Raw genomic sequence first — 110,399 nt, forward strand, 5'->3', positions numbered from 1 at the left:
AAAAGGCTTGATAGATAAATAGCCCCTGGGCGCTTAATAGGCTGCCTCGAGGCCGTCGTTGCATTTGTTGCCACAGCAGCGGATATTGATTGCGGATCGTAAACTGCTGTCGCTCAGGATAATAGAATCCCCATTCCTGGTGATGATTTTCTGCAATGAACCAATAGCCTTGGTCATTTGCTAGGAGGCAGCTGCTGTTCCCTAGATTGCAATTGTTGATCAACTGATTGAGAAGGTGGCTGGCGCGGTAACGAACCAGCAAAACCCCCCTTGGTGCTGCTTTTTGGTACAGGGGTACCCCAATATACAAAACAGGTTGAGCCAAGCTGAAACCGGTGCCCTCTATTAAATCCAAGGGGGAAACAAAAATCTGGTTGGGGGTCAATCGCTGTAGGATAGGCCAGTAACGGTCAATTGTCTTGGTCGCAGCGGCATCCGTTGCTTTGGGTGTGGCATGCCACTGAAAACGCACCCTGCCCTCTGGATCAAGAAAATAAAATTGATCATAGTGTTTTTTGAGGTGTTGCCATGCTGCCAGTCCTGCCTTTGCCTTTTCGTGAGCCTCTTCCCCAGCAGAAGCCTCCATTAAATTAGACAACACCTGCAGTGCCATCAAAGCTCTCAAATCTTCAACCGCGTCATCTAAGATCATTCTTAGGAGCAACCGGCTGCGCTCTAGTTTATACTCCTCCTGCAGTTGTAAGTCCTTCAGAAGGGCGTAGCGTTGACTAAAATACAGGGGTGTTAACAGAGCGGCAATGACTGCTGTTGTGGGCAAAAATAACTTAATAAAAGAGAAAAGAGGAAAGCGAAACATGGACGTTCTCGCTGGCGGTGAGGATGATTTTTCCTGATCAACAGGGAGATGCCGATACAGCGCCCATTCATTAGTGTATCGTGAGGAATGGAGTTGATGGTTAAAAGGGGTGTAAGACCATGATTGAACCTTTACTGTGCGGCATTGTGCTGGGGCTAATTCCAGTCACATTGGCGGGGTTGTTCTTTGCTGCCTACCAGCAGTACAAGCGCGGCAGTCAATTTGAGACCTAGGTTGAGGGGTAAACTCAAGCCTGATTCTACGAACAACACGCCTATGGCTTTGCCTGTTGTTGCCGTTGTAGGACGCCCCAATGTGGGCAAGTCCACCTTTGTCAATCGCTTGGCCGGGGAACGGGATGCCATTGTCCACGATCAGCCCGGTGTAACCCGCGATCGCACCTACCGCCCAGCCTTTTGGCGCGATCGGGAGTTCTTGGTGGTGGATACTGGCGGACTCGTCTTTGACGATGACAGTGAGTTTCTCCCCCTGATTCGCCAACAGGCGGAACTGGCTCTGCAGGAGGCAACAGCTGCAATTTTAGTGGTAGATGGCCAAGCAGGACCCACTGCCCTAGACTATGAGATTGCGGCTTGGTTGCGGCAGCATCCTGTCCCCGTTTTGGTGGCGGTCAATAAATGCGAATCTCCTCAAATGGGTCAGGCGCAGGCGGCAGAATTTTGGGCGCTGGGTCTAGGGGAACCCTACCCCATTTCCAGTATTCATGGCAGCGGTACGGGGGAATTGCTGGATCAGTTGATGACCTACTTACCCGCAGCGGCAACGCTCCCCGAGGCGCCGGAAATTCAGGTGGCCATTGCTGGGCGTCCCAATGTGGGGAAATCCAGTTTGCTCAATGCCTTGATTGGGAGCGATCGCGCCATTGTCAGTCCGATTTCAGGTACCACCCGTGACGCCATTGATACCGTGATTGAACACAATGGCACCCAGTACCGCTTCATTGATACCGCCGGCATTCGTAAGCGGAGTCATGTGGCCTACGGGCCTGAGATGTTTAGTGTGCATCGCGCCTTTAAGGCGATTCACCGCTCCGATGTCGTGCTGTTGGTGTTGGATGCTCTCGAAGAAATTACGGAACAGGATCAGCGCTTGGCGGGGCATATTGCCGATCAGGGGCGTGCCTGTGTCCTAATTGTGAACAAGTGGGATGCCGTTCCCGAAAAGGATACCTATACGATCAATACCTATCGCGATCGCCTGTATCAGCGATTGAATTTTCTGGAGTGGGCAGATGCCCTCTTTGTCAGTGCCCATACGGGTCAACGCCTCGACAAAATTTTTGCAGCAGTAGATGCAGCGGTTGAACAACATCGTCGCCGCGTCAGTACAGCCGTAGTCAATGAAGTGATTCAAGAAGCCCTACGCTGGCATACGCCCCCCGCGACTCGCCAAGGCCGCCAAGGAAAAATCTACTACGCCACCCAAGTGGCCACCCAGCCGCCAACATTTGCGATTTTTGTCAACGATGCCAAACTCTTCAAGGACAACTATCGCCGCTACATTGAAGGGCAAATTCGCCAACAACTGGGATTTCGAGGCACCCCCATTCGTCTCCTTTGGCGCAGTAAGAAACCTCGTGAAGCTGCCGAATTAGCAGTCCGTTAGGGTTGGTGTTCAACTTTTTTCACCAAACTAAACTTCCCACTCTGGCCATCGTCACTCATCTCAATCTGGCCAACGTAAAAGAAGCGTTGCAGCACTTCGCCTTCAGGGGTAAAGCGAATTTCCCCAAGGGGGGTTTCATAGACTCCCTTGAGAATCTCTTGATTCAAGGCCTGACGCAAATCGGCAAGGGGCAATTCCGACAGGTTCTTTTCTTGAGACAGTCGTGCCAAGGAGTCCGCAAAGACTTGAACTGCCGTAAAGGCTTGAGCACTGAATTGAGAGGGGGCTTGACGATATTTGGCTGCAAAGGCGTCGCGAAACTTGACATTCATGGGATCGGGGTTTTCGGGATTATAGGCCTGCGCCACCAGAACGCCATTGCAGAGGCGACGACAAACGGGGAAGAGGTTGACTGTGTTGACGCCATTCCCGCCCAAAATTAGGCCTTGGTAGCCCAATTCCCGTAGTTGGCGAATCAAATTGCCGCCGTCGGCTGCTAAGCCGGAGATAACAATTAAATCAGGTTTGAGATTGAGGGTGGCATTGATTTGGGCTTGGAAATTGGTATCCGTGGTTTGGGTCTGCTGGACAGTCACCAGTTCAAGCTTGGGGTTCTCGCGAATGGCCTTTTGAAAAATCTCGGTTTCTGAGCGACTAAAGGCATCGTCTTGGGCAAAAAAGACCGCCACTCGGCGAATGTTGGGATTAATCTCAAGGGCTGCTTGAATTGCCGTGGGTGCCACCACATCCACCCCTGCGGAGACGCGACTAATGAAGGCACCGATTTCGGGAATGCCACGGGCGGTATTGGAAGGAGCCACCACGGGGACACCAGCCTGCTCGGCAATAGGATCGGCACTAAACGCCTGCTGCGAGAGGGTGGGGCCAACAATGCCAATCACGCGATCGCGATTGATTAAGGTTTGAAAAACATTCACTGCCCCCGCTTCATCACTGCCGGTATCCTGAATCACCAGCCGTAGGGTCTGCCCCTTGATCTGGCCGGCTTGGTTGAAAAACTCCCCGGCGACTTGCACCCCCTGTAGAGCCTCTTGGCCGTAGAGAGCGGCATTACCGGTTTGAGCGAGGGCAACTCCAAGGGGTAATGCATTGTTGCTTACTGAGGGAGACTCCGTTGCGGTACAGCTACTGAGGGCGATCGCCCCTAGTGCAAGTAATAACCAGCGATACTTCCCCGCCAATTAGACCCGTGCCTCCAAGGACTTTAGGTATTCCGTATTCACCCCCGACTCACGCACAAGGGCAATTTTACCGGTGCGGGCAATTTCGCGAATCCCAAATTTATTCAGCATTTGGACAATGGCCACCATCTTGCCGGGGTCACCGGAGACTTCAATGGTCAGGGAATCATCGGACACATCCACCACCTTGGCACGGAAGATTTGTACCAGTTCCAAGATTTCAGAGCGGGTGCTGGCGGTGGCATTCACCTTCAGGAGCATCAGTTCCCGTTCCACACAGGGAATCGTGGTAATATCCTGCACCTTGAGGACATTGATCAGCTTGTAGAGTTGCTTGGTCAATTGCTCAATGATGGCATCGTCGCCGGGCACCACCATCGTAATGCGGGAGATGCCAATTTGCTCCGCAGGGCCTACCGCTAAGCTCTCAATGTTAAAGCCACGCCGCGCAAATAAACCGGCAATGCGAGTGAGCACACCCGCCTCATCTTCCACTAAAACCGATAGGGTATGTTTCATAACTGGGATTGAATCTTGCTGCCATGCTGGGATGCTGATTCTCTCTAGTTTAGCGGACAAGCTGACACTCTGCGAAGAGGCGCTGGGCAATGCGAAAGAGTTCCTGCCCAGTGTGCAAATAGCGATCGTCGTAACTGTGGCTAAATTGCTCTAGCTCATCGAGACCATCCACCAGTTGATTCAAACAGTAATAGAGGTGGGCTGCCACCTTGGCCACAGCAGCGGGGTTGGGTTGGGCTTGGAACGTATAGCGGGCGCGGGTGAGGGCGCGACGACAGTCCTGCAAGTAGGTAAGGAAATGATCCATGAGGTCATCATCAAAGGGATCAGCTGCAAGGGCATCAATCTGGCGGGGGAGCGATCGCAAGACCGCCTCAATAATCCGACTCACGGGGTTGTAGGTGAGGGTCAGCCATTGCTCTAGCTCGCGATCGGCAGCTTGGGAACGCTGCACATCAGGCTGAGCGGTTGTTTGCTGGACACGGTGCTGGGCATCATAGGCCTGCCGACACTGCTCATCCCCCAAGATTTCATAGGCGGCGTTAATGGCGGCCATCCGCTCATGGCTGGAGCGATCGCTAGGATGGTAGTCGGGGTGATACTGCTTGACTAAGCGGCGATAAGCGGCCTTAATCTCGGCTTGGGTAGCCGTTACTGCCACCTGTAGTGTCACGTAGGGATTGGGCTGGGACATCGAAATGGTGAGAAGACCTCCATATTTAGGTTAAAGTGCTGATTTGGCGGTGTCGAGAAATGGTTATCTATGGAACTGCAAGAACGCCTTGGAGGAGTCAATATCTATCTGGTGGGGATGATGGGTGCCGGTAAAACCACCACAGGTCGCATCTTGGCGCAACGCTTGGGCTACGGGTTTGTGGATACAGATGCGGTGATTACAGAGTTTCGCCAACGACCCATTCGCGAAATTTTTGCCCAAGAGGGGGAGGCTGCTTTTCGGGAGTTGGAACAACAGGTCTTAGCACAAGTCTCTAGTTACCATCATTTGGTCGTGGCCACCGGTGGCGGCATTGTCCTCAACCCGATGAACTGGAGTTATTTGCGCCATGGCATTGTGGTCTGGCTTCATGTCCCCCTTGCGGTGCTCTGTCAGCGCCTGCGCCAAGATCAGGAACGTCCCCTGTTGCAGGATCAGCCCCTTGAGGAACGCTTGAGTGAACTGCTGCAAGCGCGTCAATACCTCTATGCGCAGGCGGATTTAGAACTGGCGATTACGGCTGAGGATACCCCGGAAACGGTGTGCGATCGCCTGTGGGAAACCCTCCCCAATATCTTGAAACCCATAGAGCCATCATGCTAGAAGTTCTAGCGATTCTTTCAGCAGCAGCGGCCGGCGGGCTACGACTGGCACTGCCCCTCCTGTTGATTGGTCTATTGCAGGGGGAACAACTGTGGTCACAGGTGCCTTTACTGCGCCATTTTTCCCCCTATGGCGTGGTTGGTGTGTTAGCCGCTTGGTCGTTTCTGGAGATCTTCCTGTCCCGCAATGTCTGGGGCTACCGCCTGATTATCCTTGTACAACTGTGCTTTAGCCCCCTTGTGGGTGCCCTCCTTGGCATGACCGTGGCAACAGCAACAGAGACACCTCAGTGGCTCATTGGTACCCTGAGTGGTCTTTTTGCCTTTGTGTTGCAATTGGTGCAGGTGGGTTGGTTTTATCGGCTGGGGAAGTTACCCCGCTGGGTGATTGTCGGGCAGGATATCCTGTGTATGCTGCTAATTTTATTTGCCCTCAGGGCACCCAAGCAGGGCGGGTTAATTGCCTTACTCCTGTTGTGGTTGGCCGTTCGCAGTGCTAAGGATTGGCAACAACGACATCAGCGCTCCCGCCGCCAACGGCTAAATTCCTAGGACTTGTGCTAAAGTCTCTCTAGCGTGGCAGGAGGATGTGGATGTGAACCAGCAAGCATTCATCGCAACAGCAATGATTAGTGCAGCGCTTACCAGCGGTGCTGCTTTTGCCATGCCCTCCCCCATGCAGCAACTGGTGCAAACCAATGCTTGTCCCGGCTGTGATCTGCGGAATGTCGATTTACGGGGCTATAACTTAGCAGGGGCAAATTTGCGCGGCGCCAATCTTCAGGGCGCCAACCTCCAGGATACTAACCTCATGGTGGCCAATTTGGTCGGGGCAAATCTGAGTAATGCCAACCTCACCGCCGCTTATTTAGAACGAACTAACCTAGAACAGGCCAATCTCAGTGGTGCTAACCTGAGCCGTGCGATTTTGCGCCATAGTCGTGCCCGCCGTGCCAATTTCAACAACAGCAACTTAACGGGAGCCGATGTCCGCTATGGGGATTTTCGCCGCGCCAATCTCAACGGTGCCACTTTTGAGCAAGCCAATATGCAGTGGGCACGGTTAAACAATGCCACTGTCAGTCAGACCAACTTTAGCGATGCTTACCGTCCCCGTATGCCCTATCGCCTCAATCTCCACTAGGCGCTAGGGGTAGCGCTCATCAGTTCGTAGGGCACCTTTGTGCCCCCAAGGCCGCAGTAGCCATTGACATTGCGATGGAGATATTGCTGGTGGTAGGGTTCGGCAAAGTAAAATTCGGGCGCTGGTAGAATTTCAGTGGTGATCGTGCCATAACCGGCGGCTTTTAGGGCTGCTTGGTAGCGATCGCGACTGGCCTCGGCAAGGGCTTTTTGCTCAGGGGAATAGTAGTAAATACCGGAGCGATACTGCGTCCCCACATCGTTGCCTTGGCGCATACCTTGGGTGGGGTCATGGTTTTCCCAAAAGACCTTGAGCAATTCCTCATAGGTCACCTTCTGGGGGTCAAAGACCACGCGCACCACCTCGTTGTGACCTGTCATGCCCGTACACACCTCTTCATAGGTGGGATTGGGGGTATAGCCGCCAGCATAGCCCACAGCGGTGACATAGACCCCCGGCACCTGCCAAAACTTGCGCTCAGCCCCCCAAAAACAGCCCATACCAAACATGGCTAACTCCATGCCTTCGGGATAGGGAGGGGTGAGGGGATGACCATTCACAAGATGAGCCTCTGGCACGGGCATGGGTTCTGCTCGGCCGGGTAGAGCGGCACTGGGGCTAGGCATTGTCAACTTTTTGAATCCGAAGAATCCCATGGCTGATGTTCACTCGATAGTTCACTACGCTTTTATATTCTGACGAGCTTTTGGGGAGTCGTGCCAGAAGTCACAGCGTTCTAGTTTGCTGCTTGCTGACGCTCCCATTCCTGTAGGGGGCGCTGGAGGGCATTTTTAAGATCAAGGGGCACGAGGGTCACCGTCATTTTTTCGCGCGGTTCCGCTGGCGGGTCAATTTCCGCGTAGAGCTTGAGGCCGTCAAAGGTGGTGTCTCCCAAGTGTAAACGGTGCTGCTGGCCATCTTTAAGGGTGATATCCACAGTGGCCATGGGGGGAGCAAGGCCATAATCCCCGGCACGTTCAGTAGGTACATCGAGAGAGCGATCGCGCTGACCCGTGGCCAATAAGTTTAATAAAAAGACAACCGTGCCCTCTTCTGCGGGGGTTTGCTTTGCCCGATCAATTACCCAGTTACCTGTAGCCAACTTTTTCAGGTTGAGGCTGTAATCAGGGGCAATAATTTTCAAGGCCACCACATCCCCTTCTTGAAAGCCAAAAAGAGGTTTTTTGGCCGCTGTATCATTGCTATTGGGAGTCGGTAACTGTTTCTCAAAGAGATAGAGACCGCCACCCAAAATGGCCGCCGTTGTTAAAAGAACGAGTGTTTTTGTGCGGATGCCACTTGCCATAGCCTATCAATTATAGACTCATTGATAGGGGAGACTCTCAAGCCCCCTGGCGCAACTTATCCAGCACTGACCGATCTTCCAATGTTGAAGTATCCCCAGATACCTCTTGGCCAGCTGCAAGGGAACGCAGGAGCCGCCGCATGATTTTGCCCGATCGCGTTTTGGGCAGGGCATCGGTAAAGCGAATCTCCGCCGGCCGTGCCAAGGCACCAATTTCATTGACAACGTGCTGCTTTAATTCCTGTTGGAGGGCATCGCTGGGGGTAGCCGACCCGTCAAGAATCACAAAGGCAACAATCTCTTCTCCCTTGACCTCGTCGGGTTTACCAACAACGGCTGCTTCAGCAACAGCAGGGTGAGAGACCAATGCCGATTCAATTTCCATCGTGCCCAAGCGGTGACCGGAGACATTGATCACATCGTCAACCCGTCCCATCACCCAAAAGTAGCCATCTTCATCCTTGCGGGCACCATCGCCAGCAAAGTAAACGTATTGGCCATCGCGAGGGGGAATGTGTTCCCAATAGGTGCGGCGGAAGCGATCGGGATCTCCGTACACGGTTCGCATCATTCCTGGCCAAGGGTGACGAATGACCAGATACCCACCCTCATTGACCCCCACGGGGTTGCCTTCCCGATCCACCACATCGGCAAGAATCCCCGGAAAGGGCTTGGTGGCAGAACCGGGTTTCATGGGAATTGCCCCCGGTAGCGGTGTAATCATGTGCCCCCCAGTTTCTGTCTGCCACCATGTATCGACAATGGGGCAGCGTTCACCGCCAATGACCCGGTAGTACCACATCCATGCTTCGGGGTTAATCGGTTCACCCACGGTTCCCAAGAGGCGCAAAGAAGAGAGGTTCCGTGCGCGGGGCAAGTGTTCGCCCATTTTAATGAAGGCACGAATAGCCGTGGGAGCTGTGTAGAAAATAGTCACCCCATACTTCTCAATCACATCCCAGAAGCAACCGGGATTGGAGGCGCGGGGTGCCCCTTCATACATGAGGGTGGTTGCCCCATTGGACAGCGGCCCATAGACAATGTAGCTGTGACCCGTAATCCAGCCAACATCAGCGGTACACCAATAGACATCGGTATCTTGGAGGTCAAAGACCCATTGAGTGGTGATGTGGGTGTAGAGGTTGTAACCCGCTGTGGTGTGGACAACGCCTTTGGGTTTGCCGGTGGAGCCAGAGGTGTAGAGAATAAAGAGTAAATCTTCGCTGTCCATGGGTTCGGCAGGACAGTCAGCGCTGACCCCCTTTTGCAGATCATGCCACCAGTGATCGCGACCGGGCACCATGGTCACTGGCTGCTGCGTGCGCTGCACCACCAAGACATGTTCAACGCTGGGAACTGCCTGATTGGCTAGGGCTTTATCCACTTGATCCTTGAGGGGCACAATGGCATCTTTGCGCCAGCCACCGTCAGCCGTAACCACCAGCTTGGCTTGGGCATCAATGAGGCGATCGCGCAAAGCTTCGGCACTAAACCCCCCAAAGACCACTGAGTGGGGGGCGCCGATCCGCGCACAGGCCAACATGGCAATGGCTGCCTCTGGAATCATCGGCATATAGATACCGACGCGATCGCCCTTTTTCACCCCCAGTTGCTTGAGGACATTGGCAAATTGGCAGACTTCGCGGTGCAGTTGGGCATAGGTGAGGGTGCGGCTATCACCAGGTTCTCCTTCCCAGATCAAGGCTGCTTTATTCTTGCGCCAAGTCTTGAGGTGGCGATCCAAGCAGTTGTAGGTGATGTTGATTTTGCCATTGACAAACCACTTGGCATTGGGGGGCTGCCAATCCAGCACCTGATCCCAAGGTTGAAACCACTCTAATTCCTGTTGTGCCAATTCGCCCCAAAAGGCAGCGGGATCGGCTTTGGCCTTTTCGTAGAGGGCATTGTAGGCCTCAAGGGAATTGATCCGCGCCTTGGCCACAAAATCAGCGGGGGGATAAAAAAGGCGGTTTTCCTGAAGAATGGATTCAATCGTGGGATGACTCATCCGTTTTATCCGTGGCAGCAAGATCTATCATAGGGGCGATCGCTCCCCTACTGAAGATGACCCCTGCTTATCCCCGTTGAATCCAATCCAAACCAATCCCCCGCGCCATCATCGCTGCTAAAAAGGGAATGGCACTGAGAAAGGCCAGTTCAGCCCGAATCACCCAAGTCAAACGCTGCACCGTTGGTAACTCGAGGGTGGGAGCCTTCTCTTCCCGCAGCGGTTTAATCCACAGTAGAAAAGAGATCGTTGGATACAGCGACAATAGCCCCACCAAAATAAATAAGCCCACCTTGAGGTGAAAGATGGGGTTGGCCAAATAATATTCAGTGCCTTTGCCAAAATAGAGAACCCGCAAAATGCCCGTGACAAGAACAGTCACCGCAGCAATGCCATAGAGGGCATCCGTAATCACTAATCGCCAAGCCTGTTTAAGGTCTATATCCTTGCGCAGGGTGAGGTGCTCCACCACAAGGGCAGCAAAAGCCACCATAAAGCTGAGGTAGTGCAGATAGGCGATCGCGGCACTGCTCCAAAGGGTGTTCATCCGATAGCGTTCCTTGGCGAGTGAGAGACTTTGCAAAAAGGGCTGTATTGATCCTAGGGGGCAGCCTTGGGATGCGCAAGTGCCAACCCCCACAAGTTTTTAGGCTTTAGCCACGGCGTAGATCTTTGGCCATGGAGCGAAAGCGGTCTAAGCTGGGATCACTGCGACGGCGTTCCTGTTCTTCCACTGGGGGCGTTACCACATCACTGACACTGGGTTCGGGTTTACCTTTGTTTTCTGCCTCTGGATTTACCCTTTCGATGGCGGAGACCAACTCCACCACTTCTACCTCTTCTTTGGCACCGCCGGTTGCAGGGAACGTTTTTTTCACGACCTTGGCGGTACGCATGTACTCAATGTTGCCGTAGGTCTTGGCTGCATCGGGATCGAGAAAAAAGTCTTTGCTGGGTTGGGCGTCAGCTTGCTTGCCCCGACGGAAAAGGCCATCAAAGAGTCCCATAGCGGAATTGTTACCTTTTGTGAAGAAACCGCTGATCAGTTTACAATAAAACCCCAAGGGGGGCTATCCAAAATTCCGCAAATGAGGGGCGATCGCCAACCCTAGTAGCAATTTTTGTCCCCTAGGTTTTCCAAGACCTGAATCCTCATGGTAGGTTAACGGTGGAAATGCCACAGGATGCAGGACCATGCACGCCAAAACCAAAGGGGAATCGCTCGTCCGCTTACTGGATGTGGGTAAGGCCTACCGTCAGCCCAACGGTCAGGTCATTAGCATTATGGAAAATATTAACCTTGAATTGCGCACGGGGGAAATTGTTGCCCTCCTAGGGCCATCGGGATCCGGTAAGTCAACCCTGATGCGCATTATTACGGGTTTGGTTGCGCCTACGTCTGGGCAGGTCTTGTACCGCGAGCAGCCAATGCAGGGCCTGAATCCGGGGGCTGCGATTGTCTTTCAAAGTTCGGCGCTCTATCCGTGGCTAACGGTTTTAGAAAATGTGGAATTGGGGCTAAAGGCTCTAGGAGAAGGCCCGCGATCGCGCCGCCGCAAGGCACTGCGGATGATTGACATTATTGGCTTGGATGGCTTTGAAAACGCCTACCCCAAGGAACTGTCGGGGGGAATGCGGCAGCGGGTGGGATTTGCCCGTGCTTTGGCGGTGGAGCCGGAACTCCTGTGTATGGATGAGCCATTTTCCGCCTTGGATGTGCTGACAGCAGAGAACCTGCGCTTTGAACTTCTCGATCTGTGGCTAGAGCATAAAATTCCTACCCAGAGTATTTTGATTGTCACCCACCACATTGAAGAAGCGGTCATTCTCGCCGATCGCATTATTGTTTTGGGGAGCAACCCCGGTCGCGTCCGCGCTGACTTTCCAGTGACATTGCCCCACTATCGCGATCGCAAGAACCCTGAGTTTCAAGCCACCGTGGATCGCATCTATAAAATTCTCACCAATCCCCATGTGGATGAATTGGAGCAACTGGAACCCAAGCCAGCTACCCTGCCCACGAGTCAAGAACCGCGTTATCCGCTGCTCCCCCATGTGCGCATTGGCTCGATCGCCGGTCTATTGGAACTCTTAGAACACCGCAAAGAAGACCTCTACCGCATTGCCCAAGAGCTGCAACTGGAGCTAGATGATATTCTGCCCATTGTCGAAGCCGCCCAGATGATGGAACTGGTGGAACTCAAGGAGGGAGACATCAGCGTGACCCCGATTGGCAATGCCTTTATTCAGGGGGACATTGACCAGCGCAAGCTGATTATTCGCCAACAACTCCTCAAGCATATTCGCCTTGTGCAGCAAATCCACACTTTCCTAATGGCCAAGCAAAACCACCGCATTCCCGAAAGTTTGGTGCTGGATATTTTAGAGCGGCACTTTACGCCGCAGGAGGCCGATCGCCAGCTCAATACCGCCATTGACTGGGGACGCTACGCCGAACTCTTTAGCTACGACGAACCGGCCAAAGAAATTTTCCTTGAAGTCAGTGAACCCGAGGAGCCATTGCCCCTTGAAACGACAGCAGTCTGAGGGGAATGTCCTAATGGGTCTGCGCTTGGGTAAACTCCTCTAGCGCCTCCATCACATGGGTGGCATACATCAAGGCAGGGCCGCCATCCATGGCTACAGTCAGCATGAGGGTTTCCATGATTTCTTCAGGGGTTGCGCCTGCATGCAAAGCAGCACGGGTGTGGAAGGCAATGCAGCCGTCACAGTGTTTGGCAACCCCAATAGCTAGGGCAATCAACTCTTTGGTTTTGGTATCAAGAGCACCGGGGGTTGACGAGGCCCGACTCAAGCTATAAAAGGCCTTCATGGCATCGGGCATCGCTGCCGTTAGCTTTGCCGTGTAGGATTTGATGTGGTTAATTTGCTCGGTGTACATCGCTGTTCTCAAACAATCGTGTTACGCCTATCATCGCCGCTGAAGGAGGCTACCCGCCCGAAACTTCAACGTTTTTTCTTCTTCATTGGTCTATTGGCAACTCCGCTTCGCTACATTACCGCGCCTTAACCCCCACCTGTGACGCGAGGATGGGGGAGTGCAGGCTAAACATGTTCGACGGTCACCGCCCTTGGTGATGAGCATCATCGGTTGCGGGTGAGAAACGCCACGGATGTTCTTAGTCAGCCCCCCTAGGATAAGAGTATTCACCCCATAGGGGCTAGACAAAACTGTTCTCTCCATTCACACAAAGGACACCCAAATGCTGAATCAAAAAGGTTTACTCCTCGCCTGCCTCGCCGTTGCCCTCAGCCCCGCGGTGAGCCGTGCTGTACCTCTAGCTGCCACCCAGACCGTGCAATTGCAACCCCCAAGTAATGTACGGGTGCGCCCTACGATTATCGGCAAGATCAATAAATCTCCTTCTATCTCCTGCAATGAGATTGTGATTAATGCCACACTGCATCCTCCCGGCGGCTTTCCAGTGGGGGGTGCCACCGCTACTTTGTCCCCTGCTGGTAGTCATGGTTGCAGTTACAAAATTACCGTTCCGCCCGAGCTACTCGGTAAGAAGGTTCATCTCTGGGGAACGTTCAAGAGTCCCTCACCCCTGTTGTCAATTCAACCCGTGGGCTGGCAAAGTCCCATTTCTCTGCCTCAGCAATTAGGGATTTCCCAGAGCTATGACTTTGTTGCTAAGGACACCGTGATTCATTAAGCCTAAATAAAGGAATTCTGAGAGCGCCACTAGGAGTGACTGGTTTCTAGCCAGTCAAAGATGCGGTCAAGCTGCTCAAGGCTCACCAAGCCATACTGCCAGAGAACAACGGGCAACAGATTCACCTGCTCATCGCAGTGCTTGAGGCCGAAGTCAATGGCAGCGGTGGACAGTGCCATCTCCCGCTGTAGGAAGTCAATGAGTCGTGTCCAACGTGGCGTTTTCATGATTCCTATAACTACCACACCTTACCCTCTATCCTAGGGATTAATCTGAGAAAATGCAACATTTCGTTACAAAACCACAGAAAGTGAAATAATCAGCCTGCTATTTGGTATGATGCCTGCTATTTTCGGGGACACTCTCCCCAGAGACTTCCCCCACCAGAGGGAATTTATAGGGGGGATTGCCGAATCATTGGTCTTGGGAAAAACGCTCTAAGTAAAGATACTCAACCGTAGCTCGTTATACTAAAGTCTGATGGGTGTTGTTCAAGCTCAGCCTAGAGAGAACAGCAGCCGAATCAGTTGTTTTACGGATGTGTTCATGACCCAAGCCACCGTTGCCAAACCCCCCATTGCCTGGCCTACGGCGACCTTTATTATTTTTGTGCACCTCGGTGCTCTTCTTGCGTTTTTACCCGGCATGTTTAGTTGGAAGGCAGTCCTGCTGGCGCTTGTACTTCACTGGTTGACTGCTGGCATTGGTATTACCCTTGGTTGGCACCGCCTCGTTACCCATCGCAGCTTCCAAGTGCCCAAGTGGTTAGAGTATTTCTTGGTCTTTTGCGGCACACTCTCAATGCAAGGGGGGCCGATTTGGTGGGTTGGGCTGCACCGCCATCACCATCTGTACTCCGATCAACCCAATGATCACCACGATTCCCGTAAGGGCTTTTGGTGGAGCCATATTGAATGGATGTTTCGTGAGGTGCCAGCGGAGGCAGAGATTCCCCGTTTCACCAAAGATATTGCGGATGATCCGGTGTATCAGTTTCTTGACAAGTACTTTCTACCAATTCAGGTGGTCTTGGCCATTGTTCTTTACCTCTGGGGCGGTTGGCCATTTGTGGTTTGGGGAATTTTTGTACGTCTTGTAACGGTCTATCACACCACTTGGCTGGTGAATAGTGCCACCCATGCCTTTGGCTATCGCACGTTTGAAACCACGGATCACTCAACGAATTGCTGGTGGGTCGCCCTGTTAACCTTTGGCGAGGGTTGGCATAACAATCACCATGCTTATCAATATTCGGCACGCCATGGGTTGCAGTGGTGGGAACTGGATCTGACGTGGCTCACCATTCGCTTGTTGCAATTGCTGGGTTTGGCTACGAAGGTGCGTTTGGTAGAAGCACCAGCAGCCTCTTCCCAAGAATAGAGCGCAATGCGGGTTCTCATTCTCGGTTGCGGTTATACGGGAACGTGGTTGGCGCGATCGCTCCAAGCCCAAGGCATTGATGTGGTCATTACCAACCGTCGGGGAGAGCCGCCGCCAGAACTCAGCACTGTTCCTTGTTTTCCCTTTACATGGGAGCAGCAGGGGGAGCCAGTCCCCTTAGCACCAGCCGCCCTTGAAGGGGTAACCCACATCCTCAATAGTATTCCTCCCGATCGCCAAGGGGAGGATGCGGTTGCGTTGGCACTGTTGCCGCAGTTAGAGAAACTGAATCTGCACTGGTTTGGCTACCTTTCGACAACGGGGGTCTATGGCGATCGCCAAGGGGGCTGGGTAGATGAAACCACACCCGTCAATCCCCAAAATTTGCGTTCACAACACCGCGTCAGCATTGAGCAAACCTTTCTCAACTCCAATCTGCCCACCCATATCTTTCGACTCCCCGGCATCTATGGCCCCGGAGAAGGACGCAATCCCATTGCTCGTATTCTCAAGGGTGATGTGCAACTCATTGATAAACCGGGGCACTACTTCTGCCGTATTCATGTGGTCGATATTGTCCAAACCCTTGAGCGATCGCTGGCACAACCCACGCCGCAGGAAATCTATAACCTCAGTGATGATCAACCCTCAGAGTCGCTCCCTGTTCTACTCGAGGCCTATCGTCTTTTGGGTCGCCCAGCCCCACCAGCCATCCCGTTAGAGGCAGCCAATCTGAGTCCAATGGCCCAGTCCTTTTGGCGCGAATCCCGCCGAGTCCGCAATGACAAAATCAAGCGGGTTTTAGGCGTTCAGCTCCGCTATCCTTCCTACCGCGAGGGGTTACTAGCGATCGCCCGCGAATTAGGTCTTTGAGACGGCCTGCCATCCCCTGTGAGAAATAGGCACCTTATAATACCTAAGGATTCGGTCGCCGTCGCTGGAGAAACTCAGGAATGTCTAACTTCGGCTTGGCTTCAACCTCTGGTTGTGGTGCGGGGGCTTCCGGGGGAGGCGATGCCGTCGTTAGGGGGCGGTTCGTTAGGGGTGTCGTTTTGGTTGTGGCACGGGTGCGGCTAATGGGTTCACCACTAAAGCCAGTGGCAATAACGGTGACTTGAACTTCCCCTTGCATTTGGGGATCAATCACCGCACCGAAAATGATATTGGCGTTAGCATCGGCCACATTGTAGATCACCTCGGCAGCGGCATTGACCTCATGGAGGGTGAGATCTGTGCCCCCCGTAATATTGAAGACAACGCCCTTGGCACCCTCAATCGACCCCTCCAGTAGGGGCGAAGAAATTGCACTGACGGCAGCTTCCGTAGCTCGTGACTTGCCAGAGGCAATACCAATACCCATCATGGCAGAACCGGCATCAGCCATCACCGAACGAATATCGGCGAAATCAACGTTAATCAGCCCCGGCAGGTTAATAATGTCGGAAATCCCTTGAACCCCTTGGCGCAGGACATCATCGGCCACTCGAAACGCATCCTGAACCGATGTTTGCTCCGAAATCACTGAGAGAATCTTGTCATTGGGGATCACGATGAGGGTGTCAACACGACTTTGCAGGGCTTCGATTCCTTCATCCGCTTGGCTCGCTCGACGACGACCCTCAAAGGTAAAGGGACGGGTGACGACTGCAACAGTTAGGGCGCCCTGTTCCTTAGCCACTTCAGCCACAATTGGGGCAGCGCCAGTGCCGGTACCACCCCCCATGCCGCAGGTAATGAAAATCAAATCGGCATCCTTGAGTGCCGCAGCAAGGTCTTCGCGGGATTCTTCAGCCGCTTTTTGACCAATGGCGGGGTTGCCACCGGCGCCGAGACCACGGGTGAGTTTCTGGCCAATTTGCAGGCAGCGGTGGGCCTGGGATTGGGCGATCGCCTGCGCATCAGTATTGACGCACCAAAATTCAACACCCGCCACATTACTGGCAATCATGCGGTTGACTGCGTTGCCACCGCCCCCACCGACACCAATCACTTTGATGCGCGCTGCTGAAGTTTCCACCAAGCTGTCATAACTCCTTAACACATCGGTTGGTGCGCCATGGCCATTGTCGCCAGATGCAATGCCTACCTCTCCCGAAACAAAGGAGGCGGGGACTTCAGAGGGAACAGGTTCCGTAGGCCACTGTTGATCTGACTCCATAACGCAACTGTCTTCACCCATGATAAATATGGGGCAACTATATCATGAACTCTAGCAAAGGCATCGGCAACACCCCACAAAATAATCCTTAAACCTAACTCAGGGGAGAGCGGGCTTTGGCCAACAGACCGTGCTTGGGGGCAAAAATCATCGCCAGCAAAAAAATCACTGTTTGCAGGACAACAATACAGCCACCTGTTGACGCATCGAGATAGTAACTGAGGTAGGTTCCCAATAAACTGCCAAGGCCACCCACCGCCAAGGCAATGAGTACCATGATGCCAAAGCGATCGCTCAGCAAATAGGCCGTTGCCCCCGGTGTAATTAGCATCGCCACGACGAGAATAATGCCCACGGTTTGCAGGGCAGCCACGGTGGTGAGGGACAGCAGCGCCAGCAGGAGATAGTAGAGCAGGGTTGTATTTAAGCCAATGGTGCGGGCATGGGTCGGGTCAAAGCAAAAGAGAATCAAATCCCGATGCAGTAGGGCGATCGTGATCAGTGTCATGAGGCTCACAATCACTGTTTGCCAGAGGTCGCGATCGCTAATCCCCAAGACATTCCCAAAGAGAATATGCATCAGGTCAACACTACTGGCGGTCTTCGAGAGCAGCACTAACCCCAAGGCAAAAAAGCCCGTAAACACCAAGCCAATGACTGTATCCTCCTTCACCCGTGTCTGCTGTTGAATAAAGCCAATGAGGGTCACGGCCATCAGACCAAAGACAAAAGCCCCCAAAGCAAAGGGCAGCCCCAGCCAGTAGGCCAAGACCACACCGGGCAAGACCGCATGGGACACCGCATCCCCCATCAAGGCCCAGCCCTTTAGGGTTAAAAAACAGGACAATACCGCACACACACAACCCACAAGGGTGCTTACCCCCAGCGCCTTAACCATAAATGCATGTTGCAGTGGCTCCAATAGCCAAGTGATCATCATTTGTCCTCTATGCCTGAAAAGTATGATAAGGTGCTGCCAGTACAGTCGGAGTGCGGTTCTCGTGGATGGCATCCTTTTGCTGAACCCTTGGTGGATAGGTATTTTGCTCAATACCGTCCTTGGGGCGATCGCCCTCCTTACACGGCAAAAATTACTCACCCTAGCAGGTCTCTTCCATGCGTGGCTCCTCGGCGTGCTGATTTGGGGCACCTTAGGCTGGCAGGGCTATCTGATTGTCATGGTCTATTTCCTTGTCGGTTCAGCCGTCACCCGCATTGGCATGGCCGAAAAAGAGGCCGCAGGCATTGCTGAAAAACGCGCCGGGGCGCGCGGCCCAGAGAATGTCTGGGGATCAGCCTTTACAGGCACCCTCTGTGCACTCCTTGCTCTCCTGCTACCCCAATGGCGGGAGTTATTTTTGGTGGGGTTTGTGGCCAGTTTTAGCACCAAGCTCTCAGATACCTGTGCTAGTGAAGTGGGCAAAGCCTATGGTCAGCGCACCTTTCTCATTACCACATTGCAACCGGTGCCCCGAGGGACAGAGGGAGCGGTGAGTTTAGAGGGAACACTGGCCGGTCTAATTGGTGCCACCGTGATTGCTGTGCTAGGCTGGAGTGTGGGCTTGATGGGGGCGATCGCCCTCCCCATTTGTATCCTTGCTGCTTTCCTAGCCAACCTTGTGGAGAGTCTCGTGGGAGCCACCCTTCAGGAACGCTACACTTGGCTGAGCAATGAAATCGTTAACGGCATCAACACAACGGTGGGGGCTTTGGTGGCAATGGTAGCCGTTTTTATCGCTTCGTAAGCGTTGTAAGCGGGCTGTTAGTGACCTAGGGATTTACCTCGTTTGATTTATTGACATTTATCAAATTTTTCAGGTATGAACAAAGTTTTAGACTGGCTTGACTCATTGCTAATTCAAAACTCATTTCAAAGAGAGGTTCGTCGCTGGTTTCGAGATAAAGGCGATAGTACCTTGCGGCTTGATTATCCACTTGATGCAGAGAGCATTGTCCTAGATGTGGGGGGATATAAAGGAGACTTTACTGCTCTCATTCATGAGAAATTCAATTGTCGAGTATTTGTTTTTGAACCGGTTTCAGTCTTCTATCATATTTGTAAGAAACGGTTTACTGGTAATGCAAAGATTATTGCCCTGAATTATGGACTGTCTGACGCCGATGAAATTTCTCAAATTCACATAGCTGAGGACTCGTCAAGTTTTTATAAAAGAAATTCAAAAACATCAGAGGAAATAGCCCAACTACGAAACTGTGCTACTGTTTTCAAGGAGCTTGGTATCGAAAAAGTAGATTTGATGAAAATTAACATTGAAGGAGGAGAGTATAATTTAGTGAAAAAGCTCATCAATTCTGATTTAATAGAAAAGATAAAATATCTTCAGATTCAGTTTCATAATTTTGTTGAGAACGCAGAGGAAAAGCGTCAGAATTTACGCTCTCAGCTAACAAGAACTCATATTGAAATGTGGAATTATGAATTTGTTTGGGAAAGCTGGCGCTTAAAGAGCATTTGAGTTTTAACCTAGAAAATCATGCAATGACAAAGCAAAGATTAACTGGTCTTTTTGTCTATCCTGATATTCCCACAGCCGTATTTTTTGATCCGAATGGATCTCCAGACGGGCTAACACAGCCTTGGGTTGCCCTGCGGGAGGGGTTTCGTGCTCAGGGCGTTGAACTTGTTGGCCTTGATGAATGCTGTCATGACCCCGATTTTGAACTCCATCTTAATGTTCAAGCTCCCCGCTCTAAGTCTCCAAAGTTTGTAATTCTCGCTGAACATCCCTTGATCTATCCAGCCAATGGGCAGCGGTTCTTATTGCGTCGCTATCAAAGTGTGTTTACTTGGAACCCTGACCTAGCTATCAAGCAGGCTCAGCAAATTCAACTGCCTCACCCGTTCAAGATAACAGGTGGTGTAGATGGCTATGGGCAACGTCCTCAGTTGATTGTTTTAATCAACAGTAATAAGGCTTTGGCTTGGTGGGCTCCCTCTCAAGATCTCTACCGCGAGCGGGTCAGAGCTATTCGCTGGTTTGAACGTCATGCACCACAGGACTTTGCCCTTTATGGTCACGGTTGGAATCATTCAGCCCAACAGCCCGTGGTAGGAGATATCATTCACGCCTTAGAAAAAAGGTGGATTCACAGACCATTGCCCCCGTTTCCGTCTTGGCGGGGCATTGTGCCCACAAAGAGTGAAGTATTACGACAGTCCCGCTTCTCGATTGTCTATGAGAACGCGATTTTTCGTGGTTACATCACAGAGAAAATTTTTGATGCCTTTTGCGCCGGGAACGTGCCGATCTACTGGGGGGCACCAGACATTACCGACTACATTCCTAAGGCTTGTTTTATTGACCGTAGAGAGTTTTCTTCCTACGACTCTTTATACAACTTTCTCAAGACGATGCCAGAAGAGATCTATAAAGGCTACCAGCAAGCGATTTGGAATTTTCTGCACTCTCCCCAAGCACAGCGGTTTTCTATTGCTCACTTTGTGCAGACCATTGTTCACGGCATTTTGGATCAAGTCAACGCTAGTCATAAACACTCGGAATGATGATCTTTGTCAATCTTATCGGTGGCCTTGGCAATCAGATGTTCCAGTATGCTGTAGGAAGGGCTTTGTCTATGACTAGGGGAGTGCCCTTGCGTTTAGATATTTCCGATTTTGCAAGTTACCAGCTTCATCAAGGGTTTGAGCTACATCGTGTATTTTGCTGTGAGGCCCCAATTGCTTCTCTTGAAGATTTGAAGTCTGTTTTGGGTTGGTGGGGGGTACCAAAAATCAGGAGAGCGATCGCCAACCTGCAACTTTCAGCACTATGTAAGGGACGACTAATTCTTGAACCTCACTATCACTATTGGGAACAAATTCACTCTATCCCCAGTACTGCCTACCTTCAGGGTTACTGGCAATCAGAAAAATACTTTAGCGAAATTGCTGACGTTCTACGGGAAGATTTCAAGTTTAGGCAACCCTTGTCAGAAATAAATGCTCAATGGGCAGATAAAATTACCCAGTGTCATTCAATTAGTCTCCATATTCGTCGTGGAGATTATGTTTCAAATCCTATGACCCATAAAGTTCACGGCGTCTGTCAGCTTGACTATTACTATCGAGCCATTGAATATATCACGTCACTTATAGATGATCCTGTATTCTTTGTTTTTTCAGACGAAGCTGAATGGGCAAAATCAAACTTAGAGATCTCGCACCCTGTTTACTATGTGGAAAATAATACTGGTCAGGAGAGCTATAATGATATGCGATTAATGAGTCTATGTCGTCATCATATTATTGCCAACAGTACGTTTAGTTGGTGGGGAGCTTGGCTAAATAATAGCCCTGAAAAAATTGTAATTGCTCCTCAAAAATGGTTCGCCACATCTGATAAGGATGATTCGGATTTAATTCCAAAGACTTGGATTAGAATTTGAGATGATTTAGTTATTGTTAATGATGAATATACACAATAGTCCGACTATTTCAGTTATTTTACCAGTTTTTAATTCTGACCAATATATTGAATTAGCTATAAATTCTATTCTTAATCAATCCTTTAATGATTTTGAACTCATTGTTATTGATGATGGTTCTTCAGATAATTCCTTTGAAATTTTATCAAATTATGCAAAACTTGATGCTCGTATTCATTTAATTCGTCGGGATAATCAAGGTTTGATTTATACACTGAATCAAGCAATTGAACTTGCTAAGGGTCAGTATATCGCTAGAATGGATGCAGATGATTTGACTTTACCTAACAGGTTAGAAAGTCAACTTGAATTTCTAGAAAAAAATAAATTACATCTTTGTGGCTCATCTGTTCAGCTCATTGGGGCAGCGATTGGTTCTTGGCACTATCCTCCTTCCCATGAAGGTTGCGAAATTGAATTGTTATTTGGTGTACCTTTTGCCCATCCATCTGTAATGGGTCACTCCAGTGTTTTCAAAGAACTGAGGTACTCCTCTGAGTGGTCACTGGTGGAAGATTATGATCTATGGCAGCGGGCATGGGCGGCAGGGTTCAAGATGGGAAATGTCCCAGAGGTACTTCTCCAATATCGAGTACATCGCAAACAAACCTCCAGCCTTTATCGTTGGCAGCAAGCTCAAAATAGTCAACGGATTCGTTCGCGCCACTGGCAGCAACTCCTAAGTGCCAAGCTAGGAATTTCACCAACTGAGGCTCAAGAAGCAGAGAAAGACTTGTGGAAAACATTCCAACTCCTGCGGCAGTTAAAGCAATGTTATAAAGGAACAGAAGCAGAAAAAATTCTCCACCATGCATTCCCGCGCCTTTGTTCCCACCGTCTCCATAGTTGGGTTTTAGATAGAACAAGCTAGTTGAGTAGCTCAAGACCACATTTCTGGAGTGACCATGTTTTTTAGTGTCGTAATTCCTACCTATAATCGCTTGCCCATTCTAGAAAAGTGTGTTCGCGCGATCGCCCATCAAACGTGGAATCCAGACTTAGGCATTGAGGGCTATGAGGTCATTATTGTTGACGATGGCTCAACAGACAACACCATTGAGTGGCTTGAGGCACATCGTGAAGCGTTTCCCTGTGTCCGCTGGTTTCAACAGGAACATCTGGGTCCTGCGGCTGCCCGTAACTTGGGGCTTCAGGTGGCTCAGGGGGACTGGATTATCTTTATTGATAGTGACTTGGTGGTGACGGAAACGTTTTTAGAAGCCCATGGGAAGTGCTTAACTCAAGAAAAAGAACGTCTTGGCATTGAGGATATTGCTCAGGTTCCTGCTTTTTCCTATGGTCGTGTGATTAATACCTGTAATTTTGAAGAGCCAACCTCAGAACCCTACAAAATCATTGATTTTTCAGCCGCCTATTTTGCAACGGGAAATGTGGCGATCGCCCGCCATTGGTTGGAAAAAGCAGGCCTCTTTGATACCCAGTTTCAACTCTATGGCTGGGAAGATTTAGAACTAGGGGTGCGCCTCAAGAAATTGGGTTTGCGATTGCTGAAGTGCCCCGCAGCCGTTGGCTACCACTGGCATCCCCCCTTTTCCCTCAGTCAAGTGCCCACCCTGATTCAGAAAGAGATTGAAAGGGGACGAATGGGGGTCTTGTTCTATAAAAAGCATCCCATTTGGGAAGTGAAGCTCATGATTCAAATGACGCCCTTTCACTATTTCCTTTGGGCCATCCTATCCCTCGGCGGCATTCTCAATGAAAAAACACTGGCGCCCCTGTTGCAATGGCTGATTAATATCGGTCGCCCTCAAGATGCCTTGGAAGTGGCTCGTATCTTTTTGAACTGGTATAATGTGCGGGCAGTCTACTCAGCCTATCAAGAGCAAACACCGCAGCAGCAGCATTGAGCTTTCGTGGGAGTTATGTTAACCCTGTCTCCAGAGCTAAAAGCCCGTTTGGCAACGCCATTGCAGATTGGCTCTGTTACGGTCAATAGTCGGGTCTTGCAGTCCCCGTTGGCCGGGGTAACTGATTTGGTGTTTCGGCGATTGGTGCGCCGTTATGCCCCCGACTCAATGATGTACACGGAGATGGTCAGTGCTTCGGGGTTGCACTATCTGAAAACATTGCCCCGGATCATGGAAGTGGATGCCAATGAGCACCCCATTAGTATTCAGCTTTTTGACTGCCGCCCTGATTTTCTAGCGGAAGCAGCGATAAAGGCGGTAGCTGAAGGGGCGGATACGGTAGATATCAATATGGGCTGCCCCGTGAATAAAATTACGAAGAATGGCGGTGGTTCTTCGCTGCTGCGGGATGTGCAAACGGCAGCAACAATTGTGCGGACGGTCTCCAAGGCGGTGCCTGTGCCGGTTACGGTCAAAACCCGCATTGGTTGGAGCGATCAGGAGATTAATATCCTTGACTTTGCCAAGGCGATGGAAGATGCTGGCGCTGCCATGATCACAGTTCATGGGCGAACCCGTGCCCAAGGCTTTAATGGCCCAGCTCGCTGGGAGTGGATTGCGCGGGTGAAGGAGCGCGTCAGTATTCCCGTGATTGCCAATGGCGATATTTTCTCGGTGGAAGCGGCGGTGCGCTGCCTAGAGCAAACTGGGGCGGATGGGGTGATGTGCTCGCGAGGAACGATGGGTTATCCCTTCTTGGTGGGGGAAATTGATCACTTTTTGAAAACCGGGGAATTGCGGCCTGCGCCAACGGTGGTTGAACGTCTGCACTGTGCGCGGGATCATCTCATTGCCCTCTGGGAATACAAGGGGGAACGGGGGATTCGCCAAGCCCGTAAACATTTGACGTGGTACGCCAAGGGCTTTGCTGATGCCGCAGAACTGCGCAGTGAATTGTGTCGCATTGAAACCCTAGAGGCTGGTTTAGCCCTGCTGGATGCAGCAATTGAGCGCTTGCAGGTAAGTTCAGACACCGAGGCGATCGCGGCCTAAATACCTAAACAAATGAAAAAAAGATTTGTGTTGCGCAACAATTCCGCAAAAATTTCGTAAAAAAAGTCCCTAGAACCCACGGGTTATAATGAAAGTGTAGGTGTGAGCAGGCCAAAAAAGAGTGATGAGGCTTGGCCTACAAAAAGTTCACTTGCATTTCTCGTTTGATCGCAATCGCTTAATCTCTTGCGTATTTTCTAGCATTTGCAGTTAGCAGGTTCTTGCTGGTTTGAAGGGGCGATCGCTATCGGTGAAGGGCGATCGCGAGAAATTGCTGCACACTTGATGAGGAACATTGATTATGAACTGTACACGCTACACAGAATTGCCCGAAGCGGCATGGCGAGAATTTACGGGTGGTGATTGGGTCGATCGCATTGATGTGCGCGACTTTATTCAACGCAACTATACCCCCTACGCTGGGGATGCCTCCTTCCTCACAGGCGCTAGCGATCGCACCCAACAACTATGGGCAAAAGTGCGCGACCTGATGGCACTAGAGCGCGAAAAAGGGGTGCTCGATGCCGATACCAGTGTCCCCTCTTCGATTACAGCCCACGCACCGGGCTACATTGATCGCGAGTTGGAGCAAATCGTTGGCCTGCAAACCGATCAGCCCCTGAAACGGGCGATTATGCCCTTTGGTGGCATTCGCGTTGTTGAAACCTCCCTCAAGGCCTACGGCTACGAATTGGAGCCGCACACGAAGGAAATCTTCACCAAATATCGCAAAACCCATAACGATGGCGTCTTTGATGCCTACACACCCGAAATGCGCCGCTGTCGTAAATCGGGGATCATTACGGGACTGCCGGATGCCTATGGCCGCGGTCGGATTATTGGTGACTATCGCCGCGTAGCTCTCTATGGGGTAGATCGCTTGATTGCCGACAAACAGGCACAGCAGGCTTCCCTAGAAGTGGATGTCATGGACGAAGAAACCATCCGCCTACGGGAAGAACTCTCAGAGCAAATCAAAGCCCTCAATGAACTCAAGGAAATGGCCGCCAGCTATGGCTTTGATATTTCGCGGCCAGCGGCCAATGGCAAAGAGGCGATTCAGTGGCTCTATTTTGGCTACCTTGCGGCTGTCAAAGAACAAAACGGCGCCGCCATGTCCCTTGGGCGGGTCTCCACCTTCCTCGACATTTACTTTGAACGGGATTTGCGCCACGGCACAGCCACAGAAGCTGAGATCCAAGAATGGATTGACCACTTTGTGATGAAACTGCGGATGGTGCGCTTCCTGCGGACGCCGGAATACAATGAACTCTTCTCTGGCGATCCCACATGGGTCACGGAATCCATTGGTGGCATGGGTCTTGATGGTCGCCCATTGGTGACGAAAACCAGCTTCCGTATTCTGAATACGCTCTATACCCTTGGGCCTGCCCCCGAACCCAACTTGACGGTGCTGTGGTCGGAAAACTTGCCAGAGGCCTTCAAACGCTTCTGCGCCCAAGTTTCCATTGACACCAGTTCGATCCAATACGAAAACGATGACTTGATGCGTCCCTACTGGGGCGATGACTACGCGATCGCCTGCTGTGTCTCAGCGATGCGGGTCGGCAAACAAATGCAATTCTTTGGGGCACGGGTGAATTTAGCCAAAGCCCTCCTCTACGCAATCAATGGCGGTCGGGATGAAGTCTCTGGCCAGCAAGTGGCACCGATGTTTGCGCCGATTACAGGCGACACCCTGAAGTGGGAAGAAGTGCTGCCGCGCTTTGAACAGATGATGGCTTGGTTGGCGAAGGTGTATGTCAATACCCTCAACGTCATCCACTACATGCACGATAAGTACTGCTACGAGCGGCTGGAGATGGCGCTCCACGATCGCGATGTCTTTCGCACCATGGCCTGTGGTGTGGCGGGTCTATCGGTGGTGGCGGATGCCCTCTCGGCCATTAAGTACGCCGAGGTGAAAGTGATCCGCAATGCCGAAGGGTTGGCGGTGGACTACGAGATTAAGGGTGATTTTCCGAAGTACGGCAACAACGACGATCGCGTGGATAGTCTCGCGGTGTGGGTCGTGGAAACCTTCATGAATGAAATCCGCAAACACAAAACCTACCGCAATGCCGTGCCTACGCAGTCAATCCTGACGATTACCTCCAACGTCGTCTATGGCAAGAAAACCGGCAATACTCCCGATGGCCGCAAAGCCGGTGAACCCTTTGCGCCGGGCGCCAACCCCATGCACGGTCGCGATACGAAAGGGGCGATCGCCTCACTGGCATCCGTGGCCAAGTTGCCCTATGTCCATGCCCAAGATGGCATCTCCAACACGTTCTCCATCGTGCCCAGTGCCCTTGGCAAGACACGGGAGGATCGAATCAGCAACTTGGTGAATCTGCTGGATGGCTACATCCACGACCAAGGCTTCCACCTCAACGTCAACGTGCTTAACCGCGAAATGTTGTTGGATGCCATGGATCACCCTGAACTGTACCCCCAACTCACCATCCGGGTGTCGGGCTATGCGGTGAACTTTATCAAACTCACCCGCGAACAACAGTTGGATGTGATTAACCGCACCTTCCATGAACGCTTTTAGGCTCATCTTTAGGCTCTTTAGGCGAACTGCCGCCTAGATGAACGTCGCGTCCTCTACCTCGGTTGCTCTGGCGATCGGGGTAGATTTTTTATGGTGCTAGCGTGTGGTGTTTGCGTACATTGGTGAATCTCGTTAATCTTCCCTTTTTCTATAGCCATGCTGCGGGCGATCGCGCCTGCTTGTTACTCCATGGCTTGGGGGGTGGGGTTTATGAACTGCAACTTTTGGGAGAGGTTCTCTACAAAGCAGGCTGGACGGTTCAGGGCATCCTCTATCCGGGGCACGATCGCCCCAGTGCCCAAATGCCCGCCTCGACATGGCCGCAGTGGTATGAGGCAGTAGTGACAGCCTTTAAGACCTTACGAGACAGCCATCGCACGGTTGCCGTGGTGGGCTTTTCCACTGGGGGAACGCTAGCCCTTCATCTTGCCTATGAGTATGCCGTTGATTCTCTTGTACTCCTTGCCCCCTTTTTGCGCATCTATCGGCCTTGGTTTTGCCCCGTCGCTCCAGAGAGGCTTGTGCAGTCCCTTGGCCAGTGGATTCCCTTTGTGCCTCGGCGCAGCCTACCAATCCGCGATCGCCCCCTACGCCAAGCAGCGGAAGGCGCCTGCTTTTTCAAAAGTTTCAACCTGCAAGCGGTGCGCAGTGCCCTTGAACTGATTGCCCAAGTGGAGCGGGAACTGCCAACCATCACAGCTGAAACCCTGATTCTGCAAAGCCTTGCTGACACGGTCGTTGACCCCCAAGGGGCACAGAGGATTTATGAACACCTAGGCAGCCCCGAAAAGGAATTGCACTGGTTCAAGGAGTCGGATCACTTGCTCCCCCTTGATGTCGAGCGAGAACAGGTATTCGCCAAGGTGGTCGCCTTTTTGGGAAGATAGTTGCAGTTGGTTACTTGCCCTGCCATGGAAACATTGGATCTACGGGGAACGCCCTGTCCTTTGAACTTTGTGCGCACAAAACTGCGACTGCAACAGTTGCCCCCCCAGCAGCCCCTTGAGGTCTGGTTGGATGCAGGAGAACCCATTGAGCAGGTGCCCGATAGTTTGCGCATGGCGGGCTACGATGTCCTTGGGATTGAGCCACGGCAGGACTATTTTGCCCTTCAGGTGCAGCGTCCGGCATGAGTGATCTGGTGGGCTTGGTGCGGGCTGTTCAGGCCAATTACTACCGTGTCCGCCTGCGGGAAGCCACCAATGGTATTGAGGAGTTACTGTGTGTACGCCGCGCCCGCCTCAAGAAGATGGGGCAACAGGTGTGTGTGGGGGATTGGGTAGTGGTGAGCCATCCCGACTGGCAAGGACACCGCGGAGCGATCGCTGAGATTTTGCCCCGCCGCAATCAATTGTCACGCCCAGCGATCGCCAATGTCGATCAAGTGTTGCTCCTTTTTGCCTTGGCTGACCCTCCTGCTGATGTCCATCAAATTAGCCGCTTTCTCTTGACCGCCGAGGGATTGAATGTCGAAATTCAGGTGCTTTTCACCAAAGCGGATTTAGTTTCTGCGCAAGAGCAACAGCAGTGGCGCGATCGCCTGCATCAATGGGGCTATCACTGCCATGTCCTCAGTCTCACCCAAGGAAGCGACTGGCAACATCTGCATCCCCACCTCGCCGATAAGATTACAGTTGTCTGTGGCCCGTCGGGGGTAGGCAAAAGTAGCTTGATCCGCCATCTGACACCTCGGGAAGATATTCGCGTCGGTGCGGTCTCGGATCACTGGCACCGGGGGCGGCACACCACTCGCCATGTGGAACTCTTTCCCCTGCCAGCGGGGGGCTGGATTGCCGATACACCGGGCTTTAATCAGCCGGAACTGCCCCAAGACCCCCAGCAATTGGCGGCGGCTTTTCCGGAGATTCGCCAACGGCTGAGCAAGGATCGGTGTCTCTTTGATAACTGTCGCCACGATCAGGAACCGGGCTGCTGTGTACGCGGTGATTGGGAGCGCTACCTCCTCTACATTGAGTATTTGCATGAGCTAGAAACAATGGCCAGTTCAGAGCCATCCTTAGGGAAGGCACCCCCAGTGAAGGCCAAGAGTGACCGCCAAGGGCAGCAGCGCCTTGAACCCCTCTTGGATCCGAAAAAATATCGCCGCCGATCGCGCCGACAGCAGCATCAGCACCTCAACCCTATGGCTGAAGAAGTCCTCGATAGCGAACTGTGATGACGATGCCCCTTGTGTTAACTCTCATCCTGTTGAGTGTAACGGGTCTTTCCTTGGTAATCTGGTTGGTTTTGCTGCTGTTTTGGGGACAGTTTTGGCGCCCGGATCAGCGGCTACAGGGGGGAGACCTCAGGGTTTGGCCAAGGGTGGTGGTTGTCATTCCAGCTCGCAATGAGGCGGCGGTGATTGGCACCAGTGTGCGATCGCTCCTCGAACAGGACTATGCTGGAACCCTACATCTGATCTTGGTGGACGATCAAAGTAACGATGGCACAGGGGACATTGCTCGCCAAACGGCTTTGGAACTGGGCAAGGGCGATCGCCTAACGGTGATTGAAGGCACACCGCTCCCCCCCGGCTGGTCAGGTAAGCTCTGGGCGCTGTCCCAAGGCATTGAGGCCGCCCGTGCGTTTGATCCCGATTACTTGCTGCTCACAGATGCCGATATTGCCCACGATCGCCAAAATTTGCGCCAATTGGTCGCCCACGCCCGTCAGCAAAACTGTGCCCTTGTCTCGCTGATGGTGAAACTGCGCTGCCAAAGTATTTGGGAAAAATTGCTGATTCCCGCCTTTGTCTTTTTCTTTGCCAAGCTCTATCCCTTCCGCTGGGTCAACGATCCACAGCGATCAACGGCGGCTGCAGCGGGGGGGTGTATTTTGATTGATCCTCTGGCCCTAGACAAGATAGGGGGCATTGCCTGTATTCGCGATGCCCTAATTGATGATTGTTCCTTGGCAGCAGCGGTAAAGCGCGCAGGCTACCGCATTTGGCTGGGATTAACACCGACAACAGTGAGTTTGCGAGCCTACAATACCCTCAGCAGTATTTGGCAGATGGTGGCTCGCACTGCCTATACGCAGTTGTCCTATTCACCGCTCTTGCTGGTGGGAACCGTGATTGGCATGACACTGGTGTATTTGTGGGCGCCCCTTGCCCTTGCTATCGGTCTGATCGGTCAGTCGCTACCCTTAGCCGTCATGGCGGGACTCACTTGGGGGAGCATGGCGATCGCCTACGGGCCAACGGTGCGTTTCTATGGCCTCAATAGGGCTTGGGCGCTGACACTGCCTGTGATTGCCTTCCTCTATACGCTGATGACACTGGATTCGGCGCGGCGCCACTGGCAAGGCCGGGGGGGGGCTTGGAAAGGACGGGTTTATCCCCGCAAGTCATAGATGGGGCGATAGGCCATGACAATCAGCGTGTCAGTGGGGTCAAGGCTCTGAAAGTCTGAGGGACGAGGGTTGAGCAACACCTGCTGATTTTGGCGGCGAATCCCGATCAGGAGCAGCGGGTTCTCTGGATGGCGACTACTGTACTCACTCATCCAAGCACTGAGGGCAGCAAAGGAGAGGCCACAGAGGGTAGTGGGATAGTGCCCTGGCTCAATGAAGTAAAACTCATTGGTGTGATCAGAATAGGTCAGGAGTTGGCGATAGACCTCGGACATTTGGCGAAAGAGGGCACTTTGGGCCAGAATCCCAGAACTATAGTCCTGACTCAAAATCACTTCATCCACCCCCGCTTCCTTAAGGTGGCGCTGGCGATCGCTATTCACCAATTCGGCCACCACATGAATATCCTGCTCTTGGCTAGGAGTTTTCTCTAGATGCTTTACCGCAAGGGCAATGAGGGCATTTTTTTCATCGGGAGCTTCCATGTCGGCATCGGCAAGCAGAATAATGGCTTTGGCTTGGGGGGCATTGAGGCGCTCTAGGGTGCCATGGTGGGTAGGATCCCCTTGCACTACAAAGACATCCGGGCGCCCTTGGAATTCAGGATCCAGTGCAATCGGTTCAGCACATAAAAGCACAATGTCACGGGGATGGTAGGCGTTGGCGGCAATCAGTTGGCGGAGCACAAGGGGCGCCTTGGCATTCCAGTTGCAAATAATGATGTGGTTGCTAAAGGGTTTCATGGGTAGGGTTTGGCTAAGAGCTTGGGTGACAAAGTAGGCGGAAAATTTGCCAACCAAGGCACCAAAGGCAAAGGTGCCAAAAAGCAGTAGTACGAGCTGCAGGACTTGCCCCGGCAGGGTGCGCGGGCGATCGGGATACTCCCCCACCAAGGTAATCACTGCATTACTGAGGGTCTCCCAAGCGCGGCTCGGCGACTGAAGTGCCTCTTCGCTCCAGAGGAAAGCCACAATTAACAGCACCAGAATCGCGATCGCCCCTAGGGTAAGGAAGCGTTGAAGTCGCTCGTGCATTGGTTGGCGAGGGAAACATCACGTCTATTCTAAGATTCCGCCCCCTTGTAGAGTCTCCCAGATTCCAGTATCCTGACTGCTATACAACCCTTTTCCCTAAGGATGGAACCCCCTCGAAACAGCCAAAACTGCTTAATGACCCAATCACATCCCCTCAACAGGTCGATATCACTGGCAGAGGGGCGATTTATTCAGCATGATAGAAACAACATCGGCAGTAAAGGAGCAGTCTCTTGAATAAGCCTGACGACCCACAATGCCGACTCAGACTGTATATCTGGGGTTCCCCCTAGAAGAATAGCTGCAATGTCTGCCGCTGCCTTAGAAATTTTACTTGTGCTGCTGCTCATCATCGCCAATGGCATTTTTGCTGGTGCTGAAATCGCAGTGGTCTCTGCACGCAAGGTTCGTCTTGAGCAACTGGCAAAACGGGGTCAACGCAAGGCGAAGGTGGCTCTGAAACTTGCCAACTCCCCGAATAATTTTCTCTCGGCTATACAAATTGGGATTACCCTGATTGGGATTCTCAGTGGTGCCGTGGGCGGTGCCACCCTTGCCCAGCGGTTACAGGCTGCCCTCAGTCCCGTGCCATGGTTGGGGCAGTATAGTCAGCCTTTGAGTATTGCCCTTGTGGTGACGGGGATTACATACCTTTCCTTGGTGATTGGCGAACTGGTGCCCAAGCGCATTGCCATGACGTACCCTGAGGCGATCGCCTGCAACATTGCCAAACCCATGACATGGCTGACGAAATTAGCGGCTCCGATTGTGCATTTACTCAGCGTCTCCACAGACACCATCCTGCAAGTATTGGGCATTACCACCATTGCTGACCAAACGGTTACAGAGGATGAAATCAAAGTCCTGATTGAACAGGGGGCACAGGCGGGTCTCTTTGAGGTGGCGGAGCAGGACATGGTGGCGCGGATTTTTAACTTGGGCGATCGCCCGATTCAGTCGATCATGACCCCCCGCACCGATATTGTGTGGCTGGATATTGAATCTTCCCTTGAAGAAATAGAAACAGAAATTCTGGCCAGTTCCCATTCGCGGTTTCCCGTGGCCGAAGAGACCATTGATCACTGCTTGGGAATTATTTCAGCCAAGGACTTTTTGGCCGCCCGTCTCACCCAGCAAAGCATTGACCTACGCCAGCTTTTGCAACCAGCGCTCTTTGTCCCCGAAGGCCTACCTGCTCTCGAGGTGCTTGAACTCTTTCGCCAGTCGAGTCAACACATTGCCCTGATTACCGATGAATACGGGGGTATTGAAGGGCTAGTGACGCTCAACGACATCACTGAAGCAATTATTGGCACCCTGCGTCACGAGGAGGGCGAGGAACCGCAAATTATTCAGCGGGAGGATGGCTCGTGGCTATTGGATGGGTTGCTCTCCACCTATGAACTCAAGGAATTGCTGCGGCGGGAAACCTTGCCGGAGGAGGACACGGCCAACTACCACACCCTTGGCGGGCTAATTATTACGCTATTTGGGCGTATTCCCCAGTCGGGAGATTACATTGAAACCGATGGCCTGCGCTTTGAAGTGGTGGATATGGATGGCAACCGCGTGGATAAGGTGCTGGTGACCGAACTAGTGAGCGACGATGCCCTCGCCGATGACAGCCCCAAGGACAAGGATTAACGACGGCGCAGATCCGCTACCGTGCGTTGCAGCAATCGCCAGCGTTGTTGTCGCAGTTGATTCAGGGCGCGTTTCAGGGGTGGCAAGGGGGGCTGATCACCACCATAGCGCCAAGCCACATAGGCCTGCGTCAGGGTTTCAATGGCTCGCTGACTGACGGCATCAAGACGGCCAGCGGTTTGCAGCGATCGCGCGTATTCCCACGGAGTTTGATTGGGTCGCTTCGGTAATCCCTGCTGGGCGAGACCATCGAGCATTTGTACATAGAGGCGGGCGATCGGCGGCAGTTTTTGCAGGCGTTGACGATATCGCCATGTCTGGAGAGCGTACCACAAGCCCCAGACCACAATGACGCCACCAAGGAGAATCAAAATCCCTTGGACAATCCCCCCCAGCCCTTGGCTAAACAGATCAAAGAATTTTTGCAAAGCAGTTTCGAGGGTAGCAAAGATAATGCCAAAAAATCCCGTCACCGGGGTCGGCAACCATCCCGTGACCCACTGCCAAAACTGCTGCAGAACGCTAAAGGTCTGATCCACTTCTAGAGTGGCTGGATAGAGATCGTGCCCCGGAATTGGATCAAAGAGAAACCAGCCCAAATTGGGGAAGTAGGCTTCCGTCAGGGCATAGGCATCGGTATTGCGAACCACATACAAGCCCGTGAAGGGGTTAAATTCCCCCGTTCCTAAACCGGTGACCAAGCGCGTGGGAATGCCAATACTGCGCAGTAGCAGCGTCAACGCCGTGGAAAAGTGATCGGGATAGCCGCCGCGCCACTCAAACAGAAAGGCGGCCACCAAGTCTTGATCTGGGCTCAAGGGAGGAATATCGGTTTTGAGGCGGTAGGACTGCTTGAGGGCTTGGGTGAGGTAGAGAGCTTGCTCGTAGGGTTCGGGAATCGAGCGATCGGCCTTGGCAAGGAGGTCTTTGGCCAGCGCTTGCAGCCGTGGTTTCAGGTCAGGGGGGACTTCAAGGTAGGACTGATAGCCTACGGTGTGATTTAATTTTGGCGCTCTGCGCAACAGGGAGCGATCGCGCACGGGCACTTGGGAAATCACAGAATAGGTCAGCCCCTCGGGCAAGGGCACCGGCGCCCGCAGGCCACCCTCGGGATCGCGGGCAATTTCACGGGTGGGAAAATAGAGTTCGCGGGGTTCGTAGAGATGGGGAATTAGGTTACTAAACTCAGAAACAATGGTATAGGTCTGAATCACTTCCCGCGTCGGCATTTGGGAGAGTTGTTGTGGCAGCAGATAGCGAAAACTCCAAGGGGAACGCCGCAGCACTTCTGCCTTATCGTTGCGACTAATGCGCCAACCCCGCCCCGTATATTCATCAAAGGCAAGGACACGCCAAAAGCCGGGGGCTTGCGATCGCACCCGCATTAACTCCCTAGGCGTCATGCTCCCGCCAAAGGTCTGATCAATCTCAGAGCCAAAGCCATAGTAAAAGTTCGGGTCAAAGGTTTGATTGGCCAGTTCCTCGCCAACACCACCACCACCACGGCCACTGACATAGCCCGGATTGATCACCCGGGTTTGGTCAAACTCCCCTGCCACTTGAATTTCAGCACTGACAGGCAAGGTGCGAATTTGATAGCCGGGGAAGCGCGGCAGCAGCACAAAGACCACCATCCCCAAGCCAAGAATCAGGGCAAAGAGGCCGACCCATTGCCGCCAAGGCAAGCGCAGGGATTTCAGGGTGGTGGAGAGTAGGCCAAGGCGCGAGCGGTAGTCAAGGACGAGTACGGGTAGGGCGATCGCCAGAAAGATCACAAGAAACAGCCCAAAGGTCATGGTTTGACTGAGGGTGGCCGCCACACTAATTAAAATCAGGGCAATGACCATTGAGTAGCCCAAATCTTTGCGGCGGGGCAGGTCAAAGCTATGGAGCACTTGCAGTTGAATCAAGAGTTCCGTCAGCAAAATCCGTGAATCCTGGTTCAGTGCTGCCAACCGCGCCAAAAAGACCGCTAATGCCGTCAACATCCCAACGGCGATCGCCAGCTTTGCCACCACATTTCTTTGCCGCCGTGCCCACCAACTCCAACTAAAGCCCGCAATGGAGAGGGGAACTGCCCAGAGACTATTGGCAGTATCCGCCGCCACATCAGTTGCCACCAGGCCAACAATCACCATGCCCAAGACCCCTAGGCGCAGCAGCAGGGAATCCTCAACATCTTTGGCGGGAGCTAGCATCGGGGAATTGGCAATGGGCTGTAACCAAGACTGAACCATCGGACAGCAGCGGCAAACAGTGCCCTGATCCTAACAAATCTCTTCCCCAGAAGTGGTGGATACCTTGGCGGCGATCGCGTCCTCTATCAGCGGCTTGCAGCATGGCTTAAAAATCAGCCCCTGACGGCGCAAATCTACACCGAAGAGGAACTCCAATCGCTTTTGGGTCTCTCCCTTCCCCCAGGGCTAAAATCAGGGTTCAATCATCTCAACAGGAGCAAATTCCTCTTGCTTAGCCGCCAGCGATCGCGGGAATGATGCTGACTTCGTCGCCATCCTTGAGGGGCGTTTCAATGCCATTGAGGAAGCGAATATCCTCATTGTTGACGTAGAAATTGACAAATCGCCGCAGTTGGCCACTTTCATCGCAGAGGCGCCCTTTAATGCCGGGGCAGTCCTGCTCTAGCTTTTCCAGAAGCTCAGCGATCGATTGGGCTTGACACTCCACCGTTGCTTGATCGCGGGTGAGCTTTTGCAAGGGCGTCGGAATCAAAACAGTAACAGCCATAGACCTCTACAAACCATCCATAAATTTCAACACAGCGTCGGAAAAACCGACTAGACCAATACCGGTTGCCAATCCAACCGTTCGAGGGTGCGCGATCGCTCCAAGGCACGCTCAAAGCTAGCCAACTTGGGTTGGATCGTCAGGGGTTGACCAATGTCGTTTTGCACTGCCTCTTGGGTTTTCAGGCCGTTGCCGGTGATATAGACCACCGTCACCTCTTCGGGGTCAATTTTGCCCGATTCCACCAATTTTTTAAGAACGGCAATTGTGGTACCGCCAGCGGTTTCCGTGAAAATACCTTCCGTTTCCGCCAGCAGCTTAATGCCTGCCACAATTTCTTCATCGGTGGCCGCAGCGATCGCCCCATTGGTTTTGCGGGCAATCTCTAGGGCATAGACCCCATCGGCGGGGTTACCAATGGCAATGGACTTAGCAATGGTGTTGGGCTTCACGGGTGCCACAAAATCCCGCCCCTCGGCATAGGCTTGGGCAATGGGGGAGCAGCCCACCGCTTGGGCACCACTACAGCGCACGGGTTTATCCGCCACCAGACCCACTTCCACAAATTCGCGGAAGCCCTTGTAAATTTTCGTGAACAGAGAGCCAGAAGCCAAGGGAGCCACAATGTGGTCAGGAAGCTGCCAGCCCAACTGTTCAATCACCTCATAACCGAGCGTCTTTGACCCTTCCGAATAGTAGGGGCGCAAATTGATATTGACAAACCCCCACCCGTGGGTATTCGCCACTTCCGAGCACAGGCGATTCACTTGGTCGTAGTTGCCCTCAACGGCCATTACCGTTGGCCCATAGATGAGCGTCCCCAAGACCTTACCCGCTTCCAAATCTGCTGGAATAAAGACACAGCAATCTAGCCCTGCATGAGCCGCGATCGCCGCCGTTGAATTCGCCAAATTGCCGGTACTGGCACAGGAGACGGTCGTAAAACCCAATTCCCGCGCCCGCGTCAACGCCACCGATACCACCCGATCCTTGAAGCTCAAGGTGGGCATATTCACGGCATCGTTTTTGATGTACAAATGCTTGAGTCCGAGTCGCCGAGCCAGCCGCTGGGCTTTGACGAGGGGAGTCATCCCTGTGCCCACATCAATGGGGTTGGCCGATGTCACAGGCAAAAAGGGACGGTAACGCCAAATGGACTTTGGCCCCGCCTCAATCGTGCTGCGCGTCACAGCTGCTGCCAAGCGCTCTAAATCGTACTTCACCTCTAGGGGGCCAAAACAGTATTCGCAGACATGAATGGCTTGGGGTTCGTACTCGGCGCCACACTCTTTGCATTTGAGGTGGGTAAAATAGGCGGTTTCGGTGGTAGAGGTCAACGTTGCGGTCATGGGTCTCAGCCTGCCTCAGACAAGTTGTTGACCATCCTAGCAGGGGGCGATCGCCCTGTCAAATATATCCGACTATTTTTATCGGGATTTGAATGGCCATAAAAATTCTCCCCGTTTTCCTTGGAGATGTGCTGCTAATCAGCGGTTGGCGCTATCCTAGGGCTTTTTGAGGCTTCAGCGAATGGGGGTATGCACGGTCACCCGCTTCGTGCCATCGGGAAATGTTGCTTCGACTTGTACTTCTGTGGGCATTTCCGGCACCCCCTCCATGACATCGTCACGGCTGAGCAGCGTTGTGCCATAGTTCATCAAATCAGCAACTGTGCGCCCCTCCCGCGCCGCTTCCAAAATGGCAGCAGAAATATAGGCCACTGCTTCGGGATAATTGAGCTTGAGACCCCGTGCTTTACGACGTTCGGCCACAAGAGCGGCGGTAAAAATCAGGAGCTTGTCTTTATTCTTGGGGGGACAGTTGCATCGTTCCTCAGGCTAAACACTCACTTTGGCCTCTATCTTAACTTGTGGCTTTGGTGCCCAGAAAATCAATGAGCGATAAAGTCAAACTGCGACAACACTATCTTGAATGGCGGCAGCACCTGAGCGATCGCGAGTGGCAAGATCGCAGTCAGCGCATTTGTCAGCACTTGCTTGATCATCCCCAGTTTCAACAGGCAACCACAGTGTTGACCTATGTGCCCCATCGCCGCGAACCCGACTTGCGCTTCCTCTGGTCACTCCCGAAACAGTGGGGCTTGCCCCGTGTCGTGGGTCAGGATTTGCGGTGGCATTGTTTTAATGGCAACCAAGACACTCTCCAGCAAGGACGCTATGGCCTTTGGCAACCGCCCCCCGAAGCGCCCCCGATTGATCCAGCGTGTGTTGATCTCTGCCTAGTGCCTGCCGTTGCCTGCGATCGCCAAGGCTACCGTCTCGGCTATGGCGCCGGTTTTTTTGATCGCCTCTTTGCCCACCCCGATTGGCAGCACGTGTGTCGCTGGGGAATTGTCTTTGAGTCAGCCCTTCTAGCAGAATTGCCCCGTGACCCGTGGGATCAGCCACTGCAAGCTATCTGCACTGAATCAGGCCTCTTGGCAATCAGCTAAAGCCCCAGTTTTGCCAACACCGGTTGCATTGAAACCACGTGTTTTCTCAAACCCAGTTCCTCAGGACGCAGGCCAAGGGCTAGACCCACCAGTTGCGGCAGATGGAGAATCGGCAAATTGAGGGTAACTCCCACCTGCTGGGCAATTTCTGGTTGGCGAGCATCCAGATTCAAATGACAGAGGGGACAGGGGGTGACAATGCAATCCGCGCCATGGGCGATCGCGCTCTGGAGTCGTTGTGCCGCCATGGCAAAACTGGCCGCCGTCGCATAGCTGGAAATGGGCCAACCACAGCACTGGGTACGTCCCTCATACTCGATGGGGGTAGCCCCAACTGCCTCAAACACCTGTTCCATTGAGGTGGGGTGAATTGGGTGATCAAAGGGCAGCCTCTCTTGGGCACGCAGCAGATAGCAGCCATAAAAGGCCGCACAGCGCAGTCCCTTGAGGGGACGACGGACGCGATCGCGCAACTCGTCAATGCCCACATCGCCGACAATCGCCCAGAGCAAATGCTTCACTTCTGTGGTGCCTTGGTAAGGAGCGCAGCCCTGTTGCGTCAACACTTGGTTAATTTCTGCCACGTACGCCGGGCGATCGCGCTGAAAGGTCTTGAGGCGTTCATCCACATGGCCAATCACCCCCTGACAGGTGCTGCAATGGGTCAACAGGGGCAAAGCCAACTGTTCGGCAAGGGCAATGTTGCGGGCATTGACGGTATCTTCTAGCAGCCACGAATTCTCCTTAAACGTGCCTGAGCCACAACAACTGGCTTCCTTCAGTTCCACCAGCTCGATATTCAACAGGGGGGCGATCGCCCGCGTTGAGAGGTCTAATTCCCGACAGGCCCCTTGAGCCACACAACCGGGATAATAGGCATAGCGTAAAGCAGACATACAACTTGAAACGCCTAAAATCTGCCCCTAGTCTAGCCAATCATCACAATCACTCGTGTGTCCTACTGCTCAGGTATAATCCTAGGATTTAGAAACCAATCCTTGTTTTTTAGTCAAAAGTCCGTGTTACCATAAACCAATTTCTTGCAGTTCTTTCAACAACCCATGCCATAGGAGTGTTATCTTGCGTTACTTATTTAGTTCGGAGTCCGTCACCGAAGGCCACCCCGATAAGATTTGCGACCAAATTGCCGATGCCATTCTGGATGCGCTGCTCACCCAAGACCCCCAAAGTCGCGTTGCCGCTGAGGTCGTCGTGAATACGGGTCTGGTGCTGATTACTGGGGAAATTACCACCAAAGCACAGGTCAACTACGTCAACCTAGCACGGCAGAAAATCCGTGAAATTGGCTACACTGATGCTGAAAATGGCTTTGCCGCCAATAGCTGTGCCGTTATCGTTGCCCTTGATGAGCAATCCCCCGATATTGCCCGAGGGGTGGACACGGCTCAAGAAGCACGGGAACGTCTCAGTGATGCCGAATTAGATCGCGTTGGCGCCGGTGATCAGGGCATTATGTTTGGCTATGCCTGCAATGAAACCCCTGAGTATATGCCCCTGCCCATTAGCTTGGCTCACCGCATGGCGCGTCGCTTGGCTGCTGTCCGCAAAACGGGTCAACTTCCTTATCTGCGTCCCGATGGCAAAACTCAAGTCACTGTCATCTACGAAGATGGCCAGCCGGTGGGCATTGATACCATCCTGATTTCCACCCAACACACGGCCACCATTGGTGACATCAGCGACGAAGCCGCCGTTCAAGAAAAGATTAAAGCCGATCTATGGGAAGCCGTCGTCAACCCTGTCTTTGCGGATCTGGCAATTAAACCCGATGACAAGACCCGCTTTCTCGTCAACCCCACGGGCAAATTTGTCATTGGTGGTCCTCAGGGGGATTCGGGACTCACAGGACGCAAACTGGTGGTGGATACCTACGGTGGTTATGCCCGTCACGGGGGCGGTGCTTTTTCCGGGAAAGACCCCACCAAGGTCGATCGCAGTGCTGCCTACATGGCTCGTTACATTGCCAAAAACATTGTGGCCGCAGGCCTAGCCGACAAATGCGAGTTACAGATTAGCTATGCCATTGGTGTGGCTCGCCCCATGAGCCTCTTTGTGGATACCTTTGGCACGGGTAAACTTGCCCCAGAGCAACTGCTGGAGTTAATTACAACCCACTTTGATCTGCGCCCCGCTGCCATTATCCAAACCTTTGGTCTGCGCCACTTGCCCCAGGAGCGCGGTGGTCGCTTCTACCAAGATGTGGCTGCCTACGGTCACTTTGGGCGTCATGACCTCGACCTACCTTGGGAAAAACTCGATAAAGTCGCCGATCTGCAAGCCGCTGCCGCTCAATTTCTAAGCGCAGTCTAGGAACATATTGGGGGGATTTCTCCCCCCTGCACTACTGGGTGACTCGTTGCAGGCAGGTTTGTGCCGTGTTGGTGAGCATCTGGCGCACTTCGGGATTGACATTGGTCTGTACATCTTCACCGATCGCCTGAAATTCTGCCAAGGTGAGCGAGGATTGCAGTTCATTGATCACACAGGTACAGTAGGCATTGCCGTATTGCGCCATTTGCGGCACCTGTTGTTGCAGGGCAGTCGTACATTCACTGGTAAATCGGGAAACCACTTCTGGGGGGTAGGGAGCAGCGATCGCCCCCCCGCCGAGGGACACCGCACTTAAAACCGTCAAAGAGATGGATGATTTTTTGAGTAAAGACATTGTTTCTATCCTTCGTGTATCAAAGTTTCATGCCCATTCTTTAGTGACTCCTCCAGTCTAGGCAGGTTCCAGAGAATGTGCCACTTTGGGCGATCGCCACAAAACGCAGATTTACATTCCTAGGGGCAAACGTTAAAGTAGAGGATTGGACTACTACAACACCGTTCACCTTAGCCCTATGACCCTATACAACCCCTCTTTGTACGAAGAACCCATTTCCCAAAAGAACTTAACCACTGCGGGTCGTTCCGATCGCTCCATTTTGGAATGGTTACAGCAAACGGGTCGATTAATTGCCCGTGATGCCAATGAGACAGACCCGATCGTGGATAGCACCCTCGATGATATGGGTGAAATTGAGGAATTTGTTGGTGACTCCTTGGGCGATTACGACGAAGAAGATGACCTAGGGCTTGAGGAGTAGGGCACCAATCCCCCTATTATCGGAGTGATGTGCTAGAGCTATCCCCATGCCCTCCACCAAAACCACGGCTGCCATTGAACCCCGTTGGCTGACAGGACAGCGACTTTTTGGCCTTCTCGCTATTGGCCTGCTCATGGCTAGCATTGCCTACGATACCGGGGCAAACCACTGGCAACAGCCGTTGAAAACCTTGACAGTGCCTTGGTTGGTGAGCTTTGCCATCGTTGCAGTTCTAGGGAGGGCGGTGGTGCCCCTGTTGCGGCGGTTGAAAACTGGGCAGATTATTCGCGAAGATGGCCCGCAATCTCACCTGCAAAAATCGGGCACACCGACAATGGGGGGAATCTTTTTTGTGCCGACGGGGTTAGGTCTAGCCCTCCTGTGGACTGGAGTTGCGCAGGGGAAAGTATCCGCAACGGTGGGGGCGATCGCCCTCCTTGTTCTCTGGTATGCCGCCATTGGCTGGTGGGATGACTGGCAAGTTCTGCGGCGCAAATCCAACAAAGGGTTATCGGCGCGGCTGCGGCTCCTCCTTGAGGGCATTGGGGCGGCTCTTTTTTGTGCTTGGCTGGTGGGCAGTGATCCAACGGCAACGGTGGTGACCGCGCCTTGGGGGTGGGTTTGGCCTTTAGGGATCGCCTTTATCCCCTTGGCGATTTTTGTGCCGATGGCGGAAGGGAATGCCCTCAATCTCACCGATGGTCTCGATGGTCTTGCCGCAGGCACGGCGGCGATCGCCCTCCTCGCTTTAGGCATGATTCTGACCGCCCATCCCGATTTGCAAATTCTGGCAGTGGTCATGAGTGGTGCCTGCCTCGGCTTTCTCTGGCACAATCACCATCCGGCACGGGTGTTTATGGGGGATACGGGTTCCCTAGCCCTTGGGGCACTCCTTGCGGGCATTGGCTTGGCCAGTCATCACCTCTGGGAACTGTTGATTGTCAGTGGTCTTTTCTTTGTGGAGTCTCTCTCAGTCATTGCCCAAGTGCTCTACTACAAAGCAACCAAAGGTCCCGATGGCGTGGGCAAACGGCTGCTGCGGATGGCCCCTCTACACCATCACTTTGAATTGGGGGGCTGGTCAGAACTGCGGGTGGTGAGTACGTTTTATGGGGTGGTTGCCCTCTTGGGACTGCTCTGTGGCCTCCTGCAATGGTTGGCTTGATGGGGGAAGTGCAATGAAAGCAGCAGTGCTCTACGGCAAAGAAGATGTCCGCATTGAAACCGTCGCCGATCCCACGCCCGGTCCCGGGGAAGTGGTGATTCGTGTTCAGGCTGCCACTACCTGTGGTACCGATTTGAAGGTATGGCGGCGCGGCGGTCATGCACGGATGCTAACGCCACCGATTCTCTTTGGCCATGAAGCGGCCGGGGAAATTGTTGCCCTTGGGGCTGGGGTGACCGGCTGGCAGGTGGGCGATCGCGTGGTAGCGAATAATTCTGCCCCCTGTGGCCAGTGTTTTTACTGTCAGCGGCAGGCTTTTTCTCTCTGTCCCCATCTGGAGTTTAACAATGGCACGTTTGCCGAGTATCTAAAAATTCCCGCCAGCATCGTCCGCCAGAATCTGCTGCCTATTCCGGCGTCCCTCTCCTTTGCTTTGGCAGCGCTCACCGAACCCCTCGCCTGTGTCCTCCACGGTGTGGCTCGCTCTGGCTTTGACCCCGCAATGGTTGAAACGTGGCCAAGTCCACCGCAAATTGTGGTGCTGGGGGATGGTGCCATTGGCCTGATGTTTATGGGGGTTCTGGCACAGCAGGGAGCACGGGTTCTCGCCTTTGGCGGTTCCGATCAGCGGCTGGCGATCGCCCGCACATTCGGGGCAGAGCAGATAGTAAATCATCACCAGTGCAGCGATATTCCTGCTGTGGTTAAAGACTGGACCCAAGGACGGGGTGCCGATATTGTCATTGAAGCCACTGGCGTACCTGAAGTCTGGGAAACGGCGATCGCCTGTGGTCGCCCCGGTGCCACCATTAACCTCTTTGGTGGCTGCCCCCGCGAAACTTCGATCCGCGTTGATACCGAACGCCTGCACTACGAAGAACTCACCCTCAAGGGGGTCTTTCACAACACACCCACATTTGTCCGCCAAGCCTTGCAACTGATTGCCAGCGGCACATTGCCTTTCGAGAAACTGATTAGTGGCCAAGCCCCCCTCACGGAGATTGAAAACGTCTTGCAAGGAATGAAGGCGCGCCAAGTGATTAAAGTAGCGCTGCAGCCCTAGCTATTCCCGCAGGAGCAAATAGTACAACTGCCCCGGTGTATTGATCAGACCCGCCCGCGCTTTGGCCACCTCCCCCGTGCCCATGAAAATATCGACACGACCCGGCCCGCGAATGGCACTCCCCGTATCCTGATCCAAAACAAAACGGCTGACGGGGGTTTGCTGCCATTGGCCTTGGGCTTTGAGGGGAATTTTCGTGTTGATCACCGCCAAGGCACCCGGAGGCATCAGGGACTTATCAGTGGCGATCGAACGCTCTGGAATCACCGGCGTTGAGAGACTGCCCGTGGGGGGGCGCCCTTGGGTATGTTCAAAAAAGACAAAGCTGGCATTGCGAGGTAAATAGCGATCTAACTCAGCGGGGTTGGCCTCAAAGTAAGCCATGAGGCGCGGTAGCGTCAGTTCCTCACGGGGAATTTTGCCATCGCGAATGAGTTCTTGGCCAATACTCGTGTAGGGGTGATTGGTCTTACCGGCATAGCCCACCGTAAAGCGGCGACCATCGGGCAGTTGCAGCTCAGCCGACCCTTGGACGTGAACCAGAAAGGCCTCTAGGCGATCGCGCAAATAGACCAGTTCCAGACCCCGCAAAGGCCCATTGCGCCACTGCTGACCATCCGCCCCTTCCAGTTCCAAGCGGGTTGGGTGCGGCTCTCGCCACTGCTCAAAATTGGGGGGGCGACGAAATAGGGGATAGCGGTATTCTGCGGTGGGCACTAAGCTGGCACGATACGTCGGTGCATAATAGCCCGTGAAATCCACTCGCCCTTGGCCATCGGTGCCAATGGATTGATAAAAGACAAATTCTCGCTTGACAGATGCTTGCAGTTCTGCCGCAGAGCGACGGGTTTGTACCAGATGGCGAAAGCGTTCGAGGGAGCGGATCACTCGCTGATGGAGATTGGGGCCAAGGGCGGCGCCGGGTTGACCGGGAGCAGTGTAGGCGGCGTAGTCGCGGCGTGCTTTATCGCTGCGCAGGTAACGCAAACTATGATCAATGGCCTCCAGCAGTCGTGCTCGTTCCCTGGGGGATTGCCAAAGGGCCGTATCTAGGGCAACCCTTGGGGGCAGTTGGCTTTGGCGCGTTAAGGGAGCAACCGTTGGTGCTGTGGCGATCGCGCTTGTTGCGAGGATCACGACCCCCTGAACCCATCCTGCGAATAAACCCGCCATAGACGTTAGGCAAACCGATCCACACTAGAGGCAAACACGGGTTCTACCCGAATTGCAAATACCTTTGAGGGGCGCACCACCATGTATTCCCCTTGAATGTTTTTAATGGGAACGGAAATAAAGTCGTTGGAATCTGCTTTGGCCACTAACTCGTTGCTGTACCACTTCTGGAAGTCTTGAATGGTGGGGAAGCGCACCTCCTCACGGTGACCGCCATCCAGAAATAAATGCACCGCAAATTCAGAAGGGGTTCTGGGCATAGGCGCGATCGCTCATCCTCATCATGCACATTATTCCCCTATTATCGCCGCAATCGGTGGCTTCAGGCACTAGGGACCGCCAGTGAGGGGACGGGGGGCGCGATCGTAGTACTGGGCTGTCATCGCTGGGTTGAGAGCGCGAGCACGCTCATAGTCCCGTTGCGCCAATTCCACATTGCCACTATCGAAGTGAGCCATGCCCCGACTATAGTAGGCAGCAACAAATTGCGGATCCCGTGCTAGGGCAGCATCAAAGTCGGCAATCGCCGCTGTGTAGTTTTGCAGAGCCAGATAGGCCATGCCGCGGTTGTAGTAGGCGGCAATAAACTGGGGATCGTTGCGCAGCGCAGTGCTAAAGTCCGCGATCGCCCGCTGCATATCCCCTTGGTCATAGTAGGCTAGGCCGCGCGCAAAGTAGTAGTCAGCACTGGGGTTGAGTCTGATTGCTTGGCTAAAGGCATGAATGGCAGCGGCCAGATCACCCGTACCTTGGTGCATTAATCCCACGTTGTAGTAGTCCTCGGCACTGCGGGGCACGAGGCGTTGCAGTTCTTGCAGTTCAGGAGGTGTGAGGGTGGCGATCGCCATGGGCTGTGCCACAGCAGCACTGCTGAGACCAACAAAAGCAGCTAAAACTGTCAAAGCACTGAAGAGTTGTTGGCGCATCGTCGGCCTCCTTTGGGCATCGCTCAGCCTTACTTCGATCCTAAAAGAAAATGAAGAAATCGCCCAGCAAACGATAACAGTTGTAATAAGTCGCTCGCTCCGACCCTTTTCTTGGCTACATACACAGCATTGCGCTCTGGAGTCGTAGTGCATGCCATGCTTGGGAAAGGGCTGTATGTTGATATCTTTAAGTTTTTCTGCGCAGAGGGCAGTGCGCGAGCTCTTGGATCAGATGTGATCTAGGGCACTGGCGCCGAACTCAAAGTCATGTTCAAAGGAGCTTGTAATTAACGATACGCCCAAAACTCTCCGGCTGCAAACTAGCGCCACCCACTAGCACCCCATCAATTTCTGGCTGCGCCATGATCGCATCAATGTTGTTGGCATTGACCGAGCCACCGTACTGAATGGGGACATCGGGATTCTGTAACTTGCTGCGAATCAGGCCAATGACACGGTTGGCTTCCGCTTCTTCACAGGTATCGCCCGTACCGATCGCCCAAATGGGTTCGTAGGCAATCACCAAATTGCTCTGATCCACATCCACCAAGTCCAGGGTCAACTGCTGAAGGATGTGGTTTTCAGTTTCCCCAGCATCCCGTTGGGCTTTTGTTTCACCGACACAGAGAATGGGGGTCAGGCCATAGTGTTGGGCAGCCTTGAGCCGTTGGTTGACCGTAGTATCGGTTTCCCCAAAATACTGCCGCCGCTCACTGTGGCCAACAATCACGTAGCGCACGCCCAACTCCACCAGCATCGGTGGCGAAATTTCCCCTGTAAACGCCCCTTGATCCGCCCAGTGGACATTTTGGGCACCCAGCTTCACCCGCGTTCCGTGCAGACTCTTGGACAATACACTTAAACAGGTGTAGGGAACACAGAGCACCACCTCGCGATCGCTGGGGGTGTCCACCAATTTCCCTAAGAACTCCTGTAGGAAGGCCACCGCCTCCTGTTGAGTTTTGTGCATTTTCCAGTTGCCAGCAAGAACTTTTGGGCGCACTCGTCCTGACTTTCCTCTGCGAAACTTAGCGTAATTAAGCGTACCACACGAGTTGCCTCATATAATTAGAGGTTTAACTGAGGAAGTGGCTCAGACTTAACCCAGCTTGTCCCAAACCGCCGCAATTCGGGGAGATTGACGCTTGGGTTGCACGCGCGGAGTCCGCCGTCCGAGTTTGACTTGGTAGGTGTCGTTGTCAACTGTCACATAGCCGAGTTGGCGAACCTCTGCGAGGGTGGCACTGACCTCTTGCGCAGACCACTGCAACTGCTCAGCCAATTCTGGCACGGTGAAGGGCGTTGGCTGGCGCATCATCAGTGTCAAGAGCGATCGCTGGCGATCGGGCAAAACCAACAAATCTGCTGGATTGAGACCCCCACCGCAAGCACTGCTAGCATTTTGACTGTCTATCATTGGCAATGTTCCTCAATGGCAGTGACTGGCAGTGGCACTCGAGAAGGATCAAAAGGATCAAAATTCAGTCAGTCTCCTTACTCCTAGGCTACCCTAATCCAACAGATGCTGCACAACACTCCTGACAACGAGACTGTAGGGATGCTCAGGGTAGCGTAAACAGAAAATATCGCTGCTCCCCAGTTGAAACATTTCTTCACAAACAGGCAAGATACCTGCAACGGGCACACCATAGGTCGTTTCCACCTGCTGCTTGAGGGAGTCCTTATTAAAGGCGCTGGGGACTTTGTTCACCACCATCACCATTTTGGGCACATCCAGCTGCCGCGCCACATCAACCGTGACCGCTGTTCCTTGAAAGTCTTGGCGATCGGGTCGCAGAATCAGCACCAAGGCATCGGAGACTGTAATCGAGAGCAGCGTTTCCTCATTCAGCCCTGGGTGGGTATCAATGAGCAAAAAGTCGAGATTCAGCCCTTGGAGCAACTGCTGAAAACCATCATTGAGCAAGCCGACATCGTAGCCTTCCCGCAGCACACGGGTAATTTCACTGGTTTTGAGGCTAGAGGGAATGAGATAGATTGCTCCTTTGGCTTGCTGGCCGTGAGCCGTAATCAGATGGCTGACATCCCGCGCCACATCAGTAATTTCACAGCGTCCCCACAGGTAGTCATTCAGGGCATGTTCCGTATCTTCCGACTCAAGGCCAAAGAGCACATGGATACCGGGGGATTGAATATCCGTGTCCACGATCGCCACCCGATAGCCCAAGGTTGCCAAGGTACAGCCCAGATTTGCTGTTGTATTTGACTTGCCTGTGCCACCACGAAAAGAATGCACAGAAATAATGCTACCCATGAGCTGTCCTCGCTGCTCTGAACAATTCAACGTCTATTTTCACATCCTGCCGTCGAGGAAACATCTCATCCCAAATTCAGAAGATAGAATCCAAACGGCCAGCCCATCAGACAAGGGGTCATTCCGCGTCTTGGAAATACTGCTGGGCGTAGAACTGGGCGTAGCGGGCAGACTGGGCAAGTAGTTCTTGATGGCTGCCACTTTCAATGATCCGCCCCTGCTCTAAGACAAGAATGCGATCGGCGCGACGAACCGTGGCCAAACGGTGGGCAATAATAAAGACGGTGCGCCCCTTCATTGCCTTTTCGAGAGCACTTTGCACCAAGGCTTCCGATTCAGAGTCCAAAGCAGAGGTGGCCTCATCCAAGATCAAGATACGCGGATCGGCATAAACTGCACGAGCGATCGCCAGTCGTTGGCGTTGACCCCCAGAGAGATTAATCCCCCTTTCCCCGACCCATGTCTGATAGCCATCGGGAAACTGAGTAATAAAGTCATGGGCATTGGCGATTTTGGCGGCCTCAATCAGTCGCTGCCAATCCGGTTCAGAGTAACCAAAAGCAATATTTTGGGCAATACTACCTGAGAAAAGAATCGTTTCCTGAGGAACAATGCCAATTTGCCGCCGCAGGCTTTTCAGGGTCACAGTTTTAATATCAATGCCATCAATCAACACTTTTCCCGCTTGGGGGTCATAAAACCGGGGCAACAGGTTAACAATGGTGGATTTACCTGCTCCTGAATGTCCCACAAGGGCAATCACCTCGCCCGGCTCCGCCAAGAGATTAAAGTCCTTGAGCACGGGACGCTCTAGATCATAGCCAAAGCACACATCTAGGTATTGCACTTTGCCAGAAATGGGGGGTAGGGGCTGCGCATGGCTCATTTCCTTGATCGTGGGTTCGAGAGCCAACAGGCCAAAGCTACGCTCCACCGACGCCTGTGCCATTTTGAGTTCATTGTAATCAGCAGAAATCATATTAATGGGTTCCATCAGTAGCGCTACTGCAGCAACAAAGCTGAGGAACTGTGGCCCTGTGAGATGACCGGCATTGATTTGCCACGCCCCCAAGATAAACAGCAGCATAATGCTCAGAGCCTCAAGAAACCCCACCACCGGGTATTGCATTGACTTAATGCGTTCTGCACGGTAGCGAGCACGACGGTTCATATCAGCCTGCTGTTCAAACTGCTCTACAGCATAGTCCTCAGCCGCAAACGCCTTAATCAGACGAATCCCCGAAAAAATCTCCGTGAGGTGGGAGGCCAAATCCGCAATGCGGGCTTGACTCAGGCGCGACTGTCGCAACAACCGATTGCCAAACCAAGCGATGAGAAACGTCATCAGTGGCGCAATGATCATCGTCCCCAATGTCAGTTGCCAGTTGAGGTAGAACATATAACCAATGACGGCAACCGTGGTTAAAGTTGAGGGGATGAGGCGATGAAAACTGCTATTGACCATGACGCCAATGCGATCCACATCCTCAGTGAGGCGGTAGGTGAGATCGCCGGTCGCTGCCTTTTCAAAATAGTCCACCCCCAAACGATGCAGATGACGGTACAGCCGCACCCGAATGTCATAGACAATCCGTAGGGAAATATCGGACATTAGGACATCTTGGCCAAATTGGCAAAAACTACGACCGACAAACAGCAGCGAGGAGGCGGCACACCATTGAATCAGGCCTATCAAATCCCCTGCCCCGATGAGCTTCGCCGCTTGGCCAATCAGGTAGGCGATCGCCGGCATGGTCGAGACGTAGCCGAGGGTACACAAAAAAGCGACCAGCAACCGTCGCCGATAGGGAAGGATATAAGCAAGTAACGGCCGGTAGCTGGTATTCCAAAGCATGGGCTATTTTCCAATGCAAAAACGGCTAAAGATTTGTTCTAGCACAGACTCCGTCACCTCTTCCCCGGTTAGGGTACCAAGGGCACGAGCGGCAGCATGCAGGTCAATTGTCCAAAAATCGAGGGGGAGTTGGGCATCAATGGCCGCAAGCACATGATTCAGGGATTGGTGAACCTGCTCCAAGAGCGCGGCTTGACGTTGGTTGATGGCAAAGTCTAGGTTGGCGGCGGTAACCCCTTGGCCTTGGACAAGGTCTAAAATGGCGTCCTCGAGAGACTCAATTCCCCTTTGACTGAGGGCCGAGAGCAGCACAGTGGGAATGGGGGCAATGGGCAATGGAATATCTTGAACCTCTACGGTTTCGCTGAGGAGATCAGCTTTATTCAAAACCACCAAGACGGACTGAGGCGCTTGCTGCCGCCGCTGCTGCAGCTCGAGTTGGTCGTAAATCTCCTGATCGGCGGCTGTCCACCCTTGACTGGCATCAATGACAAGGAGGATGAGATCAGCACTGGCTGCGGCTTGGCGCGATCGCTGGACGCCAATTTGTTCGACAAGGTTATCGGTCTCGCGAATGCCTGCGGTATCAAGTACTTGGATTGGAATGCCACCGACAACCAATTGGGACTCGACAATATCGCGGGTGGTGCCGGGTAAATCTGTCACAATGGCGCGATCGCTACGGCTCCAAGCATTGAGCAGACTCGACTTACCGACATTGGGGCGACCCACAATGGCCACTTTTAGCCCAGTGCGGATCAGTGCTCCCCGTTCTGCTGTGGCCAAAAACGCTGCCACTTGGTGTTGCAGCTGGCGAATGTCCTCAGCAATGGCTGCGGGGTCAAGGGGGGGTAGCTCGTCCGTAAAATCGAGTCGCGCTTCAATTTCCGCCAAGAGGGATAAACAGGTCTGACGAATCTGCTTGAGGGGACGGGCGAATTTTCCTGTCAGACCCGCCAAAGCAATTTGAGCGGCGGTTGTGGATTGGGCGGCCACCAGTTCGGCCACACTTTCGGCTTGGGTGAGATCAAGGCGACCGTTGAGGAAGGCGCGCAGCGTAAATTCCCCCGGCTCGGCGAGGCGTGCTCCGGCGGCGACACACAGTTGCAGCACGCGCTGGACAGGGATGAGGCCACCATGACAGTGAAATTCCACCACATCTTCGCGGGTGTAGGAGCGGGGCGCCAGCATTAACAGCAGGAGCGCTTCATCGACCCGTTCCCCAGTTTGGGGGTCGCGGACATAGCCATAGAGAATACGATGGGATTCCCAAGGCTGCTTGCCGGGGGCTTCAAATAAAGACTGAGCGATCGCGACTGCTTTGGCGCCTGAGAGACGGACAATGCCAATACTCCCTTGCTGGGGCACAATAGCCGTGGCGATCGCCACAATCGTGTCATGAAGGGATTGCACTACCGTGGGTGATAGGACTCCTTTAGAGACTCATCTCGGCGGCTTGCACTTTCTCGACCTGTTTCTTCTTCAGAACCAGCAGAATCTGCGAGAGGGTGATGGCGGCAAAGAAGACCAACAGCCACTTAATGCGGTTGGGATCCTGCAGGACAATTTCCGTATCCTTTTGCCCAAAACCACCCACATTGGGATTGTTGGTGAGGGCTTCACCCGCTGCCACCGTTTGGCCTTCACTGACAATGAGGTCAGGGCCAGCGGGAATGGTCTCTGTCACTGCTTCACCACTCTCGGGGGTGATCACCACCGCAGTACTGCCATCGGGGTTAGCGGTAATACTGGTAATCGTGCCCGCGATCGGTGCAGTAAAGACGTTATTGTTGCTCTTTTCACCATTGGGATAGACTTGGCCGCGACCGCGGTTGCCCCCAGCGTGAACGGAGTATTTACCGAAGTGGATCGATTTATCCGTGGCAGGGTTGGGGGCGAGGACGGGGAAAACAATTTCCTGATACTGCTCACCCGGTAAGGGCCCCACCAGAATAATGTTTTGCTTGTCCTCACTGTAGGGCTGGTAGTAAATGCCGCTGGTTTTGGCTTGTAACTCCTCGGGAATGCGATCGGGAGGAGCAATTTTGAAACCCTCGGGCAGCATGAGAACTGCACCGACATTCAGACCGCCCTTAGAGCCATCCCCCAACACCTGTTGCACACGGGTGTCGTAGGGAATTTTCACCACGGCTTCAAAAACGGAATCGGGGGTGACGGCTTGGGGCACTTCCACTTGGGTGGGTTTGGCGGCGAGGTGACAGTTGGCACAGACAATTCGCCCGGTCGCTTCGCGAGGACTGTCATAGCCCTGCTGCGCATAAAATGGATAGGCCTGTGCTTGCGGTGACCAAAGAAGCACACTGGCGGCAAGGGCGATCGCCAGCGTCAACGATTTGAAAAAGCGTTTCATACCACTCCCTAATTTCTTTTTACGTCCACCAAGGTTCTTTGCCCGTGCGGAAATCGGTTTCCGTCCAAGGGGTAAACACCAGTTTGTCATCTTCGGTAACCGTGGCATTCACCAGTGCCAAGGAGAGGGGAGCAGGGCCACGCACCACTTTACCTGTGTTGTCGTATTGAGAGCCGTGGCAGGGGCAAATGAACTTGTTTTCACTGACATTCCAAGGCACCACGCAGCCAAGGTGAGTGCAGACGGCATTCAAGCCGTAATTGGCAATTTGGTGATCCTCAGTAACAATCACGTAGGTGGGATCCCCTTTAATCCCTTGGGCAAGGGAGCGATCGCCCGGCAGGTGCTTCGTCAGGTAGTCGGAAACCTTAATATCGTTGCCTAATGCATCCTTGGCAACCACACCACCACCCGTGCCGCCACTGGAGGGCGGAATGAAATACTTGACGACAGGGTACAGAGCGCCCAACGCTGTACCGGTAATGGTACCAAACGTCAGCAGGTTCATAAACTGTCGCCGCCCCATATCGGGCACATCAGACATTCCAGAAACTTGAGCCATGGTTTACGCTTATTTACTAAGGAATCGAAACGAACAGCCGTAAAATAATTACGTTTGTTAACTATTATCACACTGTCCGAGCCGTCCTAGCCGCAAGGGCTGAAATTCTTGCCAATGCTGACGCCCCTCACTGGTGATGAACTCCATGCCTTGCTCCTGCGCAAATGGGGGCGCTCCTTTGACCTTCAGTTTCGCCGCGTGGGCGATCGCATCTTTTTGCAAGTGATGTGGCGTTACCTCGAGCAGGCCTCCTATCCCGATACGCCTGAAGATTATGCCGCCCACCTTGGAGCCATCGCCCAGCACCTCAATGACTGGGGCTGTGCCCAGCAAGTTTGCACCTTTATTGAGACCACCCGTGAGAAACCCCGCCTCGGCAAAGCGGTGAATATTCCCCTCAACCTTGGCACCCGCATTATCGAATGGCTGGAATAGCTGCCCTTAGCAGATTTTTGAAAAAATGTTAAGAATGTTAAAAAGGATTGCGATGATGTGGGAGATGTCCCCCCTATGCCTGAGAATGTTTGCGGAAGGTTACGTCAGCCCGTCGGGTTCATCGCCGTACCTATCTCTCCTACAGGAGTGCGGTGAATCGTAACATTCCAATGGCAAATGCCACATTATCAAGACCCTTGTTTTACAATTCCAACTTTGGAGGAACTCAATGAGCGTCGTCACGAAATCGATCGTGAATGCAGATGCCGAGGCCCGTTACCTCAGCCCCGGTGAACTGGATCGCATTAAAAGCTTTGTCAGCACCGGCGAGCGCCGTCTGCGCATTGCCCAAACCCTGACCGAAAACCGCGAGCGGATTGTCAAGCAAGCGGGCGATCAACTCTTCCAAAAACGGCCTGATGTGGTCTCCCCCGGTGGCAATGCCTACGGTGAAGAAATGACCGCCACCTGCCTGCGTGACCTCGACTACTACCTGCGGCTTGTGACCTACGGTATTGTTGCGGGTGATGTCACCCCCATCGAAGAAATTGGTTTGGTGGGTGTGCGTGAAATGTACAACTCCCTCGGCACCCCCATTCCTGCCGTGGCCGAAGGGATCCGCGCCATGAAGAACGTTGCTTCCTCGCTGCTGTCTGCAGAAGATGCCGCTGAAGCCGGTTCTTACTTTGACTTCGTGATTGGCGCCATGCAGTAGGTCGCCTCAGCATCCTTCATTGATCCATCATCCAAATCAGTTTTTGAGGAAAAAGAACTATGCAAGACGCGATTACCGCTGTCATCAACGCCTCTGACGTACAAGGCAAATACCTCGACACCGCCGCCATGGAGAAGCTGAAAGCTTACTTCGCAACTGGCGAACTGCGGGTGCGGGCTGCGACCGTGATCAGCGCCAATGCCGCCAATATCGTCAAAGAAGCAGTGGCCAAATCTCTGCTCTACTCTGACATCACCCGTCCCGGTGGCAACATGTACACCACCCGTCGCTATGCGGCCTGTATCCGCGACCTCGACTACTACCTGCGCTATGCCACCTATGCCATGCTGGCTGGGGATCCTTCCATCCTCGATGAGCGGGTGCTCAATGGGTTGAAAGAAACCTACAACTCCTTGGGCGTGCCCATCGCTGCCACTGTGCAAGCCATCCAAGCCATGAAAGAAGTCACCGCCAGCTTGGTGGGTGCCGATGCCGGCAAAGAAATGGGCATCTACTTTGACTACATCTGCTCTGGCTTAAGCTAAGTACAGCTCTCCAGTCGCACATCTGTCTGGGAGTTAGGGGTTAGAGTGTCAGCCTGTCATGGCAATTGTGCTTAAACAGTCTGAGTCTGGCCTTTAGCTCCCAGACGTGTAATCACCCTACACAGATTTGGAGTCCCATCCCATGCGCATCTTCAAAATTACCGCCTGTGTGCCGAGTCAAACCCGTATTCGCACCCAGCGCGAACTGCAAAACACCTATTTCACAAAACTGGTGCCCTACGAAAACTGGTTCCGCGAGCAACAACGCATCCAAAAAATGGGTGGCAAAATTGTGAAAGTGGAACTGTTTACGGGTAAGCCGGGGGTCAACACTGGTCTAGCCTAGGTACCCCTCTAAAACTGTTTCCTAGCGATTTTGAGGCTTCACTGTTGAGATAGTTGATTGGGGGGGTGTTCCCTTCTGAGGCAATTATCTGGGCGGTGGAGCTTTGCTCATCAGAGAAGCTTTAGAGAACTTTTCCCAAGGCTGCTAAACGAGAAAACGCTCCCAGCCATCGCCATATTGGAACCGCATTTTCGGGAAAACGGCCTCTAAATTCTCGTGGGGGCGCGGGATCACCGTTGACGACAGATAGAGCGTTTTTTCCTTAGGACTTTGAGCTGGAATTTTCTTGGCGGCTTCCACACCCGCTGCAACCGCAATTTGCACTTCAGAAACGTCGCCGCGCACAATAATCGTCAGGCGAGCACCACTGACCACTTCATAGCCCACAAGGGTAACACGCGCCGCTTTCACCATGACATCGGCAACGGCTAAGGCAGGGGGATGACCCAGTACTTCTACCATCCCAAGGGCAATGGGCATGAAGACCGCTCCTAAACACAAAAATTTGTTAAAGTAATGCCATTCTTGCGATCGCGAAGGGATGCACTAATTTGGCAACATCAGCATATCATCTCTATTGAGAGCCTTGATAAGTTCGAGGGGCGATCGCGATAATTGATTTTTATCGCCAAAATCATCTTTTCTGATTGAGTCTTTTTTGAGGGTATTGCAAGTTTAAGCCTCAGAACGCCCCACCCCCATCAGCTTGGCCAAGCCAATCCCCGTAAAGTAGAGGGCAAGCAGAGCACCCGCCAACAGTCCTTGAGTAATCGGATCAATGGAGGGGGTCAAAACCGCTGCCACGGCTACGGCAATAATCACCACGTAGCGCCATTGGCTGAGCATTTGCGGGATGGAAACAATGCCGAGGGCAATGAGTACCAACTGGAGAATCGGGACTTGGAAGGCGAGGCCGGTGGCAAGGAGCAATAGCAAAATAAAATCCACATAGCGATCGATCGACCACAGTTGCTCAACCACATCTGCCCCATAGTTAATGAAAAAGCCAAGGGCTGCGGGTGCCAAGAGGGTATAGGCAAAGGCCAAACCGGCAATAAAGAGAATGGATGAACCAAAAACCACCGGTGCCAGCAAGCGTTGCTCACGTCGTGTCAATCCCGGCAGGATAAAACGGATGGCTTGGTAGAGAATCATCGGCGTCGCTAGGAGGATGCCACTGTAGGCCGCCGCTTTACAGGAGACAAAAAAGTACTCCCCCGGACTTAGTTGCAGGAATTTCGCACCATGGGCTGGTTTTTCAAGGAACTGAATGATCCAGCGGACTTGGGTAAAGCAAAGAACAATGGTGACAGCAACAGTGCCGAGGACAACAAAGAGCCGCTGTCGCAACTCCTCAAGGTGATCCCAGAGGGACATTTCCACTTCATTGGGCAGTTCATCCTCAGGGTCAATGGGGTCGCTTGCCTCAAGGGTGCTGTCAACAATCGCTGAGGATTCTGGAGCCGGACTCTCAATATCGGGCGATCGCGTCATTCAATCTCTGCAATTCCTACTCTTTCACAATTATGAAGGAAGTGCCCACGGGGTTCCACCCTCTCTTCAGCAGTGATGTAGCTCTTTTTACAGGGATGGCACACACTGAAAACAGCCAAAGCGGCTACCAAACAGGAGCATCCCCCCTTCTTTACCCCCTAATTGTCGAAAAGCGCTTTAGCTAGAGTTTTCTGAATCCTTGTCCTGCTTTTTACAATGATAGGAGAGCGTAAGAATTATAATGCGTTAGCGCTGCCCCAAGGGGTCGCAATTCAATTCTGAAGTCTTGATCACCTGCACTGACACTCGTCTATGTCCTTAATGGCAATTCCCCGCAGTTGGGGTAAGCTGCCGCTGACGGCTGAACTGCTCAGCAAATTACAACACCAACGGGAACTGGTCCTCACGGGGATGCCCCGCCTTGTCAAGGGCTTTGTGGCCACCACATTGGCGCAGCAGAGTCAGCAATCGCTGTGTGTGATTACTTCCACCTTAGAGGAGGGGGGACGCTGGGCGGCGCAATTGGAACGCATGGGTTGGGAGGCGGTGCTCTTTTACCCGACATCGGAGGCCTCTCCCTATGACCCCTTTGACTTGGAAGCGGAGATGGTCTGGGGGCAACTGCAAGTTCTAGTCGAGAGCGATCGCCCCAATATTGCAATTGTCACCACCGAACGGGCACTGCAACCCCATTTACCCCCACCAGAGCAGTTTCGTGCCGCCTGTCTAACTTTAGAGGTGGGTCAAGAGCACTCCCTAGGGGAAGTGGCTACTGCCTTGGCAGCCCTTGGTTATGAGCGGGTTTCTCTCGTGGAAACGGAAGGTCAGTGGAGTCGGCGCGGCGACATTGTGGATATTTTCCCCGTCTCGGCGGAGCTACCGGTGCGCTTGCAGTGGTTTGGCGATGAGATTGAGTCCATTCGCGAGTTTGATCCGGCCAGTCAACGCTCCCTACACACCGAGGGCGATCGCCTTGATGCCCTTGCGCAGGTAACCCTGACGCCCATTAGTTTTACTCCCCTGATTGCCCAAGCCCTGCGGGCAGCAGATCACGCCCATCTCATTTCAGAGGATCAAGAGGGATTGCGGCGCTATCTGGGGGTGGCTTTTCCGCAACCGGCTTCGCTCTTGGATTATTTGCCTGCCCAAACCCTCATTGCCGTGGATGAGCCGCCCCTCTGTGCTGCCCATGGCGATCGCTGGTATGAGCACAGTCAAGCCTACTGGCAAAGCCTTGAAACGCCACCCCCCCCCATTCATCGTCCGTGGTCAGCCAGTGCCCAAGCCCTCGAGCGGTTTCAACGGGTGCACCTCTACGAACTGGCCAGTGAGGGACTCGGTCTCAATTTATCAGCACGGGCGGTTCCAGCCATTCCCCACCAATTTGGTCGCTTGGCGGCAACCCTGCGGGAGGAACGGGACAAGGGGTACACCGTGTGGTTGGTCTCTGCGCAGCCGAGTCGCTCTGTAGCCCTGTTGCAGGAGCATGATTGCCCCGCCCAGTTTGTGCCCAATCCCAAGGACTTTCCGGCCATTGATAAGCTGCAACAGCAGCGACTGCCCATTGCCTTGAAGGCCAGTGGTCTAGCGGAAATTAGTGGCTTTATTTTGCCTACGTTCCGCACGGTGCTGGTGAGCGATCGCGAGTTCTTTGGCCAGCACAACCTAGTCAACCTTGGCTATGTGCGCAAACGCCGCCGCGCTGCTGCCAAACAGGTGGATCTCAACAAGCTTCAGCCAGGGGACTACGTCGTCCATCGCCAACACGGCATTGGTCAGTTCCTGCGCCTAGAAACGCTAACGATTAACAACGAAACCCGCGAGTATCTCGCCCTGCAATATGCCGATGGCATTCTCCGCGTTGCTGCCGATCAACTCAACAGCCTCTCCCGCTACCGCAAACAGAGCGATGGCGTTCCCCAACTCAATAAGTTAACGGGCAACACTTGGGAACGTACCAAAGCCCGGGTGCGCAAGGCCATTAAAAAAGTAGCGGTGGATCTGCTGCAACTCTATGCCCAACGTGCCCAACAACAGGGCTTTGCCTTCCCTCCAGATACACCGTGGCAGCAGGAAATGGAGGACTCGTTTCCCTATCAGCCCACCCCGGATCAACTCAAGGCCATCCAAGAGGTCAAGGCCGATATGGAGAGCGATCGCCCCATGGATCGGCTGGTCTGCGGTGATGTTGGCTTTGGCAAAACCGAAGTGGCCATTCGTGCTATTTTCAAAGCCGTGATGGCAGGCAAACAGGTGGCCGTTCTTGCCCCGACGACAATCCTAACGCAGCAGCATTACCACACCCTCAAGGAACGCTTTGCCCCCTATCCGATTCAAGTGGGGCTGCTCAACCGTTTCCGCACCGAGAGTGAGCGGCAAGAGATCCTGCAAAAGCTGAAAACGGGCGAAATGGATGTTGTCGTGGGCACCCATCAACTCCTGAGCAAAACCGTTAAATTTCGGGACTTGGGGCTACTGGTGGTGGATGAGGAACAACGCTTTGGCGTCAACCAAAAGGAGAAAATCAAAGCCCTCAAAATCCAAGTGGATGTGCTCACCCTCAGTGCAACGCCAATTCCCCGCACCCTCTATATGGCCCTGTCGGGGGTTCGGGAGATGAGCCTGATCACCACACCACCCCCCTCGCGGCGCCCGATTCAAACCCACCTTGCCCCCTATGACCCAGAAACGGTGCGCAGTGCGATTCGCCAAGAACTGGATCGAGGCGGTCAAGTCTTCTATGTCGTGCCGCGGGTTGAGGGAATTGAGGAGGTAGCGGCAAAGCTGCAAGGGATGGTGCCCAGTGCTCGTATTCTCATTGCCCACGGTCAGATGGCAGAAGGAGAACTGGAATCCACGATGCTTGGCTTTAGCAATGGTGAAGCCAATATTCTGGTGTGTACGACCATCATTGAGTCCGGCTTGGATATTCCCCGCGTCAATACGATTTTGGTGGAGGATGCGCAGCGGTTTGGCTTGGCACAGCTTTATCAACTGCGGGGTCGGGTTGGCCGAGCGGGCATTCAAGCCCATGCGTGGTTATTTTACCCCCGCCAAGAGGTGCTGACTGAAGCGGCACGCCAACGATTGCGGGCAATTCAGGAGTTTACCCAACTGGGATCGGGCTACCAACTGGCAATGCGAGACATGGAAATTCGCGGTGTGGGCAATCTCCTAGGGGCGGAGCAGCACGGTCAACTGGACAGTGTTGGCTTTGATTTGTACGTGGAACTGCTCGAAGAGGCGATCGCTGAAATTCGTGGCCAAGAGATTCCCACCGTTGACGATACCCAAGTGGATCTCAATGTCACTGCCTTTATTCCCGCCGACTATATGCCCGATTTGGAGCAAAAGATGGCCGCCTACCGCGCGGTGTCCGCTGCAACGACAAAAGAAGACTTGATGCAATTGGCGGCAGAGTGGAGCGATCGCTATGGGGCATTGCCCAAATCAGTTCAGCAACTGCTGCGGGTTGTGGAACTCAAACAACTGGCACGGCAGTGTGGCATTAGTCGCATTCGTCCCGAAGGGAAGCAGCACGTCATCCTTGAAACCCCGATGGCGGAGCCAGCATGGAAACTGCTCCTAGAGCAACTGCCCACCCATCTCCAAAATCGGTTTGTCTATAGTCAGGGCAAAATTACCGTGCGGGGTCTAGGGACGCAACCGGTGGAGAAACAACTGGCGCAACTCATCGACTGGTTCAGCCAAATGAAAACAACCGTTGCGACAACCCCCTAAAGCACGGATTGCGGATCTAGTTGGTCTAAAAGGGGCTGAAGAACCGCTTCCCAAGGGGGGAGGGGAGTCCCCAAAACCGCCTCCAACTTCTCGCAGTTGAGGGTGGAAAAGGCGGGTCGCTTGGTCGGTGTCGGATACTCACTGCTGGGAATCGCCTCTAGGGTGGCAGTTGCATAGCCCTTGGCACGCAGGTGATCAAAAATTTTTACCGCAAAGCCATACCAACTGGTACTGCCGCGGGGCGTCAGGTGATAGAGACCGCTCAAGGAGGGATCCGCCTGCCAGCGTTCCAGCAGTTGATAGGTGACTTGGGCAATGAAGGGGGCAGCCGTGGGCGTACCGATTTGATCGGCAACGACCCGAACCACAGGACGGGTTTGAGCAAGGCGAACCATGGTGCGCAAAAAGTTCTTGCCCCGCAGGTCATACACCCAACTGGTGCGCAAGATCAGGTGGGCGGGGTGATGGGTGGCGATCGCCTGCTCTCCTAGCCACTTACTATAGCCATAGGCATTGAGGGGGGCAGTGGCATCGGTTTCGCGATAGGGTCGCGACTGCGTACCAGCAAACACATAATCCGTCGAGTAGTGAATCAACAGCCCTCCCAAAGAGGCCATCGTTTCTGCCAAAAGACCCACAGCTGTGCCATTAATCCGTTGTGCCCGTTCCGGTTCCTGTTCCGCCTGATCCACGGCAGTATAGGCCGCCGCATTGATGACCACATCGGGGCAAAGGGTTTTTACTAGGTTGGGAATGGCCTCTAAATCTTCCAAGTCCAGTGTTACGGCAGTGCCTTGGCGAGCAATGGGAATGACTTCTACCCCTTGGGGAGCCTGCTGCACCAATTGCCAGCCCACCTGCCCCGTTGCCCCCAAAATCACTAGCCGCATTTTCCGCCCTCCCTGATGATGAACTGATTGTTAAAATACTTTAAGAGTTTGCGCGACTGCCCATGAATACGGCAATTGTCCCCAGTGATTCCGCGCCCCAAGAGATTGCGATCGCGGCTGAAACCCTTCCCAATGATCCGGAGACCTTTCAACCCTATGATCCCGTGGCCATTGATGCCTACTACCGGCAGCGACCTTTACTGGTCTTCAGTCGCTGGTTGCGGATTCTCTGGCCAGTGTTTTGGCTGCTCTTTAACCGTTGGTGGGACAGGGTCACAGGCCAAAGTAAACAAAATCAACACCAGCGAGCGATCGCCCTGCGGGAAACCCTCACCCGCCTTGGACCAGCCTATATCAAAGTGGGGCAAGCCCTCTCCACTCGTCCGGATCTCTTGCCAGCGGTCTATTTGGAAGAATTAACAAAACTCCAAGATCAGTTGCCACCCTTCCCCAATGAAGTGGCCTTTCAGTTTATTGAGGAGGAACTGGGCGCCCCCCCCAGTGAGCTTTTTGCTGAACTGAGTGATCATCCCATTGCGGCTGCCTCCTTGGGACAGGTGTACCGGGGCAAACTCCACAGTGGCGAAGAGGTGGCCGTCAAAGTCCAGCGTCCCGGCTTGGCAGAAAGTATCACCTTGGACATTTACATTCTGCGGGGGGTGGCCTATTGGGCAAAACGCCTGATCAAGGAGATTCGCAGTGATTTAGTGGCCATTCTCGATGAATTTGCCGGTCGCCTCTTTGAGGAAATGGATTATACCCAAGAGGGACGGAATGCCGAACGCTTTGCCCGTCTCTATGGCCACCTCACCGATGTCTATATTCCCAAGATTTACTGGAATTATACGCGGCGGCGGGTGCTCACCATGGAGTGGGTGACGGGGGTCAAACTCAACCAACCGCAGCAAATTCAAGCCTTGGGGATTGATCCGCGCTACATGGTGTATGTGGGGGTGCAGTGCTCCCTGCGGCAGTTGCTCGAACATGGGTTTTTCCATGCTGATCCCCATCCAGGGAATCTGCTGGCCATGCCTAGCGGCAAATTGGCCTATCTCGACTTTGGCATGATGAGTGAGATTGCCCCAGAGCAGCGCTATGGCTTGCTGAATGCCATTGTCCACATTGTTAACCGTGAGTACGAAAGCCTTGCCTACGACTATGTTCATTTAGGGTTCCTAACCCCCGATACAGATCTGGAACCAATTATTCCGGCGCTGGCCTTGGTCTTTGAGGATGCCTTGGGGGCGAGTGTCTCGGAACTAAATATCCAACGCATTTTCGATCGCCTGTCAGAGGTGATGTACGAGTATCCCTTTCAGGTGCCTGCCTATTATGCCTTGATCGTGCGATCGCTCCTGACCATGGAAGGGATTGCCATGGGCGTTGACCCCAACTTTAAGGTACTCAGTGCCGCCTATCCTTACATTGCCAAACGACTGCTCACGGATCCTGCCCCAGAGCTGCGCACAAGTCTCACGAACCTGCTCCTCAAGGATGGTCAATTTCGCTGGACGCGCCTAGAAAATCTGCTGCGCAATGCCCGCGAGAGCCGTGACTATGACTTTAATGTGGTGCTGGAGCAGGCTTTAGATTTTCTCTTTTCGGAGCGGGGAGCGGAGTATCGCGATCGCCTAGCGGATGAAATTGTCAAGAGCCTTGACACGTGGGCACGGACAACCATAGGGCAATGGAACTTGGTGCAACTCTTACCCCTCGTCACCCGTCCCGTACCAGCAACGGCAAGTTCTAATATCATCAGTGAAGCCAATGCCCTAGAGCATTTGCGCCGCATTTTCAGCATTTTGCAGGATACCCCCGGCTTTGACTGGGGCAAGGTGATGCCGGCAATTCTGCGGATTATTGTGCGCCCAGAGGTACAGCAAATGGGTCAGCGTATTGTCAACGGCCTCCTGCAACGGGCGATCGCCCGCTTTATTCGGGAGATGTTGCTGGCGGACTCGCAGCCGGCGCTTCAGACGACGAGTTTGTCTCGCTAGGTTCTGGGGATACGGGCGGTGGTGCTTCTTCAGTGGGGGTGGGTGCTGGTGAGGCTTCACTCGCAGGGGATGGTCTAGCCTCTGGTTTTGGTGTTGGTGGTAGCGTTGCCGGTGCTGGCATGGCAGGCTGTGGTCTTGGGGTGGCAGCAGGTTGCTGACCTCGGCACACTTCGGGGCGATACTCAAAAGCAAAGGTGAGCGCTAGGGCTTGGTACTGCCCTGTGGCCTCAAAGGATTGCTGACGTACCCGTTCTAGGGCGGCTTGATCAAGGAGTGCAGAACCACTGCTGCGAATAATCTGGGGATTGCGGGTGAGCAAACCCGTTTCGGGGGCGGCATTGGCAGGCAGCAATTGCCCTTGGGGAGTGACCACCACCGCAATGGTTGTTTCCCCCTGCAGGCGATCGCCACAGGCCTCTTGGGGATAAAAGTCCGTGATCCGCTGGGCTAAATTCACTTGTAGATTCGTCGTATTGAGGGTCAATCGCGTTTGATTAAACCACCGCGATAACGCTGCTGCCGCTTCGCCTTCTGTGGTTGCTAGGGGTTCTTCAGGGGTGGGTTCAGGCGTAGGCGTCGGTGAGACGAGTTCCGGCGCAACGGCCACCTCTTCATTCGGGGTTGTCGGGATAACGGGTAAGGGGCGGGCGGGCGGGGGCAATTGCCATAGCGGCGGCAAAGGTTGCAGCGGTACTGGATTGGGTAGGGGCGGCAGTTCCGTCAGCGGCGGCAAGGGGGGCAGGGGTGCCAAGGGGGCAAAGGAAAGGGGGGGTGGCTCAATGCCTGTAAACGGTAGAGGCGGTGGTGCGGTCGTGGCAAGGGGCGGCAGTTCCGTGGGCAAGAGCGGTTCAATCGAAGGTAAATCCGCTTCGAGTTCCGGAGAAAGGCTGACCAAGGGCACCAGTTGATCACTGGCCAACTCTGGCGGTGTGGGTTCGGGCACCCGCACAAAGGAAAGAATCACAGCGTGCAGCAGAATTGAACTGGCGATCGCCAGCCGTGTTGGCTCCCACACCGGCCACTGGGAAACCCTTTGCCAAATGGGTTGCATTGGTAGCCGCAGCACCCCAGATCCTCCACACCTACCATTTATGACAATTGTATCTCGGCTGCTTAAATTTGTAACAAGACTTGCTATAATCATCCACATTTACATTCCCTGTAAATCATGTTCGCCCAATTTCCAGAAGTTGAAGTTATACTCAATCGTTTTTTTGTGAAAAATCTGACTCAACAGGATCTCAGATTTTATGAATACCAATGCCAATTTACTCAAGTGCCAGAGGAAGGTAGCGAGCAAAAAGCCCTTTCCAGCGTTTGCTACAAACTAGGTGTAACTGCTGTTCGACTAGGGAACCGCATTATTACAAGGCAGCCTATTGATACTAGTAAGATGCAAACTCAGGGTTGGCAGTTACAGCAAATAGGATGTAGAGAGCTGAGTTGTCAAAATGATCACGAAAGGCAGGCACTGGAATCCTTTGAACGCAAAATCCTAGAGTGCAAATTAAAAGAAAAATTTAACAAAACCAGAATTGAAAAAGATTACGAAGTCGGATTGATTTGGTGGATTCCTGCTGAAGAAGGGGTAGAAAAAAGGGGGGATGGCTGGGAAGTACATAGAGGTAGAGCAATCAACGTTAGAATTGAGCCAGATGGAAAATTATACTTGGAAATTGATATTCATCATCGCTTTTATACTCCATTTACACTTGAATGGTGGCTCAACGAATACCCCGATATTCAGATCAAGTACGTCAGAAATACTTACGAAGATAAAAAAGTTTGGATTCTTGAAGATTTTTCGAATAAAAGTCCAAATGACGTAGAAATAAAAGAACTCGGAATCAGTTTAGCGGATTACCACCGTCGAAAGGGTGCATCTGAAGAAGAAATAAATGAATCACGTATTGTAATTGTTAGAAAAACTAGTGACTATAAAGCTAAGCCAGTATATCATCTATCTCAAAGACTATCACCAGTTCTCACAGTGGAAATTTTAGCACAAATTGCTGAACAAGGCAGAGAAAAAAGTGAAATTCAAGGTGTGTTTGACTGCATTAGGAAAAACATTAACCTGCGTTTGTCGGAATCCCAAAAAACAGCCGAACTCATTTTCAAACACATCTATAATCTTAGTTGTCAACCAGAGCCGATCAAAGTTAACGGGTTTGTCATGCCTCGCGCAAAACTATTAGCTCGCAATAATAAAGAAATTGACAAAACAGCTAAAATTAGCTCCTTTGGCTGTGCAAAAATTGGTGAAAAGAAATTTGGTTGCCTTAATCTTTCTGATGATAAAACTGAATATCCAGAAGAAGTACGCAAATGCTTACTGGAAATAGCGAAAAATAGTGGCACCCAGATACAAATAGACTCCTATTTTACCAAAAGCGAATACCCGGAAGGTTATCTGGCTCAACAAAGATTCTGGCAGCAATGGGCTGCTCAAGAAATTAAAACTGTCTTAGTGGTGATGCCTTGGTCACCCAATGAAGAAAAACAGAAATTGCGAAATCAAGCATTAAAAGCAGGTATAGCAACTCAGTTTATAGTGCCAGTTAATGTAAATAATTATAAATCTCTCAATGTTTGCCTAGGGCTGTTGTGTAAAGCCAAGTGGCAGCCTGTCTATCTAAAACCATTAGATCATCCTGAAGCTGCTGACTTGGTTATCGGTTTTGACACAGGTACAAATGGAAGACTGTACTATGGCACTTCTGCTTTTGCAGTTTTAGCCAATGGTCAAAGCTTGGGTTGGGAGTTACCACATGTGCAACGGGGAGAAACTATCTCTGGCCAAGCAATTTGGCAAGTTGTGTCTAAGCTAGTGCTTAAATTCCAAGACAATTGTCATTCCTACCCTAAAAAGATACTACTGATGCGTGATGGCCTTATTCAAAAAGGGGAATTTGAGCAGACAATTGAAGAACTAAATAAAAAAGATATTGCTGTCGATATTCTCAGTGTCCGTAAAAGTGGCTCAGGCAGAATGGGACGTGAGATTTGTTCAACTGATAGCAAAGTAACCTATCAGGACGCTGCAGTGGGTACTGTTGTCTTGTTCGAGGAAACGAACTCATTTATTTTACAAAGTAGCGAGGAGGCAAGCAAGAAAAAATATGGAGGCAGTGCTAGACCGTTGCGCGTTGTGCACACCCATGGCAAGACCCCTTTAGAACTACTGGCTTTACAGACCTATCATTTGACTCAATTGCATCCTGCTAGCGGATTTTGCTCTTCTCGACTGCCTTGGGTACTGCACCTCGCCGATAAAAGTAGCAAAGAGTTTCAGCGCATCGGTCAAATCAGCGTTTTACAGAATATTGATCGAGAAAAGTTAATTGCTGTTTGATAGAACAATAGATTTTAATCTAGCAAAATACAGGGCAACATTGAAATACCTTATGCAGTCTGCCCAAACAGCGGCAGAACCCTCTTAATCGAGCAATCAATCTATGAGAAGGTAACCAGTTTTAGATAAAATTCTATGGATTAACTGATTCATACTCACCTGCCTTGAGCTGAAATAGGGGTCAAGGGCTTAAAATTAGGTTTGATAATACGAGAAACTAGAAAATATTATCAATCATTATATTGTCAAAAGAAACCCCTGACCCTATGCTTGTTTTAGAAATAATGAGGACGGTGATTAACGTTACGATAACAATCGGCTATCCCGTCATTATTTTCTGTAGCGATCGCTCTGATTGCAACTCTAGCTTTTGTACTGCTTACCCTTATTCTAATTAGGAGAGCTTACTCATGCCAATTGCTGTGGGAATGATTGAAACGCGCGGATTCCCCGCCGTCGTCGAAGCAGCAGACGCAATGGTAAAAGCCGCTCGGGTCACCCTTGTGGGCTACGAGAAAATTGGGAGTGGTCGGGTCACCGTGATTGTGCGGGGTGATGTCTCCGAGGTGCAAGCCTCAGTGGCTGCCGGGGTCGATTCTGCCAAACGTGTCAATGGCGGCGAGGTACTGTCTACGCACATCATTGCTCGTCCCCACGAAAACCTTGAGTACGTATTGCCCATTCGCTATACCGAGGCAGTGGAGCAATTCCGAAACTAAGGGGTTTGGCAGTTGGGTGGAGTTTTCAGTTGCATCGCTTATCGATCCTCTAGTTCTTAACTTGTCTGACGTTTAGGAGTTATTACAATGGCAATTGCCGTCGGTATGATTGAAACCCTTGGTTTCCCCGCAGTGGTGGAAGCCGCAGACGCAATGGTGAAAGCCGCTCGCGTTACCCTTGTGGGCTACGAGAAAATCGGCAGTGGTCGGGTCACCGTGATTGTCCGTGGTGATGTCTCTGAAGTGCAGGCTTCGGTGGCGGCGGGGGTCGAAAACGTGAAGCGTGTGAATGGGGGTCAAGTGCTCTCCACCCACATCATTGCACGTCCCCACGAAAACCTCGAATACGTCCTGCCCATTCGCTACACCGAAGCGGTGGAACAATTCCGCGAAAGCGTTAGTGGTATTCGTCCGATGGGTCGCCCATAGTGAAAATCGCGCGAGTGTGCGGCACCGTTACCAGTACTCAAAAAGAAGACACCTTAACGGGAGTCAAGTTTCTCGTCTTGCAATATTTGGGTGAGGACGGCGAATTTTTACCCGACTACGAAGTGGCTGCAGATACGGTGGGTGCAGGACAGGATGAGTGGGTATTGGTAAGCCGAGGCAGTGCCGCCCGCTGTATTATCAATGGCACCGACAAACCCATTGACGCAGCCGTTGTCGCCATTATTGACACCGTAAGTCGGGATAATTATTTGCTCTACAGCAAACGTACCCAGTATTAGCATTGGAGACTTCTCCCTATGGCGGTTCAAAGCTATGCGGCACCTCCGACGCCGTGGTCTAGGGATTTAGCGGAGCCAGAGATTGCCCCCACGGCTTACGTCCACTCCTTTAGTAACCTCATCGGCGATGTCCGCATCAAAGATTATGTTCACATCGCACCCGGCACGTCCATTCGTGCCGATGAAGGAACACCCTTCCACATTGGCTCCCGCACCAACATCCAAGATGGCGTTGTCATCCACGGCCTCCAGCAGGGACGGGTGATTGGCGATGATGGCCAAGAGTATTCTGTCTGGATTGGTGATAATGCCTCAATTACCCACATGGCGCTGATCCACGGCCCTGCCTACATTGGCGATGGCTGTTTCATTGGCTTTCGTTCGACGGTCTTTAATGCTCGGATTGGCGCAGGCTGTGTGGTGATGATGCATGTCCTCATTCAGGATGTGGAGATTCCACCGGGAAAATATGTGCCTTCAGGAATGGTGATCACGACGCAGCAGCAAGCCGATCGCCTGCCGAACGTGGAAGAGTCGGATATTCACTTTGCCCAGCACGTGGTTGGCATCAATGAAGCACTGCTATCGGGGTACCACTGTGCTGAGAATATTGCCTGTATTGCCCCGATTCGGAATGAACTCCAGCGTCAAGAAGACCCACCCATCCTACACGTTGAAACGCTCACCGGGGAAAAGAACACTATGACCGCAGATTATGGGACTCATGTCCGCCAATTGTTGCAGCAGGGATACCAAATCAGCTTGGAATATGCCGATGCGCGGCGGTATCGTACGAGCTCTTGGCAGAGTTGCCCGACGTTGACGGGACGGCAGGAGTCTCAAGTGATGGCGGCGATCGCCCAACTCCTCAAGGAACACGAGGGTGAGTATGTACGCCTGATCGGCGTCGATCCCAAAGCCAAGCGTCGCGTTTTTGAGGAAATTATTCAACGCCCCGGTCAAGCACCTGTGGCCAGTACCAGTCCCTATCGTCCCAGCGCAACCGTGAGTGCAGCCCCAGTGGGTTCCCTCGATCCTTCCGTTGTGGCTCAGGTGCGGCAGTTGCTCCAGCAGGGCTATCAAATTGGCACAGAGCACGCTGATGCCCGCCGCTATCGCACCAGCTCTTGGACCAGTTGTGCTCCGATTCAAGCAAAGCAGGAACGGGAAGTGCTCGCCGCCCTTGAAGCCTGCCTCCAAGAACATGCAGGGGAATATGTGCGCTTGATTGGTATTGATCAAAAGCAAAAGCGGCGCGTCCTTGAGCAAATTATTCAGCGGCCCGATGGCGCGGTGGCGATCGCCACAAAAGCAGCAACCCCAGCGGCTACTAGCCCTGTCTCCGTCAGTTCGGCCAGCAATGAAACCGTTCTCAGCGCCGATCTCCTGAACCAAATTCAAGACCTGTTGCGCCAGGGCTGCCAAGTCACCACCGAGTATGCCGACCAGCGTCGCTTCCGTACCAGTTCTTGGCAAAGCGGCATCAAAATTACCTCAGCGCAGCAGCTCAATGACCTCAGTGCCTTCCTTGCCGAGCACCAGCGGGACTATGTCCGCCTCGTAGGTGTCAATCCCCAAGCCAAACAGCGGGTACTGGAAACGATTATTCACCGCCCCAATGGTAAAACCGCCAGCAATGGCAGTAGCACCCGTGGTCAAGGGTTCGCACCGCGCCCAACCGCCTCTAGTCAAGGGAGCACTAGCAGCCACAGTCTCAGTCAAGAGGTGGTTGAACAAGTACGGCAACTGCTACAACAGGGCTATACCCTCGGCCTAGAACACGTGGATGCCCGTCGCTACCGCACCAACTCTTGGCAAAGTGGCCCCCGCATTGAGGCCAAAAATCTCAATGAAGCCCTTGCTGCGATTCAGGCTTGCCTCCAAGAATACAGTGGCGAGTACGTGCGGCTGATTGGCATTAATCCTGCCGGTAAGCAGCGGGTGGCCGAAATCCTGCTCCAACAGGCTGCTAAGTAGCCCTCCCTGTGAGGTGCCCCAATGCCCCTGCCGCCTTTAGCCCTGCCCCCTTCACCTGCGGTTCGCATTGTTGGTGATGTGGTGGTGGATCCCCAAGCCGTTTTGGCACCCGGGGTGTTGCTTTGGGCAGAAGCAGGGGCTTCAATTCGCATTGCCGCAGGTGTCTGTATTGGTATGGGCAGCGTCATTCATGCCCACGGCGGCACCATTGAAATTGGCGAAGGGGTCAACATTGGCGCGGGCGTGCTGCTGATTGGGGCAGTGACCGTTGAACCCCATGCCTGTATTGGCGCCAGTACCACCGTGATGCAAACAACGATTCCGGCTGGTGCTGTGGTGGCCGCTGGTTCGCTTCTTGGTGATAGTAGTCGCCGTTGGCAGCCCCCCACAGAAACGAGTCCCCCCCAAGAGAGTGCCGTTTCCTCTGAGGATCCTTGGCAAGAGCCATCAACAACTGCCGATACTGCAGAGAATTCCACGCCAGAGCAGCAGGAGTCTACAGCCTCTCCCTCTAGCCCTCAGGAAAGTCCAACCGCCGCGCCACCAGAGACAAGCACTTCGCCAACAGCTAAGACCAGCGTGGTCTATGGCCAAGCCTACGTTAGCAAGATGTTTGCCAAAATGTTTCGCGTAGAGCCAATCCAACCCACTGGGGAGAATCCTGCCCTAGGAAGTAGTCAGTAAAGCAACCGTTTCTACATGGGCTGTTTGCGGAAACATATCGAGGGGCTGAATTTTGGTTAGTTGATAGGCACCGGTAGCGCAGAGGTGAGCCAAATCCCGTGCCAAGGTGGCAGGGTGACAACTGACATAGAGAATGCGCGGCGGACGGTGGCGGAGAATCGCCTCAAGAACGGGGCGATCGCACCCTTTGCGCGGTGGATCAAGAATTAGCACATCCACAGCCTGATCGGACTGGGGTAGCCACTCTTCTGCTCTGGCGCAGAGAAAGCGAGCATTGTTAATACCATTGTGCTGGGCGTTGGCGATCGCCTGTTGTACCGAAGCAGGATGCACTTCCACACCAATCACTTCAGCGACAGCGCCGGCAAGGGGTAGGCTCAGTGTCCCGACTCCACAGTAGAGATCCAGCAGTCGTTCGTGACCCGTTGGGGCAATCCACTCTCGCAGGGTGCTAACCAGTTGCTCCGCTTGCGCCGTGTTGACTTGAAAAAAGGTGGTCGAAGCAATCTGAAACCTCACCCCTGCCATCTCTTCCCAAAGGTACGATCGCCCCGCCAATACCTGGGTCTCGTCACCAAAGATGCGATTGCCCACTTGATGATTGAAGTTGACACAGACCCCCACCACCCCTTGAAACTGCTGTAACCAACCTTCTGCCTCTGCCTGCAAGCCAGCGGGTAATGCCCCCGCGAGCACGAGGGTAATGAGCTGCTCCCCGGTACGCTGACCAATGCGCAAGCCCAAGTGGCGCAACCCCGGTTCATGGGTCTGCTCGTTGTATATCGGCCAAGGTTGTAACGCTTGCTTCAGGGCAGCCAAGAGCGGATTGAAGCGCGGATCTTGCACGGGACATTGATTCAGGTTCACTAGGTGATGGGAGCCTTTTTGGTAATAGCCCGCAACCACGGTACCATGGCGGCGACCGAGGGGGTACGTCACTTTATTGCGATAGCCAAAGCGGTTAGGGGCAGCCACAATGGGCAGAAAGGTTTGCGGCTCTAGATGAGCAATGCGGGCGATCGCGTCCTTCACCAGTTGTTCTTTGGCCGCCAATTGCGCCCCATAGGCCACACACTGCCACTGACAGCCGCCACACTTATCAGCGACAATACAGCTTGGCCGCACCCGCTGTTCTGAGGGCTGCACCACCTCCAAGACCTTGCCGTGGGCATATTGCCGCTTGACATGGGTCAGTCGCACCCGCAGGCGATCGCCCGGAACCGTATCCGCCACAAAAACCACCCGATCCTGCCAGCGTCCTACCCCCTCCCCCGTGTGGTTCAAGGAGTCAATTGTTAGCTCAATGGTGGCGCCCTGCTGCCAAACGCTCATCAATTTACGTCTAAGCCTACTAAACGTTAGGGATAAGTTAAGGAGAGCCAGCAAGCTCTATTTTCGCTGCTATACTGCTAGCGGTGCAATCCGACGTTTGTACTGAAGTGATTTTGGAGTCGATCCCCTATGCTGAAGCGTCTTTCGCCTTGGTTACTGGCACTGGCACTACCCGTGGGTGCCCTTTTCACCACCCCTGCCAAAGCAGCTAACTTTGTCTCCCTCACCTATGGTCCTTTTCAGCGCTCCTTCCCGATGTCGGAGCTAGAGGAATTTGTGTCCACTCAAGAAGCTACGGGAGAATTGCGAGCATTGATGCGGATGGTTTCCAAAGATGACCAAGCCAAGCTCCTTGAATTCTTGGGTATGCGGCTGCCCTTTAATGTTGTGCAAACCAATAAAATTTTGAGTAGTCCCATTGGCAAAGATTTACTCAAACAATTTTCTCAGGTCACGATTCGCCGCGATAAAGCCGGTGAAGTGGCTCTCCGTGGTGCCATGCTCACTGCCGCTGCTTCTCCGGAAGGGTTGAGCATGATGTCGTTTTTGAAAAACTATCCTGCTGAAACCATCAACCTTGATTTGCGCAAGCTCAACCAAATGCTCAAGAAACAAGATGGCATTATGAGCATGCTCGGGAAACTGCGCCCATAGCGCTAGACGATTGACGAAGAGTTAAAATTAACGATTCCAGTGCAGGGGCAAAGAGGCTCCTGCATTTTTTAGCAATCTACCAAAATTCGCCGTAGTACTCCGTCTATACCGCAAAGCGGTTAGGTGGTGGTGAGGTGGCGGGCGACTGCAGGGAGCAGTCACTCAATCTCAGCTTGTTGCTGGACATATTGAGCTGGCACCGAACATCGGGCGCGACTAATAGCTATAGTCCACTCATGCTCACCCTGACGTACGAGTACAGGCTAAAACTAACCCAGCAGCAGGCCAAGCAGATCGACTACGATCTAGACGTGTGTCGCCAAGTTTGAAATGATGCGCTGAGGGAGCGCAAAGACTGGATTGCTTCGCGCAAATGTCCAGTCAATGCCTGCTCTGTGCCTAGCGAGTACATCATCCCAGCGGATGCCCCCTACCCCAGCTTCAACGTGCAGTGTCAACGATTCACCCAAGCAAAGCAGTTCAACCCTGATTTAGCGTCGGTTAACGCCCAAGCATCAGCAAGTCTTGAAGCGGGTGGTTAGCCTCGATGTTGGCTTGGAATACTTTCTCTCCACCTCGGACGGACTTCAACTAGCACGGCCTAGGTTTTTCGTAGAGATGCAACGCAAGCTTCAATTGCTGCAACGCAGACTGAAGCGGAAACAGATTGGGTCAGCCAACTGGAAGAAGATTCAACGCAAGGTGGCGAAGCTGCATGAACAGATTGCCCGCACCCGCAGGGACTGTCACTTCAAGGTTGCCCACCAACTTTGCGACGGGGCTGATGTGATTGTGGTGGAGGATTTGAATCTGATTGGCCTCAGTCGTGGGACGCTGGGCAAGCACATGCTGGATGCGGGTCATGGGCCATTCCTGAACTCGGTGTTGCCTTGGGTGGCCTGCAAGCGTGGCAAGGTGGTTGTCAAGGAGAAAGCAGCGGGCACCTCTCAAGAGTGTCCCAACTGTGGCGAAGCAGTCCGCAAAACGCTATCAATCCGTTGGCATGAGTGCCCCTGTGGCTGTTCAATGCCTAGGGATATTGCCGCTGCGGAATCGATTGATAGGCGGTGGGGCGCACCGTCTTGAAAATGCCCCTGGAGAGGTTCTGGCGGGGATGACTTTCGGGTCATCTAGTCAAGACTCTGTGAACGGGGAATCTCCTGCTATACGCGTTGGCCTAAGCCTGCCGTTAGGCATAGCGTTACCGGGATGAGCGTCAACTCTGGTGGCGTAGTTGTTGAATGCTGTGGTGAATCTGCTGAAGCGCTAAATCAATCTCGGTCTCTGTGGTGGTACGTAATAAACCAAATCGCAGCGAAGCATGAGCAAGGGTGGGCGATCGCCCCAAGGCAAGCAGAACGTGAGACGGTGTTGGTTTGTCGCTACTACAGGCTGCCCCCGTTGAGAGGGCAACATGGGGATAAATCGACTGTAGGAGGGCATTGCCCTCAACCCCACCAATACTGACATTGAGACAGTTGGGTAAACTCTGTTGCCAATCACCATTGAGATAAATGTCTCCAAGGGAGGCTAAGCCCTGCCACAGCCGTTCTTTCAGGTGCCGCAGATGGGGAATATCCGTGGCTTGACGTTCCTGAGCGAGTCGTACTGCTACCCCAAAGCCGACAATGAGGGGGGTGGCCAAGGTTCCGGATCGCCAGCCCTGTTCTTGACTGCCACCATGAAGTTGAGGCGCAAGTTGGACGCGGGGGCGATCGCGCCGCACATAGAGGGCACCAATGCCCTTTGGTCCGTAGAGTTTATGGGCAGTCAGGGACATGAGATCCACCTGAAGCGCCTGAACATCCAAGGGAATTTTGCCCAAGGCTTGAGCGGCATCGGTGTGGAAGAGTACCCCGCGATCGCGACAGCGGCGACCAATCTCGGCCAAGGGTTGGAGCACCCCAATTTCATTATTGGCAGCCATCACGGATACCAAGATGGTCTCATGGGTAAAGGCTTGCTCTAACTCAGCCAGATCAATGAACCCTTTCTCATTCACCCCTAGATAGGTCACCCGAAAGCCAAGGGACTCCAAATAGCGACAGGGAGCGAGCACTGCATTGTGTTCTGTCTGCACGGTAATGATATGGCGACCGCGACTGTAGTAGGCTTCAGCCACCCCCTTGATTGCCAAGTTGTCTGCTTCAGTGGCACCACTGGTGAAAATGATTTCTTCGGGATGGGCATGGATGGCTGCGGCAATCGTTTCACGGGCAAGATCAATGGCGGCGGCGGCCTCCCAACCATAGGCATGGGCACGATTACTGGCATTGCCGGGGCGATCGCTAAAATAGGGCAACATGGCTGCCAGTACTTGGGGATCCACCGGTGTGGTTGCCAGTCCATCTAAGTAAATTGGCTTCATCCCCAGTCTTCTTGAAACCCCTTCTCCTTTAGCCTAGCAAGGAACCCCGCACTCAATGGCCATTCAGACCATCTGGCGGTAGAAAGCGCCAAGTGGGACTATATTGAAAAGTGATAGGCATTTTCCCAGGGTTGGCCGAGCGGATGAGGCAGCGAACTCATAATTCGCCATAGGCTGGTTCAACTCCAGCACCCTGGATCTTTTAATCCAGTCAACGCCAATCCAGCGATCGCCTTCCGCTAAACTGAAAGAAGTTTCGTGTCGCAAATTTTGCCATGAGTAGCACCTATAAACCGCAACAGGCCTCCGACAAAAATCTTGAAGCCATGCGCAAGTTTGCGGAAACCTATGCTAAGCGCACAGGAACCTACTTTTGCTCAGATTTGGGGACAACGGCGGTTGTTCTGGAAGGATTGGCCAAGCATAAAGACGACTACGGCTCTCCCCTGTGTCCCTGCCGCCACTATGAAGACAAAGAAGCAGAGGTAGAAGCGGCCTACTGGAACTGCCCCTGTGTGCCCATGCGCGAACGGCGGGAGTGTCACTGCCTTCTCTTTTTAACTCCGGATCATCCCTTTGCGGGTACAGCTCAGGAGATTTCCTTTGAACAAATTCGCGAGGAAACCAATCGCTTTACGGTTTCTTAGTATTCCAGTGTCACTACAATCGTATTGCTGTAGATGCCCGCAGGCACAAACTGCCGGGTGGGGATGCGACCAAAAATTTCAAGGGTTGTAGGGGCATGATTCACAGGCACTAAGGTACGCAAACTGCTCCCACCGGTACCATCCCCCCAGATTTGGGTGCGAGCGGCATCAATGTAAAGGTTGTAGTCAAGGCGCCCCCTGCCAGAGGTCATTTGTCGAGGGATAAAAGGATCGGCATTGCCAGTAGGCGCCAAGGTTTAGGCCAGTCACGCTGTTAATGGTGCAGTTTGCAAAAGTAACTGTCGGTAGAGCTAGGCCGCTGGCGATCGCGAGCAGGATACTGAGATGTAGCTGCACCACTCACAGGTATTTAAGAACAACCTACGCCAATCCAATCATAGTTCATCCGTGATTTCCCTTGGCAGACATCCCCCTAGGGGGGATATAGTAAACGCGTGGGTTCTGAGGTGGCCACCATGACCTTTCAACTTCCTCCCCTGTTGCAGTGCCTACGGAATCGAGCCTTTGCCGGTCTCTATACGGCGCAAACGATCAATCTGATTGGGGATGCGTTCACATGGCTCGGCTTAGCACTCCTTGCTTTTGAGTTAGCAGGAGAGAATTCAGGACTGTGGCTCTCAACTGCCTTAACGCTGCGGGTCACCATTTTTGTGCTATTGGCTCCTATTGCTGGTGTCTTAGCAGATCGATTGGATCGCAAGGGATTGATGGTGACTACCCATCTTGTGCGGATGGTTTTGGTATCCTTCTTGCCGTTTGTTACTGACGGCTGGCAACTGTATCTCGTAGTGGCTTTGCTGAGTGGCTTTCACGCCCTTTTTACCCCAACCTACACGGCCACATTACCCTTGATTACGACGGCTGAAGAGTGCCCACCGGCGATCGCCCTCTCGAATGCCACGTACCAACTCCTGAGTGTTTTAGGCCCAGCCCTCGCAGGTAGTGTTGCGGCGTTATGCAGTACCCGTTCAGTGTTCTTTTTGGATGCTTTGACCTTTTTGGTTGCAGCGGTGTTGATTGCTGGGCTGCCCACTGCTTTGATCGTACCTAGAGCAGGATCAGTCCCCCCCCGTAGCGGATTTCTTGAGGAGCTAAGTGTTGGTAGTCAGTGCCTTTGGTGGGATGCAGCAATTCGCTATGGATTACTACTGCAATTGGTGGCGGCGATCGCTGGCGCGGAAATTTTGGTGAATACCGTCGGCTATGTTCAGGGCACGCTACAGGCAGGAAGTCAGGCCTACGGCTCAATTATGGCGGCATTTGGTGTGGGTGCTACTTTGGCTGCGGTGATTTGGGGTTCTTCCTGTCGCAGGATGAGTGCAGTGGTGGTGATGGCCCTAGGGGGGATACTGACGGTGCTGCCGTTGCTGGCTGCCTATAGTGCCAATGTCCCTACCCTCGCTCTGTTGTGGGCGATCGCGGGTATCGGTAAAACTCTCGTCAATGTGCCTATGCAGACGGTAATTGCTGAGAGAGTGGCCGTGGACTTGCAGGGTCGGGTTTATGGCGCTCAGTTTGCTTGGAGTCATCTTTGGTGGGTCTTGGCCTATCCCCTAGCGGGATGGTTCGGCAGTCAGTTTCCAGCCCAACATTTTTTCTATACTGGCCTCAGTAGCATGGTGCTTTTCATCGCTTTTGTGGTGTTGACCCAACCGTGGCACCTGCGGCATCTCCCCGCTGGTTTTTGGCACACTCATCTCCATGAGCACGACAGCGAGCATGATCATTGCCATCGGCCACAGGCTCATCAGCACCTACACTTTCATCTCCAGCCAAGCCACGGCAATTAACTAACACCATCCGCAGTCAACAGGGCTTTGTAGAGGCCGGGTCGGCGATCGCGAAAGAAGCCATAGGCCGCCCGTAGGTGCTCAATTTCCTCTAAATCAAATTCATGGACAAGCACTGCTTCTTGGGTGCGATCAGCCTCGGCCACCAGATCTCCCCTTGGATTAGCAATAAATGAACTGCCATAGAATAGTTGCCCCCCCTCATCACCCACACGGTTGGCTGCCACCACTGGAATCACATTTGCCACTGCATGACCAACCATCACCCGCTGCCACGGGTCTTTGGTGTCCAAGCTGGGATCGTGGGGTTCACTACCAATGGCAGTGGGATACACGAGCACTTCTGCTCCCATCAGGGTCATCACCCGTGCAGCCTCTGGAAACCACTGATCCCAGCAGATGCCGACACCGATTTTGCCGTAGCGGGTACGCCAGACTCGAAAGCCTGTATTGCCGGGGCGGAAGTAAAACTTTTCCTCATAGCCGGGGCCATCGGGAATATGACTTTTGCGATAGACACCGAGGTTGACACCCCCCGCATCAATCATGGCCACACTGTTGTAATAGACGGTGCCCGCCTTTTCAAAAAAGGACACTGGAATCACCACCGCCAGTTCCCGCGCCAAGGCCTCAAAGTGAGCAATTGTTGGGTGGTTTTTCACGGGGTGTGCCCGCTGAAAGTGACTCTCCCGCTCTTCCTTACAAAAATAGTGACCTTCAAATAGCTCTGGCAGGACAATGACCTGTGCCCCCTGCTGATGCGCCTGCCGCACTAGATCACTGAGGTGCAGAATATTGGTCTCAACATCATCGGTCAGTTGAGCTTGAATGGCAGCAACGGTCAGTGTTCTCATAGTTCCTGCTGAGTAATGCAATGGAAGGCGCCTCCCCCTTCTAAAATCGTCCGTGCGGGAAGGCCAACAGTTTTGCGACTGTGAAAGAGCTTGGCGATCGCCTCAACCGCTTTGGCATCCGCTTCGACACCATAGGTGGGGACGACAACGGTGGTATTGGCAATATAAAAATTCACGTAGCTAGCGGGTAAAATCTCCCCCTTGCGACTCGTCACCCGCCCCGGCGAAGGCACTGGGATCACCTCTAGGGAGCGCCCCTTGGCATCCGTTAGCGTTTGCAACTGCTCATAAATCGTCAGCAGGACATCGTAGTTCGGATCCTCAGGGCTGTCGGGCAGCATACAAACCACGGTTGCCGGAGCCACAAAACGCACCAGCGTATCGATGTGACCATCGGTGTGATCGTTGGCCAGTCCCGATTCAATCCAGAGGATTTTGCTCACGCCAAGGGCGGGCTTGAGGCGGGCTTCCACTTCTGCGCTGTCTAAATAGGGATTGCGGTTGGGGTTGAGGAGGCACTGGCGGGTGGTGAGGCAGGTTCCTTCGCCATCCACTTCGATCGCCCCCCCCTCCAAGAATAACGGCACCGCCCCATAGGGGAGGCCGATGGCTAGAGCAAGGCGCACAGCCAAGTCACTATCGCCGGGAAGTTGATACTTCTTGCCCCAACCATTAAAGGGCAAACAGAGGAGTCGGCGCTCCCCTGCCTCATTGATTAAGCCCACAGGAGCGGTATCCCGCAGCCAAATGTCACCAAAGGGGAGCTGATAAAACTGTGGATTCAGATCCCCGAGATAAGAACGAGCAGTGGCTTCTCCCACCTCATCTAGCACCAGAATCTTCAGTTGCTCCCCGCGGCACTGACCTGTTACGGGATCGGGGTCAGCGATCGCGCGACACAGGGCAGTAAATTCTAAACGCACCTGCGGTAATAGTTCTCCCCACAAATCCTCGTGACTGGGGAAAGCTAACCAACAGGCGCGATGGGGCAGCCACTCAGCCGGCTGAAAAAAGGGGGACATGAAGAGCGATTAGCCCTTTTTGTTGGTTTTGGGTGCAGGTTTAGCGGCAGCTTTTTTCCCTTTAGCAGTTTGCTGGGGTTTGGCACCGCTGTATTTCCGGCGGAAGCGTTCCACCCGCCCTTCAGCGTCAACGATTTTCTGAGTACCCGTGAAGAAGGGATGGTTGCCTGACCAGATATCCACGTGCAGTTCGGGTTTCGTGGAACCCACGGTCATCACTACTTCACCGTCACAATAGACTTTGGCTTCGGGATACCACTGGGGATGAATGTTCGGTTTTGGCATAGGCGTCTCACCACAAACGAGAAGTAAAAGACGAAAATCCTAACGTTTTGAGTATTGGGGGGCTTTGCGGGCTTTGCGCAGACCGTATTTACGCCGCTCCTTGGCACGGGGATCGCGGGTGAGATAGCCTTCCGTTTTCAGCGGCTTGCGGTTTTCGATGTCCAGTTGACACAGGGCGCGGGCAATCCCTAAACGAATGGCATCTGCTTGCCCCGTCAAACCACCCCCCGTGGCATTGACATAAATATCATAGCTACTTTCAAGGCCAAGGGTTTCAAGGGGGGCTTTCACCAAGTTGAGATAGGTGGGGTTGTTTTGCAGGTAGTCAGCCCCATTGCGGCCATTGATCAACAGTTGACCGCTACCGGGGATCAGGCGCACCCGTGCCACCGCCGACTTACGGCGACCGGTTCCCAAATAAACTACCCGCTTAGACTGATCAGCAATCTGCATGTTAGGCTCCCGGAATCGTGTTAATGGTCAAAGGCTGGGGTTTTTGCGCTTGGTGGGGATGCTCTGGCCCAGCATAAACTTTCAGCTTGGTAAAGAGTTTACGGCCAAGGGAATTTTTCGGCAGCATCCCTTTGACAGCATGCTCAATAATCCGCTCGGGAATGCGGGCTTGCAGTTGATCAAAGGTTTCAATTTTCATGCCGCCGGGGCGTCCCGAGTGACGACGGTAGAGTTTTTGGGAGCGTTTTCTGCCGGTGACGGTGACTTTCTCGGCATTGATGACAATCACAAAGTCACCCGTGTCCATGTGGGGGGTGTAAATGGCTTTGTTTTTACCCCTGAGAATACGGGCAATTTCTGCGGCTAGCCGACCCAAGCGTTGATCAGCGGCATCAATGACATACCACTGGGGAGCAAGGTCATCCACGGCGGGCAGTGGTGTCTTTACGGTACTGGTCATCACAAACTCCATGATTCTATGCAATGGACAATTCAGGGCTAATGGAGGCTAACTGAAACTGGGGCATCGCCTCGGTGCACAGGGCAAGGGGGAAAGGCGATTCAGGATAACCCACCCCCAATAGACAAAGGCCTACAGGGGGGGCAGCATACTTGACGAGGTGGCGTTGCTCCTGCTGCCAAATTTCCGTAAAACTGGCGGGCGATCGCTGGCCTTGCCCCACCTGTACCAAGAGTCCCACCAACAGGCGCATCATGCCGTAGAGAAACCCCGAAGCTTGCACCTCAATTTCCACAAGGGCACCGCGCCGCTGGCAGCTCACCGCCTGCACCTCCACCCAAGAATGGGCACGATTCGAGCCCGAACGGTGAAAGGCACTGAGGTGATGCCGCCCCAACAATGGCTGAAGCACGGCTGCCATTTTTTCCACATCCAAAGGGGCATAGTAGTAGTGCCATGTCCAAGGGCGCAGAAAGATATTGGGGCAGGGATCGGTATAGAGGGTATAGCGATAGCGACGCCACAGCGCCGAGAAACGGGCATGCCAGTGATCGGGCACCACCGCCGCCGCACGAATCACCACATCGGCAGGCAAGCGAGCATTGAGAATCCCCGGCCAACGATGAACGGGAATGGGCGAGTTGACCGTGACGTGAGCCACTTGACCAGCAGCATGAACCCCTGTATCGGTGCGACCGGCTGCGACAACAGAGACGGGATGATTGACAACACTGGCGATCGCCTGCTCAATCACCTCCTGTACTGTGCGCTGTCCCACCTGCCGTTGCCAGCCGTGGAAATGGGTGCCCTGGTACTGAATAAGCAGTGCCAAGCGTTGGCCGCTCTGAGGAGGTGCGATCGCCGTCATCATTGCCTGCTACACCAGTTCAATGACCGCCAATTCGGCATTATCACCTCGCCGCCGCACACTGCGGATAATGCGGGTATAGCCACCCTTGCGATCGCCATAGCGCTCTGGAGCTTGGGCAAACAGAGCATGCACCAGTTGCTTATCGTAGAGATAGCCAAGAGCACGCCGCCGTGCCGCCAAGGAGCCATCCTTTGCCAAGGTGATCATCCGCTCCGCCTCTGCGCGTACCGCCTTTGCCCGCGCTTTGGTGGTGGTAATGCGGCCATGGCGAATCAATTCAGTGGTCAGTGCCCGCAGCAGTGCTTTTCGTTGATCGGCTGGCAGTCCTAGCTGGGGAACCCGACGTTGGTGACGCATAGACAAACCTCATTCAATCTCTCTAGTTACGGGCAGCTTTTTGGGGCGGTAGCGTAATGCCCAAGTGTTTTTGCAGTGCTTCGATCACTTCCTCGGCAGACTTTTGACCGAAGTTTTTGATCTCCAGTAGCTCTTCTTGGGAATACTCAAGGAGGTCAGCGACCGTATTGACTTGGGCACGCTTGAGACAGTTGTAGGCACGCACCGACAAATTGAGTTGCTCAATGGGAATTTGTCCCGTTTCGTCATGCTCATCGGTGGTGGTGGCCTCAGAGGTGTGCAGGGGCACTTCCTTCAAGGGGCTAAAGAGATCCACGAGAATCGTTGCCGCCTGATTGAGGGCATCTTGGGGGGTCAAGCTGCCATTCGTCCAGATTTCCAGTTTTAGATAGTCTTGGAGCTGGCGATCGCCCTCTGCACCCGCACTGCGCACCGAATCAACGGTATAGTTGACCCGCCGCACGGGCATAAAGACCGCATCCAATTGCAGATAGTCCAAGGCAAGGCGATCGTCCCGTACCCGCTCCACCGAGCGATAGCCACGATCCTGTTCAATCTTGAATTCCATCTCCAAGGTTGCCCCCGGCATCAGCGTGGCAATATAGTGGTTGGGGTTGACCACTTCCACTTCAGAGCCAAGTTGCACCATGCCAGCAGTAACCGTCAATGGCTCATTCTCAGGGGCTTGGGCAAAAAGGCGACCCATTTGGGGTTCTGAGGTGTGGCTGCGAATCACCAACTGCTTCATTTGCAGCAAAATGTCCATGACATCTTCGCGCACACCGGGAATTGTTGAAAACTCATGATTCACACCGGCAATGCGCACCGCTGTCACGGCACTACCGGGTAAGTTGGCAAGAAGAACCCGCCGCAGGGCATTCCCCACCGTAATCCCTTGACCGGGGGCGAGGGGGTACAGCGCAAATTGGCCGTACTGCCCTTGATCCTCCTCAACCCGTGTTTCCAAACATTCAATTTGATATGCCATAACTGTGCTCCCAAGTGACCCAAACGAACCTAAACCCGCCGCCGTTTGGGGGGACGGCAACCATTGTGGGGAATGGGGGTCACATCCCGAATGAGGGTAATTTCTAGACCTGCGGCTTGCAACGCCCGAATCGCTGTCTCGCGACCAGAACCGGGACCACTCACCATGACCTCAATTTGCCGCATTCCCTGATCAATGGCACGGCGAGCTGCATTATCAGCAGCAGTTTGAGCTGCAAAGGGTGTGCCTTTTTTGGCACCTTTGAAACCACTGGAGCCAGCGGAGGCCCAAGCAATCACCTCACCATTGGGGTCGGTAATTGAGACAATCGTGTTATTAAATGTGGACTGAATGTGGGCAACGCCACTGGGGACATTGCGCTTTTGCTTACGAGGGCCAGAGCGTTTTGCAGAGGGTGCCATAATCTATCCAAACCGTGAATCAGGTAGCAGGAGCGGAAAAATTTATTTCTTAGCAGCGGGTTTTTTCTTACCCGCCACAGTGCGGCGACCACCACGACGGGTGCGCGCATTGGTACGGGTGCGCTGACCACGAACCGGCAATCCAAGGCGATGCCGCCGCCCGCGGTAGCAGCCAATGTCCATGAGCCGCTTGATATTCATGGCCTCGAGACGGCGCAGATCCCCTTCCACTTGGTACTCGTCAATGGTAGCCCGCAGTGCCGCAATATCGGCATCCGTCAAATCGCGAGTGCGGGTATCTGGGTTAACACCCGTTTTTGCCAAAATTTCCTTGGAGCGGGTCAAGCCGATGCCATAGATGTAGGTGAGGGCAATTTCAATGCGTTTGTCGCGGGGTAAATCAACACCAGCAATACGAGCCATGAATCTAGTTCCTATGTGTGCAACAACAGTGGGTTACCCTTGGCGCTGCTTGTGTTTCGGATTGGTGCAGATCACCATGACCCGACCACGTCGCCGAATGACGCGGCATTTTTCACAAATACGCCGTACCGATGCTCTTACTTTCATATCAGTTGCTCATGTAGTCGCAAATTTTATATCTTAGCAGAGTGGCCAACAAAGATCAAACTACTTTTTGCGCAGGCGATAGGTAATCCGCCCTTTGGTCAGGTCATAGGGGGTCAATTCCACCTTCACGCGATCGCCCGGCAAAATTTTGATGTAGTTGCGGCGAATCTTACCGGAAATATGGGCAAGGACATTAAAGCCATTGTCCAGATCCACCCGAAACATGGCGTTGGGCAATGACTCGGTCACTGTCCCTTCAATTTCAATAGCATCCTGTTTAGACACGGTTCACCTCCCCAATACGTGCTTGAATGGCAGCAGTTACCTCTTCGATCGTACGTGTTCCATCAATGTGCACAAACTTGGGATGACTCATGTACTGTTGAATCATCGGTAGGGTTTCCCGCTCATAGACCTGTACCCGCTTGAGGATGGTTTCAGGGGTATCATCGGAGCGCTGCTGACCATTGGCCGCTTGCTGAGCACGCTTGAGGGCGCGTTCCTGGAGAATCGCAGCAGGCACATCTAAGAAGAGCAAGTAATCATAGTCTTGGTGAATGCTTTTGAGCATCTCCTCAAAGACTGCTGCTTGTACCACATTGCGGGGAAAACCGTCCAAAAGCCAACCCGCAGCCGTATCTGGCTGTTGCAAGCGATTGGCCACCATATCCACAATCACCTGATCCGGTACCAGTTCACCGCGATCCATGTAGCTTTGAGCCTGTTGACCGAGGGGGGTGCCCGCAGCTCGCTCTGCCCGCAGAATATCCCCTGTAGAAATATGGGGAATCCCCAAAAGTGTGGTCAGAATTGCTGCCTGTGTCCCTTTGCCCGAACCAGGGCCGCCAAACAAAATTAAGCGCATTACTGCTTCACCATCCCCTCATAACGTTGTGAAATCACATAGGTTTGAATCTGTTTTGAGGTGTCAATGGCCACCCCCACCAAGATCAACAGGGAGGTCGCCCCCAGCCCTTGAAATGTTGTTACTTTGGTTGCACTTTCGACTGCCGTGGGAATAATCGCCACCAGACCCAAAAAGATCGCCCCTAGGAATGTCAGGCGGTTGAGAACCCGCTCTAGGTAATCAGAGGTGGCTTTCCCCGGTCGAATTCCCGGAATACTAGCGCCCATCTTTTTCAGGTTTTGGGACATATCCACAGGGTTGACAATCAAAGAAGCGTAAAAGTAGCTAAAGAAGAGAATCAAGAGCAAGTAGAAAATCACATATGCCCATGGGGTAGGACCTGCGGGGGAAACATAGCTGGCCAGTCGTGCCACGAGTTCGTTGCGGGTAAACTGCGCCAAGGTGGAAGGCAGAATGAGTACCGCTGAGGCAAAGATAATTGGCATCACCCCCCCTTGGTTTAAGCGCAGGGGCAGGTAACTGGTTTGCTCGCGGTAGAGTTTGCGCCCCACTTGGCGACGTGCCGAAACAATGGGGATGCGGCGAGTCCCCTCTTGCACAAAGACAATGCCGACAATCATGGCCAAAAAGACGGCCACCAAAATAACGATGCCGCCAATATTGCCCCCACTTTCGGCGAGGGCGATCGTCTGACCCACTGAGGCAGGCAAGTAGGCAACAATGCTCAAAAAGATCAAGAGTGAGGCTCCATTACCCACGCCCCGCTCAGTAATCAATTCCGAAATCCACATCACCACCATTGAGCCAGCGGTCAGGCCAAGGACAATTTCAGCAACAAACCACGCCCCCGGATGCAAAGCCGCACCGGGAATGGAACTGACAAAAATGGCAATGCCAAAACTTTGCAGAACTGCCCAGCCCACAGCCACGTAGCGAGTAATTTGGGAAATTTTGCGGCGGCCGGCTTCTCCCTCATCCTTTTGCAGCCGCTCCAAGGAGGGGAGAGCAGCAGTCAGCAATTGCATGATGATGGAGGCGTTAATATAGGGCAGAATGCCGAGGGCAAAAATCCCAAGGGCAGAGAGGCCACCGCCTGAAAAGATGTCGAGGAAGCGAATCACGGCATTATCTTGGACGCTCTGGGCAAAAACGGCGCGATCGATCCCCGGAATGGGTAGATAAATCCCCAGCCGTACCAAGATCAATAGCCCAATGGTGATCAGGAGTCGACCCCGCAGACCAGCCGCTTGAGCCATCTGCATAAAGGTTTCTTGGGCAGTGGGTGCCTTGCCGCGATTCACAATCATATTGGGGTTCCTCTATTCACTGTCGGCAGCAACGGAGGTCTCCACACATACCCCACCAGCAGCTTCAATCTTGCTGCGGGCACTGCCACTAAAGGCAGCGGCATGAACCTCTAGCTTGACGTTTAGCTCACCATCCCCCAGCACTTTGAGGGGATATTTGGCGGTGGTGAGAATGCCAGTCTCAAGGAGAGACTCAACCGTCACTACACTATTGGCGGGTAGGGTATTGAGACGACCCACGTTGATCGTAGTGTAAACCTTCCGGTTGACGAGGGGAAAGTGCTTGAGTTTGGGGAGACGACGGTAGAGGGGGTTTTGACCGCCTTCAAAGCCGGGACGGGTAGGGCGACCAGAACGGGATTTTTGCCCGCGCATCCCAAAGCCACCACTTGCCCCTTGACCTGCGGCAATGCCCCGACCAATCCGCCGTTTGCGTCGTCGCGATCCCGCTTGGGGGTGCAGATCTTGAAACCGCATGGACAACTCCTACCTATTTGCTATAGAGGTTTTCAATGGGGATTTCCCGCTCCTCGGCAACTTCTTGGAAGGTGCGCAAGGCCGCAAGGGCTTCGAGGGCGGCGCGGGCATTGTTGAGGGGGTTGCTGGAGCCTAGTTGTTTGGCCAGCACGTTGCGTACCCCTGCTAGTTCTAGAACGGTGCGCACAGAGCCACCAGCAATTACCCCGGTTCCCGGTGCAGCGGGGCGAATCATGACGCGGGCAGCACCGCCTTCGCCAAAAGTGGGGTGGGGAATAGAGTTGGACTTGGTGATCGGGACATCAATCAGGTGCTTTTTGCCATCGGCCACACCTTTGCGCACTGCACCAATGACATCGGCAGCCTTACCGACGCCCACACCCACTTGGCCACGCTCGTTGCCAACAACCACAATGGCGCGGAAGCTCAGTTTCTTACCGCCTTTGACTACTTTGGAGACGCGGCGGATCTGGACGACCCGCTCTTGCCAGTCGGTTTCTTTTTCAACTTTGCGGGGGTTTTTACGACGATTTGCCATCGGGTCATCCTCTAAAAGTCTAGTCCAGCTTCACGGGCGGCATCCGCCAAGGCCTTGACACGACCATGGTAGAGATTGCCACCGCGATCAAAGACAACGCGCTCAATGCCAGCGGCTTTGGCACGCTCTGCAATTAGTCGCCCCACTTCAATAGAGGCGGCACAGGTGCTGCCATCCCCCAGCTTTTGCCGCAGTTCTGGCTCAACACTGGAAGCGGCCACAAGGGTATGGTGCCGGGTGTCATCAATCACCTGAGCATAGATGTGCTGATGAGAACGAAAGACAGCGAGGCGGGGGCGATCGCTGGTACCTTTGACTTTGCGGCGAATGCGCTGATGCCGACTTTGGCGAGCCGCAGTACGAGTTTGTTTCATCTATTTCTTCCCTGTCTTACCAACTTTACGACGCACAAATTCACCCATATAGCGAATGCCCTTGCCTTTGTAGGGTTCAGGGGGACGTACGGCGCGAATACGGGCAGAGGTGTTGCCGACTAGTTCTTTATCAATGCCACTGACAAGGACAATCGTACCCTGCTGCACTTTTTTACCTTGGTTGTCCTCAATTTCTAGGGTAATGCCCTCAGGTGGCACAATCTCAACGGGGTGGCTGTAGCCCATACTGAGGACAAGGGTTTTGCCTTGGAGTTGGGCGCGGTAACCGACCCCTTGAATCTCCAGCTTTTTCGTAAACCCTTGGGAGACGCCTTCCACCATGTTGGCCAATAGCGTGCGGCAGAGGCCGTGGCGTTCTTTAGCAGGTCGAGAATCATCGCGGCGTTTGACAACAATATTTTCGCCCTCTTGGGCAACATTCACCTCGGGCGGCAAAACCCGACTCAGTTGACCCTTGGGGCCTTTGACCGTGACCTGCTGCCCGTCTAGGGTGAGGGTAACATTCTTTGGCAGGGGGATGGGACGCTTGCCAATACGAGACATGTGGGACTTCCTCCGAGCTTACCAAACGTAACAGAGTACTTCGCCGCCAATGCCCTGCTTCCGTGCCTCGCGATCAGTCATGATGCCGCTAGAGGTGGAGATGATGGCAATGCCGATGCCACCGAGCACCCGGGGCAACTCACGGGAATTGGCATAGACGCGCAGACCGGGTTTGCTCACCCGCTTGAGCGCAGTAATAATCGGCTGGCGCTGCTTACCGCGATATTTTAGGGAAACCACAAGATGCCGTTTGATGCCGTCCCCTTGCTCTTCAAAATCGCGAATAAACCCTTCCGCTTTCAGCACCTGCGCAATACTGCGGGTCATGCGCGTGGCCGGAATGGTGGTGGTTTGATGACGCGCAAGGTTTGCGTTGCGGATGCGAGTTAGCATATCGCCAATCGTGTCATTTACTGCCATAGTTGCTCCTTAAAAATCTGCCTCCGGCGTTAGTTCTCACGGAACGGCATGCCCATTGCTTTGAGCAGGGCGCGTCCTTCTTCATCAGTATTGGCAGTGGTGATGATTGAGACATCCATGCCGCGAATTTGATCAATGTCGTCGTAGTTGACTTCGGGGAAAATCAGTTGCTCGCGCAAACCTAGGGTGTAGTTGCCTCGGCCATCAAAGCTTTTGGGGTTGACACCGCGAAAGTCACGGATCCGTGGCAGTGCCAAGTTAATCAAGCGATCCAAAAAGGCATACATGCGATCGGATCGCAGCGTCACGGCCACACCAACGGGCATGCCTTTGCGAATTTTGAAGCCCGCGATCGCCTTCTTGGCGCGGGTGACCACGGGCTTTTGTCCCGTAATCGTGGCAATTTCGGCAATGGTGGCTTCAAGGGCTTTGGCATTTTGCGCCGCTTCCCCCAGACCGCGGTTGACGGTTATTTTGACAATCTTGGGGACTTGGTGAATGTTTTTGTACTGAAACTGCTGCATGAGCTGCGGCACAACGGTTTTGTTGTAGTGATCTTTGAGGCGTTGGGACATGGGGCTTCTCCTAGGGGCATTCTCTGGGCTGGGTCAGAGAGGGAAAACGGGTTAGACCTAATCAATGATTTCGCCAGTTTTCTTGAGCATCCGCACCTTACGGCCATCTTCGGTGTAGGTGTAACAGATGCGGCTGGCCACGTTGTGCTTGGTGGAGTAGAGCATGACCTTACAACTGTGAATCGGGGCTTCTTTGGTGATGATTTGCCCAGATTCGCCCTCTTGGCGGGGCTTGACGTGTTTGGTTTTTAGGTTCACCCCTTTGACAATCACCTGACTCGTCTTGGGGAAAACGGCGAGGACTTCACCGACTTTGGCTTTGTCGCTGCCAGCGATGACTTGAACCGTGTCCCCTTTTTTCACGTGCATGCGATAGCGCACTGGCTTTTTGTTTGCTTTCTTGGCCGCCATTAGAGTACCTCCGGTGCCAATGAAACAATTTTCGTAAAGTTTTTATCCCGCAGTTCACGAGCCACAGGACCAAAGACACGGGTACCGCGAGGGTTACCCTCTTGGTTGATCAAGACAGCGGCATTGTCATCAAAGCGAATGCTCATGCCACTTTCACGGCGGATGGTTTTGCGGGTGCGCACAATGACAGCGCGAACCACATCGGATTTTTTCACGGCCATATTGGGGGTGGCATCTTTGACGGTGGCAATGATCACATCGCCGACACTGCCGTAGCGACGGTTACCGCCGCCGAGCACACGGATGCAGAGGAGCTTTTTGGCGCCGCTATTGTCGGCAACGTTGAGATAGGTTTCCTGTTGAATCATGGCTGGCTCTCCTTAGGCAGTGCGAGGACTGAGAATCTCGGCAATGACCCAACGCTTGGTGCGACTCAGGGGACGGGTTTCCCGAATGCGCACGCGATCGCCCACTTTGGCTTCGTTATTTTCATCATGGGCTTTGTAGCGGCGGGTTTTGACGACAATTTTGCCGTACTTGGGGTGGGGGGCGCGGTTTTCGACGGCAACGACGACGGTTTTTTGCATTTTGTCGCTGACGACGACGCCAACACGTTCTTTAACTGCCATTAGTCTTGGCCTCCACTGCGGCGACGTTCATTCTCAAGGGTTAAAAGCTGTGCCAACTCGTGGCGCAGATGCTTAAATTGATGGGGCTTGACCTCTTGGCGGGTGGCTTTTTTGAAGCGGAGATCAAAGAGTTCTTTTTTAATGGCGGCAATGCGATCGCTCACCTCTTGATCACTCAGTTCCCGCAGGTCTTTCATTTTTGTCAGTGCCATTCTTAACCCTCCTGTTGTTCCTCTTCTTGATTGCGCACCAGAAAACGGGTCTTGATCGGCATTTTGTAGGCAGCAAGGCGCATGGCTTCGCGGGCAACCGCCTCCGGCACACCGGCAATTTCATACATAATGCGACCGGGTTTGACCACTGCCACCCAGTATTCCGGTGAGCCTTTCCCTGACCCCATCCGCGTTTCGGCAGGCCGCATTGTCACGGGCTTATCGGGGAAAATGCGAATCCAGATTTTGCCACCGCGGCGGATATAGCGGGTCATGGCACGACGGCCAGCCTCAATTTGCCGTGAGGTGATCCAAGCGGGTTCAAGGGCTTGAAGGGCATAGTCGCCAAAGTGGATAGAGTTACCGCGACTGGCAACCCCCGTCATGCGACCCCGCTGCTGTTTGCGAAATTTTGTACGCTTTGGACTTAACATCGCTGGCTTCCCTGTTAGTTAGAGCGATTTTCAAATTGGGGTAGGCGGCGTTGGGGACTGCGGCGACTGGGTTCCCGTGTTACGGCTTCGGTTTGTCCCGGCAGTACCTCACCTTTAAAGATCCACACTTTCACGCCCAAAATGCCGTAGATTGTGCGGGCGGTGCGGTAGGCATAGTCAATGTCTGCCCGTAGGGTATGCAGAGGAACGCGACCCTCCCGTGTCCACTCGGTACGGGCAATTTCCGCCCCATTCAGGCGACCCGCCACTTGGACTTTGATCCCCTCAATGCCTGCTCGCTGTGCCCGCTGAATGGCTTGGCGCACGGCGCGTCGGAAGGCCACCCGTCGCTCTAGTTGCTGGGTGATGTATTCCGCCAAGAGGCTGGCCTCAGCATCGACACGGTTGACTTCCACCACGTTCACTTTGATCGTGCGGTTGCTAGGGAGCATCTGCCGCAGTTGCTTGCGCAGTTCCTCAATCCCTTGGCCGCCTTTACCAACGACGACGCCGGGACGAGCGGTGCGAATTTGCAACTCCACTTGATCCGCTTTGCGCTCAATGCGCACTTCCGCAATGCCAGCGTTGGCCAGTTGCTTGTTAATAAACGTGCGGATGCGGTGATCCTCCTGTAATAGCTCAGGATAGCGATCGCTATCGGCGTACCAGCGGGAGCGATGTTCTTGTGTAATGCCGAGGCGAAAGCCAATTGGATGAATCTTCTGTCCCACGATGGTATCCTTCTACGATTCGTCAGCAGTGTTTTGGGGCGCCACAGCAATCGTGATGTGGCAGGTGGGCTTGCGAATTTGGTAAGCGCGGCCCTGGGCGCGAGGGCGAAATCGCTTCAGGCAAGGCCCTTGATCGGCATAGGCTTGACTAATTACCAAGGTGGCGGGATCCAAGCCTAAATTGTGGGTGGCATTGGCTGCCGCCGATCGCAAGACCTTTGTAATCGGCTCACAGGCACGATAGGGCATAAAGCGCAGCATAATCAGGGCATCGCGGTAGGTGCGACCCCGCAGTTGATCCAGTACCCGCCGCACCTTGTGGGGTGACATGCGGACATACTTGGCGCAGGCACGGGCAGTAGGAGAAGAGGTAGAAACCATAGACGGCTATCCCAGACGCGAACAAGAGAATCAATGGCGGGCTTTTTTATCGCCCTTAACATGACTGCGGAAGTTGCGGGTGGGGGCAAATTCCCCCAGTTTGTGACCCACCATCTGCTCAGTGATGTACACGGGCACGTGCTGCTTGCCGTTATGGACGGCGATCGTGTGGCCAATCATTTCTGGCACAATCGTTGAGGCACGCGACCACGTTTTGATCACTTCCTTGGCATTGCGCTCATTGAGGGCTTCAATCTTGCGTAAGAGATGATCCGCCACAAAGGGGCCTTTTTTTAATGAACGTCCCATAACCTAACTTCTCCGCAAAAACCTAAGACTGACGACCACCGCGACCCCGCTTGGAAGACTTCTTACGACGCCGCACGATGAGAGCATCGCTGAGTTTTTTCTTCTTGCGAGTTTTGTAGCCAAGGGTGGGTTTACCCCAAGGCGTGACAGGCCCAGGACGACCAATGGGGGCGCGTCCTTCACCCCCACCGTGGGGGTGATCCACCGGGTTCATCACCGAACCGCGCACCTTCGGACGACGACCTTTCCAGCGATTGCGACCCGCTTTCCCTAAGCTGATGTTGTTGGCTTCAACATTCCCCACTTGGCCAATGGTGGCATAGCACTCCTTGCGGAAGAGCCGCACTTCACCCGAGGGAAGCTTGAGGGTGACCATATCCCCTTCTTTGGCCACTACTTGTGCCATCGCACCAGCAGCTCGCACCATTTGCGCACCGCGACCGGGGATAATTTCCACATTGTGCACACTGGTACCCAAGGGAATTTTGCCCAGAGGAAGGGAGTTACCCACTTCAATAGGGGCATCGGGACTGGCAATAACCTCGGTGCCGGGGGTCAAATCTCGAGGATGGATGATGTAGCGTTTCTCGCCATCGCGATAGTGGAGCAGAGCAATGCGGGCATTGCGGTTGGGATCGTACTCCACAGTTGCCACTTTGGCGGGGACATTGAGCTTGCTACTGCGGCGAAAATCCACAATACGATAGCGACGCTTGTGGCCACCCCCCCGCCGCCGACTGGTAATGACACCGCGATTGTTGCGGCCTTTGTCGCGCTTGAAGCCACGGGTCAGCGACTTTTCGGGCTTGTCGGTGGTAATTTCAGCAAAGTCAGAAACAGTTTTTTGGCGAACGCCGGGGGTGTAGGGTCGGTAAACGCGAATGCCCATGATCTACTCCGTTAAACTTCGGGGAAGAGAACGATCTTGCTGTCGGGGGCAAGGGTGACGATCGCCCGCTTGTAGCGAGGACGATGACCAACAAACCGACCCACACGGCGTTCTTTAGGGGGCAGATGATAGGTATTCACTGCTGTAACTTTGACGTTAAAGAGTTCTTCAATCGCAGCCTTGATTTGCGGTTTGGTGGCGCGCCGGTCCACATCGAAGCTGTATTGATTGTTTTCCAATAAAATCGTGGCCTTCTCTGTGATGATGGGGCGCTTGATGAGATCCGCAAGGGCGCGGGGTTGGACTTTAGTCACCGTACACCTCCTGAATTTTGGCGATCGCGCCAGTGGTGGCAACAATGCGATCGGCATAGAGTAAATCAAAAACATTCAATTGATCGGCACGCAGGAGTTTCAGGGTGGGCACATTTCGCGCCGAGAGTGCCACCATTTCGGCAATGTCTTCCACCAGTAGCAGCACCTTTTGCTCTGGCTCAATGCCCCAGCGTTGCAGCGCCGTCACCAGTTCCTTGGTTTTGGGACGGGGCAAGTGATCGGCAAAGTCTTGAACCACAATCAAGTCTTCAACGCGGCTCATCAGGGCTGTGCGCAGGGCAAGCCGCCGCTCCTTACGATTCATTTTTTGGCTGTAGTCGCGGGGCTTAGGACCAAAGATCACACCGCCCCCCCGCCAGAGGGGAGAACGAATCGAACCAGCACGGGCACGCCCTGTTCCTTTTTGCCGCCAAGGTTTGCGACCGCCGCCGCGCACTTCGGCACGGGTTTTGGTGGAAACGGTTCCCTGCCGAGCATTGGCTAACTGCCGCACAAGGGCACGATGAACAATATGACTGGCGGTTTCAGGTTTTGCCGTCGTTAGATCAAGGGTGGCTTCACCACTGTCGGCACCCTGCCAGTCTTTAACCACACATGCAACCATAACTACTCTCCAGCCCTTATTTGCGACCGACAACCTTGGCGGGGGTAATGCTCACCAGTGCCCCCGGTTTACCCGGTAGTGCCCCTTTGATCAGGATTAAGTTGCGCTCAGGATCAACGCGCACCACCTGCAATTTGCGAATGGTGACTGCCGTATTGCCCATGCGACCGGCCATCCGCTTGCCGGGGAAAACCCGACCTGGAGTGGTTCCTGCCCCAGTGGAACCGGGCAGACGGTGGTTTTTCGAGCCATGCGCCATTGGACCGCGCTTAAAATTGTGGCGTTTTTGATAGCCCGCAAAGCCTCGGCCAATGCTGGTGCCGTGGACATCCACAAGCTGCCCTGGACTAAAAATGTCAACAGTGATGGCCTGACCCAATTGATAGGCAGAGGCATCTTCGAGGCGAAATTCCCGCAGATGACGCATGGGGGGCGTTTGCGATTTGTTGAGGTGGCCGCGCTCGGGGCGACTCAGGTTTTTCTGCCGCACTTCGCCGTAGGCCACTTGAATGGCCGTGTAGCCGTCGGTTTGGGGGGTTTTGATTTGTGTGATCGGACACGGCCCCGCTTGTACCACCGTAATGGGGACAGATCGACCCGCCTCGTCAAAGATTTGGGTCATGCCCAACTTTGTCCCTAAAATACCAACTGTCACGATCGCGTTCCTTAAAAATACGAATCACAACAAAATAGCGAGAGGCAGCCCGTAGGCTACACCTCGGCAGATTCCTACAGTTAGGAATGGTGGATTGACCCAGCAGTTACACGGTCAAGACGATGACGCTCAAGGCGCATCCATCGTTGATCAAGGACAGGCGCAGGTAAAGATGGCAAGGCTATGATTGCAAGTTGCGAACACGCTGCCACCCCTGGATCAGTGGAACCAAGGACTTAAGGGGGTTGAGGCGATCGCGCCCACTCAGTATCCGTTTTTGGTCACAAGTTTTAATCATAGATCAGCGATTGTGGGTTTGTCTAGGCATTTGGTAACATTTTTTACGCCTTCTTGTGGATCCAGCAGCGTGTTTGAATTTGTCTGCCAGCAGGACTGTGCCCATACCCAAGCGCGGGCAGGCCTGTTTCACACCCCCCATGGCGCAGTGGCAACGCCGCGTTTTATGCCCGTGGGTACTTTAGCGAATGTGAAAACCCTCACCCCAGAACACCTCAAGGCGGCGGGCGCTCAAATGGTTTTGGCCAACACCTACCATTTGCACCTGCAACCGGGGGAAGACATTGTGGCCGCAGCGGGGGGGCTGCACCGTTTTATGGGCTGGTCAGGGCCAATTCTCACGGATTCGGGGGGGTTTCAGGTCTTTAGCCTCAGCGAAATGCGGCAAATTTCCGATCAGGGGGTGGTGTTTCGTTCACCCCACGATGGTCAAATCATTGAACTGTCACCCGAGCGGGCGATCGCCATTCAAGAGGCCTTGGGGGCAGATGTGATCATGGCCTTTGATGAGTGCCCCCCCTATCCTGCGAGCCGGCAGGCAGTGATCCAAGCGACGCAACGCACCCTGCATTGGCTAGAGCGCTGCATTTCTGCAAAGCAACGATCCGATCAAGCCCTCTTTGCCATTGTGCAGGGGGGAGTGTATGCCGATCTGCGGCGAGAATGTACTGCGGCGATGCTGCCCTATGACCTGGCGGGCTATGCCATTGGTGGCGTGAGTGTGGGGGAACCCAACAGTGCCATGCATGAAATTGTGGCGGTGACGGCTCCCCTCTTGCCTGCCCATAAGCCACGTTATTTGATGGGGGTGGGAACTCACTTAGAAATGTTGCGGGCGATCGCTGCCGGGGTCGATCTCTTTGACTGTGTGATTCCCACCCGCTTGGCCCGCCACGGCTGTGCCATTGTCCAAGGGCAGCGCTGGAACCTAAAAAATGCTCGCTTTCGCCGCGATTATGAACCCTTGGATCCCACCTGTCCCTGCTATACCTGCACCACCTTTAGCCGAGCCTACCTAAGTCATTTAGTGCGTGCCAAGGAGCTACTGGCCTACACCTTACTCTCGATTCATAATGTGACGGAACTGATTCGGTTCACCCAAGCAGCACGCCAAGCCATTTTAGAGGAGCGATTTGTGGCGTTTGCGGCAGAATGGGAGCAGCGACTGTTGGTGAATGCCGAGGAACCGGATGCTGCGCTTCTCTGATGCCGTTTTATCGAAACAGGAACGCTTGAGCCGCTGGGGCTTTTTGGGACTGACCACAGCACCTTTAGTGGGAGCGGCACTCTTTAACCATACGGGGACGCCGCCTTTTTTACTTTGTCTTTTTCGAGCAACAACGGGTATTCCCTGTCCAGGCTGCGGTCTGACCCGTTCCTTTATGGCGATCGCTCGCGGCAATGTTGAAGATGCCCTGAGAATGCATCTCTTTGGCCCTGTGCTCTTTCTCGCATTTACGGTGATGGCGGTTTTTATAGGCCTAGAGCTGAAAACTGGCCGGCGATTGCAGCACACCCCCTTTCGCTACATCAATGAACGCATTCAAAACTGGTGGTGGCTAGGGGTGATTTATCTTGGCTACTATGGTTTGCGGCTGTACAGCCTATTTCACACCGGGGAATTTTATATCAATCCCCTAAAAAACATCTTTCTGAGGAGTTAATCAATGACTATCTCCATTCATTACGTTGATCCCAAGACGAAAGCACCACTTAGAAAGGATCATACTGCGTACTATAGTGAGACGGGTTCTGTTTATCCAATTGTTAATCAGATTCCTAGATTTGTAGATTCAAGCCAAAACTACACCCAAAGTTTTGGTCTGCAATGGAATAAGTTCTCAAAAACACAAATAGATGATACAGATCAAAAACAATCTGAAACTCGATTCTTTGCAACAACAAACTGGCAGCCTGAGGAGCTTGCTGGCAAAAGTATTTTAGAAGCCGGTTCTGGTGCAGGTAGATTTACACGGGTTATCCTAGAAAAAACGTCTGCTTATCTTTGGAGTTTTGATTATTCAGAGGCGGTTGAGGCAAATTGGCAAAATAATTCTGATATTGCTGGCGGAAGATTACACCTATTTCAAGCGAGCATCTATGACATCCCTTTGCCTGAAGCCTCTTTTGATAAGGTGTTTTGTTTTGGGGTTCTACAACATACACCTGACTTTGAAGAATCTGTAAAAAATCTGATTAAATACGCAAAAATCGGTGCTGAGATTGTGGTTGATTTCTATCCGATTAAAGGTTTTTGGACAAAAATACACGCAAAATATCTTTTAAGACCCTTGACAAAAAAGATGTCACACCAAGCTCTGTTGAATTTAATTGAGAAGAATATTGATGGTTTAATTACGTTATTTGATTTTTTAGTGAAAGTTAAACTAGGCGTACTGACTCGATTTTTACCAATTGTTGATCTACGAACAATTCCTAGTACTGTGGATCAGCAAAAACGCCGTGAATGGGCAATTTTAGACACCTTTGATATGTTCTCGCCGGAGTATGACAATCCCCAAAGAATAAAAGATGTTGCTGCTATGTTTGAACGTCACGGAGCTAAGGTTACTTTTGCCGGATTTGTCAAATCAAGCGCTGGCACTAGCGCAGTGGTCAGAGGCGTTCGCGAAACTTAAAGTAAAGATCACGGGAGTCGTCTTTAGCAAGGGTCCCTTTCATGGGATATTGAAATCGGTTGTGTGCGATCGAGAACCGGAGACCCATGAGATTACATCGCTTGCTTTATCTCAGTTGTGCCACAGATGGCCTGTCCTACCCAGACCTGCGGGATATTATGGCCAAGTCAGAGGTGAACAATCTCCGCGATGGCATTACGGGAATACTGTGCTACGGCAACGGCATGTTTCTGCAAACCTTAGAGGGCGATCGCCAGAAAGTGAGTGAAACCTACGCCCGCATCCTCAAGGATCCCCGCCACCACAGCGCTGAGATTATTGAATTCAAAGCGATCGCAGAGCGCACCTTCATCAATTGGTCAATGCGTCTGGTGCAGTTGGGCGAGATGGACAGTGATAAAATTCGGTACCTGCGGTTAAAATACTCACCAGCAGCAACCTTTCAGCCCACCTCAATGACGGCTGAGCAATGTTTTCACTTCCTCAAAGAACTCTATGAAATGAGCCAAGGAACTTAGTGTGAGCGATGCCCACTGGCTAAGTATTCCCGATCTACTGCGGCTGCCCGCCCAGACCTATGAGTGGCGGGTGGATACCGGTTTTCCAGACTTGGCAACGCTAACTCCCGTGCAAGGAATGGTGACTGCCAGTCACCGCCACACCTACTTAGAAGTCAGCGCCAGTGTGCAGACAATTGTCACCCTCTCTTGCGATCGCTGTTTGCAGTACTATAACCATCGCTTGGTGTGTACCACTACGGAACTGATTTGGCTAGCGGAAACCCCAGCCAGTCAGCCCGACGATGATCTGGTGGAAACCTTGCCCGCTAACGGTCGCATTGATCTTGCGGATTGGCTCTACCAGCAACTCTGCCTTGCCCTGCCCTACCCCCAATACTGTGACCCCAATTGTGGCGGTATTCACCCCCCTGTCCCTGCGGACCCCCCCATTGATCACCGCTGGGCAATGCTTGCGCAACTACAATCGGTTCTGGAGCGTTCGGAACCATCGCCGTGAGTGCTCAGTCTGACCTTGAACTGTTGCTGCGGGCACGCTATCCCCTGTTGTATGTGGCCACAACAGAGGAAGAACGCCTTGAGGCAACACTGCACACAATTAGCGATCGCCTGAATCAGCGCCCCATCTACATTTGGGATTTTGTGGAGGGGTATCAGGGCAATCCCAATGATCTGGGGGTCGCCAAGCGCAATCCCCTCAGTGCCCTTGAATTCGTCGAAAGACTGCCGCGACCGGCAGCGGCCATGATTCTGCTGCGGGATTTTCACCGCTTTATTGAGGACGTGGCCGTCTCCCGCAAACTGCGCAACTTGGCGCGGCAGCTCAAGTCCCAGCCCAAAAACCTGATCCTACTGGCTCCGACGGTGCAGTTGCCCCCGGAACTGCGGGATGTGATTACCGTTGTGGAGTTCCCTTTGCCCCAACGGGAGGAAATTCGCCTTGAACTGGTGAAGCTCTGTCAAAGCCTCGGCAACATTCCCGCAGAACCCATTCTCGATGAGTTGATCCGCGCCTGTCAGGGCTTGACCCTAGAGCGGATTCGCCGCGTCATTGGTCGGATCATTGCCCTCCACGGTGCGCTGGACGGCAGCCATGTGGATCTGGTCTTGGAGGAAAAGCGGCAGATCCTGCGGCAAACCCAAATTCTCGAGTTTTACCCCACCCAAGAAACCATTGCCGACATTGGTGGTCTTGATAACCTCAAGGAGTGGTTGCTGCGGCGCGGCGGTGCTTTTTCCGAGCGGGCACGGCGCTATGGGCTGCCCTATCCGCGGGGGGTGCTGCTAGTGGGAATTCAGGGCACCGGTAAATCCCTAGTGGCAAAGGCGATCGCCCACCAATGGCACTTGCCGCTGTTGCGATTGGATGTGGGGCGACTCTTTGGCGGCCTCGTGGGGGAATCCGAAGCACGTACCCGCGAGATGATTCAAATTGCTGAAGCCCTAGCCCCCTGCGTCCTCTGGATTGATGAGATGGATAAAGCCTTTGCGGGCATTGATGGCCGAGGGGATGGCGGTACCAGTAGCCGTGTTTTTGGCACGATTATCACTTGGCTAGCGGAGAAAACCTCTGCTGTTTTTGTTGTGGCCACTGCCAACAATGTGCAGGTCTTGCCCCCGGAACTGCTGCGTAAGGGTCGCTTTGATGAAATCTTTTTTGTCGGACTACCCAATGTGGATGAGCGGCGAGCGATTTTTGAAGTGCACCTCAGTCGTGTGCGGCGCGATCGCCTGCAAAACTATGATTTAGAGCGGTTGGCCTACGAAACCATTGACTTTTCTGGGGCTGAAATTGAGCAGTGTATCATTGAGGCAATGCACCTTGCCTTTAGCCAAGACCGCGACTTTACCACCGAAGATCTGCTGCACGCGGCCAGTGAGATTATCCCCTTGGCACGCACCGCCCGTGAGCAAGTGCACCAATTACAAGAATGGGCGGCCTCCGGGCGGGCACGGTTTGCCTCACGAATCCTGTCTCCCCCCACAGGGCGTTAGATCATGAAACCAGTGGTGCGTGTGCTGCAATGGCTCCTAGGAACCTTTTTGGGTTTAGGTCTGATTACCCTTGTGGCCGCTGCTATCATTACACCCCTTGTCTTTAACTTGCTCTGGCCACCCCCCCGCCCCGAGGTCGAAGCACAAAATTCACCACCGCCTACGCCACCAGAGTCGTCACCGAATTCCCCCTCACCCCCTCCTGAACCAACCCCGACCCCCTCACCGCAGCCAAACTCTGAAGGGCGGGTGATCTATGGCGATGGTTTACGGTTGCGCGATCGCCCCAGTCGCGAGGCAAATGCTCTGGGGGGTGTGGCCTTTGATGAAGTGGTGACGATCCTAGAGCGCAGTGAGGATGGGGAATGGCTGAAGATTCGCACCGCCAACAATCTTGAAGGCTGGGTACTGGCCTTTGGTGTGCAGGAAACAACAGCTCAATCTCCCACCTCCAGTGAGACGCCCCAGTAGGCGCTATTGGGAAAATTCCTGCATTTGCTGAAACGAACGGTACTCACGATCGCCACTCAGCCATTCCACGAGCGTGATTTTCACCCGCCCCCCCGCATTGGGAGTTGCCAGAAACTCCGCCTCCCCTTCGCTATTAATCACGCGATTGCGCAACTGGGTGGCGCCAGCTTCGAGCAACCGTTGACTGACTGGATCGTAGATTTCATAGTAAATCTGGACATTGCGCGCTGGTGTAGCCGTTTCATTGCGCACGCGCCCCGTCAGGCGGTGGTACCAGACACCCGCAATATTCTCGCTCTGCAATTGGACATCGGTGACGCGCACCACTTTGGGTGCTTCGCGACGGCGGGCGATCGCGGGCTTGCCTTCAAAAGACAAGAACCCGACACTAGTCGTCAACAGCAGACCGCAGAGCCAAATTGTGCGTAAGCTAGGCATTGTTCTCTACCCGGTGTGACAATAATAGAGTCTAAGACGCAACATTTAGCGGGAGCGATCGGCCTCATTGGCCTTGAGGATACCACCTTAGTGACCGCTGCCCCGAGTCTGTACCTGCTGGATTGGATTCACCCCACTTAACTATGCCAACTGTTCATGTGATTGGTCTTGGTCGCTCTGGCATCGCCGCTGCCCGTTTACTGAAACGTCAAGGCTGGCAAGTGGAGGTGAGTGATAGTCGTCAAACCCCTGCCCTACAATCGCAGCAGCAACTCCTAGAAGCCGAAGGCATTGCTGTTCAACTCAACTACGACTTTGATTTACAAACCCTCGCCAGTGTGGGTCTGCGTGTCCCAGCGGAAATTGTCATTAGTCCCGGTGTCCCTTGGCAGTCTCCTGCTCTGATTGCCGCTCGCCAAGCGGGCATCCCCGTTCGGGGGGAAGTGGAAATTGCTTGGCAGACCCTCGCCCATCTGCCGTGGGTATGTATTACGGGCACCAATGGCAAAACAACCACCACCGCACTCACTGCCGCCATTTTTCAAGCAGCGGGGTACAATGCTCCCGCCTGTGGCAATATCGGCAATAGTATTTGCGAAGTGGCTTTGACCGCTAGCGCCCTTGATTGGGTGATTGCTGAGATCAGTAGCTATCAATTAGAGTCTAGCCCCCCCCTGCAACCCCAATTTGCCCTTTGGACAACCCTCACACCAGATCACTTGGAACGCCACGGCACCCTCGACGTTTATGTCGAAACCAAAGCTCACCTCATGAATGGTGCGAAACAGGCGATCCTCAATGGGGATGATCCCTACCTGCGTCAGCACATGGTGAATCGTTGGCCGCAAGCTTGGTGGATCAGTACCCAAGGGGCGGCAGCCCTACCCAAGGGGATTGAACAGGGCATCTATATTGCTAAGGATCAAGTGTGGTTTCAAGATCAACCCCTGCTGCCCACCCATGTCCTGCAAATGCCGGGTCAACACAATCAGCAAAACTTTCTTCTAGCCGTGGCAACGGCTCATTTAGCCGGTATTCCTGCCGAAACAATTGCCAAAGCGGTGGCAGGGTTTGCCGGTGTGCCCCATCGTCTAGAGCGGATTCGCCAATGGCGACAGGTGGAGTGGATCAACGACAGTAAGGCCACCAATTATGACGCCGCCGAAATTGGGCTGCGTTCTGTGACAGGGCCAGTGATTCTCATTGCCGGTGGACAGGCCAAAAAGGGGGACGATCGCGCTTGGCTCAAGCTGATTCAGGAGAAAGCCGCTTGGGTGCTCTTAATTGGTGAAGCAGCACCGCAGTTTGCGCAGCGCTTAGAAGCCACGGGCTTTACAAATTATGAGATCATGGAGACACTGGATCGGGCGGTGGCGGCGGCTGCTGAACTGGTGACCCAGTACCCGATCAAAACCGTTCTCTTTTCCCCTGCCTGTGCCAGCTTTGACCAGTACCAGAATTTTGAAGAACGTGGTGATCACTTTCGTCAACTGTGCTTAGAGCTATGAGCCAATCTGCGGCCTCGGGTCACTGGTGGAATCGCCTCTCCATTGCCAGTCGGTTTCTGATTATTGGCTTGGCAGGGCCTATCCTGACGCTGAATTTCTGGGCCTTTGCGACCATTCTCAAGTTTTTTGGGCCGCTGGTGGCGGTTCTGGTGCTGGCTTCCCTGTTTGCCTTTTTGCTGAACTATCCGGTGCGCTGGATGGAGGAGCAGGGAAATCCGCGAGGCCCCTCAGCCATTTTCGTCTTTCTGCTGGCCTTGGTACTGATTGCCATTATTGGCTTGGTGGTGGTACCCAATGTCTTTAATCAGGCACAACAGCTCATTGCCCGCTTGCCCGAATGGTTTAACTCCAGCCAACGGCGACTCTTGGAATTTGGCCAGTGGGTGGACTCCCTCAACCTGCCGGTAACGGTGGATGTGGATGCTCTTGCCAACCAACTCTTGGAAAAACTCAAGGATCAACTCCAAAGCTTGGCCCGTGAGGCTTTGAATTTAATCTTGGGCACCCTCAGCAGTGCGGTGGATGTGCTCATTAATCTGATTTTGACCGTTGTGCTCACGTTTTATTTGCTGCAGCATGGGGATGAATTGTGGGATGGCCTCCTCAGTTGGTTGCCAGATACGCTCCGCCCCACGGTTTCAGAAACGATACGCCGCAGTTTTGAGAGTTATTTCATTGGTCAGTTGGTGCTGGGGCTGTGCATGGGGATTGGCTTGACGACGATTTTCATTTTCCTCAAGGTGCCCTATGGACTGCTCTTTGGTGTCATTATTGGCGTGATGGCCTTGGTGCCCTTTGGCGGTACGGTGGGGATTATTTCAATTAGTTTGCTCGTCGCCCTTCAGGATGTGTGGTTGTCCCTCAAGGTGGCGGGATTTGCGTTTCTCTATCAGCAGTTTTTGGAGAATGTGGTTGCCCCTCGGATCATCGGTAGCTTTACGGGCTTAAATCCAGTCTGGGTTTTCTTGGCGATCCTGACTGGGGCTAGGGCTTCGGGGTTAGTCGGGGTTCTCATTGCGGTTCCGATCGCGGTAGTGATTAAAACGTTCTTGGTGAGTGTGCGATCGCGCCTCAATGCCGAGGATGTGGAGGAGACGGTCGCGTTGCCCAATAATCCACCCCCCTTGCCCCCTGTCTCTTCGTCAATGAAACCATCCTCAGTGGAGTAGAACGATGCTACGTGCCCTTCAACCCGGAGTTCTCACCTCCCTTGTGCTGATCAGTACCACAGCTGCCATTACCCTAGTCACGGCTTTTATTGGCTACCACCTAGGGCGAGAGTCATTGCGCGGTGTGTCCCAACCCGTCGTGAATCCGATTCTGGGCAGTGCCGTGAATGCCAATGATCAAACCCAAGGGGAGCGATCGCCCATTCTTGACGAGGCACAGATCATTGCCCAAACCAAAGCCCGCATTGCCGAAATGACTGAAGGTGCCAGCGATCGCGAGATTGTGCCTGCCCCCACCACTGCCAATGACCCCCCAGCAGCGGAACCGGCGACGAGTCGGACACTGCCCATCGTTGCTGAGGATAAGGGGGTGCGTCTAGAAATTAGCCGTGTGGATACCATTGGCCAAGATTTAGCCCTGCACGTCAGCTTGAAAAACGACAGTAGCCAAGGGGTGCAGTTTATCTACACCTTTCTTGAAATCAAAAATGATAAAGGTACCCTTTTGAGTGCCCTCACCGAAGGCCTACCCACGGAATTACCCCCCGGTAGTGATCTGGTCAAAGGCACAATTTTGATTCCCAAAAGCCTCCTTGACAATGCAAAAACCTTGACCCTGCGCCTTGCCAGCTATCCGAATCAGGATGTGCAATTGCAGGCTGCCCATATTCCTGTGGAGTAGCCATGCCCGCCGCTGAATTTGTTCAAAAATGGTTGAGTGCTCGCGATTGGGTGCGGGTACGGGCAGATTTGACGGGCAAGACCACGTTTATCGCGTGGCAGGGAGCGGTGTATAGTTTTGTTCCCCAAGAGCGTCGCCGTCACCTCTTCAACATTGTTGGCATGAGTGCCGCTCGCTGTTTGCCCCATCCCGAGGGCGGGTGGTATTTTCTCTCCCGTGAATTGACGTTTTATCTGGATCCAGAAAAGCAATCCCTGTGCGATCGCTGGCACAATCCTTGGACAGAGGACGTGGTTCCCGTGATTCCCGTTGCTAATGATCCCGTGCAGGGGCTATTTTGCCGTGAGGTGCCTGCCCAAGTCAGTGAGCGAACCACTACGTTTCAGTTTGATCTATTTCCCTACTATGACAATCCCCTTGCGGGTGAGGAACGGTTTCAGGCCTACAGCCCCCAGCCGATCTACCAAGCGGCAGAACTCTTTAAGCTAACGGTGGCCACCGCCGATTTACAACAAGATACGGAGACGATTGCCGATGTCCATTTGTGTTGGAGTCGGATTGGGCCTTGGTTGCCTTGGATGAAGATGGGCGATCGCCCCGGTTATCTCATCTACAGTGCGACTGGCTGCAAAGCCCTGACCGTCGAAGACTTGCCCTCCCTCCTACAAGACCAATTAGAGCGACTGCCCCAATACCGTGAAGCCCCCACTGAATACCGCGAGGGTGCTGATATGACCTCTTGGCTGTATTTTCAGGAGCACTTTGAAGCCTATTTGGAGGGTGCACTGTTTCCAGTGACTTGATGAATACCAACCTGTCCCTATTCCCGTGGGGGCAGGCTAAAAAGCGGCAACTCGGTAAACTGTGGTTCTACAGGACGGGGTGAACGGGGGGTTGTTGGCGGAGCATGCGTTGACTGGGAATTTCGACGCGAAAGTGATCTCCCTCCAGAGAAATGGGAGCGCCAAAATTGCTCGCTGGCTTACTCATTGGGGATGCTACTGATACACGTCGTCGTGGGAGAGATTCAACTCTAGCTCTTTGGTAGTCTGCCCGACACCCTTGAGGACGAATGGATTGACAACATCGAGGAACTCGCAGACCTCATGGACAAGTACCTCCACCTACGCCAAGAAGCCCGCAATGCTTTTGAATTGCGCTATGAACGCCATGTCAGCGACGATCCCGATCAGTGGCGCAACTGTGCGCGGGTATTGGCACGGCAGGACATTCTCAATGTACTCAGTCAACCGTGGTAAGCTCTTTGGGCTTAGAGGAGTCCTTGGGCAATCAGAGATTCAGCAATTTGCACCGCATTCAAGGCTGCCCCCTTGCGAATTTGATCGCCACACAGCCACAGTTCAAGGGCATTGGGTTGAGAAATATCTTGGCGCAGCCGCCCCACTAGCACTGGGTCTTTACCTGTGGCCTCTAGGGGCATGGGGAAATAATTGCGCTGCCAATCTTCAACAAACTGGACGCCTGCGGCCTGTTGCAGGCGATCGCGCGCCTCTTGCAGCGGAAAAGGCTCAAAGAACTCAACATTCAACGCTTCCGAATGGGCACGCAGCACAGGGACGCGCACACAGGTCGCCGTTAGCCGCAACTCTGGGGCATGGAAAATTTTGCGGGTCTCATTGACCATCTTCATCTCCTCTTGGCAGTAGCCCTGCTCATTGAGGGGAGAATTGTGGGGAAAGAGGTTAAAGGCCAAGGGATAGGGAAAGGCCTCTGTGCGTGGTGGTTGCCCCTTGAGAATATCGAGGGCTTGATCCTTGAGTTCTTGCATGGCCTTTGCCCCCGCCCCACTGGCAGACTGATAGGTGGCCGCTACAATTCGCCGAATCGGTCGCACCTGATGCAAGGGCCATAGCGCAACCGTCATCAAAATCGTTGTGCAGTTGGGATTGGCAATGATGCCTTGGTGGGTTTTTAGATCTTCAGGGTTGACTTCGGGCACCACTAAGGGGACGTTGGGATCCATGCGATAGGCACTGGAATTATCAATGGCGATCGCTCCTTCCTGAACCGCAATTGGTAGCCACTGCCGTGACACACTTGCCCCCGCCGAAGCCAAAATCAAATCCAGTCCCTTGAGGGTCTCCTCACTCACCGCCTGCACAGGCAGCACTGTTTCCCCAAAGGAGAGGGTTTGACCAGCGGAGCGGGGCGAAGCCAACAGACGTAACTCTGCCACTGGAAACGAGCGTTCCGCCAAAATGGCCAAAATTTCCGTGCCAACGGCACCTGTCGCTCCTAAAATGCCAACCCGTAATCCCTGTGCCAACGTTATTACTCCTAGGAAGATAAGCTCATTTTACGATCGTCGGGGATTGAGAAATTAAGAAAGCGTAGCATTTTGGAAATTTTACTGCCATATCTATAATGGCTATAGCCAATTTCCACCACAGCCTCTGCACTCCCCCACAAGAGTCGCCAGCGGCAGGACTCGATAAATCATCTGGAGGCTGGGATCATGAAAACTCTCCAACAGTACCTATTTTCCATCACCTTAGTCTTTTGGGGACTGTTGAGTGGCAACGTTTACAGCCAAATTACCCCAGCCACCAATGGCACTGGAACCACCGTCATCCAAAATGGTCAACAGATTGATATTGGTGGTGGCCGCCTATCGGGGAATGGTCAGAATCTCTTTCACCTCTTCCACAACTTCAATGTCGGTAACGGCCAAGTTGCCAACTTTCTCTCTAATCCGCAAATTCGCAACATTCTCGCGGGCGTCAATGGTGGCAACGCCAGTTACATCAATGGCTTGATTCAAATTACGGGTGGCAACAGTAACCTTTATCTGCTCAACCCTGCGGGAATTGTCTTTGGCCCCAATGCCCGTTTGAATCTCCCCGCTGCCTTCCATGCTTCTACCGCTCAACGGGTGCTGTTTGAGGGAGGGATCTTTGATGTCAATGGCCAGAATCTTTATCAATCCCTCAATGGTCAGCCCACAGGTTTTGAATTTCTGAGTAAAGGCCTCATCATCAATGAAGGTGAGCTGAGGGTGGGTCGTGGTCAAACCCTCAGCCTGATGGCGCACCAAGTGATCAATACGGGTACACTCGCAGCCCCCGCAGGAAATATCCACATTGCGGCTGTACCTGAAACAGGAATGGTGCGCGTCTCCCAAGAGGGAATGCTGCTCAGTCTTGAGATTCCTCAAGAGCGACTACCGACTGGGGGAGCGATCGCTGCCGTGGACTTACCCAGCTTACTCACTGGCAATGGTTCACAACCTGTCAACAGCGTCATTCAAAATCCCGACGGCACAATTCGCCTTGTCCATGACCCCAACAAAATTCCCACCACAACGAACACCGCCGTCATCAGTGGCAGCCTTTCCGTCGCCAATCCCATCGGTATGGGTGGCCAAATCACGATCACTGGTCAAAATATCGCCCTCATCAATGCCAACTTAACCGCCTCTGGTCAACTCGGGGGTGGCACGATTCTCTTGGGGGGCGATTACCTAGGGGGCACCACTGGCACTAACCGCTTGCATAGCAGTTTCAATGCCCAGAATCTCTTTATCAACAGCGGCAGTGTGATTGCAGCGGATGCCTTCAATCAAGGCAATGGTGGCACTGTCATTGCATGGGCAGACAACAGCACGCAATTTGCCGGCACGATCAGCGCACGCGGCGGGCAACTTAGCGGTAATGGCGGCTTTGTGGAAACCTCTGGGCGAGAATTACTCAGCGTTCGGGGAACAGTAGATGCCAGTGCAGTCAAGGGTCAGCCCGGTACATGGCTCCTTGATCCACGAAATGTCACCATTTCTAACTCCCCTACGAGTGGCGGGAGTTTCTCTGGGAGCAATCCTGATGTCTTTACCCCCACCACTGATGATGCTTTTGTTGTGAATACTGCCATTGAAGCTGCCCTGAATCTCGGCACTAGCGTCATCATCACAACTGGTGATACTGGAACCCAAGCAGGGGATATTTCTGTACTTGCCTCGATTACCAAAATAGGCGGCGGCGATGCCTCCCTAACCTTGCAAGCTGCAAATAACATTCTTGTTGCCGATGACATTCGCTCAGAAGAAGGCCGACTGAATATCATTCTCCATGCCGATGCCGATAACAGTGGTGCAGGAGCAATTAGATTAGACTCAGTTACACTCATTACCAATGGTGGCAATATTATTTTGGGGGGTGGCTCTAATCCCTTCACCAGTCCAGCGATCGGTGTCAGCACTGCTGGGGTTAATATCGGAAACTCTACTCTCAATGCAGGTGGCGGCCATATTAGGATTCATGGCAGCGGTGCAACAACTAATGGCCAAGAAGGGGTGCTGATCGGTGGGAGTTCAATCCTCACCTCAGGGTCTGGAGAGATCACCATTCTAGGGACAGGTAGTTCTAGTGTTTATAGCCCTGTGGATGGTATCTCGATTCAAAACTCCTCCATCAGCGCCGAAGCTGGCAATCTGACCTTAACGGGTACTGGGGGCAACGTCTCCGAAGGAGTTTCCAACGTTGGCATCCATCTTGAAGAGTCAGGAATTCGAACCACGACTGGAAATATTACCCTGACGGGTACTGGTGGTACGGGCTTTGCCTTCAACCAAGGAGGTATTCTGAGTCGCTTCACAAGTATTACCAGTCAAAGTGGTGACATTATCCTGAGAGGTACAGGGGGTGAATTCGGTGCTGGTCTTGGCTTTAAGGCAGCAACTGACACAGAGTACTCTGCTGAGGTCAGAACGGCTGGAAATGGGAAGATTCTCATCGAAGGTCGCGCCACTGACGGCAATCCTGGTCTGGTCATGGAAGTCTCTGACGCCCCCCTGACATTAGCTGTTCAAGATGGCATGCTCACATTAGCAGCTCAGGGGGGGATTGAAGTCTTGGGTGATCTTCTAGATATCCATAGTGCCGGGGCAGGCCGCCTTGTCTTTCAACCGATTGATGCGCATACTCCCGTCGGCATTGGCGATGGTGCAACGGGTAACTTAATCATTGATCAGTCTCTCCTCAACCAAATCACGGGTGGATTTTCTTTGGTGACCATTGGTCACCCTAATGGTACTGGTCTCATTGATGTTCGTCCCTTCAGCCTCAACTACAATCTTGCGCTGCAAACCCCCGGCGTAAGTTCCCTAGGTATTCAGTTCAATGGCTCTGGCACGACGAATCTCAATGGTCGCAATCTCACACTCAATAGCGGTGGCGGCGTTACTCAGGGCAGCCATGTCATTTCTGCGGGAACGCTGCAACTTCTTGGACAGGGGACTTTCACCCTCAACAATGTCAACAATAGGTTTCAAACACTCTCAGGCAATGTCAGTGGAAATGTGAACTTGAGTAATCAAGGTGCCCTAGGTATCGTTAGTTTCAACAATGGTGTCAATGGCCTCACCACTGGCATCAATACCAACGGCAATACCCTAATCCTCAGCTTAAACAGTGGGAACCTAACGCAAAGTGCACCGATTCGAGCAGGCAACTTGGGTTTAACTTTACAAAATGGCAGTGCAATCCTAACCAACCCCAATAACCAAGTGGGGATCCTAGCTGCTGAGCTGAACAGTGCGAGTGATTTGCAATTTGTCAATAACAGTACCCTTACCGTTGGCAGTGTTAACCCAACAGGCATTACAGGGCGCAACATTTTCCTACAAACACTAACAGGCGATATTGTTCTCAATGCGCCAATTTCTGCCGTTGGGACTGGGGATGCGATTGTCCTTGCTGCCGAAAATAACTTTATTAACAACTATGGCTCTAGTGTCTTTAGTACCCCCAATGGTCGCTGGCTAGTTTATTCGACTGACCCGAATCTCAATATCAACGGCGGACTCACAGGTTCAGAGCAATTCAACACCACCTATCCTGAGCTTGCCCTATTTTCTGGTTCTGGGTTTCTCTATCGGGTTTCTCAAGCACCGCCAACTCCACCCACGGAGCCATCCACACCGCCAACACCGCCAACTCCACCCACGGAGCCGTCCACACCACCAACACCTCCAGAACCCCAAACTCAAGAGAATCTGGGTCGGATTTTATTGGGAGAGGAGATACAAGGCACTCAACTGCCCCAGAATACCGCTCAAGTCATTTACTTCCCCGGAGTTGAGATCATTCGTCAGCAAATCAGTACTGCTTTTGATCAGGGAGACTACAACAGTGCGATCAAACTGCTTCAGCAGCTTTATTCCTTTGAGTTTAGTGAGTACTTTGATGAATTTTTCAGCACTCCTAGTCAAGAGGGACTACAGTTCCTTGACATTGAGCAAATCAAGGAATTATTGGGGCGTATGGCTGAAGAAACAGGTCAAAAACCTGCCCTGAGCTATGTCTTTTGGCGACCTGAACAGTTGGATATTCTCATCATCACACCGGAAGGGGAACCCATTTACCAACCCCTTCGAGTGCCCCAAGAAGCAGTGCGCCGTGTCATTGCTGCTTTTAATCGTGAGGTG

At 53.3% G+C, this 110,399-nt stretch carries 128 protein-coding genes, 1 tRNA gene and 1 pseudogene (2 of these 130 running past the window's edge); 59 read left to right on the forward strand and 71 right to left on the reverse strand.

What is annotated here, in order from left to right; translation table 11 throughout:
* On the reverse strand, positions 1 to 778 hold the beginning of the coding sequence (locus RHH81_RS05665) for a response regulator (RefSeq protein ID WP_310744319.1). 2,279 nt of this gene lie to the left of the window's left edge; only the first 778 of its 3,057 coding nucleotides appear in the window; the start codon lies at positions 776 to 778; the stop codon falls past the left edge of the window.
* Positions 779 to 936: 158 nt separating this feature from the next.
* On the opposite strand from RHH81_RS05665, the gene petG reads away from it, so the two are divergent.
* Positions 937 to 1,050, forward strand: coding sequence for a cytochrome b6-f complex subunit V (gene petG, locus RHH81_RS05670; protein WP_149817584.1), 114 nt, complete (start codon positions 937 to 939; stop codon positions 1,048 to 1,050).
* A gap of 43 nt (positions 1,051 to 1,093) precedes the next feature.
* A complete protein-coding gene (gene der / locus RHH81_RS05675) occupies positions 1,094 to 2,443 on the forward strand; it encodes a ribosome biogenesis GTPase Der (RefSeq protein ID WP_206201446.1) in 1,350 nt (449 codons plus the stop codon).
* Here the strand turns inward: der and RHH81_RS05680 are convergent.
* The 3 genes from RHH81_RS05680 to RHH81_RS05690 are packed head-to-tail and all read right to left on the reverse strand — an operon-like array spanning position 2,440 to position 4,858.
* The gene (locus RHH81_RS05680) at positions 2,440 to 3,645 is read right to left on the reverse strand and encodes an ABC transporter substrate-binding protein (RefSeq protein ID WP_310743503.1); all 1,206 of its coding nucleotides are present in this window, start codon (positions 3,643 to 3,645) and stop codon (positions 2,440 to 2,442) included. The genes der and RHH81_RS05680 overlap by 4 nt on opposite strands.
* Positions 3,646 to 4,164, reverse strand: coding sequence for an acetolactate synthase small subunit (gene ilvN / locus RHH81_RS05685; RefSeq protein ID WP_149817577.1), 519 nt, complete (start codon positions 4,162 to 4,164; stop codon positions 3,646 to 3,648).
* A 49-nt stretch (positions 4,165 to 4,213) separates the two neighbouring features.
* Entirely contained in the window at positions 4,214 to 4,858 is a 645-nt protein-coding gene (locus tag RHH81_RS05690) for a J domain-containing protein (RefSeq protein ID WP_206201448.1), read from the reverse strand.
* Between the two features lie 69 nt (positions 4,859 to 4,927).
* Between RHH81_RS05690 and RHH81_RS05695 the strand changes: the two genes are divergently transcribed.
* The 3 genes from RHH81_RS05695 (at position 4,928) to RHH81_RS05705 (ending at position 6,625) form a co-directional block, all read left to right on the forward strand.
* On the forward strand, positions 4,928 to 5,482 hold the full coding sequence (locus tag RHH81_RS05695; protein WP_286626312.1) for a shikimate kinase: 555 nt from the start codon (positions 4,928 to 4,930) through the stop codon (positions 5,480 to 5,482).
* The gene (locus tag RHH81_RS05700; protein WP_149817571.1) at positions 5,476 to 6,033 is read left to right on the forward strand and encodes a DUF4126 domain-containing protein; all 558 of its coding nucleotides are present in this window, start codon (positions 5,476 to 5,478) and stop codon (positions 6,031 to 6,033) included. The genes RHH81_RS05695 and RHH81_RS05700 overlap by 7 nt, the downstream gene beginning before the upstream one ends.
* Positions 6,034 to 6,106: 73 nt before the next feature.
* Positions 6,107 to 6,625: a pentapeptide repeat-containing protein gene (locus RHH81_RS05705; protein WP_206201450.1), complete on the forward strand. Its 519-nt coding sequence runs from the start codon at positions 6,107 to 6,109 to the stop codon at positions 6,623 to 6,625.
* On the opposite strand, the gene msrA is transcribed toward RHH81_RS05705, so the two are convergent.
* From msrA to RHH81_RS05730, 5 genes are all read right to left on the reverse strand, one after another.
* The gene (msrA, locus tag RHH81_RS05710; RefSeq protein WP_149817567.1) at positions 6,622 to 7,281 is read right to left on the reverse strand and encodes a peptide-methionine (S)-S-oxide reductase MsrA; all 660 of its coding nucleotides are present in this window, start codon (positions 7,279 to 7,281) and stop codon (positions 6,622 to 6,624) included. The genes RHH81_RS05705 and msrA overlap by 4 nt on opposite strands.
* Before the next feature lie 80 nt (positions 7,282 to 7,361).
* Positions 7,362 to 7,931 (reverse strand): DUF4340 domain-containing protein, encoded by a 570-nt coding sequence (locus tag RHH81_RS05715; protein ID WP_302679076.1) that lies wholly within the window; start codon positions 7,929 to 7,931, stop codon positions 7,362 to 7,364.
* Between the two features lie 37 nt (positions 7,932 to 7,968).
* Positions 7,969 to 9,939, reverse strand: coding sequence for an acetate--CoA ligase (gene acs, locus RHH81_RS05720; RefSeq protein ID WP_310438401.1), 1,971 nt, complete (start codon positions 9,937 to 9,939; stop codon positions 7,969 to 7,971).
* A gap of 67 nt (positions 9,940 to 10,006) precedes the next feature.
* A complete protein-coding gene (locus RHH81_RS05725) occupies positions 10,007 to 10,486 on the reverse strand; it encodes a DUF2214 family protein (RefSeq protein ID WP_310438400.1) in 480 nt (159 codons plus the stop codon).
* Positions 10,487 to 10,592: 106 nt separating this feature from the next.
* Positions 10,593 to 10,946 (reverse strand): hypothetical protein, encoded by a 354-nt coding sequence (locus tag RHH81_RS05730; RefSeq protein WP_302676502.1) that lies wholly within the window; start codon positions 10,944 to 10,946, stop codon positions 10,593 to 10,595.
* A 187-nt stretch (positions 10,947 to 11,133) separates the two neighbouring features.
* On the opposite strand from RHH81_RS05730, the gene RHH81_RS05735 reads away from it, so the two are divergent.
* The gene (locus RHH81_RS05735; protein ID WP_149817559.1) at positions 11,134 to 12,486 is read left to right on the forward strand and encodes an AAA-associated domain-containing protein; all 1,353 of its coding nucleotides are present in this window, start codon (positions 11,134 to 11,136) and stop codon (positions 12,484 to 12,486) included.
* 10 nt (positions 12,487 to 12,496) lie between these two features.
* Here RHH81_RS05735 and RHH81_RS05740 read toward each other — a convergent pair whose 3' ends face one another.
* Positions 12,497 to 12,841: a carboxymuconolactone decarboxylase family protein gene (locus RHH81_RS05740; protein WP_225901670.1), complete on the reverse strand. Its 345-nt coding sequence runs from the start codon at positions 12,839 to 12,841 to the stop codon at positions 12,497 to 12,499.
* A gap of 322 nt (positions 12,842 to 13,163) precedes the next feature.
* Here RHH81_RS05740 and RHH81_RS05745 point away from each other — a divergent pair, with 322 nt between their 5' ends.
* The gene (locus RHH81_RS05745) at positions 13,164 to 13,619 is read left to right on the forward strand and encodes a hypothetical protein (RefSeq protein WP_206201455.1); all 456 of its coding nucleotides are present in this window, start codon (positions 13,164 to 13,166) and stop codon (positions 13,617 to 13,619) included.
* Positions 13,620 to 13,648: 29 nt separating this feature from the next.
* Here RHH81_RS05745 and RHH81_RS05750 read toward each other — a convergent pair whose 3' ends face one another.
* Positions 13,649 to 13,846 (reverse strand): DUF2949 domain-containing protein, encoded by a 198-nt coding sequence (locus RHH81_RS05750; protein ID WP_206201456.1) that lies wholly within the window; start codon positions 13,844 to 13,846, stop codon positions 13,649 to 13,651.
* A gap of 319 nt (positions 13,847 to 14,165) precedes the next feature.
* Between RHH81_RS05750 and RHH81_RS05755 the strand changes: the two genes are divergently transcribed.
* Both RHH81_RS05755 and RHH81_RS05760 read left to right on the forward strand, forming a co-directional pair.
* On the forward strand, positions 14,166 to 14,999 hold the full coding sequence (locus tag RHH81_RS05755; protein ID WP_206201629.1) for a fatty acid desaturase: 834 nt from the start codon (positions 14,166 to 14,168) through the stop codon (positions 14,997 to 14,999).
* Between the two features lie 6 nt (positions 15,000 to 15,005).
* Positions 15,006 to 15,872 carry an SDR family oxidoreductase gene (locus RHH81_RS05760; protein ID WP_149817549.1) on the forward strand — a complete coding sequence of 289 codons (867 nt, stop codon included), beginning with the start codon at positions 15,006 to 15,008 and terminating at the stop codon, positions 15,870 to 15,872.
* Between the two features lie 43 nt (positions 15,873 to 15,915).
* On the opposite strand, the gene ftsZ is transcribed toward RHH81_RS05760, so the two are convergent.
* Together ftsZ and RHH81_RS05770 are read right to left on the reverse strand one after the other, a co-directional pair.
* On the reverse strand, positions 15,916 to 17,178 hold the full coding sequence (gene ftsZ, locus RHH81_RS05765; protein ID WP_206201457.1) for a cell division protein FtsZ: 1,263 nt from the start codon (positions 17,176 to 17,178) through the stop codon (positions 15,916 to 15,918).
* Positions 17,179 to 17,251: 73 nt separating this feature from the next.
* Complete coding sequence (locus RHH81_RS05770) at positions 17,252 to 18,097, reverse strand: metal ABC transporter permease (protein WP_304941103.1); 846 nt, start codon at positions 18,095 to 18,097, stop codon at positions 17,252 to 17,254.
* A 22-nt stretch (positions 18,098 to 18,119) separates the two neighbouring features.
* Here RHH81_RS05770 and RHH81_RS05775 point away from each other — a divergent pair, with 22 nt between their 5' ends.
* The 12 genes from RHH81_RS05775 (at position 18,120) to RHH81_RS05830 (ending at position 30,435) form a co-directional block, all read left to right on the forward strand.
* Positions 18,120 to 18,902, forward strand: a complete 783-nt coding sequence (locus tag RHH81_RS05775) for a TIGR00297 family protein (protein WP_315863394.1) — start codon at positions 18,120 to 18,122, stop codon at positions 18,900 to 18,902.
* 75 nt (positions 18,903 to 18,977) lie between these two features.
* Positions 18,978 to 19,634, forward strand: coding sequence for an FkbM family methyltransferase (locus RHH81_RS05780; protein WP_310743505.1), 657 nt, complete (start codon positions 18,978 to 18,980; stop codon positions 19,632 to 19,634).
* Complete coding sequence (locus RHH81_RS05785; protein WP_310743506.1) at positions 19,604 to 20,683, forward strand: glycosyltransferase family 10 domain-containing protein; 1,080 nt, start codon at positions 19,604 to 19,606, stop codon at positions 20,681 to 20,683. Before RHH81_RS05780 ends, RHH81_RS05785 begins: the two co-directional genes overlap by 31 nt.
* Positions 20,680 to 21,564 (forward strand): alpha-1,2-fucosyltransferase, encoded by an 885-nt coding sequence (locus tag RHH81_RS05790; protein WP_225901671.1) that lies wholly within the window; start codon positions 20,680 to 20,682, stop codon positions 21,562 to 21,564. The genes RHH81_RS05785 and RHH81_RS05790 overlap by 4 nt, the downstream gene beginning before the upstream one ends.
* 19 nt (positions 21,565 to 21,583) lie before the next feature.
* Positions 21,584 to 22,474 carry a glycosyltransferase gene (locus RHH81_RS05795; RefSeq protein WP_206201461.1) on the forward strand — a complete coding sequence of 297 codons (891 nt, stop codon included), beginning with the start codon at positions 21,584 to 21,586 and terminating at the stop codon, positions 22,472 to 22,474.
* 34 nt (positions 22,475 to 22,508) lie between these two features.
* Entirely contained in the window at positions 22,509 to 23,471 is a 963-nt protein-coding gene (locus RHH81_RS05800; protein ID WP_206201462.1) for a glycosyltransferase family 2 protein, read from the forward strand.
* Positions 23,472 to 23,486: 15 nt separating this feature from the next.
* Entirely contained in the window at positions 23,487 to 24,524 is a 1,038-nt protein-coding gene (gene dusB, locus RHH81_RS05805; protein ID WP_206201463.1) for a tRNA dihydrouridine synthase DusB, read from the forward strand.
* A 301-nt stretch (positions 24,525 to 24,825) separates the two neighbouring features.
* On the forward strand, positions 24,826 to 27,081 hold the full coding sequence (gene pflB, locus RHH81_RS05810) for a formate C-acetyltransferase (protein WP_310743507.1): 2,256 nt from the start codon (positions 24,826 to 24,828) through the stop codon (positions 27,079 to 27,081).
* A gap of 101 nt (positions 27,082 to 27,182) precedes the next feature.
* On the forward strand, positions 27,183 to 27,968 hold the full coding sequence (locus RHH81_RS05815) for an alpha/beta fold hydrolase (RefSeq protein ID WP_310743508.1): 786 nt from the start codon (positions 27,183 to 27,185) through the stop codon (positions 27,966 to 27,968).
* A 24-nt stretch (positions 27,969 to 27,992) separates the two neighbouring features.
* The gene (locus RHH81_RS05820) at positions 27,993 to 28,214 is read left to right on the forward strand and encodes a sulfurtransferase TusA family protein (RefSeq protein WP_149817527.1); all 222 of its coding nucleotides are present in this window, start codon (positions 27,993 to 27,995) and stop codon (positions 28,212 to 28,214) included.
* Entirely contained in the window at positions 28,211 to 29,257 is a 1,047-nt protein-coding gene (gene rsgA, locus RHH81_RS05825; RefSeq protein ID WP_206201465.1) for a small ribosomal subunit biogenesis GTPase RsgA, read from the forward strand. Before RHH81_RS05820 ends, rsgA begins: the two co-directional genes overlap by 4 nt.
* A complete protein-coding gene (locus RHH81_RS05830) occupies positions 29,257 to 30,435 on the forward strand; it encodes a glycosyltransferase (protein ID WP_310743509.1) in 1,179 nt (392 codons plus the stop codon). The genes rsgA and RHH81_RS05830 overlap by 1 nt, the downstream gene beginning before the upstream one ends.
* Here the strand turns inward: RHH81_RS05830 and RHH81_RS05835 are convergent.
* A complete protein-coding gene (locus RHH81_RS05835; protein ID WP_310743510.1) occupies positions 30,417 to 31,469 on the reverse strand; it encodes a TrkA-related ion transporter in 1,053 nt (350 codons plus the stop codon). The genes RHH81_RS05830 and RHH81_RS05835 overlap by 19 nt on opposite strands.
* Before the next feature lie 306 nt (positions 31,470 to 31,775).
* Between RHH81_RS05835 and RHH81_RS05840 the strand changes: the two genes are divergently transcribed.
* Complete coding sequence (locus RHH81_RS05840; RefSeq protein ID WP_310743511.1) at positions 31,776 to 33,113, forward strand: hemolysin family protein; 1,338 nt, start codon at positions 31,776 to 31,778, stop codon at positions 33,111 to 33,113.
* Here the strand turns inward: RHH81_RS05840 and RHH81_RS05845 are convergent.
* The 4 genes and pseudogenes from RHH81_RS05845 to ureA form a co-directional block, all read right to left on the reverse strand.
* Positions 33,110 to 35,350 (reverse strand): DUF3488 and DUF4129 domain-containing transglutaminase family protein, encoded by a 2,241-nt coding sequence (locus tag RHH81_RS05845; RefSeq protein ID WP_310743512.1) that lies wholly within the window; start codon positions 35,348 to 35,350, stop codon positions 33,110 to 33,112. The two genes, RHH81_RS05840 and RHH81_RS05845, sit on opposite strands and share 4 nt — an antisense overlap.
* Positions 35,351 to 35,582: 232 nt before the next feature.
* Complete coding sequence (locus RHH81_RS05850) at positions 35,583 to 35,858, reverse strand: MoaD/ThiS family protein (RefSeq protein WP_149817514.1); 276 nt, start codon at positions 35,856 to 35,858, stop codon at positions 35,583 to 35,585.
* A 50-nt stretch (positions 35,859 to 35,908) separates the two neighbouring features.
* Complete coding sequence (thrC, locus tag RHH81_RS05855) at positions 35,909 to 37,207, reverse strand: threonine synthase (RefSeq protein ID WP_310743513.1); 1,299 nt, start codon at positions 37,205 to 37,207, stop codon at positions 35,909 to 35,911.
* A gap of 174 nt (positions 37,208 to 37,381) precedes the next feature.
* A pseudogene (ureA, locus tag RHH81_RS05860) lies at positions 37,382 to 37,685 on the reverse strand (urease subunit gamma).
* A gap of 67 nt (positions 37,686 to 37,752) precedes the next feature.
* On the opposite strand from ureA, the gene RHH81_RS05865 reads away from it, so the two are divergent.
* Positions 37,753 to 38,310: a 5-formyltetrahydrofolate cyclo-ligase gene (locus RHH81_RS05865; protein ID WP_206201470.1), complete on the forward strand. Its 558-nt coding sequence runs from the start codon at positions 37,753 to 37,755 to the stop codon at positions 38,308 to 38,310.
* Here RHH81_RS05865 and RHH81_RS05870 read toward each other — a convergent pair.
* Positions 38,307 to 39,206, reverse strand: a complete 900-nt coding sequence (locus RHH81_RS05870) for a CoB--CoM heterodisulfide reductase iron-sulfur subunit B family protein (RefSeq protein ID WP_310743514.1) — start codon at positions 39,204 to 39,206, stop codon at positions 38,307 to 38,309. The genes RHH81_RS05865 and RHH81_RS05870 overlap by 4 nt on opposite strands.
* A 184-nt stretch (positions 39,207 to 39,390) precedes the next feature.
* Between RHH81_RS05870 and metK the strand changes: the two genes are divergently transcribed.
* Positions 39,391 to 40,641, forward strand: coding sequence for a methionine adenosyltransferase (gene metK, locus RHH81_RS05875; protein WP_206201472.1), 1,251 nt, complete (start codon positions 39,391 to 39,393; stop codon positions 40,639 to 40,641).
* A gap of 31 nt (positions 40,642 to 40,672) precedes the next feature.
* On the opposite strand, the gene RHH81_RS05880 is transcribed toward metK, so the two are convergent.
* Positions 40,673 to 40,996, reverse strand: a complete 324-nt coding sequence (locus RHH81_RS05880; protein ID WP_206201473.1) for a hypothetical protein — start codon at positions 40,994 to 40,996, stop codon at positions 40,673 to 40,675.
* 178 nt (positions 40,997 to 41,174) lie between these two features.
* Here RHH81_RS05880 and RHH81_RS05885 point away from each other — a divergent pair, with 178 nt between their 5' ends.
* From RHH81_RS05885 to RHH81_RS05895, 3 genes are read left to right on the forward strand one after another with little or no spacing between them, the layout of a single operon-like run.
* Positions 41,175 to 41,420 (forward strand): DUF3134 domain-containing protein, encoded by a 246-nt coding sequence (locus tag RHH81_RS05885; RefSeq protein WP_310743515.1) that lies wholly within the window; start codon positions 41,175 to 41,177, stop codon positions 41,418 to 41,420.
* A gap of 46 nt (positions 41,421 to 41,466) precedes the next feature.
* Complete coding sequence (mraY, locus tag RHH81_RS05890; RefSeq protein ID WP_310743516.1) at positions 41,467 to 42,585, forward strand: phospho-N-acetylmuramoyl-pentapeptide-transferase; 1,119 nt, start codon at positions 41,467 to 41,469, stop codon at positions 42,583 to 42,585.
* Positions 42,586 to 42,598: 13 nt separating this feature from the next.
* Positions 42,599 to 43,648 (forward strand): zinc-binding dehydrogenase, encoded by a 1,050-nt coding sequence (locus RHH81_RS05895; RefSeq protein ID WP_206201475.1) that lies wholly within the window; start codon positions 42,599 to 42,601, stop codon positions 43,646 to 43,648.
* Here the strand turns inward: RHH81_RS05895 and RHH81_RS05900 are convergent, their stop codons facing one another.
* From RHH81_RS05900 to petC, 10 genes are all read right to left on the reverse strand, one after another.
* On the reverse strand, positions 43,649 to 44,821 hold the full coding sequence (locus RHH81_RS05900) for a murein transglycosylase A (protein WP_302679092.1): 1,173 nt from the start codon (positions 44,819 to 44,821) through the stop codon (positions 43,649 to 43,651).
* A 5-nt stretch (positions 44,822 to 44,826) separates the two neighbouring features.
* Positions 44,827 to 45,081, reverse strand: coding sequence for a hypothetical protein (locus RHH81_RS05905; RefSeq protein ID WP_149817491.1), 255 nt, complete (start codon positions 45,079 to 45,081; stop codon positions 44,827 to 44,829).
* Between the two features lie 69 nt (positions 45,082 to 45,150).
* Complete coding sequence (locus RHH81_RS05910) at positions 45,151 to 45,747, reverse strand: tetratricopeptide repeat protein (RefSeq protein ID WP_302676478.1); 597 nt, start codon at positions 45,745 to 45,747, stop codon at positions 45,151 to 45,153.
* Between the two features lie 271 nt (positions 45,748 to 46,018).
* Positions 46,019 to 46,750, reverse strand: a complete 732-nt coding sequence (tpiA, locus tag RHH81_RS05915; RefSeq protein WP_206201478.1) for a triose-phosphate isomerase — start codon at positions 46,748 to 46,750, stop codon at positions 46,019 to 46,021.
* 96 nt (positions 46,751 to 46,846) lie between these two features.
* Positions 46,847 to 47,164, reverse strand: a complete 318-nt coding sequence (locus RHH81_RS05920) for a MarR family transcriptional regulator (protein ID WP_302679093.1) — start codon at positions 47,162 to 47,164, stop codon at positions 46,847 to 46,849.
* Positions 47,165 to 47,257: 93 nt separating this feature from the next.
* Positions 47,258 to 48,022 carry a MinD/ParA family protein gene (locus RHH81_RS05925; protein ID WP_149817487.1) on the reverse strand — a complete coding sequence of 255 codons (765 nt, stop codon included), beginning with the start codon at positions 48,020 to 48,022 and terminating at the stop codon, positions 47,258 to 47,260.
* A gap of 118 nt (positions 48,023 to 48,140) precedes the next feature.
* On the reverse strand, positions 48,141 to 49,877 hold the full coding sequence (locus tag RHH81_RS05930) for an ABC transporter ATP-binding protein (protein ID WP_302679094.1): 1,737 nt from the start codon (positions 49,875 to 49,877) through the stop codon (positions 48,141 to 48,143).
* Positions 49,878 to 49,880: 3 nt separating this feature from the next.
* On the reverse strand, positions 49,881 to 51,290 hold the full coding sequence (mnmE, locus tag RHH81_RS05935) for a tRNA uridine-5-carboxymethylaminomethyl(34) synthesis GTPase MnmE (RefSeq protein ID WP_310438387.1): 1,410 nt from the start codon (positions 51,288 to 51,290) through the stop codon (positions 49,881 to 49,883).
* 22 nt (positions 51,291 to 51,312) lie between these two features.
* A complete protein-coding gene (gene petA / locus RHH81_RS05940; RefSeq protein ID WP_149817480.1) occupies positions 51,313 to 52,248 on the reverse strand; it encodes a cytochrome f in 936 nt (311 codons plus the stop codon).
* A 19-nt stretch (positions 52,249 to 52,267) separates the two neighbouring features.
* Entirely contained in the window at positions 52,268 to 52,810 is a 543-nt protein-coding gene (petC, locus tag RHH81_RS05945) for a cytochrome b6-f complex iron-sulfur subunit (RefSeq protein WP_310438386.1), read from the reverse strand.
* A gap of 114 nt (positions 52,811 to 52,924) precedes the next feature.
* Here petC and RHH81_RS05950 point away from each other — a divergent pair, with 114 nt between their 5' ends.
* The 4 genes from RHH81_RS05950 to RHH81_RS05965 all read left to right on the forward strand — a co-directional run bounded on the left by RHH81_RS05950 (position 52,925) and on the right by RHH81_RS05965 (position 54,851).
* The gene (locus RHH81_RS05950; protein ID WP_149817476.1) at positions 52,925 to 53,245 is read left to right on the forward strand and encodes a DUF3067 family protein; all 321 of its coding nucleotides are present in this window, start codon (positions 52,925 to 52,927) and stop codon (positions 53,243 to 53,245) included.
* A gap of 229 nt (positions 53,246 to 53,474) precedes the next feature.
* Complete coding sequence (gene apcA / locus RHH81_RS05955; protein ID WP_149817474.1) at positions 53,475 to 53,960, forward strand: allophycocyanin subunit alpha; 486 nt, start codon at positions 53,475 to 53,477, stop codon at positions 53,958 to 53,960.
* Positions 53,961 to 54,019: 59 nt separating this feature from the next.
* Positions 54,020 to 54,505: an allophycocyanin subunit beta gene (gene apcB, locus RHH81_RS05960; protein ID WP_149817471.1), complete on the forward strand. Its 486-nt coding sequence runs from the start codon at positions 54,020 to 54,022 to the stop codon at positions 54,503 to 54,505.
* A gap of 142 nt (positions 54,506 to 54,647) precedes the next feature.
* On the forward strand, positions 54,648 to 54,851 hold the full coding sequence (locus RHH81_RS05965) for a phycobilisome linker polypeptide (protein WP_206201483.1): 204 nt from the start codon (positions 54,648 to 54,650) through the stop codon (positions 54,849 to 54,851).
* 144 nt (positions 54,852 to 54,995) lie between these two features.
* Here RHH81_RS05965 and RHH81_RS05970 read toward each other — a convergent pair whose 3' ends face one another.
* Positions 54,996 to 55,331 (reverse strand): carbon dioxide-concentrating mechanism protein CcmK, encoded by a 336-nt coding sequence (locus tag RHH81_RS05970; protein WP_024125880.1) that lies wholly within the window; start codon positions 55,329 to 55,331, stop codon positions 54,996 to 54,998.
* Positions 55,332 to 55,526: 195 nt separating this feature from the next.
* Positions 55,527 to 56,345 (reverse strand): twin-arginine translocase subunit TatC, encoded by an 819-nt coding sequence (tatC, locus tag RHH81_RS05975; protein ID WP_225901674.1) that lies wholly within the window; start codon positions 56,343 to 56,345, stop codon positions 55,527 to 55,529.
* A 312-nt stretch (positions 56,346 to 56,657) separates the two neighbouring features.
* Between tatC and mfd the strand changes: the two genes are divergently transcribed.
* The gene (gene mfd, locus RHH81_RS05980) at positions 56,658 to 60,086 is read left to right on the forward strand and encodes a transcription-repair coupling factor (RefSeq protein ID WP_310743518.1); all 3,429 of its coding nucleotides are present in this window, start codon (positions 56,658 to 56,660) and stop codon (positions 60,084 to 60,086) included.
* Here mfd and rfbD read toward each other — a convergent pair.
* Positions 60,083 to 60,976 carry a dTDP-4-dehydrorhamnose reductase gene (gene rfbD, locus RHH81_RS05985; RefSeq protein WP_206201485.1) on the reverse strand — a complete coding sequence of 298 codons (894 nt, stop codon included), beginning with the start codon at positions 60,974 to 60,976 and terminating at the stop codon, positions 60,083 to 60,085. The two genes, mfd and rfbD, sit on opposite strands and share 4 nt — an antisense overlap.
* Positions 60,977 to 61,038: 62 nt before the next feature.
* Here rfbD and RHH81_RS05990 point away from each other — a divergent pair, with 62 nt between their 5' ends.
* Entirely contained in the window at positions 61,039 to 62,973 is a 1,935-nt protein-coding gene (locus RHH81_RS05990; protein WP_310743519.1) for an AarF/ABC1/UbiB kinase family protein, read from the forward strand.
* Here RHH81_RS05990 and RHH81_RS05995 read toward each other — a convergent pair.
* Positions 62,909 to 64,039 carry a hypothetical protein gene (locus tag RHH81_RS05995; protein WP_310743520.1) on the reverse strand — a complete coding sequence of 377 codons (1,131 nt, stop codon included), beginning with the start codon at positions 64,037 to 64,039 and terminating at the stop codon, positions 62,909 to 62,911. The two genes, RHH81_RS05990 and RHH81_RS05995, sit on opposite strands and share 65 nt — an antisense overlap.
* A gap of 102 nt (positions 64,040 to 64,141) precedes the next feature.
* Between RHH81_RS05995 and RHH81_RS06000 the strand changes: the two genes are divergently transcribed.
* From RHH81_RS06000 to RHH81_RS06025, 6 genes are all read left to right on the forward strand, one after another.
* Positions 64,142 to 66,328 (forward strand): argonaute PAZ domain-containing protein, encoded by a 2,187-nt coding sequence (locus RHH81_RS06000; protein WP_310743521.1) that lies wholly within the window; start codon positions 64,142 to 64,144, stop codon positions 66,326 to 66,328.
* 410 nt (positions 66,329 to 66,738) lie between these two features.
* Positions 66,739 to 67,047 (forward strand): carbon dioxide-concentrating mechanism protein CcmK, encoded by a 309-nt coding sequence (locus RHH81_RS06005; RefSeq protein ID WP_011056791.1) that lies wholly within the window; start codon positions 66,739 to 66,741, stop codon positions 67,045 to 67,047.
* Positions 67,048 to 67,134: 87 nt separating this feature from the next.
* Positions 67,135 to 67,476, forward strand: a complete 342-nt coding sequence (locus tag RHH81_RS06010) for a carbon dioxide-concentrating mechanism protein CcmK (RefSeq protein WP_011056790.1) — start codon at positions 67,135 to 67,137, stop codon at positions 67,474 to 67,476.
* A complete protein-coding gene (locus RHH81_RS06015) occupies positions 67,476 to 67,775 on the forward strand; it encodes a EutN/CcmL family microcompartment protein (protein WP_149817455.1) in 300 nt (99 codons plus the stop codon). The genes RHH81_RS06010 and RHH81_RS06015 overlap by 1 nt, the downstream gene beginning before the upstream one ends.
* An 18-nt stretch (positions 67,776 to 67,793) precedes the next feature.
* A complete protein-coding gene (locus RHH81_RS06020; protein WP_310743522.1) occupies positions 67,794 to 69,752 on the forward strand; it encodes a ribulose bisphosphate carboxylase small subunit in 1,959 nt (652 codons plus the stop codon).
* A 21-nt stretch (positions 69,753 to 69,773) separates the two neighbouring features.
* Positions 69,774 to 70,436, forward strand: coding sequence for a hypothetical protein (locus RHH81_RS06025; RefSeq protein WP_310438382.1), 663 nt, complete (start codon positions 69,774 to 69,776; stop codon positions 70,434 to 70,436).
* Here the strand turns inward: RHH81_RS06025 and rlmD are convergent.
* Positions 70,419 to 71,768, reverse strand: a complete 1,350-nt coding sequence (gene rlmD, locus RHH81_RS06030; RefSeq protein WP_310743523.1) for a 23S rRNA (uracil(1939)-C(5))-methyltransferase RlmD — start codon at positions 71,766 to 71,768, stop codon at positions 70,419 to 70,421. The genes RHH81_RS06025 and rlmD overlap by 18 nt on opposite strands.
* Before the next feature lie 129 nt (positions 71,769 to 71,897).
* Between rlmD and RHH81_RS06035 the strand changes: the two genes are divergently transcribed.
* From RHH81_RS06035 to RHH81_RS06045, 3 genes are all read left to right on the forward strand, one after another.
* A complete protein-coding gene (locus RHH81_RS06035; protein WP_206201492.1) occupies positions 71,898 to 72,422 on the forward strand; it encodes an alpha/beta hydrolase in 525 nt (174 codons plus the stop codon).
* A 395-nt stretch (positions 72,423 to 72,817) separates the two neighbouring features.
* Complete coding sequence (locus RHH81_RS06040) at positions 72,818 to 72,964, forward strand: hypothetical protein (RefSeq protein WP_206201493.1); 147 nt, start codon at positions 72,818 to 72,820, stop codon at positions 72,962 to 72,964.
* Positions 72,957 to 73,508, forward strand: coding sequence for an RNA-guided endonuclease TnpB family protein (locus RHH81_RS06045; protein WP_225901703.1), 552 nt, complete (start codon positions 72,957 to 72,959; stop codon positions 73,506 to 73,508). Before RHH81_RS06040 ends, RHH81_RS06045 begins: the two co-directional genes overlap by 8 nt.
* 130 nt (positions 73,509 to 73,638) lie before the next feature.
* Here RHH81_RS06045 and RHH81_RS06050 read toward each other — a convergent pair whose 3' ends face one another.
* On the reverse strand, positions 73,639 to 74,790 hold the full coding sequence (locus RHH81_RS06050) for a cysteine desulfurase family protein (RefSeq protein WP_206201495.1): 1,152 nt from the start codon (positions 74,788 to 74,790) through the stop codon (positions 73,639 to 73,641).
* A 125-nt stretch (positions 74,791 to 74,915) separates the two neighbouring features.
* On the opposite strand from RHH81_RS06050, the gene RHH81_RS06055 reads away from it, so the two are divergent.
* Together RHH81_RS06055 and RHH81_RS06060 are read left to right on the forward strand one after the other, a co-directional pair.
* A tRNA-Ile gene (locus tag RHH81_RS06055) sits at positions 74,916 to 74,988 on the forward strand.
* Between the two features lie 77 nt (positions 74,989 to 75,065).
* A complete protein-coding gene (locus tag RHH81_RS06060; protein ID WP_206201496.1) occupies positions 75,066 to 75,437 on the forward strand; it encodes a ferredoxin-thioredoxin reductase catalytic domain-containing protein in 372 nt (123 codons plus the stop codon).
* On the opposite strand, the gene RHH81_RS06065 is transcribed toward RHH81_RS06060, so the two are convergent.
* Positions 75,434 to 75,691, reverse strand: a complete 258-nt coding sequence (locus RHH81_RS06065; protein WP_310438380.1) for a spore coat U domain-containing protein — start codon at positions 75,689 to 75,691, stop codon at positions 75,434 to 75,436. The genes RHH81_RS06060 and RHH81_RS06065 overlap by 4 nt on opposite strands.
* 222 nt (positions 75,692 to 75,913) lie before the next feature.
* Here RHH81_RS06065 and RHH81_RS06070 point away from each other — a divergent pair, with 222 nt between their 5' ends.
* The gene (locus RHH81_RS06070) at positions 75,914 to 77,248 is read left to right on the forward strand and encodes an MFS transporter (RefSeq protein ID WP_310743524.1); all 1,335 of its coding nucleotides are present in this window, start codon (positions 75,914 to 75,916) and stop codon (positions 77,246 to 77,248) included.
* Here RHH81_RS06070 and aguB read toward each other — a convergent pair.
* From aguB to rplC, 32 genes are read right to left on the reverse strand one after another with little or no spacing between them, the layout of a single operon-like run.
* Positions 77,245 to 78,102 carry an N-carbamoylputrescine amidase gene (aguB, locus tag RHH81_RS06075; RefSeq protein ID WP_310743525.1) on the reverse strand — a complete coding sequence of 286 codons (858 nt, stop codon included), beginning with the start codon at positions 78,100 to 78,102 and terminating at the stop codon, positions 77,245 to 77,247. The genes RHH81_RS06070 and aguB overlap by 4 nt on opposite strands.
* Positions 78,099 to 79,124 carry an agmatine deiminase family protein gene (locus tag RHH81_RS06080; RefSeq protein ID WP_310743526.1) on the reverse strand — a complete coding sequence of 342 codons (1,026 nt, stop codon included), beginning with the start codon at positions 79,122 to 79,124 and terminating at the stop codon, positions 78,099 to 78,101. The genes aguB and RHH81_RS06080 overlap by 4 nt, the downstream gene beginning before the upstream one ends.
* Positions 79,125 to 79,133: 9 nt before the next feature.
* Positions 79,134 to 79,409: a 50S ribosomal protein L31 gene (gene rpmE, locus RHH81_RS06085; protein WP_149817874.1), complete on the reverse strand. Its 276-nt coding sequence runs from the start codon at positions 79,407 to 79,409 to the stop codon at positions 79,134 to 79,136.
* Positions 79,410 to 79,448: 39 nt separating this feature from the next.
* Positions 79,449 to 79,862 carry a 30S ribosomal protein S9 gene (rpsI, locus tag RHH81_RS06090; protein ID WP_149817876.1) on the reverse strand — a complete coding sequence of 138 codons (414 nt, stop codon included), beginning with the start codon at positions 79,860 to 79,862 and terminating at the stop codon, positions 79,449 to 79,451.
* Position 79,863: 1 nt separating this feature from the next.
* Positions 79,864 to 80,322, reverse strand: a complete 459-nt coding sequence (rplM, locus tag RHH81_RS06095) for a 50S ribosomal protein L13 (protein WP_024125583.1) — start codon at positions 80,320 to 80,322, stop codon at positions 79,864 to 79,866.
* A 16-nt stretch (positions 80,323 to 80,338) separates the two neighbouring features.
* Positions 80,339 to 81,193 (reverse strand): tRNA pseudouridine(38-40) synthase TruA, encoded by an 855-nt coding sequence (gene truA, locus RHH81_RS06100; RefSeq protein ID WP_206201502.1) that lies wholly within the window; start codon positions 81,191 to 81,193, stop codon positions 80,339 to 80,341.
* Positions 81,194 to 81,199: 6 nt separating this feature from the next.
* Complete coding sequence (rplQ, locus tag RHH81_RS06105; RefSeq protein ID WP_206201503.1) at positions 81,200 to 81,550, reverse strand: 50S ribosomal protein L17; 351 nt, start codon at positions 81,548 to 81,550, stop codon at positions 81,200 to 81,202.
* Positions 81,551 to 81,572: 22 nt separating this feature from the next.
* Positions 81,573 to 82,538, reverse strand: coding sequence for a DNA-directed RNA polymerase subunit alpha (locus RHH81_RS06110; protein ID WP_206201504.1), 966 nt, complete (start codon positions 82,536 to 82,538; stop codon positions 81,573 to 81,575).
* 29 nt (positions 82,539 to 82,567) lie between these two features.
* Positions 82,568 to 82,960: a 30S ribosomal protein S11 gene (gene rpsK, locus RHH81_RS06115; RefSeq protein WP_011055959.1), complete on the reverse strand. Its 393-nt coding sequence runs from the start codon at positions 82,958 to 82,960 to the stop codon at positions 82,568 to 82,570.
* 42 nt (positions 82,961 to 83,002) lie between these two features.
* Positions 83,003 to 83,383 (reverse strand): 30S ribosomal protein S13, encoded by a 381-nt coding sequence (gene rpsM, locus RHH81_RS06120; protein WP_310743527.1) that lies wholly within the window; start codon positions 83,381 to 83,383, stop codon positions 83,003 to 83,005.
* A 33-nt stretch (positions 83,384 to 83,416) separates the two neighbouring features.
* Positions 83,417 to 83,530 carry a 50S ribosomal protein L36 gene (rpmJ, locus tag RHH81_RS06125; protein ID WP_011055957.1) on the reverse strand — a complete coding sequence of 38 codons (114 nt, stop codon included), beginning with the start codon at positions 83,528 to 83,530 and terminating at the stop codon, positions 83,417 to 83,419.
* Between the two features lie 60 nt (positions 83,531 to 83,590).
* The gene (infA, locus tag RHH81_RS06130) at positions 83,591 to 83,815 is read right to left on the reverse strand and encodes a translation initiation factor IF-1 (protein WP_011055956.1); all 225 of its coding nucleotides are present in this window, start codon (positions 83,813 to 83,815) and stop codon (positions 83,591 to 83,593) included.
* Positions 83,808 to 84,395: an adenylate kinase gene (locus RHH81_RS06135; RefSeq protein ID WP_206201505.1), complete on the reverse strand. Its 588-nt coding sequence runs from the start codon at positions 84,393 to 84,395 to the stop codon at positions 83,808 to 83,810. Before RHH81_RS06135 ends, infA begins: the two co-directional genes overlap by 8 nt.
* Positions 84,395 to 85,705, reverse strand: a complete 1,311-nt coding sequence (gene secY / locus RHH81_RS06140) for a preprotein translocase subunit SecY (protein WP_206201506.1) — start codon at positions 85,703 to 85,705, stop codon at positions 84,395 to 84,397. The genes RHH81_RS06135 and secY overlap by 1 nt, the downstream gene beginning before the upstream one ends.
* 12 nt (positions 85,706 to 85,717) lie before the next feature.
* Positions 85,718 to 86,182: a 50S ribosomal protein L15 gene (gene rplO / locus RHH81_RS06145; RefSeq protein ID WP_206201507.1), complete on the reverse strand. Its 465-nt coding sequence runs from the start codon at positions 86,180 to 86,182 to the stop codon at positions 85,718 to 85,720.
* A 13-nt stretch (positions 86,183 to 86,195) separates the two neighbouring features.
* Positions 86,196 to 86,720: a 30S ribosomal protein S5 gene (gene rpsE, locus RHH81_RS06150; protein WP_011055952.1), complete on the reverse strand. Its 525-nt coding sequence runs from the start codon at positions 86,718 to 86,720 to the stop codon at positions 86,196 to 86,198.
* Positions 86,721 to 86,731: 11 nt separating this feature from the next.
* Positions 86,732 to 87,094, reverse strand: coding sequence for a 50S ribosomal protein L18 (rplR, locus tag RHH81_RS06155; protein WP_206201508.1), 363 nt, complete (start codon positions 87,092 to 87,094; stop codon positions 86,732 to 86,734).
* A complete protein-coding gene (gene rplF / locus RHH81_RS06160) occupies positions 87,095 to 87,658 on the reverse strand; it encodes a 50S ribosomal protein L6 (protein ID WP_206201509.1) in 564 nt (187 codons plus the stop codon).
* Between the two features lie 18 nt (positions 87,659 to 87,676).
* Complete coding sequence (gene rpsH, locus RHH81_RS06165; RefSeq protein WP_149817898.1) at positions 87,677 to 88,078, reverse strand: 30S ribosomal protein S8; 402 nt, start codon at positions 88,076 to 88,078, stop codon at positions 87,677 to 87,679.
* 29 nt (positions 88,079 to 88,107) lie between these two features.
* Entirely contained in the window at positions 88,108 to 88,653 is a 546-nt protein-coding gene (gene rplE / locus RHH81_RS06170) for a 50S ribosomal protein L5 (protein ID WP_206201510.1), read from the reverse strand.
* A gap of 57 nt (positions 88,654 to 88,710) precedes the next feature.
* Positions 88,711 to 89,064, reverse strand: a complete 354-nt coding sequence (rplX, locus tag RHH81_RS06175; protein WP_310743528.1) for a 50S ribosomal protein L24 — start codon at positions 89,062 to 89,064, stop codon at positions 88,711 to 88,713.
* On the reverse strand, positions 89,064 to 89,432 hold the full coding sequence (rplN, locus tag RHH81_RS06180) for a 50S ribosomal protein L14 (protein WP_149817900.1): 369 nt from the start codon (positions 89,430 to 89,432) through the stop codon (positions 89,064 to 89,066). Before rplN ends, rplX begins: the two co-directional genes overlap by 1 nt.
* 12 nt (positions 89,433 to 89,444) lie before the next feature.
* A complete protein-coding gene (gene rpsQ / locus RHH81_RS06185) occupies positions 89,445 to 89,693 on the reverse strand; it encodes a 30S ribosomal protein S17 (RefSeq protein WP_011055945.1) in 249 nt (82 codons plus the stop codon).
* Entirely contained in the window at positions 89,693 to 89,905 is a 213-nt protein-coding gene (gene rpmC / locus RHH81_RS06190; protein ID WP_206201511.1) for a 50S ribosomal protein L29, read from the reverse strand. Before rpmC ends, rpsQ begins: the two co-directional genes overlap by 1 nt.
* A 2-nt stretch (positions 89,906 to 89,907) precedes the next feature.
* On the reverse strand, positions 89,908 to 90,339 hold the full coding sequence (gene rplP / locus RHH81_RS06195) for a 50S ribosomal protein L16 (RefSeq protein ID WP_149817904.1): 432 nt from the start codon (positions 90,337 to 90,339) through the stop codon (positions 89,908 to 89,910).
* Positions 90,340 to 90,353: 14 nt separating this feature from the next.
* Positions 90,354 to 91,070: a 30S ribosomal protein S3 gene (gene rpsC, locus RHH81_RS06200; protein WP_149817906.1), complete on the reverse strand. Its 717-nt coding sequence runs from the start codon at positions 91,068 to 91,070 to the stop codon at positions 90,354 to 90,356.
* A gap of 12 nt (positions 91,071 to 91,082) precedes the next feature.
* On the reverse strand, positions 91,083 to 91,451 hold the full coding sequence (gene rplV, locus RHH81_RS06205) for a 50S ribosomal protein L22 (protein ID WP_011055941.1): 369 nt from the start codon (positions 91,449 to 91,451) through the stop codon (positions 91,083 to 91,085).
* Between the two features lie 30 nt (positions 91,452 to 91,481).
* Entirely contained in the window at positions 91,482 to 91,760 is a 279-nt protein-coding gene (gene rpsS / locus RHH81_RS06210) for a 30S ribosomal protein S19 (RefSeq protein WP_011055940.1), read from the reverse strand.
* A gap of 22 nt (positions 91,761 to 91,782) precedes the next feature.
* On the reverse strand, positions 91,783 to 92,649 hold the full coding sequence (gene rplB, locus RHH81_RS06215) for a 50S ribosomal protein L2 (protein WP_302676458.1): 867 nt from the start codon (positions 92,647 to 92,649) through the stop codon (positions 91,783 to 91,785).
* Between the two features lie 11 nt (positions 92,650 to 92,660).
* Positions 92,661 to 92,963: a 50S ribosomal protein L23 gene (locus tag RHH81_RS06220; protein WP_206201513.1), complete on the reverse strand. Its 303-nt coding sequence runs from the start codon at positions 92,961 to 92,963 to the stop codon at positions 92,661 to 92,663.
* On the reverse strand, positions 92,956 to 93,588 hold the full coding sequence (gene rplD, locus RHH81_RS06225) for a 50S ribosomal protein L4 (RefSeq protein WP_302676457.1): 633 nt from the start codon (positions 93,586 to 93,588) through the stop codon (positions 92,956 to 92,958). The genes RHH81_RS06220 and rplD overlap by 8 nt, the downstream gene beginning before the upstream one ends.
* A gap of 16 nt (positions 93,589 to 93,604) precedes the next feature.
* Entirely contained in the window at positions 93,605 to 94,243 is a 639-nt protein-coding gene (rplC, locus tag RHH81_RS06230) for a 50S ribosomal protein L3 (protein WP_206201515.1), read from the reverse strand.
* A gap of 367 nt (positions 94,244 to 94,610) precedes the next feature.
* Here rplC and tgt point away from each other — a divergent pair, with 367 nt between their 5' ends.
* The 7 genes from tgt (at position 94,611) to RHH81_RS06265 (ending at position 100,163) form a co-directional block, all read left to right on the forward strand.
* Positions 94,611 to 95,747 (forward strand): tRNA guanosine(34) transglycosylase Tgt, encoded by a 1,137-nt coding sequence (tgt, locus tag RHH81_RS06235; protein WP_310743529.1) that lies wholly within the window; start codon positions 94,611 to 94,613, stop codon positions 95,745 to 95,747.
* Positions 95,731 to 96,204: a DUF2752 domain-containing protein gene (locus tag RHH81_RS06240; protein ID WP_302676455.1), complete on the forward strand. Its 474-nt coding sequence runs from the start codon at positions 95,731 to 95,733 to the stop codon at positions 96,202 to 96,204. The genes tgt and RHH81_RS06240 overlap by 17 nt, the downstream gene beginning before the upstream one ends.
* Before the next feature lie 3 nt (positions 96,205 to 96,207).
* Entirely contained in the window at positions 96,208 to 97,179 is a 972-nt protein-coding gene (locus tag RHH81_RS06245; protein WP_149817921.1) for a bifunctional 2-polyprenyl-6-hydroxyphenol methylase/3-demethylubiquinol 3-O-methyltransferase UbiG, read from the forward strand.
* Positions 97,180 to 97,265: 86 nt separating this feature from the next.
* Positions 97,266 to 97,697 carry a BLUF domain-containing protein gene (locus RHH81_RS06250; protein WP_206201518.1) on the forward strand — a complete coding sequence of 144 codons (432 nt, stop codon included), beginning with the start codon at positions 97,266 to 97,268 and terminating at the stop codon, positions 97,695 to 97,697.
* A 1-nt stretch (position 97,698) separates the two neighbouring features.
* Positions 97,699 to 98,196 carry a DUF177 domain-containing protein gene (locus RHH81_RS06255; protein ID WP_225901676.1) on the forward strand — a complete coding sequence of 166 codons (498 nt, stop codon included), beginning with the start codon at positions 97,699 to 97,701 and terminating at the stop codon, positions 98,194 to 98,196.
* Entirely contained in the window at positions 98,193 to 99,692 is a 1,500-nt protein-coding gene (locus RHH81_RS06260) for an AAA family ATPase (protein ID WP_206201519.1), read from the forward strand. The genes RHH81_RS06255 and RHH81_RS06260 overlap by 4 nt, the downstream gene beginning before the upstream one ends.
* Positions 99,693 to 99,695: 3 nt before the next feature.
* Positions 99,696 to 100,163: an SH3 domain-containing protein gene (locus RHH81_RS06265; RefSeq protein ID WP_206201520.1), complete on the forward strand. Its 468-nt coding sequence runs from the start codon at positions 99,696 to 99,698 to the stop codon at positions 100,161 to 100,163.
* A 3-nt stretch (positions 100,164 to 100,166) separates the two neighbouring features.
* Here the strand turns inward: RHH81_RS06265 and RHH81_RS06270 are convergent, their stop codons facing one another.
* A complete protein-coding gene (locus RHH81_RS06270; protein WP_302676451.1) occupies positions 100,167 to 100,601 on the reverse strand; it encodes a hypothetical protein in 435 nt (144 codons plus the stop codon).
* 15 nt (positions 100,602 to 100,616) lie between these two features.
* Between RHH81_RS06270 and RHH81_RS06275 the strand changes: the two genes are divergently transcribed.
* The 6 genes from RHH81_RS06275 to RHH81_RS06300 all read left to right on the forward strand — a co-directional run bounded on the left by RHH81_RS06275 (position 100,617) and on the right by RHH81_RS06300 (position 105,219).
* The gene (locus RHH81_RS06275; RefSeq protein ID WP_302676450.1) at positions 100,617 to 100,742 is read left to right on the forward strand and encodes a hypothetical protein; all 126 of its coding nucleotides are present in this window, start codon (positions 100,617 to 100,619) and stop codon (positions 100,740 to 100,742) included.
* 2 nt (positions 100,743 to 100,744) lie between these two features.
* Positions 100,745 to 102,109: a UDP-N-acetylmuramoyl-L-alanine--D-glutamate ligase gene (gene murD / locus RHH81_RS06280; protein WP_310453456.1), complete on the forward strand. Its 1,365-nt coding sequence runs from the start codon at positions 100,745 to 100,747 to the stop codon at positions 102,107 to 102,109.
* The gene (locus tag RHH81_RS06285) at positions 102,106 to 103,278 is read left to right on the forward strand and encodes an AI-2E family transporter (RefSeq protein ID WP_225901677.1); all 1,173 of its coding nucleotides are present in this window, start codon (positions 102,106 to 102,108) and stop codon (positions 103,276 to 103,278) included. Before murD ends, RHH81_RS06285 begins: the two co-directional genes overlap by 4 nt.
* 4 nt (positions 103,279 to 103,282) lie before the next feature.
* Positions 103,283 to 103,960 carry a hypothetical protein gene (locus RHH81_RS06290; RefSeq protein WP_310743530.1) on the forward strand — a complete coding sequence of 226 codons (678 nt, stop codon included), beginning with the start codon at positions 103,283 to 103,285 and terminating at the stop codon, positions 103,958 to 103,960.
* A gap of 2 nt (positions 103,961 to 103,962) precedes the next feature.
* On the forward strand, positions 103,963 to 104,763 hold the full coding sequence (locus RHH81_RS06295; protein ID WP_310743531.1) for a DUF1838 domain-containing protein: 801 nt from the start codon (positions 103,963 to 103,965) through the stop codon (positions 104,761 to 104,763).
* Between the two features lie 303 nt (positions 104,764 to 105,066).
* The gene (locus tag RHH81_RS06300; RefSeq protein WP_206201526.1) at positions 105,067 to 105,219 is read left to right on the forward strand and encodes a hypothetical protein; all 153 of its coding nucleotides are present in this window, start codon (positions 105,067 to 105,069) and stop codon (positions 105,217 to 105,219) included.
* Between the two features lie 11 nt (positions 105,220 to 105,230).
* Here RHH81_RS06300 and RHH81_RS06305 read toward each other — a convergent pair whose 3' ends face one another.
* Positions 105,231 to 106,247, reverse strand: coding sequence for an aspartate-semialdehyde dehydrogenase (locus RHH81_RS06305; RefSeq protein WP_302679119.1), 1,017 nt, complete (start codon positions 106,245 to 106,247; stop codon positions 105,231 to 105,233).
* A 189-nt stretch (positions 106,248 to 106,436) separates the two neighbouring features.
* On the opposite strand from RHH81_RS06305, the gene RHH81_RS06310 reads away from it, so the two are divergent.
* Positions 106,437 to 110,399, forward strand: partial view of a CHAT domain-containing protein gene (locus tag RHH81_RS06310; protein ID WP_310743532.1) — the 5' portion only. The gene runs 984 nt beyond the window's last position; the window shows 3,963 of its 4,947 coding nt (coding positions 1-3,963); it begins with the start codon at positions 106,437 to 106,439; its stop codon lies off the right edge, out of view.

The sequence above is a fragment of the Thermosynechococcus sp. PKX95 genome (genome assembly GCF_031583295.1).
Taxonomy (GTDB): domain Bacteria; phylum Cyanobacteriota; class Cyanobacteriia; order Thermosynechococcales; family Thermosynechococcaceae; genus Thermosynechococcus.

Coding starts and splice junctions, on each gene's coding strand:
- petG (WP_149817584.1), top strand. CDS start 937: ATGATTGAACCTTTACTGTGCGGCATTGTGCTGGGGCTAATTCCAGTC.
- der (WP_206201446.1), top strand. CDS start 1,094: ATGGCTTTGCCTGTTGTTGCCGTTGTAGGACGCCCCAATGTGGGCAAG.
- ilvN (WP_149817577.1), bottom strand. CDS start 4,164: ATGAAACATACCCTATCGGTTTTAGTGGAAGATGAGGCGGGTGTGCTC.
- RHH81_RS05690 (WP_206201448.1), bottom strand. CDS start 4,858: ATGTCCCAGCCCAATCCCTACGTGACACTACAGGTGGCAGTAACGGCT.
- RHH81_RS05695 (WP_286626312.1), top strand. CDS start 4,928: ATGGAACTGCAAGAACGCCTTGGAGGAGTCAATATCTATCTGGTGGGG.
- RHH81_RS05700 (WP_149817571.1), top strand. CDS start 5,476: ATGCTAGAAGTTCTAGCGATTCTTTCAGCAGCAGCGGCCGGCGGGCTA.
- RHH81_RS05705 (WP_206201450.1), top strand. CDS start 6,107: ATGATTAGTGCAGCGCTTACCAGCGGTGCTGCTTTTGCCATGCCCTCC.
- msrA (WP_149817567.1), bottom strand. CDS start 7,281: ATGGGATTCTTCGGATTCAAAAAGTTGACAATGCCTAGCCCCAGTGCC.
- RHH81_RS05715 (WP_302679076.1), bottom strand. CDS start 7,931: ATGGCAAGTGGCATCCGCACAAAAACACTCGTTCTTTTAACAACGGCG.
- acs (WP_310438401.1), bottom strand. CDS start 9,939: ATGAGTCATCCCACGATTGAATCCATTCTTCAGGAAAACCGCCTTTTT.
- RHH81_RS05725 (WP_310438400.1), bottom strand. CDS start 10,486: ATGAACACCCTTTGGAGCAGTGCCGCGATCGCCTATCTGCACTACCTC.
- RHH81_RS05730 (WP_302676502.1), bottom strand. CDS start 10,946: ATGGGACTCTTTGATGGCCTTTTCCGTCGGGGCAAGCAAGCTGACGCC.
- RHH81_RS05735 (WP_149817559.1), top strand. CDS start 11,134: ATGCACGCCAAAACCAAAGGGGAATCGCTCGTCCGCTTACTGGATGTG.
- RHH81_RS05740 (WP_225901670.1), bottom strand. CDS start 12,841: ATGTACACCGAGCAAATTAACCACATCAAATCCTACACGGCAAAGCTA.
- RHH81_RS05745 (WP_206201455.1), top strand. CDS start 13,164: ATGCTGAATCAAAAAGGTTTACTCCTCGCCTGCCTCGCCGTTGCCCTC.
- RHH81_RS05750 (WP_206201456.1), bottom strand. CDS start 13,846: ATGAAAACGCCACGTTGGACACGACTCATTGACTTCCTACAGCGGGAG.
- RHH81_RS05755 (WP_206201629.1), top strand. CDS start 14,166: ATGACCCAAGCCACCGTTGCCAAACCCCCCATTGCCTGGCCTACGGCG.
- RHH81_RS05760 (WP_149817549.1), top strand. CDS start 15,006: ATGCGGGTTCTCATTCTCGGTTGCGGTTATACGGGAACGTGGTTGGCG.
- ftsZ (WP_206201457.1), bottom strand. CDS start 17,178: ATGGGTGAAGACAGTTGCGTTATGGAGTCAGATCAACAGTGGCCTACG.
- RHH81_RS05770 (WP_304941103.1), bottom strand. CDS start 18,097: ATGATGATCACTTGGCTATTGGAGCCACTGCAACATGCATTTATGGTT.
- RHH81_RS05775 (WP_315863394.1), top strand. CDS start 18,120: ATGATAAGGTGCTGCCAGTACAGTCGGAGTGCGGTTCTCGTGGATGGC.
- RHH81_RS05780 (WP_310743505.1), top strand. CDS start 18,978: ATGAACAAAGTTTTAGACTGGCTTGACTCATTGCTAATTCAAAACTCA.
- RHH81_RS05790 (WP_225901671.1), top strand. CDS start 20,680: ATGATGATCTTTGTCAATCTTATCGGTGGCCTTGGCAATCAGATGTTC.
- RHH81_RS05795 (WP_206201461.1), top strand. CDS start 21,584: ATGATGAATATACACAATAGTCCGACTATTTCAGTTATTTTACCAGTT.
- RHH81_RS05800 (WP_206201462.1), top strand. CDS start 22,509: ATGTTTTTTAGTGTCGTAATTCCTACCTATAATCGCTTGCCCATTCTA.
- dusB (WP_206201463.1), top strand. CDS start 23,487: ATGTTAACCCTGTCTCCAGAGCTAAAAGCCCGTTTGGCAACGCCATTG.
- pflB (WP_310743507.1), top strand. CDS start 24,826: ATGAACTGTACACGCTACACAGAATTGCCCGAAGCGGCATGGCGAGAA.
- RHH81_RS05820 (WP_149817527.1), top strand. CDS start 27,993: ATGGAAACATTGGATCTACGGGGAACGCCCTGTCCTTTGAACTTTGTG.
- rsgA (WP_206201465.1), top strand. CDS start 28,211: ATGAGTGATCTGGTGGGCTTGGTGCGGGCTGTTCAGGCCAATTACTAC.
- RHH81_RS05830 (WP_310743509.1), top strand. CDS start 29,257: ATGACGATGCCCCTTGTGTTAACTCTCATCCTGTTGAGTGTAACGGGT.
- RHH81_RS05835 (WP_310743510.1), bottom strand. CDS start 31,469: ATGCACGAGCGACTTCAACGCTTCCTTACCCTAGGGGCGATCGCGATT.
- RHH81_RS05840 (WP_310743511.1), top strand. CDS start 31,776: ATGTCTGCCGCTGCCTTAGAAATTTTACTTGTGCTGCTGCTCATCATC.
- RHH81_RS05845 (WP_310743512.1), bottom strand. CDS start 35,350: ATGGTTCAGTCTTGGTTACAGCCCATTGCCAATTCCCCGATGCTAGCT.
- RHH81_RS05850 (WP_149817514.1), bottom strand. CDS start 35,858: ATGGCTGTTACTGTTTTGATTCCGACGCCCTTGCAAAAGCTCACCCGC.
- thrC (WP_310743513.1), bottom strand. CDS start 37,207: ATGACCGCAACGTTGACCTCTACCACCGAAACCGCCTATTTTACCCAC.
- RHH81_RS05865 (WP_206201470.1), top strand. CDS start 37,753: ATGAGCGATAAAGTCAAACTGCGACAACACTATCTTGAATGGCGGCAG.
- RHH81_RS05870 (WP_310743514.1), bottom strand. CDS start 39,206: ATGTCTGCTTTACGCTATGCCTATTATCCCGGTTGTGTGGCTCAAGGG.
- RHH81_RS05880 (WP_206201473.1), bottom strand. CDS start 40,996: ATGTCTTTACTCAAAAAATCATCCATCTCTTTGACGGTTTTAAGTGCG.
- RHH81_RS05885 (WP_310743515.1), top strand. CDS start 41,175: ATGACCCTATACAACCCCTCTTTGTACGAAGAACCCATTTCCCAAAAG.
- mraY (WP_310743516.1), top strand. CDS start 41,467: ATGCCCTCCACCAAAACCACGGCTGCCATTGAACCCCGTTGGCTGACA.
- RHH81_RS05895 (WP_206201475.1), top strand. CDS start 42,599: ATGAAAGCAGCAGTGCTCTACGGCAAAGAAGATGTCCGCATTGAAACC.
- RHH81_RS05900 (WP_302679092.1), bottom strand. CDS start 44,821: ATGGCGGGTTTATTCGCAGGATGGGTTCAGGGGGTCGTGATCCTCGCA.
- RHH81_RS05905 (WP_149817491.1), bottom strand. CDS start 45,081: ATGCCCAGAACCCCTTCTGAATTTGCGGTGCATTTATTTCTGGATGGC.
- RHH81_RS05910 (WP_302676478.1), bottom strand. CDS start 45,747: ATGCGCCAACAACTCTTCAGTGCTTTGACAGTTTTAGCTGCTTTTGTT.
- RHH81_RS05920 (WP_302679093.1), bottom strand. CDS start 47,164: ATGATAGACAGTCAAAATGCTAGCAGTGCTTGCGGTGGGGGTCTCAAT.
- RHH81_RS05925 (WP_149817487.1), bottom strand. CDS start 48,022: ATGGGTAGCATTATTTCTGTGCATTCTTTTCGTGGTGGCACAGGCAAG.
- RHH81_RS05930 (WP_302679094.1), bottom strand. CDS start 49,877: ATGCTTTGGAATACCAGCTACCGGCCGTTACTTGCTTATATCCTTCCC.
- petA (WP_149817480.1), bottom strand. CDS start 52,248: ATGAAACGCTTTTTCAAATCGTTGACGCTGGCGATCGCCCTTGCCGCC.
- petC (WP_310438386.1), bottom strand. CDS start 52,810: ATGGCTCAAGTTTCTGGAATGTCTGATGTGCCCGATATGGGGCGGCGA.
- RHH81_RS05950 (WP_149817476.1), top strand. CDS start 52,925: ATGCTGACGCCCCTCACTGGTGATGAACTCCATGCCTTGCTCCTGCGC.
- apcA (WP_149817474.1), top strand. CDS start 53,475: ATGAGCGTCGTCACGAAATCGATCGTGAATGCAGATGCCGAGGCCCGT.
- apcB (WP_149817471.1), top strand. CDS start 54,020: ATGCAAGACGCGATTACCGCTGTCATCAACGCCTCTGACGTACAAGGC.
- RHH81_RS05965 (WP_206201483.1), top strand. CDS start 54,648: ATGCGCATCTTCAAAATTACCGCCTGTGTGCCGAGTCAAACCCGTATT.
- RHH81_RS05970 (WP_024125880.1), bottom strand. CDS start 55,331: ATGCCCATTGCCCTTGGGATGGTAGAAGTACTGGGTCATCCCCCTGCC.
- tatC (WP_225901674.1), bottom strand. CDS start 56,345: ATGACGCGATCGCCCGATATTGAGAGTCCGGCTCCAGAATCCTCAGCG.
- mfd (WP_310743518.1), top strand. CDS start 56,658: ATGTCCTTAATGGCAATTCCCCGCAGTTGGGGTAAGCTGCCGCTGACG.
- rfbD (WP_206201485.1), bottom strand. CDS start 60,976: ATGCGGCTAGTGATTTTGGGGGCAACGGGGCAGGTGGGCTGGCAATTG.
- RHH81_RS05990 (WP_310743519.1), top strand. CDS start 61,039: ATGAATACGGCAATTGTCCCCAGTGATTCCGCGCCCCAAGAGATTGCG.
- RHH81_RS06000 (WP_310743521.1), top strand. CDS start 64,142: ATGTTCGCCCAATTTCCAGAAGTTGAAGTTATACTCAATCGTTTTTTT.
- RHH81_RS06005 (WP_011056791.1), top strand. CDS start 66,739: ATGCCAATTGCTGTGGGAATGATTGAAACGCGCGGATTCCCCGCCGTC.
- RHH81_RS06010 (WP_011056790.1), top strand. CDS start 67,135: ATGGCAATTGCCGTCGGTATGATTGAAACCCTTGGTTTCCCCGCAGTG.
- RHH81_RS06020 (WP_310743522.1), top strand. CDS start 67,794: ATGGCGGTTCAAAGCTATGCGGCACCTCCGACGCCGTGGTCTAGGGAT.
- RHH81_RS06025 (WP_310438382.1), top strand. CDS start 69,774: ATGCCCCTGCCGCCTTTAGCCCTGCCCCCTTCACCTGCGGTTCGCATT.
- rlmD (WP_310743523.1), bottom strand. CDS start 71,768: ATGAGCGTTTGGCAGCAGGGCGCCACCATTGAGCTAACAATTGACTCC.
- RHH81_RS06035 (WP_206201492.1), top strand. CDS start 71,898: ATGCTGAAGCGTCTTTCGCCTTGGTTACTGGCACTGGCACTACCCGTG.
- RHH81_RS06050 (WP_206201495.1), bottom strand. CDS start 74,790: ATGAAGCCAATTTACTTAGATGGACTGGCAACCACACCGGTGGATCCC.
- RHH81_RS06060 (WP_206201496.1), top strand. CDS start 75,066: ATGAGTAGCACCTATAAACCGCAACAGGCCTCCGACAAAAATCTTGAA.
- RHH81_RS06070 (WP_310743524.1), top strand. CDS start 75,914: ATGACCTTTCAACTTCCTCCCCTGTTGCAGTGCCTACGGAATCGAGCC.
- aguB (WP_310743525.1), bottom strand. CDS start 78,102: ATGAGAACACTGACCGTTGCTGCCATTCAAGCTCAACTGACCGATGAT.
- RHH81_RS06080 (WP_310743526.1), bottom strand. CDS start 79,124: ATGTCCCCCTTTTTTCAGCCGGCTGAGTGGCTGCCCCATCGCGCCTGT.
- rpmE (WP_149817874.1), bottom strand. CDS start 79,409: ATGCCAAAACCGAACATTCATCCCCAGTGGTATCCCGAAGCCAAAGTC.
- rpsI (WP_149817876.1), bottom strand. CDS start 79,862: ATGCAGATTGCTGATCAGTCTAAGCGGGTAGTTTATTTGGGAACCGGT.
- rplM (WP_024125583.1), bottom strand. CDS start 80,322: ATGACCAGTACCGTAAAGACACCACTGCCCGCCGTGGATGACCTTGCT.
- truA (WP_206201502.1), bottom strand. CDS start 81,193: ATGATGACGGCGATCGCACCTCCTCAGAGCGGCCAACGCTTGGCACTG.
- rplQ (WP_206201503.1), bottom strand. CDS start 81,550: ATGCGTCACCAACGTCGGGTTCCCCAGCTAGGACTGCCAGCCGATCAA.
- RHH81_RS06110 (WP_206201504.1), bottom strand. CDS start 82,538: ATGGCATATCAAATTGAATGTTTGGAAACACGGGTTGAGGAGGATCAA.
- rpsK (WP_011055959.1), bottom strand. CDS start 82,960: ATGGCACCCTCTGCAAAACGCTCTGGCCCTCGTAAGCAAAAGCGCAAT.
- rpsM (WP_310743527.1), bottom strand. CDS start 83,383: ATGGCTCGTATTGCTGGTGTTGATTTACCCCGCGACAAACGCATTGAA.
- rpmJ (WP_011055957.1), bottom strand. CDS start 83,530: ATGAAAGTAAGAGCATCGGTACGGCGTATTTGTGAAAAATGCCGCGTC.
- RHH81_RS06135 (WP_206201505.1), bottom strand. CDS start 84,395: ATGCGCTTAATTTTGTTTGGCGGCCCTGGTTCGGGCAAAGGGACACAG.
- secY (WP_206201506.1), bottom strand. CDS start 85,705: ATGATTGTGAATCGCGGCAAGGCACCCACTGCCCAAGAAACCTTTATG.
- rplO (WP_206201507.1), bottom strand. CDS start 86,182: ATGCGGTTTCAAGATCTGCACCCCCAAGCGGGATCGCGACGACGCAAA.
- rpsE (WP_011055952.1), bottom strand. CDS start 86,720: ATGGCAAATCGTCGTAAAAACCCCCGCAAAGTTGAAAAAGAAACCGAC.
- rplR (WP_206201508.1), bottom strand. CDS start 87,094: ATGAAACAAACTCGTACTGCGGCTCGCCAAAGTCGGCATCAGCGCATT.
- rplF (WP_206201509.1), bottom strand. CDS start 87,658: ATGTCTCGTATTGGCAAGCGTCCCATCCCCCTGCCAAAGAATGTTACC.
- rpsH (WP_149817898.1), bottom strand. CDS start 88,078: ATGGCAGTAAATGACACGATTGGCGATATGCTAACTCGCATCCGCAAC.
- rplE (WP_206201510.1), bottom strand. CDS start 88,653: ATGTCCCAACGCCTCAAAGATCACTACAACAAAACCGTTGTGCCGCAG.
- rplX (WP_310743528.1), bottom strand. CDS start 89,064: ATGGCGGCCAAGAAAGCAAACAAAAAGCCAGTGCGCTATCGCATGCAC.
- rplN (WP_149817900.1), bottom strand. CDS start 89,432: ATGATTCAACAGGAAACCTATCTCAACGTTGCCGACAATAGCGGCGCC.
- rpsQ (WP_011055945.1), bottom strand. CDS start 89,693: ATGGCAGTTAAAGAACGTGTTGGCGTCGTCGTCAGCGACAAAATGCAA.
- rpmC (WP_206201511.1), bottom strand. CDS start 89,905: ATGGCACTGACAAAAATGAAAGACCTGCGGGAACTGAGTGATCAAGAG.
- rplP (WP_149817904.1), bottom strand. CDS start 90,339: ATGTTAAGTCCAAAGCGTACAAAATTTCGCAAACAGCAGCGGGGTCGC.
- rplV (WP_011055941.1), bottom strand. CDS start 91,451: ATGGTTTCTACCTCTTCTCCTACTGCCCGTGCCTGCGCCAAGTATGTC.
- rpsS (WP_011055940.1), bottom strand. CDS start 91,760: ATGGGACGTTCATTAAAAAAAGGCCCCTTTGTGGCGGATCATCTCTTA.
- rplB (WP_302676458.1), bottom strand. CDS start 92,649: ATGGGCATTCGCGTTTACCGACCCTACACCCCCGGCGTTCGCCAAAAA.
- rplD (WP_302676457.1), bottom strand. CDS start 93,588: ATGGTTGCATGTGTGGTTAAAGACTGGCAGGGTGCCGACAGTGGTGAA.
- RHH81_RS06240 (WP_302676455.1), top strand. CDS start 95,731: ATGCTGCGCTTCTCTGATGCCGTTTTATCGAAACAGGAACGCTTGAGC.
- RHH81_RS06245 (WP_149817921.1), top strand. CDS start 96,208: ATGACTATCTCCATTCATTACGTTGATCCCAAGACGAAAGCACCACTT.
- RHH81_RS06250 (WP_206201518.1), top strand. CDS start 97,266: ATGAGATTACATCGCTTGCTTTATCTCAGTTGTGCCACAGATGGCCTG.
- RHH81_RS06265 (WP_206201520.1), top strand. CDS start 99,696: ATGAAACCAGTGGTGCGTGTGCTGCAATGGCTCCTAGGAACCTTTTTG.
- RHH81_RS06270 (WP_302676451.1), bottom strand. CDS start 100,601: ATGCCTAGCTTACGCACAATTTGGCTCTGCGGTCTGCTGTTGACGACT.
- murD (WP_310453456.1), top strand. CDS start 100,745: ATGCCAACTGTTCATGTGATTGGTCTTGGTCGCTCTGGCATCGCCGCT.
- RHH81_RS06285 (WP_225901677.1), top strand. CDS start 102,106: ATGAGCCAATCTGCGGCCTCGGGTCACTGGTGGAATCGCCTCTCCATT.
- RHH81_RS06290 (WP_310743530.1), top strand. CDS start 103,283: ATGCTACGTGCCCTTCAACCCGGAGTTCTCACCTCCCTTGTGCTGATC.
- RHH81_RS06295 (WP_310743531.1), top strand. CDS start 103,963: ATGCCCGCCGCTGAATTTGTTCAAAAATGGTTGAGTGCTCGCGATTGG.
- RHH81_RS06300 (WP_206201526.1), top strand. CDS start 105,067: ATGGACAAGTACCTCCACCTACGCCAAGAAGCCCGCAATGCTTTTGAA.